This window comes from Micromonospora sp. WMMD975 (assembly GCF_029581215.1).
GTDB lineage: Bacteria > Actinomycetota > Actinomycetes > Mycobacteriales > Micromonosporaceae > Micromonospora.
Window position 1 is genome coordinate 1502501 of the sequence record NZ_CP120739.1, and the last position, 115343, is coordinate 1617843.

Annotated in this window: 76 protein-coding genes, 1 tRNA gene, 2 rRNA genes and 3 pseudogenes (2 of these 82 running past the window's edge); 59 read left to right on the forward strand and 23 right to left on the reverse strand. The window is 71.7% G+C overall.

Annotated features, from left to right (window positions below; genetic code table 11):
• The 5 genes from O7613_RS06705 to O7613_RS06725 all read left to right on the forward strand — a co-directional run.
• Positions 1-2647 (forward strand): 23S ribosomal RNA (locus O7613_RS06705) (it extends 463 nt beyond the left edge of the window).
• Positions 2648-2722: 75 nt separating this feature from the next.
• Positions 2723-2839 (forward strand): 5S ribosomal RNA (rrf, locus tag O7613_RS06710).
• A 203-nt stretch (positions 2840-3042) separates the two neighbouring features.
• Complete coding sequence (locus O7613_RS06715; protein ID WP_282292776.1) at positions 3043-4614, forward strand: hypothetical protein; 1572 nt, start codon at positions 3043-3045, stop codon at positions 4612-4614.
• Positions 4569-5603, forward strand: coding sequence for a Replicase polyprotein 1ab (locus O7613_RS06720; protein WP_282292777.1), 1035 nt, complete (start codon positions 4569-4571; stop codon positions 5601-5603). Before O7613_RS06715 ends, O7613_RS06720 begins: the two co-directional genes overlap by 46 nt.
• A 29-nt stretch (positions 5604-5632) precedes the next feature.
• Positions 5633-6670 carry an HAD-IIA family hydrolase gene (locus O7613_RS06725; RefSeq protein ID WP_282294495.1) on the forward strand — a complete coding sequence of 346 codons (1038 nt, stop codon included), beginning with the start codon at positions 5633-5635 and terminating at the stop codon, positions 6668-6670.
• 9 nt (positions 6671-6679) lie between these two features.
• Here the strand turns inward: O7613_RS06725 and O7613_RS06730 are convergent, their stop codons facing one another.
• On the reverse strand, positions 6680-7015 hold the full coding sequence (locus tag O7613_RS06730) for an SCP2 sterol-binding domain-containing protein (protein WP_281583654.1): 336 nt from the start codon (positions 7013-7015) through the stop codon (positions 6680-6682).
• Positions 7016-7126: 111 nt separating this feature from the next.
• Here O7613_RS06730 and O7613_RS06735 point away from each other — a divergent pair, with 111 nt between their 5' ends.
• The 13 genes from O7613_RS06735 to O7613_RS06795 all read left to right on the forward strand — a co-directional run bounded on the left by O7613_RS06735 (position 7127) and on the right by O7613_RS06795 (position 22435).
• Complete coding sequence (locus O7613_RS06735; protein WP_282292778.1) at positions 7127-7741, forward strand: hypothetical protein; 615 nt, start codon at positions 7127-7129, stop codon at positions 7739-7741.
• The gene (locus tag O7613_RS06740) at positions 7738-7968 is read left to right on the forward strand and encodes a hypothetical protein (protein WP_281583652.1); all 231 of its coding nucleotides are present in this window, start codon (positions 7738-7740) and stop codon (positions 7966-7968) included. The genes O7613_RS06735 and O7613_RS06740 overlap by 4 nt, the downstream gene beginning before the upstream one ends.
• 25 nt (positions 7969-7993) lie before the next feature.
• A complete protein-coding gene (locus O7613_RS06745; RefSeq protein WP_282292779.1) occupies positions 7994-8842 on the forward strand; it encodes a TlyA family RNA methyltransferase in 849 nt (282 codons plus the stop codon).
• The gene (locus O7613_RS06750; protein WP_281583650.1) at positions 8839-9723 is read left to right on the forward strand and encodes an NAD kinase; all 885 of its coding nucleotides are present in this window, start codon (positions 8839-8841) and stop codon (positions 9721-9723) included. Before O7613_RS06745 ends, O7613_RS06750 begins: the two co-directional genes overlap by 4 nt.
• 256 nt (positions 9724-9979) lie before the next feature.
• Positions 9980-11737, forward strand: coding sequence for a DNA repair protein RecN (gene recN / locus O7613_RS06755; RefSeq protein WP_282292783.1), 1758 nt, complete (start codon positions 9980-9982; stop codon positions 11735-11737).
• Positions 11738-11855: 118 nt separating this feature from the next.
• Positions 11856-13034 carry a putative cytokinetic ring protein SteA gene (steA, locus tag O7613_RS06760; RefSeq protein ID WP_281583648.1) on the forward strand — a complete coding sequence of 393 codons (1179 nt, stop codon included), beginning with the start codon at positions 11856-11858 and terminating at the stop codon, positions 13032-13034.
• A gap of 27 nt (positions 13035-13061) precedes the next feature.
• Positions 13062-14003, forward strand: coding sequence for a copper transporter (locus O7613_RS06765; RefSeq protein WP_282292786.1), 942 nt, complete (start codon positions 13062-13064; stop codon positions 14001-14003).
• 62 nt (positions 14004-14065) lie between these two features.
• Positions 14066-14929, forward strand: coding sequence for a hypothetical protein (locus tag O7613_RS06770; protein WP_282292788.1), 864 nt, complete (start codon positions 14066-14068; stop codon positions 14927-14929).
• 1 nt (position 14930) lies between these two features.
• Entirely contained in the window at positions 14931-16628 is a 1698-nt protein-coding gene (locus tag O7613_RS06775) for a lipid II flippase MurJ (protein WP_282292790.1), read from the forward strand.
• A complete protein-coding gene (locus O7613_RS06780) occupies positions 16625-17758 on the forward strand; it encodes a glycosyltransferase family 4 protein (protein WP_282292792.1) in 1134 nt (377 codons plus the stop codon). Before O7613_RS06775 ends, O7613_RS06780 begins: the two co-directional genes overlap by 4 nt.
• The gene (locus O7613_RS06785; protein WP_282292794.1) at positions 17758-20199 is read left to right on the forward strand and encodes a hypothetical protein; all 2442 of its coding nucleotides are present in this window, start codon (positions 17758-17760) and stop codon (positions 20197-20199) included. The genes O7613_RS06780 and O7613_RS06785 overlap by 1 nt, the downstream gene beginning before the upstream one ends.
• On the forward strand, positions 20097-21833 hold the full coding sequence (locus O7613_RS06790; protein WP_281583642.1) for a CTP synthase: 1737 nt from the start codon (positions 20097-20099) through the stop codon (positions 21831-21833). The genes O7613_RS06785 and O7613_RS06790 overlap by 103 nt, the downstream gene beginning before the upstream one ends.
• A complete protein-coding gene (locus tag O7613_RS06795) occupies positions 21830-22435 on the forward strand; it encodes an NUDIX hydrolase (protein WP_281583641.1) in 606 nt (201 codons plus the stop codon). The genes O7613_RS06790 and O7613_RS06795 overlap by 4 nt, the downstream gene beginning before the upstream one ends.
• Before the next feature lie 64 nt (positions 22436-22499).
• Here the strand turns inward: O7613_RS06795 and O7613_RS06800 are convergent, their stop codons facing one another.
• Positions 22500-22880: a TM2 domain-containing protein gene (locus O7613_RS06800; protein ID WP_281583640.1), complete on the reverse strand. Its 381-nt coding sequence runs from the start codon at positions 22878-22880 to the stop codon at positions 22500-22502.
• Positions 22881-23050: 170 nt separating this feature from the next.
• Here O7613_RS06800 and ald point away from each other — a divergent pair, with 170 nt between their 5' ends.
• The 9 genes from ald to O7613_RS06845 all read left to right on the forward strand — a co-directional run bounded on the left by ald (position 23051) and on the right by O7613_RS06845 (position 31616).
• The gene (ald, locus tag O7613_RS06805; RefSeq protein ID WP_281583639.1) at positions 23051-24166 is read left to right on the forward strand and encodes an alanine dehydrogenase; all 1116 of its coding nucleotides are present in this window, start codon (positions 23051-23053) and stop codon (positions 24164-24166) included.
• A 13-nt stretch (positions 24167-24179) separates the two neighbouring features.
• Positions 24180-25169, forward strand: coding sequence for a site-specific tyrosine recombinase XerD (locus tag O7613_RS06810; RefSeq protein ID WP_282294496.1), 990 nt, complete (start codon positions 24180-24182; stop codon positions 25167-25169).
• 213 nt (positions 25170-25382) lie between these two features.
• Entirely contained in the window at positions 25383-26306 is a 924-nt protein-coding gene (locus tag O7613_RS06815; RefSeq protein WP_281583638.1) for an AAA family ATPase, read from the forward strand.
• A gap of 41 nt (positions 26307-26347) precedes the next feature.
• A complete protein-coding gene (locus tag O7613_RS06820; RefSeq protein ID WP_282292797.1) occupies positions 26348-27316 on the forward strand; it encodes a ScpA family protein in 969 nt (322 codons plus the stop codon).
• Between the two features lie 4 nt (positions 27317-27320).
• Positions 27321-28301, forward strand: a complete 981-nt coding sequence (scpB, locus tag O7613_RS06825) for an SMC-Scp complex subunit ScpB (RefSeq protein ID WP_282292799.1) — start codon at positions 27321-27323, stop codon at positions 28299-28301.
• Positions 28288-29058, forward strand: a complete 771-nt coding sequence (locus tag O7613_RS06830) for a pseudouridine synthase (RefSeq protein ID WP_281583635.1) — start codon at positions 28288-28290, stop codon at positions 29056-29058. The genes scpB and O7613_RS06830 overlap by 14 nt, the downstream gene beginning before the upstream one ends.
• Positions 29059-29233: 175 nt before the next feature.
• Positions 29234-29914, forward strand: coding sequence for a (d)CMP kinase (gene cmk / locus O7613_RS06835; protein WP_281583634.1), 681 nt, complete (start codon positions 29234-29236; stop codon positions 29912-29914).
• Positions 29915-29996: 82 nt separating this feature from the next.
• On the forward strand, positions 29997-31379 hold the full coding sequence (gene der, locus O7613_RS06840; RefSeq protein WP_281590352.1) for a ribosome biogenesis GTPase Der: 1383 nt from the start codon (positions 29997-29999) through the stop codon (positions 31377-31379).
• A gap of 163 nt (positions 31380-31542) precedes the next feature.
• Positions 31543-31616: transfer RNA gene (locus O7613_RS06845), tRNA-Pro, on the forward strand.
• A gap of 89 nt (positions 31617-31705) precedes the next feature.
• Here O7613_RS06845 and O7613_RS06850 read toward each other — a convergent pair.
• Positions 31706-32287 (reverse strand): site-specific integrase, encoded by a 582-nt coding sequence (locus O7613_RS06850; RefSeq protein WP_282292801.1) that lies wholly within the window; start codon positions 32285-32287, stop codon positions 31706-31708.
• A 623-nt stretch (positions 32288-32910) separates the two neighbouring features.
• A complete protein-coding gene (locus tag O7613_RS06855) occupies positions 32911-34608 on the reverse strand; it encodes a tetratricopeptide repeat protein (protein ID WP_282292802.1) in 1698 nt (565 codons plus the stop codon).
• 95 nt (positions 34609-34703) lie between these two features.
• Here O7613_RS06855 and O7613_RS06860 point away from each other — a divergent pair, with 95 nt between their 5' ends.
• The 5 genes from O7613_RS06860 to O7613_RS06880 all read left to right on the forward strand — a co-directional run bounded on the left by O7613_RS06860 (position 34704) and on the right by O7613_RS06880 (position 51514).
• Positions 34704-35903: a glycosyltransferase family 4 protein gene (locus O7613_RS06860; RefSeq protein ID WP_282292803.1), complete on the forward strand. Its 1200-nt coding sequence runs from the start codon at positions 34704-34706 to the stop codon at positions 35901-35903.
• A gap of 649 nt (positions 35904-36552) precedes the next feature.
• On the forward strand, positions 36553-37362 hold the full coding sequence (locus tag O7613_RS06865; RefSeq protein ID WP_282292804.1) for a helix-turn-helix transcriptional regulator: 810 nt from the start codon (positions 36553-36555) through the stop codon (positions 37360-37362).
• Positions 37363-37456: 94 nt separating this feature from the next.
• Entirely contained in the window at positions 37457-37999 is a 543-nt protein-coding gene (locus O7613_RS06870; RefSeq protein WP_282292806.1) for a hypothetical protein, read from the forward strand.
• Positions 38000-39717: 1718 nt separating this feature from the next.
• On the forward strand, positions 39718-44928 hold the full coding sequence (locus O7613_RS06875; protein ID WP_282292807.1) for a RecQ family ATP-dependent DNA helicase: 5211 nt from the start codon (positions 39718-39720) through the stop codon (positions 44926-44928).
• A 10-nt stretch (positions 44929-44938) separates the two neighbouring features.
• Positions 44939-51514 (forward strand): SNF2-related protein, encoded by a 6576-nt coding sequence (locus O7613_RS06880; protein ID WP_282294498.1) that lies wholly within the window; start codon positions 44939-44941, stop codon positions 51512-51514.
• Positions 51515-51640: 126 nt separating this feature from the next.
• Here the strand turns inward: O7613_RS06880 and O7613_RS06885 are convergent, their stop codons facing one another.
• From O7613_RS06885 to O7613_RS06895, 3 genes are read right to left on the reverse strand one after another with little or no spacing between them, the layout of a single operon-like run.
• Positions 51641-53650: a hypothetical protein gene (locus O7613_RS06885; RefSeq protein WP_282292808.1), complete on the reverse strand. Its 2010-nt coding sequence runs from the start codon at positions 53648-53650 to the stop codon at positions 51641-51643.
• Complete coding sequence (locus O7613_RS06890; RefSeq protein WP_282292809.1) at positions 53647-54798, reverse strand: 5'-methylthioadenosine/S-adenosylhomocysteine nucleosidase; 1152 nt, start codon at positions 54796-54798, stop codon at positions 53647-53649. Before O7613_RS06890 ends, O7613_RS06885 begins: the two co-directional genes overlap by 4 nt.
• Entirely contained in the window at positions 54795-55526 is a 732-nt protein-coding gene (locus tag O7613_RS06895; RefSeq protein ID WP_282292811.1) for an NUDIX domain-containing protein, read from the reverse strand. The genes O7613_RS06890 and O7613_RS06895 overlap by 4 nt, the downstream gene beginning before the upstream one ends.
• Before the next feature lie 223 nt (positions 55527-55749).
• Between O7613_RS06895 and O7613_RS06900 the strand changes: the two genes are divergently transcribed.
• Positions 55750-56307 carry a hypothetical protein gene (locus O7613_RS06900; RefSeq protein WP_282292812.1) on the forward strand — a complete coding sequence of 186 codons (558 nt, stop codon included), beginning with the start codon at positions 55750-55752 and terminating at the stop codon, positions 56305-56307.
• Here O7613_RS06900 and O7613_RS30780 read toward each other — a convergent pair.
• Positions 56287-56931: pseudogene (locus O7613_RS30780) on the reverse strand (nucleotidyl transferase AbiEii/AbiGii toxin family protein). The gene O7613_RS06900 and the pseudogene O7613_RS30780 sit on opposite strands and share 21 nt — an antisense overlap.
• A 20-nt stretch (positions 56932-56951) precedes the next feature.
• Positions 56952-57308, reverse strand: a complete 357-nt coding sequence (locus O7613_RS06915; protein WP_282292817.1) for a hypothetical protein — start codon at positions 57306-57308, stop codon at positions 56952-56954.
• A gap of 1058 nt (positions 57309-58366) precedes the next feature.
• Here O7613_RS06915 and O7613_RS06920 point away from each other — a divergent pair.
• Positions 58367-59560 carry a hypothetical protein gene (locus tag O7613_RS06920; RefSeq protein ID WP_282292819.1) on the forward strand — a complete coding sequence of 398 codons (1194 nt, stop codon included), beginning with the start codon at positions 58367-58369 and terminating at the stop codon, positions 59558-59560.
• Positions 59557-62388, forward strand: coding sequence for a right-handed parallel beta-helix repeat-containing protein (locus O7613_RS06925; RefSeq protein WP_282292820.1), 2832 nt, complete (start codon positions 59557-59559; stop codon positions 62386-62388). The genes O7613_RS06920 and O7613_RS06925 overlap by 4 nt, the downstream gene beginning before the upstream one ends.
• 101 nt (positions 62389-62489) lie before the next feature.
• Here O7613_RS06925 and O7613_RS06930 read toward each other — a convergent pair whose 3' ends face one another.
• From O7613_RS06930 to O7613_RS06945, 4 genes are all read right to left on the reverse strand, one after another.
• A complete protein-coding gene (locus O7613_RS06930; protein WP_282292821.1) occupies positions 62490-63923 on the reverse strand; it encodes a GH1 family beta-glucosidase in 1434 nt (477 codons plus the stop codon).
• Positions 63920-64699, reverse strand: a complete 780-nt coding sequence (locus tag O7613_RS06935; RefSeq protein ID WP_198039696.1) for a carbohydrate ABC transporter permease — start codon at positions 64697-64699, stop codon at positions 63920-63922. The genes O7613_RS06930 and O7613_RS06935 overlap by 4 nt, the downstream gene beginning before the upstream one ends.
• A gap of 130 nt (positions 64700-64829) precedes the next feature.
• Positions 64830-65762 carry a sugar ABC transporter permease gene (locus tag O7613_RS06940; RefSeq protein WP_282292822.1) on the reverse strand — a complete coding sequence of 311 codons (933 nt, stop codon included), beginning with the start codon at positions 65760-65762 and terminating at the stop codon, positions 64830-64832.
• 64 nt (positions 65763-65826) lie between these two features.
• Complete coding sequence (locus tag O7613_RS06945) at positions 65827-67098, reverse strand: ABC transporter substrate-binding protein (protein ID WP_281583609.1); 1272 nt, start codon at positions 67096-67098, stop codon at positions 65827-65829.
• Positions 67099-67365: 267 nt separating this feature from the next.
• Here O7613_RS06945 and O7613_RS06950 point away from each other — a divergent pair, with 267 nt between their 5' ends.
• From O7613_RS06950 to O7613_RS06980, 7 genes are all read left to right on the forward strand, one after another.
• On the forward strand, positions 67366-68379 hold the full coding sequence (locus O7613_RS06950; RefSeq protein ID WP_282292823.1) for a LacI family DNA-binding transcriptional regulator: 1014 nt from the start codon (positions 67366-67368) through the stop codon (positions 68377-68379).
• Between the two features lie 447 nt (positions 68380-68826).
• On the forward strand, positions 68827-69729 hold the full coding sequence (locus O7613_RS06955) for an alpha/beta hydrolase (protein WP_282292824.1): 903 nt from the start codon (positions 68827-68829) through the stop codon (positions 69727-69729).
• A gap of 188 nt (positions 69730-69917) precedes the next feature.
• On the forward strand, positions 69918-70703 hold the full coding sequence (locus tag O7613_RS06960) for an ABC transporter ATP-binding protein (RefSeq protein WP_282292825.1): 786 nt from the start codon (positions 69918-69920) through the stop codon (positions 70701-70703).
• Positions 70700-71473: an ABC transporter ATP-binding protein gene (locus tag O7613_RS06965; protein ID WP_282292826.1), complete on the forward strand. Its 774-nt coding sequence runs from the start codon at positions 70700-70702 to the stop codon at positions 71471-71473. The genes O7613_RS06960 and O7613_RS06965 overlap by 4 nt, the downstream gene beginning before the upstream one ends.
• A 26-nt stretch (positions 71474-71499) precedes the next feature.
• Positions 71500-72378 carry a branched-chain amino acid ABC transporter permease gene (locus O7613_RS06970; RefSeq protein WP_281583604.1) on the forward strand — a complete coding sequence of 293 codons (879 nt, stop codon included), beginning with the start codon at positions 71500-71502 and terminating at the stop codon, positions 72376-72378.
• A gap of 71 nt (positions 72379-72449) precedes the next feature.
• Positions 72450-73475, forward strand: coding sequence for a branched-chain amino acid ABC transporter permease (locus O7613_RS06975; protein ID WP_282294500.1), 1026 nt, complete (start codon positions 72450-72452; stop codon positions 73473-73475).
• Between the two features lie 82 nt (positions 73476-73557).
• Positions 73558-74847 (forward strand): ABC transporter substrate-binding protein, encoded by a 1290-nt coding sequence (locus O7613_RS06980; protein WP_282292827.1) that lies wholly within the window; start codon positions 73558-73560, stop codon positions 74845-74847.
• Between the two features lie 121 nt (positions 74848-74968).
• On the opposite strand, the pseudogene O7613_RS06985 reads toward O7613_RS06980, so the two are convergent.
• A pseudogene (locus O7613_RS06985) lies at positions 74969-75466 on the reverse strand (acetyl-CoA C-acyltransferase); the annotation flags it as partial.
• Between the two features lie 135 nt (positions 75467-75601).
• Here O7613_RS06985 and O7613_RS06990 point away from each other — a divergent pair.
• The 3 genes from O7613_RS06990 to O7613_RS07000 all read left to right on the forward strand — a co-directional run bounded on the left by O7613_RS06990 (position 75602) and on the right by O7613_RS07000 (position 79931).
• Positions 75602-76372, forward strand: a complete 771-nt coding sequence (locus O7613_RS06990; protein WP_282292828.1) for an SDR family oxidoreductase — start codon at positions 75602-75604, stop codon at positions 76370-76372.
• A gap of 154 nt (positions 76373-76526) precedes the next feature.
• Positions 76527-77135: a TetR/AcrR family transcriptional regulator gene (locus O7613_RS06995; protein WP_282292829.1), complete on the forward strand. Its 609-nt coding sequence runs from the start codon at positions 76527-76529 to the stop codon at positions 77133-77135.
• 66 nt (positions 77136-77201) lie between these two features.
• Positions 77202-79931 carry a LuxR family transcriptional regulator gene (locus O7613_RS07000; RefSeq protein WP_282292831.1) on the forward strand — a complete coding sequence of 910 codons (2730 nt, stop codon included), beginning with the start codon at positions 77202-77204 and terminating at the stop codon, positions 79929-79931.
• Between the two features lie 17 nt (positions 79932-79948).
• Here O7613_RS07000 and O7613_RS07005 read toward each other — a convergent pair whose 3' ends face one another.
• Genes O7613_RS07005 through O7613_RS07015 form a run of 3 tightly spaced genes read right to left on the reverse strand, consistent with a single transcriptional unit; the run spans position 79949 to position 83148 of the window.
• Positions 79949-81022, reverse strand: coding sequence for an alcohol dehydrogenase catalytic domain-containing protein (locus tag O7613_RS07005; protein WP_281583597.1), 1074 nt, complete (start codon positions 81020-81022; stop codon positions 79949-79951).
• On the reverse strand, positions 81019-82437 hold the full coding sequence (locus O7613_RS07010) for an aldehyde dehydrogenase family protein (protein ID WP_282292832.1): 1419 nt from the start codon (positions 82435-82437) through the stop codon (positions 81019-81021). The genes O7613_RS07005 and O7613_RS07010 overlap by 4 nt, the downstream gene beginning before the upstream one ends.
• A gap of 45 nt (positions 82438-82482) precedes the next feature.
• Positions 82483-83148, reverse strand: a complete 666-nt coding sequence (locus O7613_RS07015; RefSeq protein ID WP_281583595.1) for a TetR/AcrR family transcriptional regulator — start codon at positions 83146-83148, stop codon at positions 82483-82485.
• A 91-nt stretch (positions 83149-83239) separates the two neighbouring features.
• Here O7613_RS07015 and O7613_RS07020 point away from each other — a divergent pair, with 91 nt between their 5' ends.
• The 8 genes from O7613_RS07020 (at position 83240) to O7613_RS07055 (ending at position 95751) form a co-directional block, all read left to right on the forward strand.
• Positions 83240-84388 (forward strand): acyl-CoA dehydrogenase family protein, encoded by a 1149-nt coding sequence (locus O7613_RS07020; RefSeq protein ID WP_282292833.1) that lies wholly within the window; start codon positions 83240-83242, stop codon positions 84386-84388.
• 15 nt (positions 84389-84403) lie between these two features.
• Positions 84404-85162 carry a 3-oxoacyl-ACP reductase FabG gene (gene fabG / locus O7613_RS07025; protein WP_281583593.1) on the forward strand — a complete coding sequence of 253 codons (759 nt, stop codon included), beginning with the start codon at positions 84404-84406 and terminating at the stop codon, positions 85160-85162.
• 32 nt (positions 85163-85194) lie between these two features.
• Positions 85195-86367, forward strand: a complete 1173-nt coding sequence (locus O7613_RS07030; RefSeq protein ID WP_282292834.1) for an acyl-CoA dehydrogenase family protein — start codon at positions 85195-85197, stop codon at positions 86365-86367.
• Positions 86364-86522 carry a hypothetical protein gene (locus tag O7613_RS07035; RefSeq protein ID WP_282292836.1) on the forward strand — a complete coding sequence of 53 codons (159 nt, stop codon included), beginning with the start codon at positions 86364-86366 and terminating at the stop codon, positions 86520-86522. The genes O7613_RS07030 and O7613_RS07035 overlap by 4 nt, the downstream gene beginning before the upstream one ends.
• A complete protein-coding gene (locus O7613_RS07040; protein ID WP_282292838.1) occupies positions 86519-88063 on the forward strand; it encodes a long-chain fatty acid--CoA ligase in 1545 nt (514 codons plus the stop codon). Before O7613_RS07035 ends, O7613_RS07040 begins: the two co-directional genes overlap by 4 nt.
• A 299-nt stretch (positions 88064-88362) precedes the next feature.
• Positions 88363-90816: an alpha/beta hydrolase-fold protein gene (locus tag O7613_RS07045; RefSeq protein WP_282292840.1), complete on the forward strand. Its 2454-nt coding sequence runs from the start codon at positions 88363-88365 to the stop codon at positions 90814-90816.
• Positions 90817-90934: 118 nt separating this feature from the next.
• Positions 90935-91981 (forward strand): LacI family DNA-binding transcriptional regulator, encoded by a 1047-nt coding sequence (locus O7613_RS07050; RefSeq protein WP_281583588.1) that lies wholly within the window; start codon positions 90935-90937, stop codon positions 91979-91981.
• Between the two features lie 479 nt (positions 91982-92460).
• A complete protein-coding gene (locus O7613_RS07055; protein ID WP_282292842.1) occupies positions 92461-95751 on the forward strand; it encodes a glycoside hydrolase family 3 N-terminal domain-containing protein in 3291 nt (1096 codons plus the stop codon).
• Between the two features lie 312 nt (positions 95752-96063).
• On the opposite strand, the gene O7613_RS07060 is transcribed toward O7613_RS07055, so the two are convergent.
• From O7613_RS07060 to O7613_RS07080, 6 genes and pseudogenes are all read right to left on the reverse strand, one after another.
• Positions 96064-97371 carry a hemagglutinin protein gene (locus O7613_RS07060; RefSeq protein ID WP_282292843.1) on the reverse strand — a complete coding sequence of 436 codons (1308 nt, stop codon included), beginning with the start codon at positions 97369-97371 and terminating at the stop codon, positions 96064-96066.
• Complete coding sequence (locus O7613_RS07065) at positions 97353-98411, reverse strand: methyltransferase (RefSeq protein ID WP_282292844.1); 1059 nt, start codon at positions 98409-98411, stop codon at positions 97353-97355. The genes O7613_RS07060 and O7613_RS07065 overlap by 19 nt, the downstream gene beginning before the upstream one ends.
• Positions 98408-99586, reverse strand: a complete 1179-nt coding sequence (locus tag O7613_RS30785; RefSeq protein WP_348775413.1) for an aminotransferase class V-fold PLP-dependent enzyme — start codon at positions 99584-99586, stop codon at positions 98408-98410. The genes O7613_RS07065 and O7613_RS30785 overlap by 4 nt, the downstream gene beginning before the upstream one ends.
• A 63-nt stretch (positions 99587-99649) precedes the next feature.
• A pseudogene (locus tag O7613_RS30790) lies at positions 99650-100864 on the reverse strand (tryptophan 2,3-dioxygenase family protein); the annotation flags it as partial.
• A 57-nt stretch (positions 100865-100921) separates the two neighbouring features.
• Positions 100922-101620, reverse strand: a complete 699-nt coding sequence (locus O7613_RS07075; RefSeq protein WP_281583583.1) for a tryptophan 2,3-dioxygenase family protein — start codon at positions 101618-101620, stop codon at positions 100922-100924.
• A gap of 275 nt (positions 101621-101895) precedes the next feature.
• Positions 101896-103314, reverse strand: a complete 1419-nt coding sequence (locus O7613_RS07080; RefSeq protein ID WP_281583582.1) for a beta-1,3-glucanase family protein — start codon at positions 103312-103314, stop codon at positions 101896-101898.
• Positions 103315-103459: 145 nt separating this feature from the next.
• Between O7613_RS07080 and O7613_RS07085 the strand changes: the two genes are divergently transcribed.
• The 6 genes from O7613_RS07085 to O7613_RS07110 form a co-directional block, all read left to right on the forward strand.
• Positions 103460-106612: a discoidin domain-containing protein gene (locus tag O7613_RS07085; RefSeq protein WP_282292847.1), complete on the forward strand. Its 3153-nt coding sequence runs from the start codon at positions 103460-103462 to the stop codon at positions 106610-106612.
• 310 nt (positions 106613-106922) lie between these two features.
• Positions 106923-108608 (forward strand): cellulose binding domain-containing protein, encoded by a 1686-nt coding sequence (locus O7613_RS07090; protein WP_282292849.1) that lies wholly within the window; start codon positions 106923-106925, stop codon positions 108606-108608.
• 165 nt (positions 108609-108773) lie between these two features.
• Positions 108774-112379, forward strand: coding sequence for a tetratricopeptide repeat protein (locus O7613_RS07095; RefSeq protein WP_282292852.1), 3606 nt, complete (start codon positions 108774-108776; stop codon positions 112377-112379).
• Between the two features lie 428 nt (positions 112380-112807).
• Positions 112808-114064 carry an extracellular solute-binding protein gene (locus O7613_RS07100; protein WP_281583569.1) on the forward strand — a complete coding sequence of 419 codons (1257 nt, stop codon included), beginning with the start codon at positions 112808-112810 and terminating at the stop codon, positions 114062-114064.
• A 71-nt stretch (positions 114065-114135) separates the two neighbouring features.
• On the forward strand, positions 114136-115089 hold the full coding sequence (locus tag O7613_RS07105; protein ID WP_281590341.1) for a sugar ABC transporter permease: 954 nt from the start codon (positions 114136-114138) through the stop codon (positions 115087-115089).
• Positions 115086-115343: the 5' portion of a carbohydrate ABC transporter permease gene (locus tag O7613_RS07110; RefSeq protein WP_281583568.1), read on the forward strand. The gene runs 612 nt beyond the window's last position; 258 of the gene's 870 nt are visible here — the first part of the coding sequence; its start codon is at positions 115086-115088; the stop codon falls past the right edge of the window. Before O7613_RS07105 ends, O7613_RS07110 begins: the two co-directional genes overlap by 4 nt.

Below are 115343 nucleotides of genomic sequence, written 5' to 3' on the forward strand. Positions count from 1 at the left end.
GGCGGACTCCTGAAATCTGCCGTGAATCTGCCAGGACCACCTGGTAAGCCTAAATACTTCCTGGTGACCGATAGCGGACGAGTACCGTGAGGGAATGGTGAAAAGTACCCCGGGAGGGGAGTGAAATAGTACCTGAAACCGTTCGCCTACAATCCGTCGGAGCCTTACGGGGTGACGGCGTGCCTTTTGAAGAATGAGCCTGCGAGTTAGTGGCATGTGGCGAGGTTAACCCGTGTGGGGGAGCCGTAGCGAAAGCGAGTCTGAATAGGGCGTTTTTTAGTCGCATGCTCTAGACCCGAAGCGGAGTGATCTAGCCATGGGCAGGCTGAAGCGCGGGTAAGACCGCGTGGAGGGCCGAACCCACCAACGTTGAAAAGTTGGGGGATGACCTGTGGTTAGGGGTGAAAGGCCAATCAAACTCCGTGATAGCTGGTTCTCCCCGAAATGCATTTAGGTGCAGCGTCGCGTGTTTCTTGCCGGAGGTAGAGCACTGGATGGTCTAGGGGGCCCACAAGCTTACCGAAATCAGCCAAACTCCGAATGCCGGTAAGTGAGAGCGCGGCAGTGAGACTGCGGGGGATAAGCTTCGTAGTCGAGAGGGAAACAGCCCAGATCACCAGCTAAGGCCCCTAAGCGTGTGCTAAGTGGAAAAGGATGTGGGGTCGCATAGACAACCAGGAGGTTGGCTTAGAAGCAGCCACCCTTTAAAGAGTGCGTAATAGCTCACTGGTCAAGTGGTTCCGCGCCGACAATGTAGCGGGGCTCAAGCACACCGCCGAAGCTGTGGCATTCACATTTCAACCTCGTCTGGTCTTGATATCAGGTGCAGGTGTGTGGATGGGTAGGGGAGCGTCGTGCCGGGGGTGAAGCGACGGGGTGACCTAGTTGTGGACACGGCACGAGTGAGAATGCAGGCATGAGTAGCGAAAGAAGGGTGAGAAACCCTTCCGCCGGATGACCAAGGGTTCCAGGGCCAGGCTAATCCGCCCTGGGTGAGTCGGGACCTAAGGCGAGGCCGAGAGGCGTAGTCGATGGACAACGGGTTGATATTCCCGTACCCGCGAAAGAGCGTCCCTGATGAACCTCGTTGTGCTAACCACCCGAACTGCGTGATGTCTTCGGACGGATTGTGGGGAGCGTGGGAACCTGGCGGGTAGTAGTCAAGCGATGGGGTGACGCAGGAAGGTAGCTGATCCCGGCCGGTGGTTGTGCCGGGGTAAGCGTGTAGGCCGTGTCGTAGGTAAATCCGCGGCGCATGTAGGCTGAGACGTGATGCCGAGCCGATTCAGGTGAAGTCAGTGATCCTATGCTGCCGAGAAAAGCCTCTAGCGAGTTCTGAGCGGCCCGTACCCCAAACCGACACAGGTGGTCAGGTAGAGAATACCGAGGCGATCGGGCGAACTGTGGTTAAGGAACTCGGCAAATTGCCCCCGTAACTTAGGGAGAAGGGGGGCCGGAGACGTGAAGCCCCGCGCGGGTGGAGCGTTGTATGGCCGCAGAGAGCAGGGGGAAGCGACTGTTTACTAAAAACACAGGTCCATGCGAAGAAGTAATTCGATGTATATGGACTGACGCCTGCCCGGTGCTGGAACGTTAAGGGGACCTGTTAGCTCTTCGGGGCGAAGCGGAGAACTTAAGCGCCAGTAAACGGCGGTGGTAACTATAACCATCCTAAGGTAGCGAAATTCCTTGTCGGGTAAGTTCCGACCTGCACGAATGGCGTAACGACTTCCCCACTGTCTCAACCACAGGCCCGGCGAAATTGCATTACGAGTAAAGATGCTCGTTACGCGCGGCAGGACGGAAAGACCCCGGGACCTTTACTATAGCTTGACATTGGTATCTGAATTAGCTTGTGTAGGATAGGTGGGAGCCGGTGAAGTCTATACGCCAGTATAGGTGGAGGCAATCTTGAAATACCACTCTGGTTGATTTGGGTATCTAACTTCGGACCGTTATCCGGTTCAGGGACAGTGTCTGGTGGGTAGTTTAACTGGGGCGGTTGCCTCCTAAAGGGTAACGGAGGCGCCCAAAGGTTCCCTCAGCCTGGTTGGCAATCAGGTGTTGAGTGCAAGTGCACAAGGGAGCTTGACTGTGAGACTGACAGGTCGAGCAGGGACGAAAGTCGGGACTAGTGATCCGGCACTGGCATGTGGAAGCGGTGTCGCTCAACGGATAAAAGGTACCCCGGGGATAACAGGCTGATCTTCCCCAAGAGTCCATATCGACGGGATGGTTTGGCACCTCGATGTCGGCTCGTCGCATCCTGGGGCTGTAGCAGGTCCCAAGGGTTGGGCTGTTCGCCCATTAAAGCGGTACGCGAGCTGGGTTTAGAACGTCGTGAGACAGTTCGGTCCCTATCCGCCGTGCGCGTAGGATACTTGAGAAGGGCTGTCCCTAGTACGAGAGGACCGGGACGGACGAACCTCTGGTGTGCCAGTTGTCCCGCCAGGGGCACGGCTGGTTAGCTACGTTCGGAAGGGATAACCGCTGAAAGCATCTAAGCGGGAAGCTCGCTTCAAGATGAGGTATCCCACCCACTTTGTGGGGTAAGGCCCCCAGCTAGACGACTGGGTTGATAGGCCGGAAATGTAAGCCCGGTAACGGGTTCAGTTGACCGGTACTAATAGGCCGAGGACTTGACTACCAAGCTGCTACGCGTCCACTGTGCAACTCTGAACAAACACCACCCGCCAGGGGTTGGTTGACATGTTCATAGAGTTACGGCGGTCATGGCGGAGGGGAAACGCCCGGTAACATTCCGAACCCGGAAGCTAAGCCCTCCAGCGCCGATGGTACTGCACTCGGGAGGGTGTGGGAGAGTAGGACACCGCCGGACAAATCTTCAGTCGAGGGCCGCCCCTGCCAGGGTCGGCCCTCGACTGCGTTAGCGTTCTGGCGGAAACGCCATCAGGAAGGATGCACCTGTGAGCTCTGGACCGCAGGGCGGGGACCGCCCCCGTCGCTACGAGGATCGCGCCGATCGTGGGCAGGGGCGCGGCGACGCCCGCCGCGACGATCGGCCCTCGTACCGGGGCGGCCGTGACGACCGCGCCGGTGGCGGGCGAGGCGGCGACCGGCGTGAGGGTGGCTACGGCCGGGACGGTCGCTCCGGTGGTGCGCCGGGCGGTGACCGGCGCGAGGGTGGTTTCCGTGGTGGCGACCGCGAGGGCGGCTTCCGTGGCGGCGACCGTCGTGAGGGTGGTTACGGCCGGGAGAACCGCCCCGGTGGCGACCGTCGTGAGGGTGGTTACGGCCGGGACAGCCGCTCCGGTGGTGACCGCCGTGAGGGCGGTTTCCGTGGTGGCGACCGCGACGGTGGTTTCCGTGGCGGTGACCGTCGTGAGGGTGGCTACAGCCGGGACAGCCGCCCCGGCGGTGACCGCGATGGTGGCCTCCGTGGTGGTGACCGTCGTGAGGGTGGTTACGGCCGGGACAGCCGCTCCGGTGGTGACCGTCGCGAGGGTGGTTTCCGTGGTGGCGACCGCGACGGTGGTCTCCGTGGCGGCGATCGTCGTGAGGGTGGTTACGGCCGGGACAGCCGCTCCGGTGGTGACCGTCGCGAGGGTGGTTTCCGTGGTGGCGACCGCGACGGTGGTTTCCGTGGCGGCGATCGTCGTGAGGGTGGTTACGGCCGGGACAGCCGCTCCGGTGGTGACCGTCGCGAGGGTGGTTTCCGTGGTGGCGACCGCGACGGTGGTTTCCGTGGCGGCGATCGTCGTGAGGGTGGCTTCCGTGGTGGTGACCGTGAGGGCGGTTACAGCCGGGACAGTCGCTCCGGTGGCGCGCCTGGCGGTGACCGGCGCGAGGGCGGTTTCCGTGGTGGCGACCGTCGTGAAGGTTTCCGTGGTGGCGACCGTGAGGGCGGTTTCCGTGGTGGTGAGCGTCGCGACGGTGGTTACAGCCGGGACAGTCGCTCGGGTGGCGCGCCTGGCGGTGACCGGCGCGACGGTGGATTCCGTGGTGGTGAGCGCCGTGAGGGCGGCTTCCGTGGTGGTGAGCGCCGTGAAGGCGGCTTCCGTGGTGGTGAGCGCCCTGAGGGCGGTTACCGCCGGGACAACCAGCCCGGCGGTGACCGTCGCGAGGGTGGCTACAGCCGGCCCGGTGGCGCCCCTGGTGCTGACCGGCGCGAGGGCGGGTTCCGTGGTGGCGACCGTCAGGGCGGTTTCCGTGGTGGTGACCGCGACGGTGGTTTCCGTGGCGGCGATCGTCGTGAGGGTGGCTACGGCCGGGACAACCGCTCCGGCGGCGACCGTGGCGCGGGCTCGCGTGGTGGTGACCGTCGCGACGGATACGCCGGTGGTGACCGTCGCGAGGGTGGTTTCCGTCGGGATGACCGCGAGGGTGGCTACCGGGGTGGGCGTGCCGAGCGGGGCGGGGAACGCCGTGGTTACGGCGACCGGCCGGATCGGGACGAGCACCGCTCGGGCAGTTATGGTCCGCAGCGTGAGCGTCGGGACGAGCGCGGCGAGGGGCGTACCGGCGAGGCGCCGGAACTGCCGGACGAGGTGGTCGCGAGCGACCTCGACTCGCCCGTCCGGGCCGAGTTGCTCTCGCTCGCGAAGCCGGTGGCGGATACCGTCGCCCGACACCTCGTCGCGACCGGTCTGCTGATCGACGACGATCCCGCGCTGGCGCTGGCGCACGCCATGGCGGCCCGCCGGCTCGCCTCCCGGATCGCTGCGGTACGGGAAGCGGTCGGGTTGGCCGCGTACCACGCGGGGGAGTGGCAGACGGCCATCGCCGAACTCCGGACTTTCCACCGGATGACCGGCCTGCAGATCCACCTGGCAGTCCTGGCCGACTGCGAGCGGGCCCTGGGCCGGCCGGAACGGGCGATCGACCTGTTCCGCGGCGCGGACCGGGAGAAGCTCGACCAGGCTGTCGCCATCGAGTTGCTGATCGTGGCCGCCGGCGCGCGGGGCGACCTCGGGCAGAAGGACGCGGCCGTGGCGATGCTCCAGGTGCGCGAGCTGACCGCCGAGTCGTCCGAGCCGTGGGCGGCGAGGCTGCGCTACGCGTACGCGGACGGGCTGCTCGCGGTGGGCCGGCGCGAGGAGGCGCGGGAGTGGTTCTCTCGGGCCGCCGACATCGACTCCGAGGGCGAGACCGACGCGGCCGAACGGCTGCTGGAGCTCGACGGTGTGGTCATCGAGGGCGACGACGAGGACGACGAGCCGGACGCTGAGGTGGACGGCCCGCACTCCTCGGCCGACACCGACACCGAAACCGACACCGACGGCGACCTCGACGGCGACGATGAGGGCGACGACCTCGACGACGAGGACTCGGATCGTGACGGTGACCTCCCGCAGGGCGCCGACCGCGCTGACACGGCGGGCGCTGTCGACCGCGCTGACACGGCGGGTGCCGTCGGGGGCGCCGGTGACGCGGCCCAGGCCGGGTACCGGGACCGCGACGCCGGAGACCTGGGCGACGACGAGTTGACCGACACCGAGGCCGGCTCGCTCGCCACCACCGCCGCATCGACCGACCCGACGCGGGACCGACCGGCGCCCGCTGACGCCGGCGACGCAAAGGCTGACGACACCCAGGCCCGTGACACCCAGGCCGACGGGGACGAGGCGGCGGGTCGCCGGTGACCGGGCAGGCCGGGGAAACCGGCTCGGACATGATCTCGGCCCGATCCGATCGCGACCGGGCGGGTGGGCGGCTTGTCGACGCGTACACTCTGGTCGTTTTCGACCTGGACGGGGTCATCTACCTGATCGACCGGCCCATTCCCGGTGCGGTCGAGGCGGTCGGCCGGCTGCGCGACGAGGGACGGGCGGTCGCGTACGCCACGAACAACGCCTCCCGCCGCTCCAGCGAGGTGGCCGACCTGCTCACCGGCATGGGCGTGCCGGCCGAGCCGGCGGAGGTGCTCACCTCGGCGGGCGCCACCGCCGAGCTGCTCGCCGACCGGCTGCCGGCCGGCGCGCCGGTGCTCGTGGTCGGCGCGGAGGCGTTGCGGGCGGAGTTGCGCGCGGTGGGCCTGCGGCCGGTGTCGACGGCCGAGGAGGAGCCCGCCGCGGTGGCCCAGGGCTACGGGCCGCAGGTCGGTTGGTCCGACCTGGCCGAGGCGTCGCTGGCGGTGCGGGCCGGCGCGCCCTGGTACGCCACGAACACCGACCGTACGCTGCCGAGCCCGCGTGGGCCGCTGCCGGGCAACGGCTCGTTGGTGGCGGTGCTGCGTACCGCGCTCGACCGGGACCCCGACGTGGTGGTGGGCAAGCCGGAGCCGGCGCTGTTCGCCACCGCCGCCCGTCGCGCCGGCGCCGGGCGCGCACTGGTCGTGGGTGACCGGTTGGACACCGACATCGAGGGTGCCCGCCGGGCCGGGTTGGACAGCCTGCTGGTGCTCACCGGTGTCAGCGACGCGGCCGAGTTGCTGGCCGCGCCCGAGCCGCGCCGGCCGGCGTACGTCTCAATCGATTTGACCGGGCTGTTCGATTCGGAGGCCGTGGTGGCGGTGCCGGGCGGTGCGGAGACCGGCGGCTGGTCGGTGACGGAGGCCGGCGGTGAGCTGGTGCTCGACGGCGCGGGACGGACGCTGGACGCGCTCGCGGCGCTCTGCGCGGTGGCCTGGTCGACGCCGGCCGGCCCGCGGGTGCGGGCCGGGTCCCCGGCGGCGGCGGAGGCGCTCACCGCGCTCGGCCTCGACGGCTGAGCGGACGCCTCAGAGCAGTTTGCGGAGCTTCATCAGGTCGAACGGGTTCGCCTTGACGGAGACCCGTCGGGCGGCCACCGCGGACATGATGTCGAGCTTGCCGTGCACCAGGGCGACCAGGTCGTCGCTGCCGGCGCTCAGCGCGATCTTGGCCTTGGGGTCGTCGCCGTCGGTCAGGCCGACCAGCCGGCCGCCTTCGAGCCGTCCGTGGAAGGCGGTGTCCAGGTCGGTGATCCGGCAGGCCAGGGTGCGGTCGAGGTCGATGCGCCCCTGCGCCTCGACGTGCCGGTCCAGCCGGTCGACCAGGTCCTGCAACGCCTGCCGGCAGTCGTCCACGCTGGCCACATCGTCTCCTCACCACGAGCCACACCGTTGCGGGCACCGTACCGCAACGGTGTGTCCCAGGCGCCCGGTAGCGTGGCACCTGCACACCTCGCCCCGCGGAAGGACTCAGGCATGCAGGACGCGTGGCGCGCCTACCTCGAGCTGGCCATGGGCCTGACGGAGGCGCCCCGGAAGAAGGCGCAGGGCGTGGTGAAGCGTGCCGTCGGTCAGAGTGGCGCCACCGCCGTCGCGCTCCAGTCGCTCGCCGAGGAGCTGGTCGCCACCGGCCTGGCCAACCGGGAGGCGTTGACCAAGTTGGTCCGCTTCGAGGTCGACCGGGCGTTGGGCGCGGTCGGCCTGGCCACCGCGGACGAGGTCGCCGAGCTGACCCGTCGGGTGCACGACCTGGAGCGGCAACTGCGCGAGGCGCGGGCGATCCCCGAGTCGGCGACGCCCGCCTCCGGGCCCGAGCCGACCACCGAGCCGACCACCGGGCCGTCCGTCGCCGGGCCGACCACGTCGTCCGCCGCCGGTCCGGACGCCGCGTCGCCGTCGGACGCCGCGTCGCCGTCGAAGGCGTCGCCGTCGAACGCGGTGGCGAAGAAGGCGGTGGCGAAGAAGGCGGTGGCCAAGAAGACGGTCGCGCGCAAGCCCCCGGCGACGGTGGCGCGCACGCCGGCCGGCGGGACACCGGCCGCGCCCCGGGCGGCGCGGAAGGCCGCCGGTCCCCGGACGGCCGGCTCGTGAGCGCGCCCTACCGGCCCGGGCCGCCGCCGGGGCCGCGTCCCGGGCCACCCCCGGGGGTACGCTCCGCGCCGGTCGAGGAGGTCGGCGAGGCGCGACATCCGGCGGTGGACGCCGCGGTGCGGGGCATGGCCAACGCCGAGGCGCTCGCCCCGGCCGACCAGATCGCCCAGTACGAGGCGGCGTACGAGACGCTGCGCGAGACCCTCGCCACCATCGACCAGGCGTGAGCAGAGGCGGAGAACGGACACACTGATGGCTCGTCGTATCCGGCTGGACGCCGAACTCGTCCGGCGGGGCCTGGCCCGCTCCCGGGAGCAGGCCGCCGCGCTGGTGGCCGACGGTCGCGTCCGGGTGCGCGGAGTGGTCGCCGGCAAACCGGCGGCCATGGTCGACCCGGCCGACCCGCTGCTGGTGACCGGCGCCGACCCGACCACCGACTACGTCTCCCGGGGCGGCCACAAGCTGGCCGGCGCGCTCGCCGCGTTCGGGCCGGGCGGGCTGGCCGTGACCGGCCGGAGGTGCCTGGACGCGGGCGCCTCCACCGGCGGTTTCACCGACGTGCTGCTGCGCGCCGGCGCGGCCGAGGTGGTGGCCGTCGACGTCGGGTACGGGCAGCTCGCCTGGCCGCTGCGCAACGACGGACGGGTCCGGGTCTTCGAGCGCACCAATGTGCGTACCCTCACGCCGGAGGCGATCGGCGGCCCGGTCGACCTGACGGTGGCCGACCTGTCGTTCATCTCGCTGCGCCTGGTGCTGCCCGCGCTGGCCGGCTGCACCGCAGCCGACGGCGACCTGGCGCTGATGGTCAAGCCGCAGTTCGAGGTGGGCAAGGAGCGGGTCGGCGCCGGTGGTGTGGTGCGCGACCCGGCGCTGCGCGCCGAGGCGGTGCTCGACGTGGCCGCCGCCGCCGCGGGCCTCGGCCTCGGCCTGGCCGACGTGGCGGCCAGCCCGTTGCCGGGGCCGAGCGGCAACGTCGAGTTCTTCGTATGGTTGCGCCGGGGTGCGCCGGCCGCCGAGCCCGACCGGGTACGCGCGGTGGTGGCCGCGGGTCCGCAGGGTGCCGCCGCGACGGCGGCCACGACCGAGGAGGTGTCCGGGTGAGTCGCACCGCGCTGCTGGTGACGCACACCGGTCGTCGACGCAGCACCGAGCACGCCCGGGCGGTGGCCGCCGACCTGATCTCGAACGGCTTCGAGGTGCGGGTGGTGGCCGAGGAGGCCGACGACCTCGACCTGCCCGGCGTGGTGCCGGTGACCGGCCCGGAGGCGGCCGAGGGCGCCGAGATCGTCTTCGCGCTCGGCGGGGACGGCACGTTCCTGCGCGCCGCCGAGCTGGCCCGCCCGGCCAAGGCGCCGCTGCTCGGTATCAACCTGGGCAAGGTCGGCTTCCTGGCCGAGGCGGAGATCAACGACCTGGACACCGCGGTGCGCGACGTGATCGGGCGCAACTACACCGTGGACGAACGCCTCACCCTCGACGTGACCGCCGAGTTCGACGGCGGGCCGACCATCGAGTCGTGGGCGCTCAACGAGATCAGTGTGGAGAAGGGCGAACGCGCCCAGATGCTGGAGCTGCTCGTCGACGTGGATGGCCGGCCGCTGTCCCGGTACGGCTGCGACGGGGTGGTCTGCGCGACCCCGACGGGCTCCACCGCGTACGCCTTCTCCGGCGGGGGGCCGGTGGTCTGGCCGGAGGTGGAGGCGCTGTTGCTGGTGCCGATCAGCGCGCACGCGCTGTTCAGCCGGCCGCTGGTCACGGCGCCGACCTCCACGTTCGTCATCACCGTCGACCCGTTCACCACGCTCGCGGTGCTGTGCTGCGACGGCCGGCGGGTCTACGACCTGCCGCCGGGCGCCCGGGTCACGGTGCGCCGGGGCGCGTTGCCGGTGCGGATCGTCCGGCTGCGGGCGCGCCCGTTCACCGACCGGCTGGTGGCCAAGTTCGACCTACCCGTGCAGGGCTGGCGCGGCAGCCGCCGCTGACCGGCCGATCAGGACCGTCCGGCTCGGCCGGCGCGCGCGATACGGTGGGGCCACGCGGGCCGTGCTGAGGTGAGCCCGGGGGAGCGGTGGTGAGGCCCACCGCTCCCCCGGGTGCGCGGCCCGGCGGTCGCGGCCCGATCAGGGGGTGGTCGGGCTCGCGACGGTCGGGGTGCCGGACACACCATCCGGCACCCCGCCCGCACCCGCACCGTGCCGGCTGGTCAACTGTCACCCGGCGGGGCTACTGTCGGGTGCTGTGCTGGAAGAGCTGCGCATCACCGGACTGGGCGTCATCGAGGACACCACGCTGCCGCTGGCCGGGGGGATGAATGTCATCACCGGCGAGACCGGCGCCGGCAAGACCATGGTGGTGACCGGCCTCGGCCTGCTCTTCGGCGGCCGGGCCGACGCCGGCCGGGTGCGGGCCCAGCCGGGCCGGGCGGTGGTGGAGGGGCGGCTGCGGCTGCGCGGCCGGGTGGCCGAGGCGGTGCACGCCCGCATCATCGACGCCGGTGGCGAGCCCGACGAGGACGGTTCGCTGCTGCTCAGCCGCACCGTCACGGTCGAGGGTCGGTCCCGGGCGCACCTGGGCGGGCGCGGCATGCCGGTGGCGACGCTCGGCGAGGTCGGCGAGCAGGTGCTTGCCGTGCACGGCCAGTCCGACCAGTTGCGCCTGTTGCGGCCGGCCGAGCAGCGGGGCGCGCTCGACCGGTTCGCCGGCCCGGAGCACGAGAAGCTGCTCGACGCGCTGCGCGAGACGTACGGGCGGTGGCGGACGGTGGTGGACGACCTGGCCGACCGGCGGCGCAACGCCCGCGAGCGCAACCAGGAGGCCGACCTGCTGCGGCTCGGCCTCGACGAGATCACCCGGGTCGACCCGCAGCCGGGGGAGGACGACGAGCTGAAGGCGGAGGCGCAGCGGCTGGAGCACGCCGAGGGGCTGCGCACCGCGGCCCAGGTGGCGCAGCAGTGCGTGGCCGGCGGCGTGGAGGCGACCGACGACACGCCCGACGCGACCGTGTTGCTCGGCACCGCCCGGCGCACGCTCGAGGCGCAGGCCGGCACCGATCCGGCGCTCGCCGACCTGGCGGCGCGGCTGGAGGAGGCCGCCACGCTCGTCACCGACGTGGCCGCCGAGCTGTCCACCTATCTGACCGCGCTGGACGCCGACCCGGCCCGCCTCCAGACGATCTACGAGCGGCGGGCCGCGCTGCGCGCGCTCACCCGCAAGTACGCCGACGACGTGGACGGCGTGGTGGCGTGGGCCGAGCGGGCCCGCACCCGGCTGTCCGATCTGGACAACTCCGACGAGTTGCTGGACGAGTTGGACCGCGAGGCGGCCCGGCTCGCCGGTGAGGTCGCCGACCTGGCCGGCCGGGTGTCCACCTCCCGGCAGGAGGCCGCCGTCCGCTTCGCCGAGCAGGTCACCGTCGAGTTGGCCGGGCTGGCCATGCCGCACGCCCGGATCGAGGTGGCGGTGCTGCCCCGGGCGGCCGGGCGGGCCGAGCCGAGCCTGCCGGTCAACGGCGTCGAGGTCGGGGTGGGCGCGGACGGCGCCGACGAGGTCGAGGTGCGTCTGCTGGCCCACCCGGGCGCGCCCGCGTTGCCGTTGCAGCGGGGCGCCTCCGGCGGTGAGCTGTCCCGGGTGATGCTCGCGATCGAGGTGGTCTTCGCCGGGTCAGGCGGTCCGCCCACGCTCGTGTTCGACGAGGTCGACGCCGGCGTCGGCGGCCAGGCCGCGGTGGAGATCGGCCGGCGGTTGGCCCGGCTGGCCCGCAGCCACCAGGTGCTCGTGGTCACCCACCTGCCGCAGGTCGCCGCGTTCGCGGACCGGCACCTGGTGGTGGCGAAGGACACCGGGGGCGCGGTGACCACGAGCGGGGTGCGGGTGGTGGAGGACACCGAGCGGTCCCGGGAGCTGGCCCGGATGCTCGCCGGTTTGCCGGACTCCGATCTGGGTATCGCCCATGCTGAGGAGCTCCTGGCCGTGGCGGCCAAGGAAAGACGCCCGTGATGCCCCGATTGTGAGCGCAAGCACACCGGGGCGCGCTCCGGTGTGCTTCCCTGGGTAGGCGGCCCTGCTCAGGCATGTCGCGACAGCAGAACCTGCCACACATGCCAGGATGGTCACGATGCGTCTACCCACACTGCGCCGGACCCGCAACGCGGAACCGGGCTCGATCCTCGGCACCGCGCGCCTCGACCGCCGGACGAAACGGCTGGTGGGCCGCCTGCGTCCGGGTGACATCGCGGTCATCGACCACGTGGACCTGGACCGGGTGGCGGCCGACTCGCTCGTCGCGGTGGGTGTGGCCGCGGTGCTCAACGCCAAGCCGTCGGTGTCCGGGCGCTATCCCAACCTGGGTCCCGAGGTGCTGGTCGCGGCCGGCATCCCGCTGCTGGACGATCTCGGCGAAGGCGTCTTCGAGCAGGTCCGCGAGGGTGACCTGGTGCGCATCGAGGGCAACACGGTCTTCGCCGGCACGGAGCCGGTGGCGCACGGCGCGTTGCAGGACGCCGAGACGGTGGCCAAGTCGATGGCCGATGCCCGGGAGGGCCTCTCGGTGCAGTTGGAGGCGTTCGCCGCCAACACGATGGACTACCTCCGGCAGGAACGCGACCTGCTGCTCGACGGCGTCGGCGTGCCGGACATCCAGACCCAGATGCGGGGCCGGCACTGCCTGATCGTGGTCCGCGGCTACGACTACAAGGCCGACCTGGACGTGCTGCGCCCGTACATCCGGGAGTTCAAGCCGGTGCTGATCGGCGTCGACGGCGGGGCCGACGCGCTGGTGGAGGCCGGCTACACCCCCGACATGATCATCGGGGACATGGACTCGGTCACCGACGACGTGCTGCGCTGCGGCGCGGAGGTGATCGTGCACGCCTACCCGGACGGGCGGGCCCCGGGCCTGGCCCGGGTCAACGGCCTGGGCGTGCCCGCGATCACCTTCCCGGCGGCGGCCACCAGCGAGGACCTGGCCATGCTGCTGGCCGACGAGAAGGGCGCCTCGCTGCTGGTGGCCGTCGGCACCCACGCCACCCTGGTGGAGTTCCTCGACAAGGGCCGGGGCGGCATGGCGTCGACGTTTCTCACCCGGTTGAAGGTGGGCGGCAAGCTTGTCGACGCCAAGGGCGTCAGCCGCCTCTACCGGCAGAGCATCTCCGGCTCCTCGGTGCTGCTGCTGGTCCTCTCGGCGGTGGCCGCGATGGCCTCCGCGGTGGCGGTCTCCACCGTCGGCAAGGCGTATTTGGGCGTGGTCTCCGAATGGTGGGACAATTTCGTGTTCCAACTCGGCCAGCTCTTCTAGCTCCCCGACGATCAAGAGGCTGCAAGCGTGATCAACTTCCGCTACCACGTGGTGTCCCTGACCGCGGTCTTCCTCGCGCTGGCGATCGGCCTGGTGGTCGGCACGGCCGCCCTCAACGGCCCGGTCGCCGACGCGCTCCGGGAGAACGTCAACGGCCTGCGCAAGGACAACTCCCTGATGCGCCAGTCGGTCAACGACATGCAGAAGCAGTTGGAGAGCGAGGAGGACTTCGCCGCCCAGATGGCGCAGGTCGTCCTGCCGGGCAAGCTGACCGACCGGCGGGTGCTGGTGCTCACCCTGCCCAACGGCCGGGACCAGGCCGAGGGCGTGCTGAAGATGCTCCAGACCGCCGGCGCCGACGTCACCGGCCGCATCGACATGCAGGACAAGTTCATCAACCCGGACAGCAACAACAACCTGCTGGAGCTGGCGGTCACCGCCGCGCGCCCGAACAGCGCCCCGGCCTCCAACCTGCCCGGCAACGGGCACGGCGTGGAGACCTCCAGCGCGTTGCTGGCCGCCGTCCTGGTGGACCGGCCCGCCGGCAGCGCGCCGGTCAGCGAGGCCGACCGGCGCAGCGTGCTGCAGCAGTACGCCACCGCCGGCTACCTCACCCCGGAGGACAAGATCTCCGGCGCCGCCGAGGCGGTGGTGCTCGTCACCGGCCAGCCGTACGTGGACAAGGACTCGGCGAAGAAGGACGAGTCGGTGGTGAAGATCGCCGAGCAGTTCGACCGGGCGGGCGCGCTCGTGGTCGCGGGCATGGGTTCCAGCGGCGGCAACCTGGTGGCCGTGGTCCGCGGCGACCCGGTGCTGTCGCAGACCATCTCCACCGTCGACAACGCCAACACCGTGCAGGGGCAGCTCGTCACCAGCCTCGCCCTCGCCGAGCAGCTCAGCGGGAAGAAGGCCGGCCAGTACGGCGTGGGCGACAACGCCGCCTCGCTGCTGCCTAAACTGCCCCAGTGACCGCGCGGGCCGGGAAGGTCCGTGCCGCGTCGCGTCGAGAGTCCGGATTCAGGAGGGGTCGCGTGAGACTGGGTCGGCTGCTGGCCGTGGGCGCGGGCGTGCTGACCGCCCGCTACGTGCTGCGGGAGGTACGCGAGTCGCCCAGCGCGCCGGCGTTGGAGCGCACCAACTACCGGGGCCGCACCGTGACCCTGGCCGCCGGCCCCGCGCTGGCCGTGGGCGCCGCGACCGCCGGGGCGCTCGGCGCCGGCAGCGCCCCGGCCGGCGCCGCCGCGCTGCTGGCCGGCGTCGGCGCGGGCGCGGTCGGGCTCTACGACGACGTGGTCGGCGCGCGCCCGGAACAGAAGGCCGCCAAGGGCTTCGCCGGGCACCTCGCCGCGCTCCGCGAGGGTCGGGTCACCGCCGGCCTGGTCAAGATCGCCGGGGTGGGCGCGGCCGGGCTGGGGGCCGCGGCGCTGCTCGCCGCCGACGCCCGGGTCGCCGCGCACCCGCGCCGGCAGCGTGCCGGCGCGTTCGGCCGTGGGCTCGACGTGCTGCTCGGCGCCGGGGTGGTGGCCGGCACCGCCAACCTGGTCAACCTGCTGGACCTGCGTCCCGGTCGGGCACTGAAGTCCGGCCTGCTGCTCGGCGCGCCGCTGTCCACCGGCCCGTACGGGGGCATCGCGGCGGGCGCGGTCGGCGCGGCGGCCGGGCTCGTCGGCGACGACCTGGACGAGCGGGTGATGCTCGGCGACAGCGGCGCCAACGCGCTCGGCGCGCTGCTCGGGGTGAGCCTCGCGGCGCGTACCGGGCCGCTCGGGCGGGCCGGTACGCTGGCCGTGCTCGCCGCGCTCACCGCGGCCAGCGAGAAGGTCAGCTTCACCCAGGTCATCCAGCGGACCCCCGGACTGCGGCACCTCGACGAGCTGGGCCGGCTCGCCGACTGACGTGACGAAACCGGCACCCCTCGCCGCCGCCGGCCGCGTCGCCGGGGCGGCCGCCCTCATCGCCGTCCTCACCGTGGTCAGCCGCCTCGCCGGCTTCGGTCGCACCGCCGTGTTCACCTGGACGCTGTCCACCACCGACCTCGGCGGCGCCTACCTGGTGGCGAACTACGTCCCGAACTTCATCTTCGAGATCGTCGCCGGTGGGGCGCTCGCGAGTCTCGTCGTACCGCTGCTGGCCGGGGCCGTCGAGGCGGGTGACCGGCGGGCGGTGGCCGCCACCACCGGCGCGCTGCTGACCTGGACGCTGAGCCTGCTGATCCCGCTGGCGGTGCTGGTGGCGGTGTTCGCCGACCCGCTGATGGGCCTGCTCGGGCACGGTCTCGGCGAGGTCCGGCAGGCGTCCGGGGCGCGGATGCTGCGGGTGTTCGCCCCGCAGTTGCCGCTCTACGGCGTGGGGATCGTGCTCACCGGCGTCCTCCAGGCGCACCGGCGGTTCGCGTGGCCGGTGCTCGCGCCGCTGCTGTCGAGCGTCACCGTCATCGCGGTCTACCTCGGCTTCACCGCGGTGCAGGGGCGGCTGGCCACCATCGACGAGGCCGGTCGCGGCGGCGAGCTGCTGCTCTCCGGCGGCACCACGCTCGGCGTGGTGGTGCTCTCGCTGTCGCTGCTGATCCCGCTGCGCCGGCTGCGACTGCGGCCCCGGCCGGGCTACCGGTTCCCGGCCGACGCGCGGGCGCGCGTCGGTGGGCTGGTGGTCGCCGGCGTGGTCACCGTGGCCGCCCAGCAGATCGCCCTGGTCGTCGCGCTCAACCAGGTCACCTACGGCCGGACCGCCGACGTCGGCGTCTACAACCTGGCCCAGACGGTCTACTTCCTGCCCTGGTCGGTGCTGGCGGTGCCGCTCGCGATCGCCGCGTACCCGACGCTCGTGGCGGCGCGGGCGACCGGCGACGAGCGCGCCTACCGCGACACCCTGGCCCCGGCGGTGCGTCAGCTGGTGCTGTTCAGCCTGCTCGGCGCCGCCGCGCTGGCCGGCGCCGCGATCCCGCTCGGGCATTTCTTCTTCCCCGACCCGGTCGACGCGGGCACCGCCGCGGCCGGGATCGCCGGGTTCGCGCCCGGTCTGCTCGGCTACGGCCTGTTCGCGATCCTGACCCGGGCGCTCTACGCGCGTGGCGACACCCGCTCGGCAAGCGTCGCGACCGCGTTGGGCTGGCTCAGCGTGCCCGCCCTCGCGGTGCTGTTCGGCCAGGTGCTGCCGCTTGCCGACCGGGTGCTCGCGGTGGCGCTCGCGACCTCCGCAGGCATGCTGCTGCTCGGCGCGCTGCTGGTCGCCGCCGTCCGGCGGGCCGCCGGGCGGGAGGCGCTCGCCGGGGTCGGTCGGGCCGGTGCGGCCGGGCTGCTGGCCGCCGCGGTCGCCGCGGCGGGGGGAGCGGCCACCGCCCGGGTTCTCGGCGGGCTGACCGACGGGACCCCGACGACGATCCAGGCCCTCGTACAGGGCATGCTGTCCGGGGTCGTGGTCGGTGTCCTGTTCCTCGCCGTCGCCTGGCTGACCGACGCCCGCGACCTCCGGCCGCTGCTCGCGGCCGTGGCCCGCCGGCTGCGGCGCCGGCGACCGGCCGCCGGCGCCGACGGCCCACCGGCGGACCAGCACCCCGGCGAGCGGGGCGACGGAAAGGAGATCGTTTCCTCATGACGGACGCCTCGCCGGCACCGCGCTGGCCCGGTTCGGTCGCCCTGGTGCTCGCCTCCAGCACCGGCGGAGTGGGTCAGCACGTCCGCTCCGTCGCCCGCGGGCTCACCGAGGCCGGTGGGTCCGTGCTGGTGTGCGGTCCGACCGCGGTCCAGGACCAGTTCGACTTCACCGGGGCCGGCGCCCGGTTCACGCCGGTGGAGATCCCCGCCAACCCCACCCCCGCCGACGCCCGCGCGGTCACCGCGCTGCGCCGGGCGCTGGCGGAGACGCCCGTCGACGTGGTGCACGCGCACGGGCTGCGCGCCGGCCTGGTCGCCGCGCTCGCCCGCCCGACCGTCCCGCTGGTGGTCACCTGGCACAACGCCGTCCTCGCCGGCGGGCTGCGCGGCACGCTGTCCCGGCTCGTCGAACGCGTCGTCGCCCGGTCCGCCCGGGTCGCCCTGGGCGCCTCCGCCGACCTGGTCGAGCGGGCCGCCGCGCTTGGTGCCGCCGACGCCCGGTCGGCGCCGGTCGCCGCGCCGACGCTGCCCGCGCCGCATCGCCGACGCGCCGCGGTGCGGGCCGAGTTCGACGTCACCGGCGACCGCCCGCTGATCCTGTCGGTGGGCCGGCTGCACCCGCAGAAGCGGTACGACGTGCTGATCGACGCCGCCGCCCGCTGGCGTACCCGGACACCCGCGCCGGTGGTGGTGATCGCCGGCAGCGGGCCCGCCTACCTGCCGCTCGCCGCGCGGATCTCGGCCGCCCGCGCGCCGGTGACCCTGCTCGGGCACCGTACCGACGTGGCGGACCTGCTGGCCGGCGCGGACCTGGCGGTGGTCACCAGCGACTGGGAGGCCCGCCAGCTCTTCGCGCAGGAGGCGTTGCGCGCCGGCGTACCCCTGGTCGCGACCGCGGTCGGCGGCCTGCCGGAGCTGGTCGGCGACGCCGCGGTGCTGGTCCCGGCGGGCGACGTGGACGCCGTGGACGCGGCGGTGCGCGGGCTGCTCGACGACGACGCCCGCCGCGCCGAGCTGGGCCGCCGGGGCGCGGAGCGGGCCGCGAGCTGGCCCACCGAGGCGGACACCGTGGCCGCCCTCGCCGACCTGTACGCCGAGCTGACGCCGCAGCACTCAGCGGGGAACCGCTGATGCTGCGCAGATTGGCTCCGGTGCTGCTGACCCTGGTGGTGGTGGCGCTGGGCATCACCGCGCTGGCCGCCCGCCCGGACGACGGCGACGCCCGGCGCAGCGCCGACTACGTGGTCCTGGTCGGCGCCGCCGGCCTGCGGTGGGACGACGTGGACCCGGAGAACACCCCGACGTTGTGGCGGATGGCCGAGCGGGGCGCGATCGGTTCCCTCTCGGTGCGCTCCGCGCACCGCCCGACCTGCCCGGTCGACGGCTGGTTGACCCTCGGCGCCGGGAACTTCGCCGCCTGGCACGGCACCCGCCCCGGCGGTGGCTGCCCGGCGGGCCCGGTGACCGTCGAGCGACCCGACGGGATCGGCGCCAACCTGCCCGACCAGCCGGCCGTCGTCGCGCACAACCAGAACAAGCTGGCCTGGGGCGCCACGCCCGGTGCGCTGGCCGAGTCGGTGCGCTGCTCGGTGGCGGTCGGCCCGGGCGCCGCGGTGGCCGCCGCCCGCCCGTTCGGCCGGGTCGACAGGTACGAGGCGGCGCTGCCCGACGACCCCGCGGCGCTGCTCGGCTCCTGCGTGCTGAGCATCGTCGACGTGGGCACCGTCGACGACGACGACCCGGCCGTGCGGGCCGCGCAGGCGCGCCAGGCCGACGCCCGGCTCGCCCGGGTGCTGGCCGCCCGGCCGCCGCACTCGCTGGTGCTCGTCGCCGGTGTCTCCGACACCGACTCGCCGGCGCGCCTGCACGTCGCGGTCGCGGACGGCCCCGGCTGGGACGGTGGTTGGCTGACCTCGCCGAGCACCGCCCGGGCCGGCTACCTGCAACTTGTCGACCTGGCGCCGACCGCGCTCGCCGCGCTCGGCCGGCCGATGCCGGAGCGGCTCTTCCTCGGCCGGCCCGCGGTGACCGTCGACGACCGGCCGGACGACCTGCGGACCGCGATCGGCGCGCCGGCCGACGCCGATCGGGAGGCCGCCGCCCAACGCACCGTCGCCGGCTGGTTCTTCACGCTGCTGGCCGCCGCCCAGATGGCGCTCGCGGTGGCGGTGCTGCCGCTGCTGCGCCGGGCCCGCCGGCTCGCCGGACCGCACGGGCCCGCGCCGGTGTCCCGGCGGGTGGTGGCGGTGGTGGAGCTGCTGCTGGTCGCCGCCGCGCTGGCCGTGCCGGCGGCGCTGCTCGCCGACGCCGTGCCCTGGTGGCGCGGGCAGCACGCCGGCTGGTGGTTCGCCTCGGTGACCGTCCTGCTCGTCGTCGGTGGCACGGCCGCGGTCCGGTTCGCTCCCGGGCACGACCGCACGCTCGGGCCGCTCGGCGCGGTCGCCGGGCTGGCCACCCTGGTGGTCGGCGTGGACGTGCTCACCGGTTCCCGGCTGCAACTCAACGGCGTGGTCGGTTACTCCGCGCTCGAGGGCGGGCGGTACGCCGGCCTGGGCACCGTGGGGCTGGGCGTGTTCATCGCCGGCTCGCTGCTGACCGGCGGCTGGCTGGCCCAGCGGGTACGCCGGGGCTGGCGGCCGACCGTCATGGTGACGGTGGGCGGCACCGCCGTGGTGATCGTGGGCAGCCCGTACCTGGGTGCCGACTCGATCGGCGCGATCGCGCTCACCGCCGGCGTGAGCGTGGCGGCGGCGATCTGCACCGGCGGCTGGTTGACCGTCAGCCGGCTCGCCTGGGCCACCATGGCCGGGCTGGCGGTCACCATCGGCTTCGCCCTGGTGGACCTGGGTCGGCCGGCGGCCGAGCGGGGAAGCCTCGGCCGGTTCCTGGCCGCGCTCGGCGACGGCACCGGCGGGCTCACCGTGCACCGGTCCAGCACCGCCAACTTCGAGACGTTCGTGAACAGCCCGCTCACCGTGCTGGCCGTGGCCGGGGCCGCGCTGGTCTGGCTGGCCCTGCTCCAGCCGTGGGGTGGGCTGTTGCGGCTGTTCGGCATCTACCCGGCGATCCGGGCGGCGATGGCCGGCACCGGGGTCGCCGCCGGGCTGGGCGGCGTGCTGGGCGGTTCGGCGCTGGACGTGGCCGGGGCGGCGGGCGCGCTCGTGGTGCCGATGGCGGCCCTGGCCGCGCTGCGGGTGCTCGACCACTCCACCGACCGCACCCTCCCCGACAGCGGACCGCCCGGGGGAGAGGGAGGCGCCGCGCCGCCGGACGGCTCCGGTCCCGGTGGCGCGGACCCGTCCGGCGGCCCCGCGGCGCGGGCGGAGGGGGCCCCACGTGCGCCGACAGCGGGTGCGACGCCGGCTCACGGTCCGAAAGGTGTTACCGTGGAGTCCCGTGGATCGCGTGATCACTTGGCTGATCGGCACGGCGGTTCGCACGACCGCTACGGACGACACGGGAGCAGGCCTTGGCCCCTTCAGCACGGACGACCAGGCACATTTTCGTCACCGGGGGGGTCGCCTCCTCGCTGGGCAAGGGCCTCACCGCCTCCAGCCTCGGCAACCTGCTGAGCGCGCGCGGGCTGCGCGTGGTGATGCAGAAGCTCGACCCCTACCTGAACGTCGATCCCGGCACGATGAACCCGTTCCAGCACGGTGAGGTCTTCATCACCGAGGACGGGGCCGAGACCGACCTCGACGTCGGCCACTACGAGCGGTTCCTCGACCGTGACCTCTCCGGCAAGGCCAACGTCACCACCGGGCAGATCTACTCGGCGGTGATCGCCAAGGAGCGGCGCGGCGAATACCTGGGGGACACCGTCCAGGTCATCCCGCACATCACCAACGAGATCAAGGCCCGGATCCTCGGCATGGCCGACCCCGACGCCGACGGCCAGGTGCCCGACGTGGTGATCACCGAGGTCGGTGGCACCGTCGGCGACATCGAGTCGCTGCCGTTCCTGGAGTCGATCCGCCAGATCCGCCACGACCTGGGCCGGGACAACTGCTTCTACCTGCACGTGTCGCTGGTGCCCTACCTGGCGCCCTCCGGCGAGCTGAAGACCAAACCGACCCAGCACTCGGTGGCGCAGCTGCGCAGCATCGGCATCCAGCCCGACGCGCTGGTGCTGCGCTGCGACCGGGAGATCCCGGACAAGGTCAAGGAGAAGCTGTCGCTCTACTGCGACGTCGACCGGGAGGCGGTCACCGCCGCCCCGGACGCGCCGAGCATCTACGACATCCCGAAGGTGCTGCACCGCGAGGGCCTGGACGCGTACGTGGTGCGCCGGCTCGGCCTGTCCTTCCGCGACGTCGACTGGACCAGCTGGGACGACCTGCTGGAGCGGGTGCACCAGCCGCGCCACACCGTCACCGTCGCCCTGGTCGGCAAGTACGTCGACCTGCCCGACGCCTACCTGTCGGTGAGCGAGGCGATCCGGGCGGCCGGGTTCGGCCACCGGGCGCGGGTGCAGCTGCGGTGGGTGCCGAGCGACGACTGCGTCACCCCGGCCGGCGCGGCCGCCGCCCTGGCCGGCGTCGACGGCATCGTGATCCCCGGCGGGTTCGGGGTGCGCGGCATCGAGGGCAAGGTGGGCACCGCCCGGTACGCCCGGGAGAACGGCATCCCGCTGCTCGGACTCTGCCTCGGCCTCCAGTGCATGACCATCGAGGTGGCCCGCGACCTGGCCGGCCTCGACGGGGCCAACTCGCTGGAGTTCGACGAGGAGGCCGTGCACCCGGTCATCGCCACCATGGCCGACCAGGAGGACATCGTGGCCGGGCGCGGCGACCTGGGCGGCACCATGCGGCTCGGCGCGTACCCGGCCACGCTGGCCGAAGGCTCGATCGTCGCGCAGGCGTACGGCAGCACCGAGGTCAGCGAGCGGCACCGGCACCGGTACGAGGTGAACAACGCCTACCGCGACCAGCTCACCAAGGCCGGCCTGATCGTCTCCGGCACCTCGCCGGACGGCCGGCTCGTCGAGTTCGTCGAGCTGGACCGCAACCTGCACCCGTTCTTCGTGGCCACCCAGGCGCACCCGGAGCTGAAGAGCCGCCCGACCCGCCCGCACCCGCTGTTCGCGGCGTTCGTGGCCGCCGCGGTCGCGTACTCCGAGGCCGACCAGCTCCCGGTGGACCTGGACGGCGCGGCGGAGGCCGCCGCGAGCAAGCCCGGCCGCGCGGCGAAGGCGACCGCGAAGTGAGCGGCGTGGCGCACCGGTACGAGGTGACCGCGCGCCGCGACGTGTGGTCCGGCCGGATCTTCTCCGTGGTCAGCGACGACGTGACCATGCCCGGCGGCGGCACCGCGGCCCGCGACTACGTGCGGCACGTCGGCGCGGTGGCCGTGGTGGCGCTCGACGACGCCGGTCAGGTGGTGCTGATCCGGCAGTACCGGCACCCGGTCGGCCGGCACCTGTGGGAGTTGCCGGCCGGGCTGATGGACGTGCGCGGGGAGGACCTGGCCGCCGCGGCGGCGCGGGAGTTGGCCGAGGAGGCCGACCTGACCGCGGGCCGCGTCGACGTGCTCGTCGACCTGCACAGCTCGCCCGGCTTCACCGACGAGGTGGTCCGGGTCTTCCTGGCCCGCGACCTCGCCGACGTGCCGGCCGGGCAGCGGCACGACCGGCACGAGGAGGAAGCCGACCTCCAGGTCGTCCGGGTCGACCTGGACGAGGCGGTCCGGATGGTCCTGGCCGGTGAGATCACCAACGCCTCCTGCGTGGCCGGGCTGCTCGCCGCCGCCCGGGCCCGGGAAACCGGCTTCGCCGAGCTGCGCCGGCCCGAGGCGCCGCTGCCCCGCTGATCGGGAACCGACGACGAAGGGGCCGCGCGGCGTGTGCCGCGCGGCCCCTCTCCGTGACCGCCGCTCAGTCGCGCAGCGGGCGGCCCTGTCCGTCGACGCCGCCGTTGACCAGGATCAGGATGCCGTCGACGAGGCCCCAGATCGCGCCGAAGCCACAGGTCACGAGCGTGACGACGAGCTGGATCACGCCGGTCTTGGTGTCGCCCATGTAGAACCGGCCGATACCGAAGCCGCCGAGCAGGATCTGGAGGATGCCCGCGACAACCTTGCTCTTGTCCGAGACGCCCTGCGGGTACTGCGGGTACTGCTGGTAAGGAGTGGTCATGAGCGGACACCATAGTGATCCACTGTCGTCCTGTCCGCCTCGCCGCCCACCCGGTGGGAAGATGTCCACCGAAGTCTGTCCTGTCGGCTGAGGGCCGCTCCACCGCCCAGCCCGGTCCATGCCTGACACACCGTCAGCACCACCGGGCACCGGATGTCACAGTGTCGGCGTTCCCGGGCGGCCCGCGCGCCTAGACTGCCGCCGGCGGGACCGGTGGACCGCGTCGGCAACGGAGCCGTCGGGGCGCCGCGCTGCCGGGGTGAGCCGCCCCCGAGGAAGGTGTCTGCATCGTGAAGGTCGGAATCCCCCGCGAGGTCAAGAACCACGAGTACCGGGTGGCGATCACACCGGCGGGCGTCCACGAGTTCACCCGCCACGGCCACGAGGTCTGTGTCGAGGCGGGCGCCGGGGTCGGCTCCAGCATCACCGACGACGAGTTCGCCGCCGCCGGCGCGAAGATCCTGGCCACCGCCGACGAGGTCTGGGACACCGCCGAGCTGGTCCTCAAGGTCAAGGAGCCGATCGCCGAGGAGCACCACCGGATGCGCGCGGGGCAGGTGCTCTTCACCTACCTGCACCTCGCCGCCTCCCGCGAGTGCACCGACGCGCTCGTCGACAGGAAGGTCACCGGCATCGCGTACGAGACGGTCGAGCTGCCCGACCGGTCGCTGCCGCTGCTCGCCCCGATGTCCGAGGTGGCCGGCCGGCTCGCCCCGCAGGTCGGCGCGTTCCACATGATGCGCACCGGCGGCGGCCGGGGTGTGCTGCCCGGCGGCGTCTCCGGCGTGTACGCGGCCAAGACCGTGGTCATCGGCGCCGGCGTGTCCGGCCTGAACGCCGCCGCCATCGCCCTGGGCCTGCAGTCCGAGGTGCTGCTGCTGGACAAGAACGTGGCCCGGCTGCGCTCCGCCGACGCGATCTACCGCGGCCACCTCCAGACCGTCGCCTCCAACGCGTACGAGATCGAACGGGCCGTGCTCGACGCGGACCTGGTCATCGGCGCGGTGCTGGTGCCCGGCGCGAAGGCCCCGAAGCTGATCTCCAACGAACTGGTGTCCCGGATGAAGCCGGGCAGCGTGCTCGTCGACATCGCCATCGACCAGGGCGGCTGCTTCGAGGACTCGCGCCCCACCACGCACGACGAACCGGTCTACAAGGTGCACGACTCGATCTTCTACTGCGTGGCGAACATGCCCGGCGCGGTGCCGAACACCAGCACCTACGCGCTCACGAACGTCACCCTGCCGTACGCCCTCGAACTGGCCAACCAGGGCTGGCGGGCCGCGCTGCGCGCCGACCCGGCGCTCGCGCTGGGCTTGAACACCCACGACGGCCGGGTGGTCTACGGCCCGGTCGCCGAGGCGCACGGCATGGACGTGCTGCCGCTGGCCGAGGTGCTGAGCTGAGCGAGGTGCCGAGCTGACCGGACCCGCGACGGACCGGGCCGGCGCGCAAGCCGCGCCGGCCCTGCGTCGCGCGGTCCGCGGCTACCTGGACCACCTCACCGTCGAGCGTGGACTGTCCGGGAACACGCTCGCGTCGTACCGCCGGGACCTGGACCGCTACCTGACCACCCTGGCCGCCGCCGGGGTGACCGACCTGGCCGCCGCCGGCACCCGCGAGGTCGAGGCCCACCTGGCCCGGCTGCGCGCCGGCGACGACGACCACCCGCCACTCGCCGTCTCCTCCACCGCGAGGGCCGCCAGCGCGGTACGCGGCCTGCACCGCTTCGCGCTGCGCGAGGGACTGACCGGCGCCGACCCCGGCCGCGACGTGCGCCCGCCCACGCCACCGCGGCGGCTGCCCCGGGCGCTGCCCGTCGACGACGTCCGGCGGCTGCTGGAAACCGCCGGACCGGCCGGGGCCACCGGCGACGCGGCGCCCCGCGCGCTGCGCGACCGGGCGCTGCTGGAGTTCCTGTACGGCACCGGCGCGCGCATCTCCGAGGCGGTCGGCGCGGCCGTCGACGACGTCGACCTGGACGCCGGCGTCGTGCTGCTGCGCGGCAAGGGCGGCAAGGCCCGCCTCGTCCCGGTCGGCGGGTACGCCGCCGACGCGACGCGCGCCTGGCTGGTCCGGGGCCGCCCGGCGCTCGTCGCCGCCGGCCGGGGCACCCCGGCGCTGTTCGTCAACGCCCGCGGCGGGCCGCTCACCCGGCAGGGCGCCTGGGGCGTGCTGCGCGCCGCCGCCGCCCGCGCCGGCCTGCCGGTCGACGGGCCCGACGCGGTCTCTCCGCACACCCTGCGCCACTCCTACGCCACCCACCTGCTCGACGGTGGCGCGGACGTGCGCGTCGTGCAGGAACTGCTCGGCCACGCGTCGGTGACCACCACCCAGGTCTACACGTTGGTCACGGTGGAACGGCTGCGCGAGGTGTACGCCACCGCCCACCCCCGCGCGCTGGAATGAGTGGTCCGGGGCGCCGACCCGGCCGGTCGCGGACCGAGCCACCGACGGGCCGCCGACACGCCGACCCGCTACCGAACCTGCTGCTGGCCGGTGGCGTACAGTCGGCATCGGCGCGGGCCTCCAGGTGCGACGGACCGGAGGTGCGCAGCGGCGCCGCGAGGGACGTCGGACGGCTCCGACGCCGGGTGGTCGTCGGGAGGGGGCAACGAGGACATGGCAGGAAACGGTGACCGTGCCGAGACCTGGACGTCGGAGCTCCGTGAACAGCAGGCGACGCTCGGCGCCGACCTCGGCCCCGCCGACCCGGCCGCGTACACGATGCGCAAGCCGATCCCCGAGCCGATGCCGACCGACCGGCACGGCCCGGCGCGGATCATCGCGATGGCCAACCAGAAGGGTGGCGTCGGCAAGACCACGACCACCATCAACCTGGGCGCCGCGCTCGCCGAATACGGCCGCAAGGTGCTCCTCGTCGACTTCGACCCGCAGGGCGCCCTCTCCGTCGGCCTGGGCGTCAACCCGCACAACCTCGACCTGTCGGTCTACAACCTGCTCATGCAGGACGACGTCACCGCCGAGGACGTCCTGATCAAGACCGACGTGGCCGGGCTGCACCTGCTGCCGGCCAACATCGACCTCTCCGCCGCCGAGATCCAGCTCGTCAACGAGGTCGCCCGGGAGATGGCCCTGGCCCGGGTGTTGCGCACCATCCGCAAGGAATACGACTTCATCCTGATCGACTGCCAGCCCTCGCTCGGCCTGCTGGCGATCAACGCGCTGACCGTCGCCCACGGTGTGCTCATCCCGCTGGAGTGCGAGTTCTTCAGCCTGCGCGGCGTGGCGCTGCTGCTGGACACCATCGACAAGGTGCGCGAGCGGCTCAACTTCGACCTGGAGCTCGAAGGCATCCTCGCCACCATGTACGACAGCCGCACCACCCACTGCCGTCAGGTGCTCCAGCGCGTGGTCGAGGCGTTCGGCGACAAGGTCTACCAGACCGTCATCACCAAGACCGTGAAGTTCCCCGAGTCGACCGTCGCCGGCGCGCCCATCACCACGCTCGACCCGGCGTCCTCCGGCGCGCGCAACTACCGGCAGCTCGCCCGAGAGGTGATCGCCGCCCAGTCGGACCGGTAGGGCCCACGCCAGCCGCCCGCCGCGTCGACTACGGTTTCCCGGTGACCGCACCGCCCTTCGACCCGCCGCACGGCGACCCCGTCGCCGTTGGGCCGGCCGCTGCCGAGGTGCTCACGGTCGACCCGGCTCCGGTGGAGGAGACAAGCGGTTTCACCGTCCGGCTGGACAACTTCACCGGCCCCTTCGACCTGCTGCTCCAGCTGATCAGCAAGCACAAGCTGGACGTCACCGAGGTCGCCCTGCACCGGGTCACCGACGAGTTCATCGCCTACCTGCGGGCCATGGGCGACCAGTGGGACCTGGACGAGACAAGCGAGTTCCTGCTGGTCGCCGCCACCCTGCTCGACCTCAAGGCGGCCCGGCTGCTGCCCTCTGCCGACGTCGAGGACGAGGCGGACCTGGCGCTGCTGGAGGCGCGGGACCTGCTCTTCGCCCGGCTGCTGCAGTACAAGGCGTACAAGGAGGCGGCGGCGCACATCGCCGAACTCGAGGCGGTCGGCGGTCGGCGTTACCCGCGCGCGGTCACCCTCGAACCCCGGTACGCCGAGGCGCTGCCCGACCTGGTGCTCGGCATCGGCCCGCAGCGGCTGCTCAAGCTCGCGTTGAAGGCGATGAGTCCGAAACCGGTGCCGGAGGTGTCCATCGCGCACGTGCACATGGTCCGGGTCAGCGTCCGGGAGCACGCCGGCGTCATCGCCGACCGGCTGCGTCGCGCCGGGGTCGCCACCTTCTCGCAGCTCTGCGTCGACTGCGAGATGACGCTCGAGGTGGTGGCCCGGTTCCTGGCGCTGCTGGAGCTGTACCGGCAGGGGCTCGTCGCGTTCGTGCAGGAACAAGCGTTGGAGGAGCTGACGGTCCGCTGGACCGGCCCGGCCGACGGCGACGCCGAGCTGACCGTCGACGAGTACGCCGGCACCCCGGACCCGACCACCACGCCCGCAGGCGCCGTTGACGCGGACGCTGACTCGCGCCGCGAAGCGGCGGACACGACCGCACCGACGCAGGAGTGATCTGATGAGCGACGAGGAACGCCGCGACTCGCTGGCGGACCAGGCCGCCGCCTGGATCCCCCCGTGGGAACGCCCCACCCCGGCAACCCCCGCCCCCGCCGACGAGGACCCGCCACAATCCGACCGTCCCGAGCCCCAGGATCTCCACCCCGCGGCAGATCTTGGAAGCCATGGGCCCCCAGCGGGGCCGTTTCCTTCCAAGATCGCGTCTGTGGACGAGGCGAGTGGAGATCCTGGTACGGTTCCGCCCCTCCAGGGGACGGACCGTACCAAGATCTCGGGGGAGACGTCGGTCGGCGACGACGAGGGCGGCGGTGCGCCGAGCGGCGGTGGGGCGGGCGTTGACGGGGCGGGCGGTGGGGCGGGGGGCGCTTCCGGCGTACCTCCGAAGCGGGGTCGGCGGCGGGCGGCGCCGGAACCCGCGCCCGCGCCGGTGTTGGACGACGCGGAGCTGCGCGGAGCCCTGGAAGCGATCCTGCTGGTGGTGGACCAGCCGGTCAGCGAACTGGTCCTGGCGGAGGTGCTGGAGCAGGCCCCGGAACGGGTGGGCGCGATGCTCGACGACATCGCCGCCGGCTACACCGCCGCCGGGCACGGCTTCGAGCTGCGCCGGGCCGCGGGTGGCTGGCGTCTCTACACCCGGCCGGAATACGCCACCTACGTCGAGCGGTTCGTGCTCGACGGGCAGTCGGTCCGGCTGACCCAGGCCGCGCTGGAGACCCTCGCCGTGGTCGCCTACCGGCAGCCGGTGACCCGTTCGCGCATCTCGGCCATCCGGGGTGTCAACTGCGACGGGGTGCTCCGTACCCTGGTGGGTCGCGGCCTGGTCGAGGAGTGCGGCACCGAGGCGGACAGCGGCGCCTTCCTCTACCGGACCACCATCATGTTCCTGGAGAAGCTGGGGCTCAACTCGGTGGACGACCTGCCGCCCCTGGCCCCGTTCCTTCCCGACGACGTAGAAGAGCTTGCCGATGCCACGCGATGACCGTGCCCCGAAGACCGACGCCCCCGTGTACGAGGGTGCCGAGCGCCTCCAGAAGGTCCTCGCCGCCGCGGGGGTGGGCTCGCGGCGCGCCTGTGAGGACCTGATCTTCCGGCGGCGGGTCACGGTCAACGGCCGGGTCGCGCAGCTCGGCGACCGGGCCGACCCCGCCCAGGACGTCATCCACGTCGACGGGGAGCGGCTCCAGGTCGACACCCGGCTGGTCTACCTGGCCATGAACAAGCCACGCGGGGTGGTCTCCACCATGGCGGACGAAAAGGGACGCGCCGCGCTGTCCGACTTCCTCGGCAACCGGGTCGAGCAGCGCGTCTACCACGTCGGGCGGCTCGACGCGGACAGCGAGGGCCTGCTGCTGCTCACCAACGACGGGACGCTCGCGCACCGGCTCATGCACCCCTCCTTCGGGGTGCCGAAGACCTACCTGTGCGAGGTCTCCGGGCCGATCCCGCGCAACCTCGGCAAGCGCCTGGCCGCCGGCGTCGAGCTGGAGGACGGGCCGGTCCGGGCCGAGGCGTTCAAGGTGGTGGACACACTCGGTAAGACCGCCCAGGTGGAGGTCACCCTGCACGAAGGGCGCAAGCACATCGTCCGGCGGATGTTCGACGAGGTGGGGCACCCGGTGAGCCGTCTGGTGCGTACCTCGATCGGTCCGATCCGGCTGGGCGATCTGCGCGCCGGGCGCACCCGGCGGCTGACCAACGCGGAGGTCGCCGCCCTGTTCAAGGCCGTGGGTGACTGACCGGAGACGATCGGGGAACGGCTCCCGGTAGGCTTCGACGCGGTCCGCGGGCCGGCGCGCACGCGCCCCCGGCGGTACGCCCGCGCGGCGCGGGCATGATTGACGACGACACACATCCGCTCAACGGCGCCGGACACACCGGCGACCCGCGAGGTACGGGCTGAGGAGGACAACGGTGGAGGAAAACGTACCGGCCGGGCGCTGCGTGGTCGCGGTGGACGGGCCGTCCGGTTCGGGGAAGTCCACCGTGTCGCGGCGGCTGGCGGTGAGCCTCGACGCCCGCTACCTCGACACCGGTGCCATGTACCGGGCGCTGACCTGGGCGGTCCTGCGCTCCGGGGTGGAGCTGACCGACACCGAGTCGGTGGCCAAGGTCGCCGGCGAGGCCGACCTGCGCATCGGCACCGACCCCCGGGGGTACGCGGTGACCGTCGACGGCACCGACGTGTCCACCGACATCCGTGGCGCCGAGGTGACCGGCGCGGTCTCCGCGGTCGCCGCCGTCGGCGCGATCCGTGAGCTGCTCGTCGACCGGCAGCGGCGGCTGATCGCCGAGGCGGGCCGGATCGTGGTGGAAGGCCGCGACATCGGCGCCGTGGTGGCCCCCGACGCCGACCTGAAGGTCTACCTGACCGCCTCCGAGGCGGCCCGCGCCCGGCGGCGCAGCGCCGAGGACGCGGCCGACGTCACGGCGACCGCCGCCGACCTGGCGCGGCGAGACCGGCTCGACTCGACCCGCAAGGTCAACCCGTTGCAGCAGACCCCGGACGCCGTGGTGCTGGACACCACCGAGTTGGGCATCGACGAGGTCGTCGCCCGCCTGCGTGACCTTCTCACCGAGCGGGGTGTCGCGTGAGCGGGGTTCCGTGGGCGCCGCTGGCGTTGCCGGCTCCGACGAAGGGTGGCCCGGCGTGAGCGACGACGACTTCGGTGGTTGGGTGGAGCTGCGCGAGCCGGAGGCCGACGCCGAGGAGCCGACCGGTCCGCAGCCCGTGGTGGCCGTGGTCGGCCGCCCCAACGTGGGCAAGTCCACACTCGTCAACCGCCTCATCGGTCGTCGCCAGGCGGTCGTCGAGGACGTTCCCGGCGTCACCCGGGACCGGGTGCCCTACGACGCGCAGTGGAACGGCCGGGCGTTCACCGTGGTGGACACCGGCGGTTGGGAGCCCGACGCCCGGGACCGGGCCGCGGCCATCGCCGCCCAGGCCGAGACGGCCGTGGTCACCGCCGACGTGGTGCTGTTCGTGGTGGACGCCATGGTCGGTTCGACCGACGTGGACGAGGCCGCGGTGAAGATGCTGCGTCGCAGCGCCAAACCGGTGATCCTGGTGGCCAACAAGGCCGACAACACCACCATCGAGATGGAGGCGACGTCACTGTGGTCGCTCGGTCTCGGTGAGCCGTTCCCGGTGTCGGCGCTGCACGGCCGCGGCTCCGGCGACCTGCTCGACGCCATCATGGCCGCGCTTCCCGAGGCGCCGAAGATCGTGGAGAACCGCCCGCGCGGCCCGCGCCGGGTGGCCCTGGTCGGCCGCCCCAACGTCGGCAAGTCCAGCCTGCTCAACCGCTTCTCCGGCGAGGACCGGGCGGTGGTCGACTCGGTCGCCGGCACCACTGTCGACCCGGTGGACAGCCTGGTCGAGATCGGCGGCGAGACCTGGCAGCTGGTGGACACCGCCGGCCTGCGCAAGCGGGTCGGACGGGCCAGCGGCACCGAATACTACGCCAGCCTGCGTACCGCCTCGGCGATCGAGGCGGCCGAGGTGGCGGTGGTGCTGCTGGACTCCAGCGAGGTGATCAGCGAGCAGGACCAGCGGATCCTCACCATGGTGGTGGAGGCCGGCCGGGCCCTGGTCATCGCGTTCAACAAGTGGGACCTGGTGGACGCCGACCGCCGCTACTACCTGGACAAGGAGATCGACCGGGAGCTGCGGCGCATCCCCTGGGCGATCCGGCTGAACCTGTCCGCGCAGACCGGCCGGGCCGTCGACAAGCTGGCTCCGGCGCTGCGCAAGGCGCTCGCGAGCTGGGAGACCCGAATCCCCACCGCGCAGCTCAACCAGTGGCTCACCGCGCTGGTCCAGGCCACCCCGCACCCGGTACGCGGCGGACGCGCCCCGCGGATCCTGTTCGCCACCCAGGCCGGGGTGGCGCCGCCGCGGTTCGTGCTGTTCACCACCGGTCCGCTGGACGCCGGCTACCAGCGGTTCGTGGAGCGCAAGCTGCGCGAGGAGTTCGGCTTCGAGGGCAGCCCGATCGACATCTCGGTCCGGCCGCGGAAGAAGCTCGGCCCCGGCGGCCGTGGCAAGGCCCACGGCTGAGTCATCCGGGCGGAGGCCGCCGAACCCAACCCGGCGGCCTCCTTCCTAGGATGCTCTAGGGGGAGTGGTGCGGGCCGCGCGAGGCGGAGGGGCCTGTGCGTGCCGTGCGAAGATCTTGCGCTAAGCTGTATCGGCTGCCGCGGGGAACTTCACGCGGGGGCATCGGGACGTGGCGCAGTTTGGTAGCGCACTTGACTGGGGGTCAAGGGGTCGTCGGTTCGAATCCGGCCGTCCCGACAAAGTCAAAGCCCTGACCAGCGGGAACACTGGTCAGGGCTTTGACTTTCTTCTATGAAGATTTGAACCGTCCCCCGAAAACCCCCCGCTTACGTGGTGCGGCAACCAAGTTTGTCATCGGTGTGCATCGTTTTATCCTGATGATGATCCTTGGTGCTCGGGTGGCTGCCGAGGCGTTCGAGGATGCCGGACACGTCTGGGGCTTGGACCGGCTTGGCGATGTAGTAGGTGTCGGTGATCTCCTCGCTGGAGTGCCCGAGTTGCGCCGCCGCGCTTCTGGTGTCGGTCTCCTCCTTGATGAGGGTGGCGACGGTCTTTCGGAAGGTGTGCGGGGTGACCCAGTCGAGGTCGGCTTCGGTGCGGGCCTGGCGCCACTGACGGCGGACGTTGTTGGGTGAGAGCCAGGTGCCTCGTCGGGAGGCGAAGATCGCGTCGTGGGGGTTGTCCGCGGCGGTGAGTTTGCGGGCCATGAGCATGCCGACCGCGAACCGGGGGAGGACGACCCTGCGGTAGCCGGCGTCGCTCTTGGTCCAGGGTTGTCGGAAGAAGCCTTGCCCCTTGATGAAGACCAGCGTTCCGCAGATCGTCAGGGTTGGTCGTTCGGCGGCGAGGTCCAGGTCCTCCCAGCGGAGGGCGAGGATCTCGCCGATACGGGCGCCGGTGGCGAGCATGAGGTCGACGACGTCGGCCAGGTCGCCGCTGTGCCGAGGCCCGGGCTTGCCAGGGATCGGTCGCTGCCATTCCCGGATGGCCGTGCGGACGGCTTGGAGTTGCTCGGGCGAGAGGACGACGACGGTGCGGCGGGTTTGCGGAGTCGCCCGGTGTCGCGGAGCGGGTTGGTGGGGATGGCGCCATGGCGTACGGCCAGAGCGAACATCTGACTGAGAGGCGGATCGTGTGTTGGCGGTCGCCCTCGACTGGTTCAAGGTGTGGGTGGGCGACGACCCCGCTGGTGAGCTGACACCACAGGTTGCGGCAGGACGCCGGTGCGGCGCGGACGACCGGGAATGCCGTCCACCGGCCGATCGGCTACCTCGGCCCGTGGCTGGACCGGCACCCGGCGGCCCGGCCGACCAGCGGGCGGGCATCGAAGCGCACGGGGACGCGCTCGCCCAGCTCGGCCACGGCTGAGTTTGCCCCGATCAGGGGGTGGCAGCCGACGAGATAGCCCTGGCACTCCCCGACACGGCGGTGCCCACCGCCGAGCTGCACAAGCCCTCTGCTGCAGGGCCCGGGGCATGAGCGGCGAACCGGCAAGGGACGGGCCCCGGATGGCAGCCAACGGTTCGCCGTCTCAGCTGCTACGACCATGGCGCAGCGGCCGATCTAACGCGGCGGCCAGCGCGTTGTCGACGCGATGTGCGCGACGGAGGGTGGGGCCGGCGCGTTTGTCGCCCAACTCGTCGTACACCTCGGCGAGGTCCACAAGAGTGCACACGAGAGTGGTGGACGGATCGAGCCGGGTGCCGTCACAGTAGTCCCGCAGCGATTCGAGATAGTCGCGTGCCGCCGCGAGGTCGCCGGCCGTACGGCATGCCCGCGCGAGGTTCAACGTGATCTGCGTCCAGCCGTGCTCGCCCCGTCGCACCAGCCTGTCCGCCTGCTTGAGCAGTTCCCGACCTGCGGTGACAGGTGCACCGGTGGAAAGCAGGTGCTTCGCGTGATCGTTGAGGGCCTCGACTAGCAGCCCACGAATGTGGTCCGTGGGGCGTGCCGTGTACAACGTCCGTAGAATCCCGACCGCCTGTTCATGGGTCCGGCTGGCGTCCGCGCTGCTTCCCGCTGCTGCGAGGATGTTGGCGTGCACGGTAAGGCTCTCGGCGTAGGTCTCATGGTCGGTGCCGTACGCCGCGGCGGCGTGGTCCAGGGACCTCGTGGAGGTGCTGACGGCGTCCGCTGTGCGATTGGCCGCCCGGTGCGCCAGCGCGAGGTTGCCCAGAGTGTCTCCCATCAGTTCGTGGTCCTCCACGGCCTGGGCGACGGTGGCGGCCCGTTCCGCGATCGTGGTGGCCCCGTCTGGGTCCTCGACGCCCTCGCGCAGGTACACCGAGGCACGGTCGAGGAGGTATGCGACATCGTTGAGCTGCGTCTGGCGCCGTTCCGCCTCACCGCAGACGGCCAGCACATGTGGGTAGGCGAACTCCCACTCGGCCCAGGCGTCGATGTGGTGGGTGTCGGGGCGCAGTGCGTGGGTGAGAAAGCGCAGCACGGCAGCGGTCCAGTGGGCCGCCTGTTCGAGGGTTACCTGGCCGACCACGTGGGCGGCGACAACTGTGGGCACTGACACGTGGTCACCGTCGAGGTCCAGTAAGCCCCGGGTACGCAACGCGGTACACGTCTCGCGGAGCGCGGTCGGGGAGGCGCACGCGATCTCGGCCAGGCCGGGCAGGCAGTCGCCCGCTCCACGCAGCAACGATTTCGGGAACGGATGATCCGGGGCCAGCCGAGCCAGCACCTGGAGCAGATCGCGGCCCGCCGGTGCCGCGGTCGACAGGCGCCTCCACTCGTATCCGAACGTCGCGGCGTCCATCCGGGGTCCGTCGGGCAGATCGGTGGAGAGCGCGGTACGCAGTTCGGCGACGAGCATCAGTACGCCGGGGAACGAGTCCCTGTCGCCACGCGCGCCGCCGGCCCACATGAGACTCTGCACGCGTTGCCGGAGGGCGGTCGTGCTGTCGGTGGCGGTGTCGTTCAGGATCAGGTGAGGATGAGCGCGGTAGAGCTCGATGGGGGTCAGGCCCTCGTCGATGTAGCGGGCCCAGCAGCGGACCGCCCGGTCCGCAGCGGATCCGGTCGCGCCGCGCTCCAGATCGAGCAGACGGCTGCGGATGCGGGCGACGATCCAGCGTCCGCGGTCCTTTGAGGACGGACCCAACCCGTCGAAGGCGGCACTCTCGGCGACCTTGGCAAGCGCCGCACGCTCGGCTGAGCGAGTGTCACCGCGGTTGACCCTGCGGATGACGTCCCGGACGGTCACCAGCCCCGTGGCCATGGTCCGCCACCTGGCCTCATCTGACATCAGCAACTCCAGACGATCTTCATTCGATCGGCGTTGAATTCATTCGATCGTCCTGATCGGCTGCCGCCATGACCGAGACCCCGCTGACCATGTTGTTCGTCTGCGACGAATGGTCGCCTGCCAAAGGCGGCATCTCTGTGTTCAACCGGACGCTGGCCATCGCGTCCGCCGGTCGCGGCGACACGGTGCTCTGCCTCGTCGCACAGGCCACGGATGCCGAGCGCACCGACGCCGCGCGACACGGTGTCCGACTGATGGTGGCCGATCGCACCCCCGCGGGGCCCGATCTGCACCTCCCGGTGGCCGAGGTCGTCGCCCGGCAACCCGACGTCGTCGTCGGCCATGACCACGTGACCGGACACATCGGCTGGCTCTATGCCCGCAAGTTCTGCACTGCCACGATGGTCCACATCATCCACACCGCCCCGGCCGAGATCGAACCCTACAAGGGTAACGGCAAGGCGTCCGCGCGGGTGGAGGCACGCGAGGCGTACACCCTGGATCTGGCGGGGCAGGCCGATGTCGTCGCTGGCGTGGGTCCCCGTCTGACCCGGTACGCGACGCATCTCCTCGATGACGGCTACGGTGGTCGGCCCGTGCTGCGCCTCGACCCGGGTCTCGACCCGGATCCGCTCGACCGGAAGCGTCGGGTTCCGGTGCGGGCGAACGCGATGGTCCTCGGTCGTACCGGCGACATCGAACTCAAGGGCCTCGACATCGCGGGCGGCGCCGTCGCCGCCCTGCCGGATCGGCCCGACCGCTTGGCTCCGCTGCTGTACGTGCGCGGTGCCCCTGCCGAGCAGTGCGAGCAGGTGCGCGCCACGCTCGTCAGCCTCACCGGCCTGGCCCGGGGCCGGGTCGATGTACGCCCGTTCTCGGAGGACGGCATGGCGGTGAGCCGGGACCTTCGGCGCACGGCGTTGTGCCTGATGCCGTCACGGGCCGAGGGCTTCGGGTTGGCGGCGTGGGAGGCGCTCGCGATGGGTACGCCGATTCTCGTCAGCGCGCACAGCGGTGTGGCGGAGCTGCTTCGGGAGCAACTGGGTGCCGCCGCGGACAACCTGATCGTCGACATCACCGACGACCGCGACCGTGACATCCGGGCGTGGACCCGGGCGGTGCAGCGAGTATTTGACGATCTGCCCACCGCATTCGCCGAGATCCACCGCGTTCGCGAACGGCTGCTCGACCGCTTTTCCTGGTCGGCGACGGTCGCGGCGCTCGGATCTGCGATCCGGGCACAGCGTTCTGGCCGGAACCAGAGCTGACTGCCCTTGTCCGTCGCGGTCTGAAGCCGCATCTCGGAGACGGCGGGTCACGTTTTGGCGGGGACGAGGCCCGCGGTGTCTCCTGCTGGCGGACGCAACAGGAAACACGTTCCGGAAAGGGGGGCGGGCGGTTGACGCTCATGTCAGTCGGCTGGTTGGTCCACCAGTCCGGAAGTGCAGAGGAGAGTGCATGATGTCAGAAACCAGGGTTGCCCTTCGCCGCCCGCTGAGGCGGATGGCCGCGATCGTCGGAGCGGCTGGGGCTCTTGTGGCGGCCACGAGTCTGCCGGCGTCCGCCGCCGGCCCGTACATCAGCTCGAACTCCGGGGGCGCGAACATCCGGGGTTGCGCCAACACCGGGTGCTCGTCCAACGGTTACTACGGCAACGGTACGTCCGTCACGATGGTCTGCTGGACTGATTCCCAGTGGGTCTACCCGCCGAACTCCAACTACGCCTCCAATCGCTGGTTCAGGGTGGCTGCCCCGACGGGTGGCTACATCCACTCATCGCTGGTCGCGGCCCAGGTGTCGACGCCCGCGTGCTGATCGTGGCGGTGGTCCGGCAGCCGTCCCCGGCCGTCGGACCACCGCCCGGTGAGGTTGGCCTTGATACAGTTACCACGTGTCTTGCGGAGACAACGCTGTGCCATGACGGTCCCGCGCAATGATGGACGCGAGTCACCGTCCGACACCGCGGACCGGTTCGGAGAGCGCCTCCGCCGGCTTCGGACGACCGCCGGGCTGTCCCTTTCTGGGCTCGCTCGAAAGGTGAACTACAGCCGTGGCTATCTGAGCAAGGTGGAGACCGGCCGCGCGCCGGGCAACGTCCCGTTGGCAGAACGTTGCGACGAGGCGCTGGGCACCGGCGGCGTCTTGGCCCGACTCGCGCGGGAGCAGCGGGAGGGTCGGTACCCTTCCGAGCGATCGGAGCCACGCGGCCCGCGGGAGGACATCTCGATCGAGGGGCCTCGACAACGTGGCCGCGATGTGGCGGCGTCTCAACGCGACCCCGACGATCAAGGTGGCCAGGCGGTGCTGCCGTTGTCGTCGGCGGCTGCCGTCGCCTTCATGCTGGCTGTCGATGAAGCGCACAACGGCCTACGCGCCGTGGCCCGTACCGACCTGCCGCCCCTGGCACGGCGCGGCCCAGCCAACGACGCGCTCCATGACGCACGGGTGTACGCGCTCCGTGAGCGGCTTCTGGTGCTGGGTGCCGCACCACTGGTGACTGCGGCCGAAGCAGCGTTCCTGCGGCTCATCGCGGTTCGGGACGTGATCCGGGCCGGGGCACGCCTGGAGGAGGCGGCCTATCACCAGGCGTACCACCCGTTCGCCGAGGCGCTGTGGGCCTTCCGGATGGCCCTGCGGGTCGACCTGGGGCAGCCGCCGTTCACACCCGACGCCCTCGGCCGACAGGACTGGTCGGACCGCGAACGGTGCCGCGACTGCGGAGATTGAATCTCGGTAACCACACATCGGTGTTTCCCGGCTCCAGCCAGATTGGAGACAGGATCGCGTGGCGGGCCAGGCACCGTCCGTGAAGACTGGAGAGGTGGAATGGATGCCGATCGTCGGGGCGATCTGTGGAGGGGCAATTGCCCTCGCCAGCGCGGTGACCACAGAGGTGCAGCACAACCGGGCCGAGCGTCGGCGCAACCGTGAGCGCGAGCGCGTCGACTATTGTCTCGACTTCGCCGTAGCGCTCGACTCGGCGCATAGTGCGCTGCGCGCGGTTGCTCAAGGTGACGAGGACGCATCGCACCGACTCCGTTCCGCCAACCGTGTCGTCCACGAAGCGAATGTCTTCGCTGCGCGGGAGCGCCTACTCGTTGCCGGCACGAAAGAGATCGTCAAGACTGGGGAGAGGGCCTACCACGGGTTGATCGTGGTGCGGAACACGATTCGCTCCGGCGCGAGCCTCTCATCCGAGGAGTACCACCGCGCCTATCACGAGTTCGCTGAGGTGACCTGGCGGTTCCGGATGGCGGTGCGCACCGACCTCGACCACGCCCGCCTGGAGCCGGCCGACCTGGAGCGACGAAGTTGGTCCGAGCGGGAGGACTGTCGCGGATGTCTCGACCTGGCGGGACGGTGACCCGGTGACGTCGGCGGACGACGTCGACATCCGGCCTGGGCGCTGACGCACAGTCGGCGCGACAGCCGCGCAGACGGTGGCGAGGCTTATCATCGATGGTGTCCGGATTCCGTAGGAAGCGGTCTCCGCGCGGCTGCTCGCCACGATCAACGACGACTGGCTGACCGATCTGCGGTGAATACATGCGGCCGTGGCCGGCGGCGCTGTCATCGTGGCGGTGCGCTGATGGCTGGCCAGCGCACCGGACGGTCACCGGAAACGCAGCGACGAAATCGGCAGGCGCGCTTCCCGGACATGAGCGGCGGGAGCCGGCTACCGCCGGATGTGCGCCGCCTGCGCCCGCAGCTCGTAGATGTCCAGCAGTACCCGCCAGCCGGGGGCACCGCTCGGGTCGACGCCGTAGGCGACCAGAGCCGCGGCGGCACTTCGCGGGCCAGGGGAAGCGCGGTTCCCGGGCCGGGCTCCGCGAGCCTGGAAGGCTGCGGACCGCGGCCGACGACACCGCAAGCTAGGAAGCTCGGCAGGCTGTGTTTCCTCAGCAGCGCGCCGGTGGGGCGGCAGGGCAGGCCCTTGACGGTTCGCCGTAACGGACCCGGTAACGGTGAAGGCGCGACCGCTGGGGAGTGGCCGACATGGGATGCATTCGAAAGTGATTCGTTATGCCGTTCCGTCCGGGTACGGGGATGTATCGAACCGTTCCCTCAAGGGACATCCTGCCGTGCGCGCTCTGATTAGCGGCCCAAGGAGGTGCGGCTGTGCCGCAACCGGGCGCTGAGCTTCGCCACGATTGGGCCCGGACGGCGTGGCCTTGGAGGCATGCGCACCCGGTCGCTGGTAGCGGCCCAGCCGGCCGCGCCGGCCTGGGGCCACAGGCGGGATCGGCCTTGACGGTGACCGGGCGTACAGCCGTTCGCGAGTCGTCAGATCAGCAGAATAGGTTCGCTGCGCCTGCTGGCGACTGCCAGGATTGCCGAGTGCAGAAGCTTCTGTCGGCTCCGTGCAGAGGAGTTGTGGGCGGCCGGGTGTGTCCGGGCGGCGCTGCCCGGTGTTGTCGTCGGCCAGCACGACGGCAACGCCTCGCCCAACACTCACGACTTCGACCTTGCCCTCCCGGGCGGACCTGCATTCGCTGCGCTCGAGTTGATCGCGGCCATCGACCCGGAGCTGATCGAGTTCTAGAAGATCGTCAACGGCGAGGCGAGCGGTGGATCGACCCGAGCATCACCGGAGGATGAGCGGTCAGTGTCCGGACCGATGCCAGCGCGAAGAAGCTCAAGGGCTGACCTGAAGCAGAAGCTGGGGTCTGCTGCACCGGCAGGACAGACACCTCACGGGCCTACGGTATTCCAGGACTGCGGCAGCACTTGGCGTCTGCAAGGTGGTGTCGTCCATCCGACCGCGGCGGCAGTTGGCCCCGGTTGAACCTCGGACCAGCGGTTTCCGACGCTGCTCATCGATGCCTCGCGCGTTCATCACGCCACGCCGCCGGTAAGGACGGCGCACTATTCGCCGGCTTACCGATCGCAACACCGTCCGTCCGGATGATCCTCGTCGACGGACGGGCTGGCTAGGTTGGGTCGGCTCGCTGCCTGTCGGAGCGCAACTAGCGCAGGCCGACGAGAGAGCGAGTGATGTGCGGCAGGGCTTGCCGGGCAGCCCCGCCGTGGCGCTGACCCTTCGCTGCCGCAGCATCAGGGGCAGGTACGGGGGGAGTGGGTGTGGAAACGCGGGCGTTGCCGCCGAACATCGCGGTGGCCGGCGAGGTGATCGCACAGCGCGGGCCGATGACGCCGGGCGAGGTCGCCGACGTCCTGAGAGCCAGTGGCATCGTGCTGTCCCCCGCTCGCCTGGCGAACCTGCCGTGCCGATTCCCTGCCGCGTTCGTCCTGGACGAGCAGGGCCGCCTGTGTGTTCCACCGACCGTTCCCGTCGAGCCCGAGCAGCCGGCGGCCCCGCCGGCTGCCGGCTCCTCGGGGTTGGCCTGGCGCCAGGTCGTGCATCCCGTGGGCATCACGTCGGCGGATGTCGTTGTCGTGGTCCCTCACCGGCCCGCCGACGACGCGGTGCACCTGGCTGCCCTGCGGATGCGCGACGGCGCCTGCCGGGCCTTCGACCCCGAGCAGCGCGACGAGGTGCGGCAGTTCACCGCCACGGCGAGCGCCGTCGTGGGATTCGGCCTGACCGCGTGGTCGCGGTTGCCGGCCGACGTCGTCGAGTGCCTGCCTGCGCGCCGCATCGACCTGCGAGTACTGGCGCTGCTGCACGAGCCGACCCGGCCCACGGGGACGTTGGGTGAGGTGTGTGCCGCACTCGGCGTGGAGTATCGCCGTGGCGGCGAGCACGAGCAGGCGCAGACGATCGCGGCCTGTCTGTGGGCACTGGACGGCAGGGCCGACCCCGCCGACTCGTCGTGGCAGCTGGCCCGTGCCTGTCTCGTCGCGGGCGGCTCGGACATCGCCCTGTTGTTGCCTGAGGATTCCATGCCGCCGACTGTGGCCGACGCCTTGGTGTGCGCCCCGGATCCGCTGCTGACATCCGCCGGCGACTCCCCGGCCACGGCCGTCGACGCGGTGCGTGACGTGTTCGGCCGGCTCGGCGAGCAGGGGTACGCCGCCCGGCCGGCGCAGCGGGAGATGTCGGCGGCGGTGGCGCACGTCCTCGACGCCGGCGGTCTGCTGGCCATCGAGGCGCCGACTGGAACGGGTAAGTCCCTGGCGTACCTCACTCCGGCCGGCGGACGTGCGGGCCGCGACCGGCCGGTAGTGGTCGCTACGGCGACGAAGGTGCTGCAGCAGCAGCTGCGCCGCGACGTGACCCGCCTGCGGAACGAAGGGCTGTTCCACGCGCCGTTTCGTCAGCTGTTCGGGGTGTCGAACTACCTCTGCTCCCGCGAGATCGCCGCAGCGTTGGAGTCGTCCGACAAGGAAGCCGACATCGGTCACTGGATCGCGCTGGCCGTCGCCGTGCGAGCTTTGGCCGTGGGGGAGACCGGCGTCTGGGACGACGTGGCCGACGCGGACCTCGTGCGGTCCAATGCCAGCTACCGCGCCGCACGGGACACCCTGCGCACCGACGCGGGGTCCTGCGAACGGTACGACTGCGCCTGGGCTGCCCGGTGCCCCCTGTTCACTCGGCTCGCCGGGATGCGGGAGCGGCCCGGTGTCGTCGCGGTCAACCACGCGCTGATCGCGACATGGGCAAAGCTGGTCCAGGAGGGACTGCGCAGCCCCGGGGACGTCCTAGCCGAGGGCCGCGGCGACCTGGTGTTCGACGAGGCCCACGAGCTGGAGGACTCGCTGACGGCCGCGTGGACCGAGACCGTCAGCCGGCGGCACCTTCTCACCCTGGCCGCGCGGCTCGACGGCAAGAGCGGGCTCGACCGGTACCTGCGCCGGCTCGCCGGTGCCGGCCTGGACCTGCGCCGCGACCGCAACCTGCCGGCGACGGCCCGCCAGCTACGCAAAGACTGCGACCAGCTGACCGAGGCGGTACAGCGCTATCTGCACGAATACGGAGGCTCGTCCCGGTCCGCCGTGCCCCGCACCGGGGTGGTGATCGGGCGGCCGGAGTACCGGCTGCTCGTCGAGGAAGTGCGGCACACCGGCCGCGGCCTGCGGGAGCTGGCCGCGGACCTGGCCGCGACGGAGGCGGCGGGCAGGAAGCATCTGCTCGACGCGGCTTCTGGGGTGCGCGGCCTGCTCAAGGCCGTGCTGACCCGCCTGGCCGGCCTGGTGCGCGCGGTGCGCGACGCCCACGACGTGCTCGGCCGGCTGCGCGACCTGCCCGATGAGCATCTGTGGGTCTACCGACTCTCGGCAGAACCGGACACCGAAGGCGAGCCTGCGACGGCGCCCACCGACGCCGTCTCGGAGCCGCTCGGGCACGGCGACTGGACCTTCGAATGCATCCCCGTCGACGTCGGTCCCGCATTCGCCGACGGTGTCGTGCGTCCTGCCCGCAGCGTCACCCTGACCAGTGCGACGCTCACCACCGGCGACAGCTTCGACTACCTCGCCGCCCGCCTCGGTATCCGCGTGGAGCGCGGCAGCGCCGCGCCGGGAGTCTTCGACGGGCGGCAGCTGCCCAGCCCGTTCGACTACTCGGCCCAGTCGGCGGTGGTGCTGACCAACCATCTCCCCGTGCCCGTACCGAGCCAGGAGCGGGAGTTCGTCGAGGAGTTCGCCCGTGACCAGATCGGTCTGCTGTCGCTGACCGGCGGACGGTCGATGACCCTGTTCGCCGCCCGCCGCCGGATGCAGGCCGTCGCCGACCTGATCCGCCAACGCGCCGAACCGCTCTCCGAGCGGGGCGTGCACCTGCTGGTACAGGGCGAGGCCGGACGGGCGGAGATCTCCGACCGGTTCCGCGCCGAGCCCGGCAGCGTGGTCTACGGGCTGCGCTCGTACTGGCAGGGTTTCGACGCCCCCGGTGAGACGCTCAGCTACCTGATCATCGAAAAGCCCCCGTACCCGCACCCGGACGATGCCGTGGTCAGCGCCCGAGCTCGCGCCGTGGCCGATCGAGGTGGCGACCCGTTCCTGGACTATCTGGTGCCCAAGACGGCGGTGCTGCTCGCGCAAGGCTTCGGCCGACTGATCCGCAGCGAGACCGACCGCGGTGTCGCGCTGATCTGTGACCGTCGAATGCAGTCGCCCGGCACCGCCAACCGGCTGTTGCTCTCGACGCTGCCCGGCCCGCAGATCCACCACGCGCGCGACCGCGACGACGCGTGGCGATACGCCCTGCGGTTCGTCACCGGTGAGGAACCGGACCTGACCGCCGCGCTGTCGCTGGCCCGCAGCGACGCCGACGCCGCGCTGCAGCGGCTGCGCCTGGTCCCCGGCGAGGACCCGGAGCCGAAGCTGCGGGAGGCCGCACGGGTGCTCTTCGGCGTGCAGGAGCTGCGAGAGGCGCAGCTGCAGCTGATGCTGGCCCATTTGGCCGGTGCCGACACCGTCGGTGTGCTGCCCACCGGAACCGGCAAGTCGCTGTGCTTTCAACTGCCGGCGTTGCTGCGCGGCGAGGACCGCGCGACCGTGGTGGTCAGCCCGCTCGTCGCGTTGATCAAGGACCAGGTCGACGACCTGCGTGGACGCCGCGGCCTGCGCGGCGTGCAGGGCATCACCGGTAGCACCCCCGCCGCCGTGCGTAACGAGATCCTGCGGGACCTCGCCGTGGGCATGGTTCGGCTGCTGTACGTCTCGCCTGAGCGGCTGGTGCGCGACCCGGTTCTGCGGGTGGCGTTGGAACGCCAGGACCTCGCAGCGCTGGTGGTCGACGAAGCGCACTGCGTCAGCGACTGGGGTCACGACTTCCGACCGGAGTTCCGTCGGGTGTCCCGGGCGGTGGCGCACCTGGACCGGGCGCCGCGGATGGCGCTGACCGCCACGGCCACCGAACCGGTGCGCCACGACATCGTCGGCACCCTGGAACTCAACGACCCGGTGGTGGTGTCCCGGCCGGCGGACCGTCCCAACCTGCGCTTCCGGGTGACGCAGGTCGGTGGGGAGCGGGAGCGGGCCCGGGAGCTGCTGCGCATCGCCACGGCGATGGGCGCCTCGCCGGGCATCGTCTACGCCTCCCGGCGGGCCATGACCGAGGAGGTCGCGGCGTTGCTGCGCCGCGCGGGCGTGCGGGCCCGGCACTACCACGCGGGGATGGTGCCGGAGCAACGCGAAGCCGTCCAGGATGACTTCCTTGCCGGCACCACACAGGTCATCGTCGCCACCAAGGCTTTCGGCATGGGCGTCAACAAGCCCGACATCGGGTGGGTAGTGCACTACGACCTGCCGGAGTCGCTGGACGCCTACACGCAGGAAGCGGGTCGGGCGGCGCGCGCGGCGGACCTGACCGGCCAGTGCGTCCTGCTCTACAGCGGCGCGGACATCGCCCGCCGCCGGGCGCAGGTCGCCGACACCACCGACGCCGTGCGCGTGGGGCAGGCCAGGCGGACCCTGCAGCTGTTGCACACGCAGCGGCGACGCGGCGCCGACGTGGTGTTCGACCCCGAGCAGCTGGCCGAGGCCGTGGCGGTCGAGCCGGACGAGCTCAACGTGCTGTTGGGCTGGCTGGAACGCATCGGCGTGGTGGAGCAGCTGCCGGACTGCTCGGCACGCGGCACCGTGCACGTCGGCAACAGCGAGCCGGAGGATCTGCCGCAACGACGCCGGTTCCGGGAGCTGTCCGTGCTGCTCAAGCTTCGACCGCAGGTGGGCAGCCGGATCGACTTCGACCGGCTCGAGCAGGACCACGGCGTCGACCCCGACGCGTTGGAACGTGACCTCGTCGCCTGGTCGCTGGACCGGCTGGTCACCTTCTCCTCCTCGCAGCGCTACCGGCGGGTGCGGGTGCGCAGCCACGAGGTGGACACCACCGCGCTGCAGCGGGAGATCCGCCGGTGGAACATCTGGCAGCGCCGGCAGCTCGACGCGATGATCGGCTACCTCGCCGCCGGCCGGTGCCGCCGCGCCACCGTCGTGGACTACTTCGGGTTCGCGCCGTACACGTGCGGCCCCGATCACGAGACCTGCGACGTGTGCGGGGGAACCTCCCCGTGGCAAGACCTTCCCGCATCGGCGGTGCCCGACCCGGAACAGCTGGTCAACGTCGAGCTGACGGTCCTGCAGGCGGTCAGTTGGGCATCAGGCCTGCGCACCGGCCGCTACGGCGAGGTCGGACTGAAAGCCGCCGTGCTCGGCGTGGAGATGCTCGCCGGCGGGCAGCCGCTCGGCGCCGGACTACGCCGGTGCCCCCAGTTCGGGGCGCTGCGGCACGTGCGCGGCGCGGACCGGCGCTGGGACCAAGCCACCGATCAGCTGCTCGACGCGGGCCTGCTGGTGCGCCAGCGGGTGCAGCGGGACAGCAGGACCTACACGAGTTTGGCCATCACTGATGGCGGGCGAGAGCGGTTGGGAGGCCGACGTGGGTGACGTGTCGAGTATGGAGCGGCCGATCACCGCAGAGCTGCTCGAAGGCGGCGAGGTGTCCCTCGGACCCGCGGAGGCCACCCGCCTGGGGCTGGCCAACCACTCGGTGGACCTCACGCTCGTCGTCGAGCAGGAGTCGCTGCCGGTGACGTGGGTGGCCGGGCGCCGCCGGCTCGTCGGGGAGGCGCTGACCGAGTATCTGCAGGACACCGGGCGCGTCGGTGGCCTGCTGCGGCTGGAGCGCCGCGGCGGCGAGGCGATCCGGCTGATCGTGCTGGCGCCGGGGGCGCGACTGTCCTCGGCGGCCCGCCTGCCTGGTCTGGTCGCTACGGCACCCGCCGGGCCTGTGGCCAGCGGCGCCGGCTCCCGCGCCGACACCGCTCGGCAGCGACGGGCGAGCACCGGCGGACGCTACCGGCTACGCAAGCGCGAGGAATACACCTGGCGCGGCGAGATCGGCTTCCTCAACACCGCGCGCACGCACATGACCGACGCGCTGCGGCAGCGGGGCTGGGACCCCGCCGAAGCGCTGCGCATGCGGTTGGTGGGGGAGCGGCTGGCCACCCTGGACCAGTTCGACGAGCTGCTGGCCATCGACGCCGCGCACATCGAGCACATGCCGCACCAGGAGGCGGCAGCGCGCACCGTGCTGACCCGCATGGGCGGGCGGGGAATCCTCGCCGACGAGGTCGGTCTCGGCAAGACCGTCGAGGCAGGCCTGATCCTCAAGGAGTTGATGCTGCGCGGCCTCGCCCAGCGGGTGCTCATCATCTGCCCGGCGCCGCTGCGGGACCAATGGCGCGACGAGCTGCACGATAAGTTCGACGAGGACTTCACCGTCGTCGCCAGCGGCCAGGACGCGACGGCGTTCGCCCAGGACCGACTGATCATGACCCTGCAGCTGGTGCTGCGCAACGCCCACCGCCTCGACGAACGGTTCGATCTGGTCATCGTCGACGAGGCACACCGGCTCTCGGGCGCGGGCGCCCGCAAGACCCGCGGCATCATCGGCGACCTCATCGCCGAGGCGCCGCGGGTGCTGTTCCTGTCCGCCACACCAGTGCAGAACAACCTGCTGGAGCTGTACCGCCTCGTCGAACTGCTGCGGCCCGGTACCTTCGACTCCGAGCGGGACTTCGTCCGCCGCTTCGTCGACGGCCGCGACCCGCGTAAGCCAGTCAACGCCCCGGAACTGCGCAAGCTCATCAGCAGCGTGGTCGTGCGCACCACCCGTCAGCAGGCCGGCGTCGACCGGGTTCACCGCATGCCGCCACAGGACCACGCCGTCGCGCTGACCGCACCGGAACGGCAGCTCTACGACATGCTCCTGCACACCCTGCGGCACCGGATGACCGGCCCGTCCGACACGATGCGCCGCCGGCAACTCGCGCTGCGGCTGACCGCCTCACCGCAAGCCGTGTCCCGCAGCGCACTGCGCATGGCCGAACGCGAATTCGACGGGGCACTCAAGCACACCCTGACCGAGATCGGCCACCTCGCCGGAGACATCCGACACACCTCCCGCGAACAGGTCGCCCTGGACGTGGTCCGTCGCTGGCTCGACGAACACGGACGGGTGCTGATCTTCACCCAGCACACCGACACCCTCGGCGGCATCCTGCGGCTGCTCGACGCCGACGGCATCGGCGCGGCACCCTTCCACGGCGGGATGAGCCACGCCGCCCGCAGCGCCTCCGTCGCCGACTTCAAATCCGGGCGCGCGCAGGTCCTCGTCTCCACCGACGCCGGCGCGGAGGGACAGAACCTTCAGGTCAGCAACTGCGTGCTCAACTACGACCTGCCGTGGAACCCGATGCGCGTCGAGCAGCGCATCGGCCGGGTGCACCGGCTCACCCAGACCCGCGACGTGCACATCGCCAACCTGTTCGCCCGCGACACCCTCGACGAGTCCGTCTACCGGCTGCTGCACGACAAGCTCGCCATGTTCGAGCTGCTGTTCGGTCAGGTCGTCACCGTCCTCGGCGAGCTGGAGGGCACCCAGGACTCCAGCATGGAACAGCGCGTCCTCGACGCCCTGTATGCCAAGAGCGACGCCACCATGCAGCTCCGCCTCGATGAGCTTGGCGCGCAGCTGGAGCAGGCCCGCAGCCGCGCCATGGCCATGATGAGCGCCGACGCCGGGCTCAGCGACTGGCTCGCCCAACGCAAGGAGGAACGCCGCCAGCGAGCGGCGCAGCCCGAGGCCCGCGAACTGCTGCCGCAGCAGGCACAGCAGCCCCGCCGCCGCCAGAAGGACCTGGAACGCTTCGTCCGGCAGTTCCTGGAGCTGGCCGGCGCGACCCTGACCCATCCCGCCGAAGGCTTCACCATCGCCGCGCTGCCCCCGCCGCTCGCCGCCGCGTTCGGCGGCCGCACGGAACTGTTCCTGGCCTTCACCAACACCGCGCTGGACCACCACCCAGAGACGCAGCTGTGCGTCGTCGGCTCCGAGCTGTTCGACGAGTTGCTGGAAGTGCTGCGCGACCGAGGCGACCTGGCCGGCACCGTCGCGGTGCTGCCCCACCTGCACCAGCGCGCCGTCGTCGCCCACACCGCGGGCCTGCGGCTGGTCAAGCGGCACGTGGAACCCGACGACGGCTGGTCGGCACGGGCCACCTACCGGGTGCAGGAAGGCGCCACCAGCGGCAACCAGCAGCTCGTCACCGTCGACGTCGGTCGTCCCGTGCCGCCGCGCCAACGCCGATCCGCGCAGCCCGACGGCGCGCCGATGCCCGCCACGCTGGCCGAGGCGGCCGTGCTCGACGCCGTGGAACAACAGGCAGCGGTGCACCTGCGCCAACACCTGCGCGACGCCCGGCAGGCCGAGCAACGCCGCCGCGCAGAAGCGCAGGAAGCCCTCGTCGCGAACCTCGAAAAGCAGCTCGGCGAGGCGCAGAAGTCCTGGCAGCGAAGCCGAAACATGGACACCTACCTGCAGGTGATGGAGCGGGAACGGCAACTGGAGCGCGCCATCGAGGCCGCCCGACGGCCCGCCCCCGCGGCCGTGGACACCGAGCTGCGCGCGGAACTGCTGACCCTGGAGATGCACGGCTCCGACCGCCTGATCGTCGTCGAAAGCTGGGAACACACCAGCGGCGTCACCCGGGAGATCCGCTACCCCTGGACGGGAGACCTCACCGACCATCGGCTCGTCTGCGAAGCCACCGGCACCACCCTGAACACCCTCGCCCTGTGCGGAGACGGCCACGCCGTCGACCACAGCGCCCTGTCCGGCTGCCAGGTCTGCGACACCGACTGGTGTCGGGCCTGTGGGCCCCGCCGGACGGTGCAGGCGTGCGCCGGCTGTGGCCGTGACGCCTGCGCCACCTGCCGCCGCAGCGGCGCGTTCTGCGCCGGCTGCGCCCGGCCCCATCGCGCCCCAGAACTGGACACCGACTGGGAGCACGGCTGGCGCCTCGGCGGCGAGGCGTACCTGCTCGTCGGTGCCCGGCACGCCGTCGCCGTCGCCGCCGATGCCACCCGCCGCACCCTGGTGCCCGACGCCGACGTCCGCGACCCGGCCCGGGCCCGCCTGCGCGGCCTCGCCGCCCGACTGCACCTGCCCGCCGGCGCCGGCCTGGTCGCCGCCACACCACCGGTAGCCCCCGACGTGCTCAGCGCCGGCAGCGTCTGGTCGCGCGTACAGCAGTCGGTCTGGTGGACCTGGCAGGACCACGCCGCCGCCGACATCGACGCCACCATCACCGACCTGCTGCCCGACCTGACCGGGCCGGACGTCGTCGGGGAAGGCGACAGCGGGCTCTCCGCGCTCCTGGCCGACCTGCGCCGCCGCACCCCGGCCCCCGCGCCGCCGGCGGTGGCCGCGGTGCCGCACGCCGTGGTCCAGCGCGTCGACCTCACCGACGGGCAGTTCCACTACCGGGAGCTGTGGCACGACGGAGACCGGCCACCGCTGCCGGCCGACGCCGACAGCCAGCCGCTGACCCCGAGCCACCACGAGGTCAGCCCCTCCTGCCGGCCGGTGGCGGCCACCACCGTGGGACCGGTCGGCGTAGAAGTCGACGGGTTCCACGCCTCGTTCGTGTGCCTGCTCACCGACGGCACACACAGCAGCAGCCTGTTCGTTCCCGGAGTCCCCGGCGCCACCCTCGCCGCGGAAGAGCAACTCGCCCGCACCGTCGTCGCCGCCGGACTCCCGCCCACCCGCACGGTGGTCCGCCACCCATGGACCGCCCCACGGGCCGAGGACCTGCGCTACAGCCTCCCCGCCGACGGCACCACGGTCACCCGCCGCGTCGCCGTGTCCCGCACGCTGCTCTACGAAGGCCACGGCGAACCGGAAACCGTCGCCGAGACGACCGGGGCGGCCAGCAGCGAATTCGCCGCCGCCACGCAGGTGGACGACGCGCGGCTGCGCGACGTGCTGGTCGGCTTGGCCGAACCGACGGCACCCGTGCCGATCGGGCAGTACGTGACAGTGCAGGAGCGGTGGCGCTCGCCGTACGGCTCCGCGACCCGCCGCTACCTCGTCGCGCCGGCCGCCCCACTGAATCCGCAGCTGCTCGCCGGGCACACGCTCATCGCGCCCGGCGCCGCACTCGCGGCACGGCTGACCGACGGCAGCGTCGCCGACGGACCCGTCTGCGTCGACAGCCGCGGCCACCTCTTCGCCGACCAGCACGGTGCCACCTGCCCGGTGTGCCGCCGCCTCTACGGGCCCTGCTGCGGACCCGACGGCGCCGTCATCGACTGCGCCTCGTGCCACCGGCCGGCGTGCGGCGTCTGCCGGTCCCACGACCCGTCGACGGTCACCGCCACCCGATGTGAGCGCTGCGGTGACCGGTCCTGCGGCGACTGCGACCGACACCTGCCGCTGCGCTCCTGCCAGCTGTGCGGACGGCAGGTGTGCCCGACCTGCGGCCCGGGCCCTGCCTGCCGCACCTGCCAGGCGCTGGCGCCGGCCACCGACGAGCAGATCGGCCAGCTTCCCGCAGCGCTGCACGCCGATGGGCTGACCGCTCTCCTCGGCCAGGACGACGGCGGCACCGTGGCGGTGCTGCGAGGAGCCCACCGCCTGGAGATCGCGGTCACCGCAGAGTCCGGGCTGCAACGGTGGGAGACCGCGACCGCCGACGACCCCGAACTCCTCCGGCTGCTGCTGGCCACCGCACGGGTCGCCGGCAGCGGCGACGTCGCACTGCACACCGCCCCCAGCCGGATGGTGCCGGTGCCACCCGACTGGCTGGTCCTCACCTACCAGCCGGGCGAGAGCTTCCAGTGGCTGGTGCGGCGCGACGGCACCCGGCAGGCCGGGAACGCACCGTCGCTGGCCGACGCCCCCCACTCCAGCGGACTCGACCCCACCCTGCGCGCCGACCTGGCCGACGCCCTCGGCGTCGACAACGTCCCGGTGCCCACGTCGGCGGCGGCCGCCCGGCGGCAGCTCATCCGCCGCGCCGCCGGTGACGTCTCGGCGTCCCCGGCCCCCGCGGTCGCGGTCGCCTGCCGCCAGCACACCGACCTCACGGTCGCTGTCACCGCGCGTGGACTCGTCCGCCGTCGGGCCCTCGGCGCCCAGATCCACGAGGAGACGGCAGACTGGCAGGTTCCCGACGTCGTCGCAGCGTGGATGTCCGACGGCTGGAACCCCACGCCCGAGGTGCTCGCCGCGGCCAGCCTCGACGGCTGGGCGGCGGTGATCGCCGTCGTCGGGCATCACGGACTGCTCGGTGTCCGCCACGACGACGACAAGCCCACCTGGTACTCGTTGACCGACGACACCGAGGTGGACCTGCTTCGCGCCGCGCTGGGCGTGGAACTGCTCGGCCAGCACACGCTGGCGACAGTCATCGCGCACACCTCCGTGCGGGACGTACGCGGCCCGGTCCTGCTCGGCGCCACCCCGCTGGCACGACGCGCGACGAGGCAGATCACCCGGCTGTCGTTCGGCCAGCCACGCCGTACGGCCATGTCCCCGGCCGCCGCGGTAGCCGCGGTCCTGCCCGGAACGACACCCGCCGCGCCCACCGCCGAGGGGGTGCTGCCGGCGGCGTTGCTGGCCCAGCTGCGTCGGCGGGCAGCGCAGCACCGTGTCAGCGAGGTGGACCTGACCGTCGGTCTGGCCATCGAGGAACAGTGGCGCCTCGCCGACGGCACCGGCATGACCGTCGCCTATCAGCTCGCCGCGGGGGAGACCGTCGGGTACCTCCCCGACGCGGTGACGGGCCAGCAGTTGCACCAGGCCCACGTTTGCCGACGGCAGCACCTGGTGGCACAGGTGACCGTGTGCGCCACGTGCCTGACCGCCACCTGCCCTGCCTGCCCCGACCCGGTGATGCCGTGTGCCCTGTGCTACGGCCACCTGTGTGGCCGCTGCGCGGCGTCACCGGATCGCCGCTGCCCGGCCTGCGCGCAGATCCGTAAGGTCAAGCTGCTCGAGCGCGGAAAGTTCGGGGTGTCGTTGCGCGGCGCCGCATGGCACGGGGTCGGACCCCACGCACAGGTGACCGTACGCAGGGACAAGGGCAACTGGTCGGTGGAGCGGTGGAACAACGCCGGCAAGAGAACGACGCCACTGGCCAGCGACCGTCTGCTCTCGGTGCGACGGATGATCGGAGACCTCGAATGAGGCGAGGTACTGCACCGCGGCCGCGTACCCGGACCGGGGCATGGTCCGGCTCGCCACCCCATCACCGCGAACCGAACCGCGGTGCATCTTGATCCTTACTCCCCGCGTCGAGCACCATCGCATCCGTCATCCGTCCATCGCTGCGACGAGCCGTCGCAGGCCGGCGTGCTCTCGGCGGTTCTCGTGGGTGATCCATTCCTTGCCTTCGGCAGCGATGCTCTCGAGTACGTGCAGGGTGCGTTCGAGGCCCGAGGCGTCGAGGGAGACCTGGGAGGCGATGCGGTCATCGTCGCCGAGTTCCGGCATGCCTGGCCACTCACCGGTGATCGTCAGCTCGTCCCGGGGGTTGTTCGTCAGGGTGAGGGAGAGTTTCTTCTCGCCGTTGCGGGCATCGACGACGTGCGCCGCCACGACCGAGTTGTACTGGTAGGTGAGGCGCTGCTGATCGCCGAGTTCCATGGTTTCGAAGTTGAGGGTGACCGTGACCTGGCGGACGCCGTCCTTGGTGAGGAGGAAGAGGAGAAGTTTGTATCGCGAGTAGCGCCACGGTCCCCTGCTGACCCGGGCTCGCTTGCACCCGGGCACGGGCGCCTCGATGAAGGCGTGCGCTATGACGTCCTGCGCGGCCACGCGGTAGTGCCGCAGTGTGTCCTCGACCAGGATCTTGCGGTCGCAGTCGAGCCAGTGCGCCATCTCCGCGTCGGTCGGCTTCGATTCCAACTTGCGAACCCATTTGTCGTACGCGGCGCGGCGGTCCTCGTAGTCGCGCCGGACTCGGCCCAGGTCGTCCCGGTAGCGGTGGCTCTCGAGGAGAATCGCGATCCAGCCCTGGATGGCGAGCCGGGCCCCGGCCACGATTCCGGCCGTCGCGATCACCGTCGTGAAGGGCGCCTCGGCGAGGGCCTGCCATAGCAGCAGCGGGCCGGTAATCACCAGGGCGAGCACTGCGGTGCCGAAGGCGGTCCGCGTCGAGGATGGCACTCGGGAGTTCTCGGGATCCGCGGTCAGCTCACCGCTGAGCCACTGCCGCTTGACGTCGCCGGCGAGGAATCTCACTAGCCAGGCGACACGCTTGGCGTCGACCGGTTGCTCCCGGTACAGCTCGACCAACTCGTTACGGAGAGTCTGCCGGATGCCCGCCGTCTCAGCCAGCCACGTCTCCCGGGCTATGTCCGGCGGCAGGTAACGTCCGAAGTAGCGGTCGAACAAGGAGTCCATCGCTGAGGCGAACCGGTCGGACTGTGCGGGAGCGCGCTGGGCTGTGAAAGTCAGGCGCTGGCGGGCCGCCCGGCGTCGATGCCGAGCCAGTTTGATCGTGAATCCGGCCCGGACCGCGACGACGGCGGCTCCAAGAACCACCATCAGGTAGCCGGCGGAGCGGGGCCACGAGTGGGCCCAGGCGTACTGGACCACCGCGAAACCCGTGACGAGTAGCAGTGCCGAGCCGCCGAGGGGGCGCAGATAGACCGCCGCGTCGGTGCGGATCGGGTGCGGCGGAACCGGACGGGGAGGGATCGGCTTCGGCTGGAAGAACTTCCAGACCCGCTCCACCCGGTCGTTGGCTGTTCTGTCCTGCCGGGCGGTCGCGAACGTTTTCTGCCAGGTCCAGTCCTGGTGGGGGCCGGCCAGGAGAACCTCGAGGTGGTTGAGGATGCTTTCCTGCAGGGGCGGGTTGAGCGATTCGAACTCCTTGACCACCACGCCGATCGCGGCCGGGTCGGGAGTCTCCGCCGTGGTCTGCGGCAGCGAGTCCAGCAGCGAGCCGACGGCATTGATGCCCCGGGCCCAGGGATCCTCGGAGCGCTGTGCCGCCCAGCGGCGGACGTGTGCCAACTGGGCGAGTTCCTGGTCCGGCAGGCTCTGCAGGGTACGGCCGCTCAACAGGGCCAGCGCCAGATAGAAGTAGGCCCGGGAGTTCCGGTAGCCCCGGGTGATCGCTTTCAGGATCAGTTCCCTTGCCTCAGGTGGGGCGCTGATCTCCAGGTAGCGGAGGCCGACCTCGAACTGCCGCTCCGGCGGGTCGTCGTCGCTGACGTGGTATCCGCCCTCGATGTGGACCTCCTGGGCCTGGAAACCCACCCGGGCATCGCCGTCCGCGACGTTGGTGAACGTCGTCTCCTGCGGTCGGGCGCTCATGACAGATCCCGTAGAGCCGCCATGAGCCCCGCGACCCGTGTGGCCAGGTCCGTCCAGTCCAGCAGCAGGCCACGCAGCTTCCGCAGAGCTGTAGTCGCGCGGCTCCGTGCCTCGTCGTCGGCCGGGGGAACGTCGGCGGCGGCTGCGTCCATCTCCTGCTCCGCCGCGCGGTAGGTGACCGCGTCCACGTCACCCGCCTCATGGCACTTACGGAGCGAGGCGCGCAATTCCGCGAGCTGATCGTGGAATGTCTCCCCGCCCGCACCGACCGGCGCGCCATAAACGGTCGCGTGGTGAACGGTGTGTGCTTGAAATCCAACATGAGCTTTGCCCTTGGCGACGTTACTGATCGAGCCGGACATCAACGCATCACCTGCTTCCTTCCGAGGACGGCGAGGGGAGGGGCCACGTTGCGCCCCGAGTTCCTGGGCGAGCGCGAGGGCGAAGGCCGCGGCGTTGGCGGCGGCATGCGGCTGCCAGTTCTCGCCGTCGGCATGGACCTTGGTCCCGTCGGCACGGTCGCTGATGCCGCGGACGACGACCGCCGGCAGAGAGCGGTTCAGGTGGGCGGCCTGGGCGACCCCGGCCGACTCCATCTCCACCGCCAACGCGTCGTTGTAGTGATCACGGATGCGTGCCGCCTCGGGCGAGGACGCCGAGTCGAGGACGACCTCCCCGGCGGCGATTGGACCGAACCGCACCGTGGGCACTCCTCCGGGGAGGCCCCTCGCCCAGCTTCGCTCCCGTTCAAGATGCCGGGCGAGCTGATCACAGGCATGGGGGATCTCCCACACGCGAGGCCGGGTGCGGAAAGCGTCGTTCTCGCTAGTGCCGCCGTGATAGGCGTACACGTGGGTGGCCACGACGACGTCGCCGAGGCCGACAGAGGGCCAGAGCGCCCCGGCCACGCCGGCGAAGATGACCGCTTCCGGGTCGAACTCGGTCATGGCGCGCTCGGCGATCACGGCGGAGGGATGGTTGCCCTTGCCGACAAGGCCGAGAATGACCTCACAGGAACCTCCGGTCACGGTGCCACGCTCGAAGCGCGTGCCCATCGGATGTACGTGCGGTTCTACTTTCGCGAGGCGCTCGCGGACTGCGTTGTACTCGAGGTCCAGTGCGGTGAGCACGACCACAGGTCTGGTCATCTCTCGTCTCCTCCGGCTGCGACGGTCGGAACCGTGCGGATCATGGGTGGATAGAGGTTCCGGCGCGGACCAGCGCGGTAGACGCGCGCCGGGCGGCCGGTGCCCGTGGCGCGGGGCGGACCGGCGGGGATCACGAAGCCCTTCGTGCTCTGGACCTTGCGGTAGAAGTTGCGGGGGTCGAGCGGCGTGCCCCAGACGGCCTCGTAGACCTGCTGCAGCTCCGTGAGGGTGAAGACCTCCGGGCAGAAGACGGTCGCCAAGTTCGTGTGCTCCAGTTTGGAGCGGGCGCGCTCCACCCCGTCGACGACGATGCGCAAGTGGTCGAAGGCGAGCGGTACGCGCGCGGCCAGTACGTCGTCGACTGGCGTCCACTCAGCGGCGGCGGCGTCGGTTCCCGAGACGGGCTCGGGAAGGCGCGGCACGACGGCGAGGTGGGCGACGGAGACCACGCGTCCACGAGGGTCACGGTCGGGGTCGCCGTATGTACCGAGCTGCTCCAGGTGCGGGATGTCGGTGAGCCCCGCCTCCTCCCGCAGCTCCCGGCGGGCGGCACCGAGGATGTCCTCGCGTTCATCGGCGAGGAACCCACCAGGCAGCGCTGCGCGCCCGATGAACGGCTCAATACCGCGCCGCACGAGAAGCAGGTTCAGACGACCACCGCGCAGGGTGAGGATCACGAGGTCGACAGCGAGCAGGATCAGGGGTGGTTCCCAGGTGTCATCGGGCACTGCTCGACCATAGCTTCTTGTCGATCCGACAAAAATGGGCCACGATGTCATATGGTCGACACCTTGAGTAGTGGCTCGATCGCCGATAGGTTCCACGAGCGCAGTGCCGCGGATGGGTAGCCCGCCTCCGAGTACTCGGCGTGGCGCCTTATCACTTGCCGTGGTCGGTCCGGGCTGGCATCTTCCCGGCCATGATCGAGAGAATCGAGTCCTCCCTCCGCCGGTGAGCGTGACGACCGAGCCTGGATCGCTCGGACCCCAGACCGCCCTGTTCGAACACGCCCTGCGTCTGCATCAGCAGGATCCGGACTCGCCCCTGCCGCGTGACGGCGAGCCGTATCCGGACGACGAGCGCCACCGATTCCGGCGGCAGCGCCCGCAGAACCGGAAAGATCAGCGCCTCCGCGGCGTCGACGTTGCCGTCATCCTCGACGTGCACTTCGGCAAGGCCGATGCGCAACCTAGCGAACTCGCCGACGCGTTCTGCGAGGCTGACGTCCCGATCCATCACAACGAGCACATCGCTGCGGCGGCGCTGCACGCGGACCGGCAGCGGGTGCGGCAGACCGGCCGGTGGCTGGTGCGGAACAGCCCCGATCGATGCTCGGCCACTGTTGGGCTGGCACTGCTCGCCACGGATTGGGCGGAGGAAGACATCCCGCTGATCCAGATCATCGGTCTGCTGTCGCACCGGTTCGGGCCGTTGGCCGCCGAGGCGCTGCGACATCGCCGAGGAGGCAGCAGAGCAGCCTGGTCGAACCTATTCGACTGCTCGGAGTAGGGCGGTCCGCCATGCAGAGACGCGAGCCCGCATGTCAGCGACCTCATGCGGCGCCAGACCGTAGTCGGTGAAGTCTTCGTCGTCGAAGCGGTCGACGTGGCGAAGCATCGCGGCGAACATGCGTCGGTCGAATCCGTCGTCGGCGGCGTGCGCGAGGTCGCAGAGCTGGTCGAGGGTGTACCGGCCGCTGCCGATGGCGGCATCGATGTCGAGGAAGTCGCGGGCGGCTGCGCGGTTGTAGAGGGCGTCCATCTTTCCGGCCATCACATCATCAGGGTGCAGGACCGGACCGATGTCCATCTGGACGGGCGGCTGGGCACGCCAGTTCGCCACCAGTTCCACCCGGTGCTGCTGTTCTGGGTGAGGTGGGTCGGCGACGTGCAGCCGAGCGAAGGTATCGAGTCGAAGGTCGACCTCGACGCGGAGACCTTCGGCGCGTTAGGCGGCGATCACCTCGTCGACGGCGGTGGGGAAGTCGGCGCGGCGTTGCCAGTCGGCGAACAGGTCGACGTCTTCACTGGGGCGGTCGAGGATGCCATGGGCGGCGATGGCGTGCCCGCCGGCCAAAGCGAAACCGTACTGGCCGCCGACCTGCAGGGCGATCTGCGCCAGCCGGCGATGGATCGGTGGAGTCTGGCCGCCCACTACGCGGCGTGTCGGCGCGTGTTGGCCAGCTCGGGGAATTGGGCTTCCCACAGACGGCGAACCTGCGGTGGCACCACGAGGGCCGGCCACAGACGTTGCAGGGTCGGACCGTCCAGCCATCGGGTGAGATCGTCGGGGGCGGTTGCCTCGCGCAGCACGGTCTCGTACATGCTGGCCAGGCGCCGCGGGTTGTCCAGGTCGTAGCGCGCCCGCGCGGACCAGTCGAGCCGGCGATCCAGGCTCACCACGCCGTTGGTCGGCCCCCGCAGAGCGTCGAGCCGGTCGGCGACGACGTAGGGCCGCTGGTCGGCGTAGCGGGAACCCGCCGGCGCTCCGCCGGTGTCTGCACCACCCATGATCGACCAGCCTCCTTCGGCTGCTTCCTGACGACAACGTTCAGGCCCACGGTAGTCGACGGTGCAGCGGGCGAAGGGTTCGTGGCACCGTGTCGGACCTTATCCAGCCTGACGTCGATGATCGGCCCACTGGCGATCGCACGTACGCCGGAGCCCGGCGGACTGCGCGGCAGAGGACGTCCTCGACGATCCGCAGTAACGAGCCCGGTAACGCATTGGAGTGCAACGGACGGATCAGCGGCAAAGCACGACACGGGACAGCATTGCCAGGTGTCGCTCTTGTCCAATTCCGAGAACGTATCAGCCTGTTCTGGCATGCCGTGGCAGAATCGTTGTGAAACTGGGGGTCAAGGGTCGTTGGTTCAAATCCGGCCGTCCCGACAGCGAGAGGGTTCCCGCAGGTCAGCGACTTGCGGGAGCCTCTTCTTATTGCTCGGCATGGATGCCTGGTTTAGCGCGCCGCTGTTGGACTCCTTGACTCGGGCAGGTTGTCATGCCACTACTCGATCTTCAGAAGCTCACCTCGGGAGTGTCCCGGACTTGGGCCGGGTTCCTCCGCGACTGGGACCGGTCGCTGCGGGCCGGGAACTACCCGGAGACCACCCGCTACAACTACCTCCTCGCTGCCGCGCAGTTGGATCGGTATCTGGGGGAGCACTCGCAGGTCGCCGCCGCCAACCAGATCCTGACCGACAACCCGCTCGGCGCAGGCGAACTGTTCTCAACCTCGATCCGACCTCGGCGTGCGTGGCGGCCGCGCACTGGCTGCAGGCCGCCGCCGAGGTGACTTCGGAGCTGTCCGGAACCGCAGTAACCGAGATCTTGATGGAGGCCGACGATATCGAGCGCTACCGTACGCGACGACGGCTGCAGTGCTAGAGCTGATGGAGATCGGTCTGTCGCCCACGCACGTGGTGACCAGCATGATCCAGGACGCCATGGCGGTGGCCGAGGGCAAGGCACCTGACATCGAGCGGCGGCATAGGTCGGATCCTTGATCTGGCAGGGATCGGGTTCACGACTGCCTCGGGTGACCGAGGGCTCCTACGCTGAAATTTGTGGAAGATGTCGATGACGCCCGCGAGCTCGTTGAGCAGCGGATGCGCGCCACGGGGTTCGAGGAGGACCTCCTCGACAAGGTCTTGGATCTGCTGGAACGCTTCGACACCGATCGGGAGAAGCTGTTCGAGGAGATGCTCTCCAAGCTGGAGCAACCGGGCTATGACGGCCTGACCGACCGGTGGGAGACCAACTGCGAGCAGGCCGAGGCGCTGATGGAGCGCCTCGAATCGGACATCCGGTCGGTGCTGGAGGACAGCCAGGCCAACGCGATGTCCGTCGACGAACGGTGGACCGCGGTCGGCCCGCGTGACTTCCTCGCCGGGGAGCGCAAGATCTGGGCGCAGGTCGCCCGGCTCGACGTCCCCGAGGTCGCCACGCTGATGAGCAAGGTCCTGGAGGCCGACCTCGCGCTCATCAAGAAGTGCGAGGAGGACCTCAAGAACGCGCGCAGCAACGACGCGATCGTCGAGCAGTTGCTCCTCAAGAACTTCGGCTCCATCCAGGACACGGTCAAGAGCCTGCTCGTCAAATACCTCCCGACCTCGGGCGCCCGCCTGATCGTCCTCTTCATGAAGGACCCGTCGTCCAAGGAAGCCGCCAACGAGGCGATCAAGAACTTCGAGAAGCTCACCGCGGAGAACCTCATGGCGGCGAAGCAGAAGCGTGCCGCGAAGCAGACGGTGGTCGACAACATCAAGCTGCTGACCGCGGCCCGCGAACAGCTCGACGAGGACTGGATCGACAAGCTCTTCGCCCGCGGCGCCGAGGCGGCGGGGAACTGGCGCGGCATCGGCGCGTCCGGCGACTACCGGGCCACCGACTGGGACTGGATGAAGGAGAACGTCCTCGACCGAGGGCTCGACACGCGGGCCGAGGCGGCCAAGGAGCAGTCCAGCAAGCTCTACGACGGGCTCTTCCCCACGCTCGTGGAGGAGAGCACCAACGCCTTCGCCCAGCTGACCGATGATCCGGGCACGCTGGCGAAGTTCAACGAGGAGCTGAAGAAGGCCTCGGCATCCCTGGAGTCGCTGCTGGCGACCGAGGAGGAATACGTCAAGGACCTGGCCGAGGGACCCTACAAGCAGACGGGCCTCGCCGCGTTCGCACAGGTCAGAGACGCGGTCAAGGTGGGCTTCAAGCTGCTCGCGGACAAGACGGAGGAAGCCGACGACGAGGTGAAGAAGTCATGATCGACCTCTTCGTCGCGGCGGGCGGCCCGGCCGGCGACGGCACCAGGGCCCGGCCGTTCCACGACCCGTGGCTCGCGCTGCGGCAGGCTGCGCCCGGCGATCGCATCCACATCGCGGCGGGCACCTATACCGGGCGTGGCGAGCGCTCCTCGTGGGTCGTCGACACCCCCGAGCTGACCCTGCTCGGCGGATACAGCCCCGACTTCGCCCGCCGTACCCCCTGGCAGACACCGGCGGTCTTCGCGGCAAAGACCGGCCTGCGCGTCCCGAACGAGCCGAACATGCTCCAGGGCATCGGCGGCCACGACGGCCTCGTCCTGGACGGGCTGTTCTTCGACGGGGCCGGGCGCGACGACTACGACGAGCAGGGCGGCCTGCAGCGCGCCTCCTACGGGGACGGCCCGCTGGTGAGCCTGCGCGGCGAGCGCATCACCGTCCGCGACTGCTGCTTCGCCAACGGCAGCTCCGGCGCCGTCGAGCTCGGCGGCGACTCCGTGGTCTTCGAGAACAACATCGTCGTCAACTGCGTCGGCCTCAGCCTGCTCACCGTCCGCGACGGCGCCCCCGAGACCCCGGCCGCGGTCAGCCGCAACACCTTCGCCTTCGCCCACGACGACTCCGACCCGCCGCGCGGCTCCGGCGCCGACCGGGCCGTCGGCGTACGGGTCAACGGCGCTGCCGCGATCGCCGACAACGTGTTCGTCGGCTGCGGCAACGCGGCCGTCGCCTGCCTGCGCGACGTCGGGCAGATCGCCATCGACCGCAACCTGTTCTTCGCCACACCGCGCGACATCGTGCGCAGCCGGGTGTCGGGGGCGCAGGCCGAGCTCACCGAGGAGTACGCCGCGGAGCTCGAAGATGTCGGCCTGCGCTCGGCAGCCGGCAACACCGTCGGCGACCCGCAGCTGACCGGGCTCCCGGCGGCGTGGCTCGACGCGTACACGGTGGACGTCGCCGTCACGTATGAGCGTCCGCCGATCGCCGCCCTCAACGCGCTGCGGAAATCGGCCGGCCTCGGCGAGCTGCCGTCCACATCAGACCATGATGTTCAGCGGCCCGTCATGCGCCGGCTCGCCCCGGCCGAGGTGCTCGCCCTCGCGGTCGGCGCGGCACCGGGCGCGCACCCCGCCGACCTGGCGGCGCCGGAGCCGTTCACCGAGCTCCCGGCCGGTCCGGCGTACCAGGCCGTCGACTGGGCGCGGCTCTACGAGGCCGACCCGGCGCTCGCCGGAGCCCCGGTGCAGGTGCGGGCCGGGGTCGGCTTCGACCAGAACACGCAGATCCTCCCCGAGCTCGCGGAGACGCACATCGGCGTCGCCGTCTACGAGCCCGGCACCGACAACAGCCCGTGGTGGGCGCTCGCCCCGCGCTACGGCCTCGTCCATCATCAGACTGAGGAGGCCGTACGGTATTCGCGCGGCCTCGACGTCGAGTCCACGTACCTGCTCCGCGGCACGTATCGCCTCACGCCGCCCGGCGGGCGTCAGAGCGCCACCATCGTCCTCGACTCCCTCGCGCCCGTGCTCGACGTCACGGCCCCCGAGCCGCCCCGGCGAACCGGCCGCGACTGGTTCGTGCGGGCCGGATCCTCCGGCGGGGACGGCAGCCGGGAGGCGCCGTTCCGCGACCCGTTCCAGGCCCTCGAAAAGGCCGCCGAGGGCGACCGCATCCTCGTCGCCGCAGGTGAGTACACGGGCCGCCTGCGGTCGGGCACGTGGCGCATCCCCGTACGCAACCTGACGCTGCTGGGCGGGTGGGACGCCGAGTTCGCCGCGCGCCACCCCTGGCGCCACCCCGTGCGCTTCGTGCTCACTCCGGAGACCAAGGCGAAGGGCATCTTCGGCGATCCGGTGCTCACCGGCGAGGACTCGGGGGAGGGCCTCATCCTTGACGGGTTCATATTCGACGGGGCGACCTACAACGCGTACGCCGACAGCGGCGCCCTCGACGCGGGCCATTCCCAGTCGGCGGCGCTGCTCGACCTGCGCGGCGGCAGCGGCGGCATCACCGTGCGCAACTGCGTCTTCGCCAACGCGGCGTACTGCGCCGTGCAGCTCAGCGCGGCGTACGGAACGTTCGAGAACAACGTGGTCGTCAACACGAGCGGCACCGCCGTCCGTATCCAGGCACCCGGCGCGGGCCCCTGGACCATCCGCGGCAACACGGTCCTGTTCGCCGCCGACCCCACCGGCCGGGCCTCGACCGGGCAGTCCACGACCGGCTGCCTGCTGGACATCTCCGGCCGGGGTGTCATGCGGGTCGAGGTCAACGTGCTCGCCTTCGCCGACAGCATCGCCGTCCGCGCGACCGTGCCCGACCAGAACCTGCTGCTCGACGGGAACGTGCTCGCCGCCAACCTGTACGCCGACCTCCACGACGGCCGCCACGTGCTCGTCGACGCCGAGAACCGCGACCGGGTGTTCCGCGACGCCCCGTTCGGCGCGCAGACCGGAACCCGGTTCGAGCTGCCGGCGGTGCCGGTCGACGCCGCGTACGCCGACCAGGCCGTCGGCCGTCTCTCGGCGCTGGCCGCCGCGATGCCGAAGGACGGGCTCAACGCCGCTGCGGCGGCGCTCGGCGTCTCGATCACGGCGCCGAAGACGGAGGCACCCGTCGAGGCGGCGCCCCCGGAGCCGAAGAAGGAACCGTCAGTGGCCGACCTGCTCGCGGACCTCGGCCGGGCCCGCAAGGCGTTCGAGGCGAAGGACGCGGCCCCGCCGGCCACAGCCACTCCGCTGTACTGCCCGGTCTATCCGGTCGAGGCGGCGCTGAGGCTGGCCCTCGACGCCCCGCCAGGCGAGCCCGGCGCCCATGCCCCGCCTTCATGATCGAGCTCGCGGGGCGCGCCAAACCGACTCCACCGAAGCCGGGGCGGTTCGTTGCCGGGTGACCGCGCATACCGTTGCCGCCACGAGCCGCGGGCGGCGCTTCAGGTGGAGGTGCGTTCCCGCCACGCCCGCAAGCGGTCACGCAGCCAGTGGTAGCTGGCCTTGGGCGTACGGGATCCGGTGCCGTAGTCGACATGGGCCAGACCGAAGCGCGGCCCGTACCCGCGGGCCCACTCGAAGTTGTCGATGAGCGACCAGTAGAAGTACCCCCGCAGATCGAGCCGGTCGTCGACGGCGGCCGCACGGGCTGCCGTCGCCAGGTGCCCGGCCACGAACGAGATCCGTTCCGGGTCCGGCTCGGGTCCGTCCCGCAGGTCGGCGCAGCCGTTCTCCGTCACGTACACGGCAGGCAGGCCCGGGTAACGGTCCGCGAGCCCGGTCAGGGTGTCGAACAACCCTTGCGGCTCCACCGGCCAGCCCAGGTCGGTGGTGGGCAACCCGTCCGGACGTAGCTGCCGGACCCCGATGTCGAACGCGCTGCGCAGCGCCGGGTCGGGCTGCTCGTACGGGGCGTCGGCGACGTGCACCCGGTAGTAGTAGTTGACACCGAGGAAGTCCAGCGGCGTGGAGATCACCGCCAGGTCACCGTCCCGGCGGAACGACAGATCGCTCACCCCGGCGTAGAGCCGCTCGAACCCGGGCGGGTACGCGCCGCCCAGCACCGGATCCGTGAACTGCCGGTTGAGCATGAGGTCCTGCCGATCCGCCGCCGCCCGGTCGGCCTCGGTATCGCTGGCCGGCACGGCGGGGGAGAGGTTGAGCGTGATGCCGACGCGCGACCGCGGGCCGGCGGCGGACCGGACTGCGGCGACCGCCCTGCCGTGCCCGAGCAGCAGGTGGTGGGCGGCGGCCAGGGCACCGTGTCCTTCGGCGCCGCCGGGCGCGTGCCGGCCCTCCGCGTAGCCGACCATCGACGAGCAGTACGGCTCGTTCAGCGTGATCCAGTCCTGGGCCCGGTCGCCGAGGACGCCCGCCACCGCGGCGGCGTACTCGGCGAACCACTCGGCGGTGTCCCGTACCCGCCAGCCACCCTCGTCCTCGAGCGCCTGGGGCAGATCCCAGTGGTACAGCGTGACGAACGGCCGGATGCCGTGCCCGCACAGGGCGTCGACGAGCCGGTCGTAGTAGTCGAGGCCTCGCCGGTTCACCGCGCCCCGCCCGGCCGGCATGACCCGTGGCCAGGCGACCGAGAAACGGTAGGCGTCCACGCCGAGGCCGGCCAGCAGGTCCACGTCCTCCCGCCAGCGGTGGTAGCTGTCACAGGCGACCGCGCCGGAGGTGCCGTCGTCGACGGCACCGGGGCGGCGGCAGAAGGTGTCCCAGATCGACGGCCCGCGGCCGTCCTCGTCGACCGCCCCCTCGATCTGGTACGCCGCGGTGGCCGCGCCCCAGATGAAGCCGGCCGGCAGGTCCGGCAGCTCGGGCAGGTCCGGCCGGGTTGCGGCCGCGGCGGCGCCTTCGGATGTGGTGGTCATCCCTTCACCGCCCCCTGCATGATGCCGTCGACGAGATGCCGGCCGAGGAGCATGAAGACGACGAGGATCGGCAGCGTGGCGAGCAACGTGCCGGTCAGCGTCAGGGTGTAGTCGGTGGTGTAGCCGCTGGCCAGTGCGGAGAGCGCCACCTGCACGGTCGCGTTGTTCTGTAGCACGACCAGCGGCCAGAAGAAGTCGTTCCACGCCTGCATGAAGGTGAACAGCCCGAGCACCGCCGCGGCGGGGCGGGCCGCCGGCAGGACGATGTGCCAGTACAGGCCGAACGTGCTGGACCCGTCGACGCGGCCGGCCTCCAGCAGTTCGTCGGGTACGGCGCGGCCGAGGTACTGGGTCATGAAGAAGACACCGAACGCGGTTACCAGCCCGGGCACGATCACGGCGGTGAGGCGCCCGGTCCAGCCGAGGTCGGCCATCAGGATGTACAGCGGGATGATGCCGAGCTGGTGCGGCACCATCGAGGTCGCGATGGCCACGACGAGAAGCGCCTTTCGGCCTCGGAACCGCAGTTTGGCGAAGGCGAACCCGGCCAGGGTCGAGAAGAACACCACGGAGACGGTGATCGAGCCGCTGACGATGAAGGAGTTCACCAGGGCTCGGCCGAAGTCGGTCGTGTCGAACACGCGCGCGATGTTGTCGAAGAGGTGCCCGCCGGGCACCAGGGCCGGCGGCACCTTCGTGACGGCGTCGCTGGTCTGCGAGGACACGACGATTGACCAGTAGAGCGGGAAGACCGACCCGGCCACGACCGCCAGCAGGGCGCCGTAGCTCCAGACCGAGCCCTTGCGTGGGTACCCGAAGCTCCGGCGCCGGTGGGACCGGCGTGGCGGCGGCGAGGGTGTGGTGCCGGTCTGAATGGGGTCCGCGAGGGTGGTCACGGCGTTCTCCTCAGTCCTCGTCCTTGGCGATGCGCCGGGTGAGCAGGAAGTTGATGATCGCGAAGATGGCGATGACCAGACAGAGCGTCCAGGCGACCGCCGAGGCGTAGCCGAAGCGGAACTCCCGGAACCCCTGCTCGTACATGAACAGGGCGACGGTCTGGAACTGCCGGTCGGAGCCGCCGGTGGGCGTCTGGGAGCTGGCGAACAGCAGGGGTTCGGCCATGATCTGCAGGCCGCCGATCGTCGAGATCACCGTGGTGAAGATGATCGTCGGCCGCAGCATCGGGACGGTGATCCGCCTGAACTGCTGAGCCTGCGACGCGCCGTCGAGGTCGGCGGCCTCGTACAGGTGGTGCGGAATCGCCTGCATCGAGGCGAGGTAGATGAGGGCGTTGTAGCCGGTCCACCGCCAGGCGACGATGAACGAGATGGCCAGGTGGGAGCTCCAGGTGTTGGCCTGCCAGTCGATCGGGCCGATGCCGACGAGGCCGAGCGCCCAGTTGACCATGCCGAAGTCGCGGCCGAAAAGCTGGGTGAAGACGATCGTCACCGCCACGATCGAGGTGACGTTGGGCAGCAGCACGCCCATCCGTAGCGCGGTGCGGGCCCGCAGCCGGTGGTTGAGCAGGTGGGCGATCCAGAGCGCGGCGAGCAGTTGCGGCGCGGTGGACAGCACCCAGATGCTGAGTGTGTTGCCCAGGGCGTTCCAGAAGTACGCGTCCTGCAGCATCTCGCGGTAGTTCGCGAGGCCGACCCAGCGGTGCGACCCGGAGTCGAGCAGGTCCCAGTCATTGAACGAGACGTACGCCGTGTACAGCAGCGGGAACAGCCCGAACGCGCCGAACAGCAGGAAGAACGGCAGGATGTAGAGGTAGGGCGAGCCCTTGGTGTCGAGCCGGCTCAGGCCGGCCCGCCGGGCCTGGTGGAGGTAGGTGGCCATCGTCGATCCTTCATCGCCGGGCGCCGCCGGCGGTCAGGGGCGACCGCCGGCGGCGCGGGTCGAGTTACTTGGCGAGGCGCTCGACGTCGCTGACCATCTGCTTCCAGGACTCGTCGGAGCTTTGCTTGCCCTGTTCGATGCGGACGAGGGCGTCGCGGATGGTGGTCTGCACGTCTCCGGCTCGCGGGCCCTGGTACTGGGGCTTGAGCTGCTTCGCCGCAGTGGTGAAGAGCTGGCCCACCGGTGCGTTGTTGAAGAAGGCGTCCTTGTACTGGGCAATGTCGGGCTTGTCGTACAGAGCCGGGATGGACGGCAGGTTGCCCCGCGCGGTGAACACCTTGGCCTGCTGTTCCGGGGCGGTCAGCCACGCCGCGAGCTTCTTGGCCTCCTCGACGTGCTTGCCCTGCTTGGGAACGGTGAGGTACGAGCCGCCCCAGTTGCCGCCGCCGCCCGGGACGCTCGCCACGTCCCACTTGCCGGCGGCGTGCTTCGCCTGGTCCTTGATCTTGGTCATCATCCAGGCCGGACACGCGATGGTGGCGAACTGGTCCTTCGCGAAGCCGTTGTTCCACTCCTGCGAGCTGCCGATCAGCTTGGCCGACAGGTTGCTCTGGATCGCCTTCACCGTCAGGTCCCAGGCCTTTCGGACATCGGGGTTGGTGCCCACGACGATGGCGTTGTCCTCGTTGTAGTACCCGACCGGGGCCTGGCCGATGATGGCGTTGAACAGTTGGCCTCCGCCATCGAAGAAGGCGCTGCCGGCCGGGGCCTTCGCCGCGTACCGCTTGCCGAACTCGATGTACTGGTCCCAGCCGCTGCCCCAGGCGGCCGACACCTGGTCGCGGTCGAACGGCACGCCGGCCTTCTCGAACAGGTCACGCCGATAGCAGATGGCCAGGCCGCCGACGTCGGTGCCGTACCCGATCTGCTTGCCGTCCTTGGCCAGCGACGCCGCCCACTTCCAGCCGAGGTACTCGGACTGGCGGTCCTTGCCCAGGTCGACGAAGAGGTTGCCCCGCTCGCGCATCTGCGCGATGAAGCCCGTGTCGACGCCCTCGATGTCGCCCGCGCCGGAGCCGGTGGCCAGGTGGGTGATCAGGTCGCGATGATGGTCGTTGTAGGCGGCCGTGCGCTCCTGGATCGTGATGTTCGGGTGCGACTTCTGGTACTCGGCGTACAGGTCCTGGTACCCGAAGTTGCCGAACAGGTTGACGTTCAGGGTGATCTTTTCGTTGCCGCCGCCGGAGCCTCCCTCGGTGCCGGTGCCACACGCGGTCAGCAGTACTCCGGCGGCCAGGGTGGCCGCCGCCAGTCGCAACAGTCGGTTTGGGTGCATGCCAGGGAACCCTTTCGTGCGATGTAACCGGTTACCTGAAACCGGTTACATTGTCGGCGAAGCGATGGTGGTGGGGGTGGGTGGAGTTGGATGAAGATCGGATGCCGGCCGAGTTGCGGGTGACCGCCGGCGAGTGCCTTTCCTGGGAAGTGTGAACGGGTTTGGTTAGGGGGTGTCAAGTTACGAAACGATAACGGTCGATGCGGATTGACCGGCGGACATCGTTGGCGCTACGGTCGTGAAACCGGTTACAGAGAAGGCGCCACATTGACCACTATCAGGGAGTTGGCACGCCGCTCCGGCGTGTCCGTCGCCACCGTGTCCCGCGTCTTCAACACCCCCGAGGTCGTCAGCCAGCACACCCGCCAGCGCATCCTCGATCTGGCCGCCGAGATCGGCTACCTGCCGAACGGGTCGGCCCGGACGCTCGCCACGAAGAAATCCAACATGGTGGGCCTGGTGTGGGACACCGACCATCGCCGCCCTGGATGGCGCCACCCATTCCTGCAGGAGATCCTCGTCGCGCTCAAGACGGCGCTCAGCGCGCACGGGCTGAACCTGCTCATGCTCGCCGGCCACGACGCGGCGGGGCCCGACGACGGGCAGCGATACGTGCGCGCCGTCCGCCAGCACAACCTCGACGGCGCGGTCATCATCGACAACGGCACCCGGGACCCGGCCGTGCTCGCCCTCGTCGAAGCCCAGGTGCCGTGCGTCGCTCTCGACCTGCGGGTCGACGGCCCGACGTCGACCTACATCACCTCGGACAATGCCGGCGGCGCGGCGCTCGCCGTGCGTCACCTCGTCGAACGCGGCCACCGGCGCATCGCCACCATCACCGGCCCGCTGCGAACCTGGCCGGGAGCCGAACGGCTCGTCGGCTTCCGGGCCGCGCTGGCCGGGGCCGGCCTGCCACTCGCCGACGGCCACGTCGTCGAGGGAGACTTCTATCTCGACGGCGGTCACGCCGCGATGGATCGGCTGCTCGCCCTCGACGACCGCCCTACCGCAGTGTTCGCCGCCGGTGACGAGATGGCTGTCGGCGCGATGCGGGCGGCCCAGGCGGCCGGCCTACGGATCCCCGACGACATTGCGATTGTCGGCTTCGACGACATCGAGGTGGCCGCGCTGATCCCGCCCGGGCTCAGCACCGTCGCCCAGAACAAGCCCGGCTTCGGCACGGCCGCCGCCGAGGCGCTGGTCGCCATGCTGCACGGCGGCGACGACCCGCCGAAGCCGACCGTGTTGCCGACGACGCTCGTCGTCCGCGGCACCACCTGACCCGAACCGCGCGACGTCGGCGCCGTCCCGACCCGGATCGTGCTGCTGCTCGCGGTCGCTGTCGCCGGAGCCGCTGTCACCGACCCCGCAACCGGGCCTGCCTCGAGCGTCACACCCGTGCCTCGGCGCGGCGGCGCGGTCCGTGCCTGCTGGCAGGCTCGAAACCGGACAGCCGTTGATCAGCCGGGGAGCCCGTCGGTGGTCCACCGCAGGTGGACGTTGTCGCCCACCCCGCCGGCGGCAGTGCCAGCGTCGACTCCTCCGCCGCGCGCAGCGCCGCCGGTGGCCGTGGGCATCTCGGGGTGCGGCGCCCGGATGGTTCCTTCCACGGTGACCAGTGCCAGCGGCACCAGCGGCGGCACCGGCGATTTTGCCGATGCGGACGAGGGCGGGCAGGGCAAAGGATGACATCTGTCGATGTAACCCCACCCGTAGGGAGTGCCCGGCATGTCATCACCGACCACCACCCGTCCCCGTTCCCTCGTTGTTCGTGCCGTCGGGATGGCGCTGGCCGCCGTCCTGGCCACCGGCGGCGTGCTCGGCGCGTCGTCCGGCGCCGCGCAGGCCGCGGAGAACCCGTACGAGCGCGGCCCCGACCCCACCGTGGCGATCCTGGAGGCCAGCCGCGGCCCGTTCACCGTCGCCACGCAGAACGTCTCCGCGCTCGGCGTCATCGGTTTCGGCGGGGGAGTCATCTATTATCCGACCAGCACGAGCGCGGGCACCTTCGGCGCCATCGCCATCTCGCCCGGCTACACCGCCGCCTGGTCCAGCATCGACTGGCTGGGACCCCGGATCGCCTCACACGGCTTCGTGGTGATCGGCATCGAGACGATCACGCGTCTGGACCAGCCGGACAGCCGGGGCCGGCAGTTGCTGGCGGCGCTGGACTACCTGACCCAGCGCAGTTCGGTGCGTGGCCGGATCGACGCCACCCGGCTCGCGGTCGCCGGCCACTCGATGGGCGGCGGCGGGACGCTGGAGGCCGCCGCGTCGCGCCCGTCGCTGCGGGCCGCCGTGCCGCTGGCGCCGTGGAACCTGGACAAGACGTGGTTCGGGGTCCAGGTGCCGACCCTGATCGTCGGTGGCGAGGCGGACATCATCGCCCCGGTCGCGACGCACTCCGAGCCCTTCTACAACAGCATCCCGAGCTCGGCCGAGAAGGCGTATCTGGAGTTGAACGGGGCCAGCCACTTCTTCCCGCAGACGGTGAACACGCCCACCGCCCGGCAGATGGTGGCCTGGCTGAAGCGGTTCGTCGACAACGACACCCGGTACGAGCAGTTCCTCTGCCCGGGACCGACAGGTCTGGCGATCGAGGAGTACCGCAACACCTGCCCGAGCGCCTGACCTCGCCGGCCGGCCCACCGTCGCCCGCGCGACGGCGGGCCGGCTGCCGTCCGGTCCCCGGCGCGCCGTGCCCGGTGGGTCCGGGGTCGCCGCCGGCGCGGGCGCCGGGCGGAGGTATTGACGCCGGAGGCGAGAAACGTACACTCCCAGTGTAAATATCGCGCCCCGCCGGACCGAGGGATGGGCCAATGGAGCAAGGGCTCGCGCTGCACCACATCGGGGTGCGCTTCGGTGGTCTCACCGCCCTCGACGACGTCTCGCTGCGGGTGCCCGCCGGCCGGGTGGTCGGCGTGATCGGCCCCAACGGGGCGGGGAAGACCACCCTGTTCAACGTCATCTGCGGCTTCGTCGCCCCGGACGCGGGCACCCTCACCCTCGACGGCCGCCCACTGCGGCCCCGGCCGCACCGGCTGACCCGGCTGGGCATCGCCCGGACGTTGCAGGGCACCGGGCTCTTCGCCGGGCTCACCGTGCTGGAGAACGTGATGGCCGGCGCCACCCACACCGCCCGTGCCGGTTTCCTGCCGGCGCTGCTCGGCCTGCCCGCCAGCGACCGCGACGAGCACCGGCTGCGCCGGGACGCCCTCGACGTGCTCGACCGGCTGGGCATCGCCGGGTACGCCGCCGCCGCGCCGGGCACGCTGCCCTTCGCCGTACGGCAGCGGGCCGCCCTGGCCCGCGCCCTGGTGGCCCGGCCCCGCCTGCTCCTGCTCGACGAGCCCGCCGGCGGCCTCGGCGCCGAGGACATCGCCGAGCTCGCGGCGCTGATCCGCGAGCTGCCCGGTCGTGACCCGGACCCCTGCGCGGTGCTGCTCGTCGAGCATCACATGGATCTGGTGATGTCCGTCTGCGACGACATCGTGGTGCTCGACTTCGGGCGGGTGATCGCCGCCGGCACGCCGGACGAGGTGCGCGACGACCCGGCGGTCGCCGACGCCTACCTGGGCGCGGCCGTGGACGAGGCCGCCGCATGAACGGGCGAAGCAGCCGGCTCGACGCGCCGGCCCCGCACGGCGGTGGCGCGAGCGGCGGCGACCTGCTCACCGTGCGGGGGCTGGTGGCCGGCTACGGCGCCGCGCCGGTGCTGCACGAGGTCGACCTCGCCGTCCCCGCCGGCACCATCGCGGCGGTGGTCGGGGCGAACGGCGCCGGCAAGACCACCCTGCTGCGCGCCCTGTCCGGCATGCTGCGCCCGCTGGCCGGCCAGGTCGTGCTCGCCGGGGAGGACCTGCGTGGCACTTCGGTGGAGCAACTGGTGCGCCGGGGGATGGCGCACGTCCCCGAGGGGCGCGGGGTGATCGGCGAGCTCACCGTGGACGAGAACCTGCGGCTGGGCGGGCTGTGGCGCCGCGACAAGGCCGACTCCGCCCGCGCCCGGGACGAGGTGTACCAGCTCTTCGAGCCGCTGGCCCGGCGCCGTGGCCACCTCGGCCACCAGCTCTCCGGCGGCGAACGGCAGATGCTCGCACTCGGCCGGGCCCTGGTCGGCCGGCCGCGCCTGCTGCTGCTCGACGAGCCGTCGCTCGGCCTGGCGCCGCGGGTGGTCGCCCAGATCATGGCCCTGCTGCGCCAACTGCGGGACGGCACCGGGCTGACCGTGCTGCTGGTCGAGCAGAACGTCCGCAGCGCGCTCTCCGTCGCCGACCAGGGGATCGTGATGTCCCTCGGCCGGGTGGTCCGCGCCGCCCCGGCGCAGCGGCTGCGCGACGACGTCGACCTGCGGCACGCGTATCTCGGATTCTGAACCCTCGTCCCCTCCGAAGGAGGACTGTGGAGCGCTTCGTCTTCCTCACCTTCGACGGCCTCTCCCGGGGCGCCGTCTACGCGGCGTTCGCGCTGGCACTGGTGCTCATCTGGCGGGCCGCGCGGATCGTCAACTTCGCCCAGGGCGCGATGGCCGTCGCGGCGGCGTACGTCGCCTACAGTGTGTCCGCGTCGACCGGCTCCTACTGGCTGGGCTTCCTGGCCGCGCTCGCCGCCGGTCTGCTGTTCGGCGCGGTCGTGGACCGGGCGGTGATGCGCTTCGTCGACCACGCCTCACCGCTCAACCCGGTGATCGTCGCGCTCGGGCTGGTCCTGCTGATCCAGGCCGTCCTCGGCATGATCTACGGCAACGAGTTCCGTCCCGCCGGGACGCCGTTCAGCCGCGCCGCGCTCACCGTCGGCGGGTTCGCCGTCGGCTCACCGTACGACCTTTTCGTCTTCGCCACGGTGGGGGTGGTCATGGTCGCGCTCGCCTGGATCTTCGCGCGTACCCCGGTCGGCCTGCGGATGCGCGCGGCGGCCTTCGCCCCGGAGGTCTCCCGCCTGCTCGGGGTCAACGTGGGCGGCATGCTCGCCCTCGGCTGGGCGCTCGCCTCGGGGGTGGGTGCCCTGGCCGCCATGCTGGTGATCCCCACCGAACTGGGCCTGCACCCGAACGCCATGGACCTGGTCTTCGTCTCGGCGTTCACCGCGGCGGTGGTCGGCGGACTGGACAGCCCGCCGGGGGCGGTGGTCGGTGGACTGGTGGTGGGCCTGCTGCTCTCCTACGTCAGCGGGTACGCCGGCAGCGACGTCACCCCGCTCGCGGTGCTGGTCCTGCTGCTGGCCGTGCTGCTGGTCCGGCCCGGTGGGCTGTTCGCTCCGGTCGCCGCGAGGCGGGTGTGAGCGCCACCCGGGCGGCGGCGCCGCAGCGGGTGGCCACCGGCCCGCGCGCCGACGGCCGCCGCGGGTCGACTCTGCTGCGGCACCTGGCGGTGGCGGCCGTCGCGGCGCTGCTGGTGCTGGCGGCGAGCTACGGCCTGGCGCCGTTCCGCAACTTCCAGCTCGCCACGGTGGCCGCCTACCTCTGCGCGACCGCCGGACTGACCGTCCTGACCGGACTCAACGGTCAGCTCTCGCTCGGGCACGGCGCGCTGATGGCGGTCGGCGCCTACTCGGTGGCGCTCTGCCAGGGCGCGTTCGCCGACCACGGGATGACCGGCGGCTGGCTGCTCCCGCTGTCGCTGGTCGCGGCGGTCCTGGTCACGGTGGGCGTCGGTGCCGTGGTCGGGGCAGCCGCCGCCCGCCTGCGCGGTCCGTACCTCGCCGGCGTGACGCTGGCCGTCGCGGTCGTGGTGCCCGCCCTCACGGTCACCTTCGACGACGTCTTCAACGGCGACCAGGGGCTCTCCGTGCCGGTCGAGCCACCGCCGCTGGCGCTCGGCGCCTACTTCCCGTACGAGCGGTGGCAGCTCTGGATCGCCACGGCGGCCACCCTGGTCGCTCTGGTGCTGCTGGCCAACCTGGTCCGCAGCCGGTACGGCCGCACCTTCCGGGCGGTCCGGGACGACGAGGTGGCGGCCCGCCTCGCCGGCATCCACGTGGCCCGTACCCAGGTGCTCGCCTTCGTGGTCAGCGCGGCCGGCGCCGGGCTCGGCGGCGCGCTGCTCGCGGTGCTCGCGCAGAGCGTCTCGCCCGGGGCGTTCTCGCTGACCCTGTCGCTCTTCCTGCTCATGGCCGTGGTGATCGGCGGTCTCGGCCGCCTCGCCGGGGCGCTCTGGGGAGCGGTCCTGCTGGTCGCCCTGCCCGACCTGACGCACTCCGTGACCGACCTGTTCACCGTCTCACCCGCGGTGGCGCAGCGGCTGGAGGGCAACCTGCCGTTGGCGATCTTCGGGATCACCCTGGTCGTCGTCATGATCGCCGCGCCCGGCGGCATACAGGGACTGCTGTCCCGGTTCGGCCGGGAGCTACTGGCCCGGTGGCCGGGGCGGCGGTCCTAGCAAGCGCCGGCGGCGCGGTCGCCGGCACCCCACCCACCACCCGATTCAGGAGAACCGGACCGAAGAAAGGTCGGTGTTCCACATGCACCGTACGACACGACGTGGTCTCGCGGTCGTCAGCACCATCGCCCTGCTCGTCGCCGCCGCGGGGTGCGGTGGCGACGAGAGCCCAGGCGGCGCCGGGCGCGGGGCGGTGCCCGGCGTCACCGACACCGAGATCGTGGTCGGCACCCACATGCCGCTGACCGGACCGGCCTCGGCCGGTTACTCGAAGATCGCCCCGGCGACCAAGGCGTACTTCGACTACGTCAACGCCAACGGCGGGGTGCACGGCCGGAAGATCACCTACAAGATCATGGACGACGGCTACAACCCGGCGAACACCCAGCAGGTGGTCCGCCAACTGGTGTTGCAGGACAAGGTCTTCGCCGTGCTCAACGGGCTCGGCACGCCGACCCACACCGGCGTGCTCGACTTTCTCAAGAGCAACCGGGTCCCGGACCTCTTCATCGCCTCCGGCAGCCGCAGCTGGGACCAGCCGGACAAGTATCCGGGCTCGTTCGGCTTCAACCCCGACTACACCGTGGAGGGCAAGATCCTGGCCAACCACGTGAAGACCGCGCTGCCCGGCCAGAAGGTCTGCTTCCTCGGCCAGGACGACGACTTCGGCCGGGACAGCCTGGCCGGGGTGGAACAGGTGCTCGGCGCGGGCGCGGTGGCGGTCAAGCAGACGTACGTCACCAGCAACACGAACGTGGCGCCGCAGATCGGCGCGTTCAAGGCGGCCAACTGCCAGGTGGTCGTCCTGGCCACCGTGCCCGGCTTCACCGCGCTGTCGATCGGCACCGCCGCCCGGCTCGGCTTCAAGCCGCAGTGGCTGGTCTCCAACGTGGGCGCCGACCACCCCACGCTTGCCAAACAGCTCGGCGCGGCGGCCGGCCTGCTGGAGGGCATGGTCGGCGCCAACTACCTGCCGATGCAGAACGACGCGGCCAACCCGTGGATCCAGCTCTTCACCAAGGTGAACAAGGAGCACAACGGGGACGCGCCGTTCGACGGCAACACCGTCTACGGGATGTCGGTCGGCTACCTCTTCGTGCAGGCGCTCCAGGCCGCCGGCCAGGACCTCACCCGGGAGTCCCTGCTCAAGGCGGTGGCCAAGGGCGGCTTCCAGGGCCCCGGGCTGGCGCCGTTGCGCTACTCCGACAGCGACCACTCCGGCTACGGCGGGGAGCGGCTGACCCGGGTCGGCGGGGGCGTGCAGGCATACTTCGGGCCGACGTACGAGACGGACGAGCGTGACGGGCCGGTGCGTGAGTACACCGCCCAGCCGGTGACCCCGCCGGCCGACGGGATCCCGACCGCGTCCTGAGCCACCGCGCCGGGCGGGGTTTCCCACGGCCCCGCCCGGCCGGTGCCGTGGCCGCGTCGGCCGGGCGGTCCGGTCAGCTCAGCCGCTCGACGATCATCGCCATCCCCTGGCCGCCGCCGACCAGCCGGCCGTCGTCGCGGGGGTCGTGCCAGCGGGCCGCCCCACCGGTGGCCCGGTCGGCGGTCCGGGCCACCGCGTCGGCGAACCGCGGGTTGGCGCTGCCCGGGTGCCCGTCGCTGCGGCCCCGGTCGTACCGGGAGACGCACTCGACCCCGGCGGAGACGAAGGCATGGCCCTCGCCGGCCCGGATGGCGTGCAGCGCCATCCGGGTGGTCTGCAGGGACGACGAGCAGTACCGGTTCACGGTGGTGCCGGGCAGGTGGTCCAGTCCGAGCAGGACCGCCACCACCCGGGCGAGGTTGTGGCCCTGCTCGCCGGCGGGCTGGCCGCAGCCGAGCATCAGGTCGTCGAGTTCCCGGGGGTCGAGCTGCGGCACCTGGTCGAGGGCGGTCCGGACGATGGTGGCGGCCAGGTCGTCCGCGCGTAGATCGCGCAGGGAACCCTTGTTGGCGCGGCCGATCGGGGATCGCGCGGCGGCGACGATGACGGCTTCCGGCATGACGGTGTCCTCTCCGGAGTGCAAATTGTATTCGCACTGACGGTGCGATTATGAGCGAGCCGTGTCAACGGAATGTGAGATTCTGGACGAGATCCGTCGTTGACGTTCCCCGAAGGGGCTCATACTGTTTGCATCGTGAATGCACATTCAGGACGGCTCGACGGCCGGGTCGCCCTCGTGACCGGCGCCAGCCGCGGGATCGGCCTGGCGGTGGCCCGCCGACTGGTCGCCGAGGGGGCGACGGTCGGGCTGACCGCCCGTCGCCCGGAAGCGCTCGCCGAGGCGGTGGCCGAACTGGGTGGTCCCACCCGCGCCGTGGCGGTGCCCGGCCGGGCCGACGACGCCGCGCACCGCCGGGCGGCGGTGCGCCGCGTCGCCGACGCTTTCGGCCCGGTGGACATCCTGGTCAACAACGTCGGCATCAACCCGGTCCACGGGTCGCTGCTCGACCTGGACCTGGCCGCCGCCCGCAAGCTCCTCGACGTCAACCTGCTCGGCACCCTCGGCTGGGTGCAGGAGGTCTGTGCGGCGGGCATGATCGTGCGGGGCGGCTGCATCGTCAACGTCACCTCGATCGCCGGCGGGGCCCCGTCCCCGGGGATCGCGTTCTACGGGGTGAGCAAGGCCGCCGTCGACCACCTCACCGCCTGCCTGGCCGTGGAGTTGGCGCCCGGCATCCGGGTGAACGCGGTCGCCCCGGGGGTGGTGAAGACCCGCTTCGCCGCCGCGCTGCACGAGGGCCGGGAGGAGGAGGCCGCCCGGGCGTACCCGCTGGGGCGCCTCGGCGTACCCGAGGACGTCGCCGGCGCGGTCGCCTTCCTCGCCGGCCCCGACGCGGCCTGGATCACCGGGCGGGTCCTCGTCCTCGACGGTGGGGTCACCCTGGCCGGCCGGGCCACCGGATGACCGCTCCGGCGCGGACCCGCGGGCTCACCCGACGAGGCGCACCGGCAGTCGCTGGCCCGTCGCGAGCTGCGCCGACACCGCTCCGACGCGCCGTCGGCGCGCGTCTAGACTCGGCGGGCAGTGAGGCGTGACGGCGTCGAGGAGGGCAGCGCGGATGGGTGGGGTGCAGGCACCCGGCCGGGTGGACGGGCGGACGGCCCGGGCCGCGCGGACCCGGGCGGCGATCGTCGAGGCCCACCTCGCGCTCATCTCCGAGGGGGACCTGCGGCCGACCGGCGAGCGCATCGCGGAGCGGGCCGGCATCTCGCTGCGCACGCTCTGGACGAACTTCAAGGACATGGAGACGCTCTTCGAGGCCAGTGGGGCGGAGGTGCTCCGCCAGCAGGACGCCGCGCACCGGCCGATCTCGCCGACGCTGCCGTTGGCCAAGCGGGTCGACGCGTACTGCCGGCAGCGGGCGCGGCTGCTGCAGCTCATCGCGCCATCCGCGCGGGCGGCGCAGATGCGGGAGCCGGTCTCCGACCAACTGCACCGTAACCGGCTGGTGCACATCTCGCGGGTCCTCGAGGAGGTCGAGCAGCTCTTCGCGGCCGAGCTGGCACGGGCCGGGTCCGGTCGGGAGCAGGTGCTGCACGCGGTGGTCGCGGCGAGCATGTGGCCGGCCTGGTCGATGCTGCGCGACGGGCTGGGGCTGGGCGTGGACCAGGCCCGGGCGGTGATGGCCCGGACGGTCGCCGCCCTGCTGGCCGACGCTCCCCGCTGAGCGGTCCGAACTCTTTCCATCCGGTTTCCGATAGGTAACACTCGATGCATGGTAGCTGCATCGTCAGTGCAAATAACTGGGCTGCCGGGTCGGCACACCGAGTGCGCGGCCGTCCGGCGGCTGGCCGACGGCCTGCCGGACGCCGGGGGAGCGCTGCTGGTGTGGGGCGAACCGGGCGCCGGCCGCAGCGTCCTGGTCGGCTACGCCCACCGGTACGCCACCCGCTGTCACCGGCTGGCCGGCGCCGGCCTGGCGGACGAGGCCGCGCTGCCGTACGCGGGGCTGCAACGCCTGCTCGACCCGCTGCTCGACCGGGCCGACGCCCTGCCCGAGCCGCAGCGCGGGGTGCTGCGGCGGACGCTGGCCGGCGCGGGCTGCCCGGCCGACCACCGGCTCGCCCTGTCGATGGCCGTGCGGGGACTGCTCGCCGCCGCCGCCCGGGAGCGCCCGCTGCTCTGCACGGTCGACGACGTCGACCGCGGCGACCCGCCGACCGCGGAGGTGCTCGGCTTCGTGGCCCGCCGCCTGCGTCACCTGCCGGTGGCCATGCTGCTCACCGCCGGCACCGACGCGGTCGCCGCCGGCGTGCCCCGACACCGGCTGCGACCCCTCGACGACCGGGCCGGCGCCGCGCTGCTCACCGACCGGCTGCCCGCGCTGGCCCCCCGGGTGGCCCGGGAGCTGACCGCGGTCGCCGGCGGCAACCCGCAGGCCCTGGTCGACCTCGCCGAGGTGCTGACCGCGGCCCAGTGCCGCGGTGAGGAGCCGTTGCCCGACGGGCCGCCCCTCGACGGCGCGCTGGGTCGCGGGTACCGGGGCCGGCTGGCCGGGCTGCCCGCCGACACCCGGCGCGTGCTGCTGCTCGCCGCGCTCGACTCCGACGGCGATCCGGCCACCCTGGTCCGGGCCGCCCGCGCCGGCGGCACGGCGATCGAGGCGCTCGCCCCGGCCGAGGCCGCCGGGCTGGTCCGGGTCGGCCCGGAGCGGGTGGCCCTGGCGCAACCGCTGGCCCGGGCCGTCGTCGCGGCGGACGCGCCGCTGGCCGAGCGGCGCGCCGCCCACCTGCTGCTCGCCGGCGTGCTCGACGGCCCCGGACAGCACCTGCGCCGGACGCTGCACCGCGCCGCCGCGGCGGAGGGCCCGGACCCGGTGCTGGCGGCGGAACTGGAGGCCGTGGCCGGTGGGGCCGGCGGGGACGACGGGGTGGCCGCCCTGCACCGGGCCGCCGAACTCAGCGACGAGCCGCGGCAGGCCAACGCCCGGCTGGTCGCCGCCGCCGGTCGCGCCTGGGCGGCGGGGCAGCCGCGGCGTGCCGGGCGGCTGCTCGCCGAGGCCGCCGCGGCCGGACCGGTCGACCCGGTCGCGGCCGGCCGGGCCGAGCTGCTCCGCGGCGAGCTGGAACTGCGCTGCGGCTCGCCGTCGACGGCCTCGACCACCCTGCTCGCCGCCGCCCGGGCGGTGTCCGGGGTCGACCGCGTCGCCGCCCTCGGCGCGCTTGTCCGGGCCGGTGAGGCGGTCTGCCACACCGGCGACCAGTTCCGCTACGCCGAGGTGGCGCGCCGAGTGGCGGCCCTGCGTCGGCCTGAGGACCCGCCCGACGCGGAGTTGCTGACCGCGCTGGTCGCCGGGGTGGCGGCGACGCTGCGCGGTGACCACGAGCGGGGCGGCCCGGCCCTGCGCCGGGCGGTCGTGCTCGGCAACCGGCTGACCGGGCCGGCGCTCACCCCCGCCGCGCTGACCGGCGCGGCGGTCGCGGGCCTGCTGGTCGCGGTCGACAGCGCCGCCCACCGGCTCGCCGAGCGGGCCGTCGAGCTGGCGCGTGCCCGCGGCGAGGTGTCCGCGCTGCCCCGGGCGCTGGAGCTGCGCGCGATCGCGGAGTACTGGCTGGGCCGGCACGAGGCGGCGGCGGACACCTCCCGGGAGGGGTTGCGGGTCGCCCGGGACACCGGCCAGGTCAACTCCGCCGGGGTGCACCTGGGCATGCTGGCGGTGCTCGCGGCGGTCCGGGCCGACCGGGAAACCAGCCTGTGCCGGATCCGCGAGATCGGCGAGGCGTCCGCCCCGTACAGCCGTCCGCGCGCGCTCGCCCAGTGGGCGCTCGCGGTGCTCGACCTGGTCGACGGGCGGCACGAGGCGTCCGCCGCCCGACTGGCCGCGCTGGCCCGCCCCGGCACCGGCCGAGGGCAGGTGCTGATCCAGGTGATGGCCACCCCGTACCTGGTCGAGGCCGCCGCCGGCGCGGGCCGGCGACCGGCCGCCACCGCCGCGCTCGCCGTCTTCGACAGGTGGGCCAGCAGCACCGCCAGCCCGTCCCGGCGGGCGCTCTCCGCACGCTGCCACGCGCTGCTGGCCGCGCGCGGCAGCGCCGACGCCGAACGCGGCTTCCGCACCGCGCTGCGGCTGCACCCGGCGGATGCGGGGGCGTTCGAACGGGCCCGCACCGAGCTGCTCCTCGGCCGGGAACTGCGCCGCAGCCGCCGCCCCCGGGACGCCCGGGAGCACCTGCACGCGGCCCGGGAGACCTTCGGCCTGCTCGGGCTGACCGTCTGGGCCGAGCAGGCCACCACCGAGCTGCGGGCGGCCGGCGAGTCGGTCGGCACGCCGGAGCTGCCGGCCGCCCGGCTGCTCACCGGGCAGCAGCTACGGATCGCGCAGTTGGTCGCCGAGGGAGCCACCAACCGCGAGATCGCCACCCGGATGTTCCTCTCCACCCGGACCGTCGACCACCACCTGCGCAACATCTTCCACCGGCTCGGCATCCGGTCCCGCACCGAACTCGCCCGCGCGCTGCACTGAACCCGGCGCGGCGGCGGTCAGGGCAGCACGACGGTACGGGCGCCCTCGCCGCGGGCCATCCGGTCGAACGCCGCCGCGGCGCCGTCCAGGCCGGTCCGGTCGGTGATCAGGGCGGCCGGGTCCAGGGTGCCGTCGAGCACGGCGCGGGCCAGCTCGGGCACGTCCCGGTCCGGGTCGGACGAGCCGTACACCGAGGAACGCAGTGTCCGCCCGGAGTGGAAGATGTCCAGCGCGCTCAGGCTGACCAGGTCGTCCCGCGCGCCCATGCCCACGACGGTGACCTGGCCGCCGCGCCGGGTGGCCCGCCAGGCGGCGCGGATGGTCACGCCGCGGCCGACGCACTCCAGGGCGTGGTCGACGCCACGCCCGTGGGTGCGTTCCCGGACCGCCCGGCTCAGCGCGTCGTCGGCGACGAGGAAGTCGGTGGCCCCGGCGGCGGCGGCCAGTTCGGCCTTGGCGGGCGACACGTCGACGGCGAGGACCGGGTCGGCGCCGGCGGCCCGGGCGGCGGAGACCACCGACAGGCCCACCCCGCCGAGACCGATCACCGCCACCGACTCGCCGGGCGCCACCCGGGCGGTCCGGCGTACCGCGCCGACCCCGGTGAGCACGGCGCAGCCCAGCAGGGCCGCGGTGGCGAACGGTAGCTGCGCCGGAACGTCGATCACCGCCTCCTGCGGCACCACCACCTCCTCGGCCAGCGCGCCGAGGCCGAGGGCGACGTGCAGCGGCGCACCGGCCGAGGTCCGGCCCCGGGCGGTCGCGGGGGAGCCCGTCCGCTCGCAGAACCACGGCTCGCCGCGACCGCAGTACCAGCACCTCCGGCAGGGCGGCGCCCAGTTCAGCACCACGTGCGCGCCGGGCCGGACCCGGTCGACGCCGGGGCCGACCTCGACCACCTCGCCCGCCGCCTCGTGCCCGAGCACCAGCGGGTACGGCGGCGCGACCGTGCCGTTGACCATGGACAGGTCCGAGTGGCAGACCCCGGCGGCCCGTACCCGCACCCGTACCTCGCCCGGCCCGGGTGCCGGCAGCTCCACCTCCTCCACCGTCAGCGGCTGGTTCACGCCGCGGGCGAGCAGCGCCCTCACCGCTGGATCGCCTTCGTCTGGAGGAACTCGTCGAGCCCGTAGCGACCCAGTTCCCGGCCGAGGCCGGACTGCTTGTAGCCGCCGAACGGGGCGAGCGGGTTGAACGGCGCGCCGTTGATGTCGACGGCTCCGGTGCGGATCCGCCGGGCGACCCGCACCGCCCGCTCCTCGTCGGCGGACCAGACGGCGCCGGCCAGGCCGTACCGGGAGTCGTTCGCGACGGCCACCGCCGCCTCCTCGTCGTCGACCGGGATGACGGCGAGCACCGGTCCGAAGACCTCCTCCTGGGCCAGCGCGCTGCCCGGGTCGACGTCGGCGAGCACGGTCGGGGCGACGAACCAGCCCCGCTCGGGCAGCACCGCGTCCGGGCCGCCGGCGATCAGCCGGCCGCCGTCGGCGAGCGCCCGGGCCACGTGGCCGGTCACCCGGTCCCGCTGGGCCGCGGAGACCAGCGGGCCGAGCCGGGTGTCCGGCGCGAACGGGTCGCCGGTCCGGTAGCCGTCGGCGGCCTTGGCGACCAGGTTCACCGCCTCGTCGTAGCGGTCCCGGTGCACCAGCATCCGGGTCCAGGCGGTGCAGGTCTGGCCGGAGTTGAGGAAGGCGTTGCCCACGCCGACCTTCACCGCGGTGGCCAGGTCGGCGTCGTCGAGGATCACGTTGGCGGACTTGCCGCCGAGCTCCAGCGCCACCCGGGCGATCCGGTCGGCGGCCAGGTGCGAGATCCGCCGGCCGGTGGCGGTCGAGCCGGTGAAGGAGACCACGTCGACGTCCGGGTGGGCGGCGACGGCCTCGCCCACCTCGACGCCGGTGCCGGGCACCAGGTTGACCACCCCCGGCGGGAAGCCGGCCTCGTGGATCGCGTCGAAGAGCAGGTACGCGGTCAGCGGGGTCAGCTCGCTGGGCTTGAGCACCACCGTGCACCCGGCGGCAAGCGCGGGCGCCACCTTCGCCATCACCTGGTGCAGCGGGTAGTTCCACGGGGTGATCGCCCCGACCACGCCGACCGGCTCGCGGACCACGAGCGAGTTGCCGACGGTCTCCTCGGCGGGCGGCCGGGCGGCCAGGTCGACGTAGCTGCGCAGGACGGTCAGCGGCAGGCCGACCTGTACCCGGGTGGCGACCCGGAGCGGGGTGCCCAGCTCCAGCGCGATCGTCTCGGCGGCGATCGCGGCCCGGTTGGCCAGCGCCGCGTGCAGGCGGTCCAGGGCGGCGGACCGCTGCGCCGGGGTGGCGGCGGCCCAGCCGGGGAAGGCGGCCCGGGCAGCCGCGACGGCCCAGTCGACGTCGGCGGCCGTGCCAGCCGGCACCCGGGCCAGGAGCTCCTCGGTCGCCGGGTTGTGCACCGCGATGGTGTGCCCGGAGGAGGGGGCGACCCAGGCTCCGTCGAGATAGATGTCGGTTCGTGCGAGATCCATCGCGCCCCTCACCGTGGTCGAAAACTAGCGCCGGAAGTTTTGACTCTAGCTCCCCGGGTCGGCCGGTGGGAGGGGTGGTAGCGGCCCGACGTGCTCCTGGTAGGTGCGGGAGAGCCCGTGGATGAGCGCGTCGAGGCCGAGCGCGAAGGCACCCTCGTCCACCTGCTGCTGATGCTCGGCGAGCCGGTGCGCCTGGGTCAGGTGCGGATACCGCTCGCCGTACAACCCCGGGTCCTCGACGAAGCCACGGGCGAACGACCCGAGCGCGGAGCCCGCCACGAAGTAGCGCATCAGCGCGCCGATGTGCGTGGCGCGCGCGGGCGGCCAGCCGGCGGCGACGAGTCCGCCGTAGACCGCGTCGGCCATCGCCAGCGCCGCCGGCCGCCGACCCGGCCCACGGGCGAGGTACGGCACGATGTTCGGGTGCGCGGCCAGTGCCGCCCGGTACGAGTGGCCCCACCGGCGCAGCGCCTCGCGCCAGTCGATCTTCCCGAAGAAGGAGACGTCGACCTGCGCCGTGACGCTGTCGGCCACCGCGTCGAGGATCTCGTCCTTGGTGGCGAAGTGATTGTAGAGCGAGGGCCCGCGCACCCCGAGTTCGGCCGCGAGCCGGCGGGTGGAGAACCCCTCCAGGCCGTCCGCGTCGATCAGCGCCGCTGCGGCATCGACGATCCGCTGCCGGCTGAGCAGCGCCTGCCTCGGCCGGGGCATCCGCGCCTCCCTCGTTCGCCCGTGGGTTCGCCGCAACTCTGCCACAACGGGGTCTGGACGGAATTAAACTTGCAGCGCTAGTTTATGCCTCATGGACCTTCAGCTCTCCGCGGAGCAGGCGGCGGTTCGTCAGCTCGCCGCCGAGTTCGTCGACCGCGAGGTGGTCCCGTACGCGGCGGCCTGGGACCGGCGCGAGTCCGTCGACCCGGAGATCGTGGACAAGCTCGGCCGGCTGGGCTTCCTCGGGCTGACCATCCCCGAGGAGGACGGCGGGTCCGGCGGCGACCACCTCTCCTACTGCCTGGTGCTGGAGGAGCTGGGCCGGGGCGACTCCGCCGTCAGGGGCATCGTCTCGGTGTCGCTCGGGCTGGTCGCCAAGGCCGTCGCCGCGCACGGGTCCGCCGCGCAGCGGGCCGAGTGGCTGCCCCGGCTCTGCGCCGGCACCGTGCTCGGTTGCTTCGCCCTGACCGAACCGGACAGCGGCTCGGACGCAGCCGCGCTGACCACCCGGGCGACCCGCGACGGGGGCGACTGGCTGATCACCGGCGCGAAGACGTTCATCACCAACGGCACGTCGGCCGACGTGGTCCTGCTCTTCGCCCGCACCGGCGGGCCCGGACACCGGGGCATCACCGCGTTCCTGGTGCCCACAGACGTCGCCGGGCTCAGCCGGAAAGAGATCCACGGCAAGCTCGGGCTGCGCGGGCAGGCCACCGGTGAGCTGCGCTTCGACGCCGTCCGGGTGCCCGACTCGGCGCGCCTCGGCCCGGCCGGCGGCGGGTTCCGGCTGGCCCTGACCACCCTGGCCAAGGGCCGGATGTCGGTGGCCGCCGGCTGCGTCGGCATCGCCCAGGGCTGCCTCGACGCGGCGGTCGGCTACGCCGGGCAGCGCACCCAGTTCGGCAAGCCGATCGCCGGGCACCAACTGGTGCAGCAGTTGCTCGCTGCCATCGCCGTGGACACCGCCGCCGCTCGGCTGCTGGTGTGGCGGGTGGCCGACCTCGTGGACCGGGGCGAGGCGTTCGCCACCGAGGCCTCGATGGCCAAGCTCTTCGCCAGCGAGGCCGCGGTCCGGGCGGCCAACAACGCCGTCCAGGTCTTCGGCGGGTACGGCTACATCGACGAGTACCCGGTCGGCAAGTACCTGCGCGATGCCCGGGTCGCCACCCTCTACGAGGGCACCAGCCAGATCCAGCAACTGCTCATCGGGCGCGCGCTCACCGGCGTCAACGCCTTCTAGCAAAGGGGAGAACCCGTGACCAGATTCGCCGACCGGGTGGCCGTCGTCACCGGTGCCGGGCAGGGCATCGGCGCGGCGACCGCGCACCGGCTGGCCGCCGAGGGCGCCGCCGTCGCCGTGGTCGACCTCGACGAGGAGCGCAGCCGGGCGGTCGCCGACGAGATCGCCGCGGCCGGCGGCCGGGCCGTCGGCATCGGCTGCGACGTGACCGATCCCGCGGCGGTGGCCGCGATGACCGATCGGGTGGCGCAGGCGTACGGCGGGTTGCACGTGCTGGTGAACAATGCCGGCATCACCCGTGACGACCTGCTGTTCAAGATGCCCCTGCCACACTGGGAGGCGGTGCTGACCACCAACCTGACAAGCATGTTCCTCTGCTGCCAGGCTGCCCAACAGCACATGGTCGCGGCCCGCTACGGCCGGATCGTCAACCTCAGCAGCCGCTCTGCCCTCGGTAACCGGGGCCAGGTCAACTACGCCGCGGCGAAGGCGGGGGTGCAGGGCCTGACGGCCACCCTCGCCATCGAGCTCGGCCCGTACAACATCACGGTCAACGCCGTCGCCCCGGGCTACGTGGCCACCGCGATGACCGCCGCCACCGCGCAGCGGGTCGGCAGCAGCCCGGAGGAGCATCAGGCGATGGTCGCCGAGCACACCCCGCTGCGCCGGGTCGCCCAGCCGACCGAGATCGCTTCGGTGATCGCCTTCCTGTCCAGCGACGACGCGTCGTACGTCAGCGGCCAGACCCTGTACGTCAACGGCGGCGCGCGCTGAGGTGCGCCGGCGGACCAGCACCCGGAGGAAACATGGACTTCGCGCTTTCCGACACCGAGCGGGCGATCCGCGACACCGCCCGCGACTTCATCGCCAGGGAGGTCATGCCGCTGGAGCAGGAACTGCTGCGGCGGGAGCGGGCGCACCGGCCCGGACTGGAGCACAGCGAGCTGCGCGAGTTGCAGCTCAAGGCACGCAAGTTCGGGTTCTGGGGGCTGGCCACCCCGGAGGAGTACGGCGGCATGGACCTGCCGGCCGTCACCCAGTCCCTGATCTGGACCGAACTCGGCCGCTCGTTCGTGCCGTTCCGGTTCGGCGGTGAGGCCGACAACATCCTGTTCCACGCCAACGACGAGCAGAAGCGCGAGTACCTGGTCCCCACCATCGAGGGGGAGCGGCGGAGCTGCTTCGCGATCACCGAGCCCGGCGCCGGCTCCGACGCGGCCAACATCAAGCTCAGCGCCCGCCGCGACGGCGACGACTGGATCCTCAACGGCGAGAAGACCTTCATCACCGGCGGTCACGATGCCGACTTCGCCATCGTGATCGCGGTGACCGACCGGGAGAAGGGCGCCCGCCACGGTGGCGCCACCGCGTTCCTGGTGGACCGGTCGATGGGCTGGCGCTCGGAGTTCATCCAGACGATGGGCGAGGGTGGTCCCGCCTCGCTGGTCTTCGACGACGTCCGGGTGCCCGGGCGCAACATCCTCGGCGAGCCCGGGCAGGGCTTCAGCCTCGGCATGGAGTGGATCGGCAAGGGCCGCTACACCATCCCGTCGCACGCCGTCGGCATCGCCGAGCGGGCGTTGTCGATGGCCGTCGACTACGCCAACACCCGGGAGACCTTCGGCGCGAAGATCGGCACCAACCAGGCCATCCAGTGGATGATCGCCGACTCGGAGACCGAGCTGGAGGCGGCCCGCTGGCTCATCCTGCGCGCCGCCTGGGCCGTCGACCAGGGCATGGACCCGCGGCACGCCTCCTCGATGGCGAAGCTCTACGGCGCGGGCATGGTCAACCGGGTGGTCGACCGTGTCCTGCAGATCCACGGCGGCATGGGCTACACCCGCGAGCTGCCGATCGAGCGCTGGTACCGGCAGGTCCGGCTGTACCGGATCTTCGAGGGCACCGACGAGATGCAGCGACTGATCATCTCCCGCGATCTGCTGCGCGGCTACACGAAGCTGGGAGGGCACCTGGCATGAGGGTCTTCGCGTCCATCGAGGAGTTGGCCGACGTGTCACCCGTGGACGGTGGCGTGCAGGTGGTCACCGCGGTCACCGTGGAGAGCGACGCCGGCGGCAAGCCGGTCTGCGTCGCCGAGACGGTCAGCCGCCTGGTGCGGGACGTGGCCCGATGACCGCGCTGTCGCTGGCCATGGTGCTGGCCGAGTCCGCCCGCCGGCACGCCGACACCGTCGCCGTGGTCGACGGCGACACCCGGGTGACGTACGCCGAGCTGTGGCTGGAGGCGCGCAGCTACGCCGCCGGGCTGCGGGAGCTGGGGGTCGGCCCCGGCGACAAGGTGGCCCTGCTGGCCCCGAACGTGGTGGACTTCCCCCGGGTCTACTACGGGGGCCTCGCCACCGGCGCGGTACTCGTGCCGGTGCACCTGCTGCTGACCGTGGACGAGGCGACGCACGTGCTGACCGACAGCGGCACGAAGCTGCTGGTGTGCCACAGCTCCCAGCTCGCCCTGGGCGCCGCCGCCGCGGCGGCGGCCGGCGTGCCGCTGGTGACCGTCGGGCCGGCGGGCGCCGGCGCGGTCGCGCCCCGCCTGGAGGACCTGAGCCACCCGCTGCCACCGCTGCCGTCGTACGTCACCCGGTCGGCGGAGGATCCGGCGGTGGTGCTCTACACCAGCGGCACCACCGGGGTGCCCAAGGGCGCCCTGCTCACCCACCTCAACCTGGTCCTGAACGCCACCGTGAACGTCTTCGACGCCAACGACGTGCGCAGCACGGACGTCGTGCTCGGCTGCCTGCCGCTGTTCCACAGCTTCGGCCAGACGGTGGCGATGAACGGCACCTTCCGGATCGGCGCGACGCTGGTGCTGCTGAGCCGGTTCACCGGGCCGGCCGCCATCGACCTGATGCTGCGCGAGGGGGTGGACGTCTTCCACGGCGTGCCCACCATGTACGTGGCGCTGCTCGACGCCGCCGGGGAACGGGACGACCTGCCGCGGCTGCGGCTCTGCGTCTCCGGCGGGGCGTCGCTGCCGGTGGCCGTGCTGGAACGGTTCCACGCCGCCTTCCGGACGACGGTCTTCGAAGGGTACGGGCTCTCCGAGACCTCACCCACCGCCACCACCAACCAGCCGCACTTCGGCAACCGCGCCGGGACCATCGGGCACCCGGTCTGGGGCGTGGAGGTGGAGATCGCCCGCGCGGAGGTGGACGAGCGGGTCGAGCTGCTGCCGACCGGAGAGCTCGGCGAGATCGTCATCCGGGGGCACAACGTCTTCGCCGGTTACCTGGGGCGGCCCGAGGCGACTGCGGAGGCGGTGGTAGACGGCTGGTTCCGTAGCGGTGACCTGGGACGCAAGGACGCCGACGGCTTCATCACCATCATCGACCGGAAGAAGGACATGATCATCCGGGGTGGGTTCAACGTCTACCCACGCGAGGTGGAGGAGGTCCTTGCCGGGCACCCGGCGGTCGGCCAGGTGGCGGTGATCGGGGTGCCCGACCCGCACCACGGCGAGGAGGTCTGCGCGGTGGTGGTGGCGGACCCGGCCGGCCCGGGTCTGCCCGACGAGCAGGAGATGATCGACTGGTCGCGGGAGCGTCTGGGCCGGCACAAGTACCCGCGGCAGGTCCGGTACGTCGACGACCTGCCGCTTGGGCCGAGCCACAAGGTGCTCAAGCGGGAACTGCGTCGCCGGATGGCCCCGCCCGACTGACCACCGCCCGCCGGTCCGGTGGGAATTGCAGGCGTGGCGCCGAATTGGCATCAACGCTCCTCAATAGATAAATGCTGACCTGGAGCCCTTGTCATTCGCTCTACACCGGTGTAGGAAATGAAGTGCGCTGGCGTGAATGTGGGCTGTCGCGGCTGCCGGAACGTTTCGGTGGCCGATCTCGATGGCGAGGCGAGTGCCTTCGACGCGGAAGGCCTTGACGCTCTGAGAGGAGCAGCAACGCGATGTCACACACCAGTGGCCCCCGAAGGACCAGCCTTGTCGCCGCCGCGGCTTTGGCGGTGGTGTCAGTCATCGCCGCGGCCCCGGCGGCTGCCGCGACCGACACGTGGCATTCGAACGACGATGTCTATCACTACTTCAAGGTGCCGCAGTCGCAGGCCAGCAGCATCGTCGGCGGAACGCCGGCAACGCTCGAACTGGAGGCGAACATCGGCCCGAGCGGCACCTGGTCGGCGCTCGCGCTCGACCCGAGCGGCTCGGACTACGCCGCGAACGTCGGTCCGCTCGATCCCGGGCTGTACTACTACCAGTACACCGCGACCATGCCGGACAGGTCGAAGGTGTCCTTCCGCCAGCCCGGCAGCCCGGTGGCGGTGACGTCGAAGCCGAACTGGAACACCTTCTTCGTGCCGGGTGAGTCGGTCGCGTGGATGGACGACGTCGCTGCGGGCGGGACGGTGGAGGAACTGTCCTACCCGAGCGCAGCGGCGGCGGAGGACCGCACGGCCCTGGTGTGGACGCCGCCCGGCTACGACTCCGCCCGGGCCGAGGCGTACCCGGTCCTGTACCTGCTGAGCAGCGAGGGGCAGACCGCTCGTGAGTGGCTGGAACTCGGCCGGGCGAAGCAGATCCTCGACAACCTGGTCGCCGGCGGGGACGCCAAGCCGATGGTGGTCGTCATGGCTGACGCCACTTCCGCCGACCCGCGCGCCGAGCTGCTCAACGCCATCGTTCCCGCAGCACGGGCCGGCTACCACATCTCGTCTCGGCCCAGGAGTCAGGCGCTGGCCGGTGTCGCCACGGGTGCCGAGCAGGCGATGAGCATCCTCCGCAGCGATCCCGGCGCATTCGCCTACGTCGGCTCCTTCTCCGGCTCCGTCGACGGCCCGATCACCAAGGCGGAGGCCAAGGCGATCAACAAGGGCACCAAACTGCTCCGGGTATACGTCGGCAACACGCTCGATCCGTCCTACAACGACAACTACGACATGCTGGTGGACCTGAAGAAGTCCGGCGTGAAGGTCGAGTTCGACGGCGTCAATCCCGACGACGGCGCCACCTGGGACGCGTGGCGGGAGAACCTGCGGGACTTCGCCGCTCGGCTCTTCGGACAGAAGGTCGTCCGCCACGGCGCCAGCACGGGACACCGCGCGCTGACCCGGCCGTACGCGCCCCCTGCGGCCGGGTCGATCACGACCCCGCACATCGACCCGCACGGCATCGTCACCTTCGAGACCGGCACCCAGTGGGCCGGCGCCAAGGACGTCACGATCTGGGGCAACTGGGCGCCGAACGGCCAATGGTTCCGGATCCCGATGAACAAGCAGCCCGACGGCCGCTGGCGAACGACGATCGGACCGCTCGACGGCTACTACTACTACCGGTACGTGGTCGACGGCGTCGACATGAAGGACCCGGCCGACACCGTCAACACCCACGTGATGGAGTCGCAGCTCTTCGTGCCGGGCACGTCCGACGCGATGCTCGCCGATGTCCCCGAAGGCAGGGGCGGCACGGTCTCGCTGATGACCTACGACGGAGGCCAGGGCGCGGAGCGCTACGCGTACGTCTGGACGCCGCCGGGCTACGATGCCGACCGCGCAGCTGCCTATCCCGTGCTGTACCTGTACCACGGCGGGGGCCAGAACTACGGTAGCTGGCTCGAAACCGGGCGTGCCAAGCAGATCCTCGACAACAGCTACCGCAACGGGACCATGGTGCCGATGGTGGTGGTCATGCCCGACCAGAACGGCGTCGACTTCTGGACCGACCTCAGCCAGCACGTGAGGCCAACCGCGGCGGAGAAGTACCACATCTCGACTGATCCGAACGAGCAGGCGCTCGCCGGTCTGTCGTGGGGAGCCATGAACACCCTCGGCACCTGGCTCGGCCACCCGGGCGAGTTCGCCTACATCGGCGCCTTCTCGGGGGGCCTGCTCTCCTACCCCACCGCCGTCGACGTCCAGGCGGTCAACGAAAGCACCAAGCTGGCACGGTTGTACTCCGGTGACGTCGACTTCACGTACACGTTGACCCAGAACGCGATGCAGTGGCTGGCCGCCCAGGGCATCGAATACGAGTACGCCGGCACCTGGGTCGGACCGCATGGCTTCGACACCTGGATGGCGGATCTGATCGACTTCGTGCCGCGGATCTTCGCGCCCGAGTACCGGCTCGGCGCGGTGCGGCCACCGCTGGCCGGCGACGGCTCCGACATCGTCAACGCCGGACGCCCCGTGCCGGTCAGGTTCACCGTGACCGACGCGGACGGCGAGCCGGTCACCGACGCGCGACCGCGCCTCTATCTCGTGAAGAAGACCGACGGTGTGGCCGGCCACCGCGTTCCGGCCGCACCTGTCCAGAAGCGGGCGGACAACACCGCACGCTACAGCGCCGCACGAAAGCAGTACATCTTCCACTGGGACACCACCGGGCTCGCCCCGGGTGCCTACGAGTTGCAGATCGACCCGGTCCGCGGCCCCGTTCACACCGTCGCCCTGACCATCAACTGACCTCGCGTCACGCGGCCGGCCCGCCCTGGATCGGGCGGGCCGGCCGCTGCGTCCTGGGGTGGTGAATGGTGCGGTCTTATACGCTGGCCGACGAATCGAGGAGCGGCGGGAGGGGCCCGTGGCACGCAAGACCAACAGGTCGGCGACGATGCGCGACGTCGCCCGACTCGCCGGGGTGTCGATCAAGACGGTGTCCAACATCCTCAACGGCTATCAGTACGTGCGTCCGGAAACCCGCGAGCGGGTGGACGACGCGATCCGTGAGCTGGGCTACCACGTGAATGTGTCGGCCCGGAACCTGAGCCGGGGCCGGACCGGGGCGATCGCCCTGGTGCTGCCGTCGCTGCGCGTCGTGTACTTCGCCGAACTTGCGGACGCCGTCATGCGAGAGGCATCCAGGCGGGGCCTGACCGTCTTCATCGAGCAGACCAACGCTGAGCGCGACCGCGAGCTGCGGGTACTTGACGGCAGCTACCGGTCACGCTTCGACGGCGTGCTGTACTCTCCGCTCGCGCTGGGCCAGCAGGACCTCCCGCTGTTCGACGTCGACTTCCCCCTCGTGCTCCTGGGCGAGCGGGTGTTCGATGGCGGCCTCGACCACGTCACGATGAGCAACGTCGAGGGAGCACGTGCGGCGACCGAGCACGTCCTCGGCCGGGGCGCGACCACGGTCGTTCCCCTGGGAGTCAAGGACGATCCAACGCCGAGCAGCGGAACCCTGCGGTTTCAGGGCTTCCGGGACGCCCTGCGGTCACGAGGGTTCGCCGTCGACCCACGCGCGATCATCGGGGTACCCGACTATTTCCACTCCACCGGCGCCACGACGATCGCTCGCATCCTTGACAGCGGCGTCAAGCCCGACGCGGTGGTGGCGTTCGCCGACACACTCGCGCTGGGTGCGCTCGCCGCCTTTCAGGACCGCGGCCTCCGGGTTCCCGAGGACATCCTGCTGATCGGTTTCGACAACATCGACGAAGCGAACTACTCCCGGCCTCCGCTGAGCACCATCGACCCCGGACGCGACGTGATCGCACACCAGGCGGTCGCCCTGTTGGAAGAGCGGATCCAGCTCCAATTGGACGGTGTGCCGCGAGAGGAACAGCCGGCGCCCCGGAGGATGGTCGTCGACTTCGAGCTGATCCAGAGGCAGTCGACGCTGCGCTGAGGCCGTGCCACACCGTTTTGCGCAATCGTCCGAATTGCATTGACCGTCATCTATGCCGGTGTACGATGGACCTGCCGGTAGATCGAGGGCTGCCCGGCTCACCGGGATCCACCCAACCAGGAACGCCCACCAACAACGTGGGAATTCCTGGCGCGGTCGTCGCTGCGGGCGCCGGTATCGCTCTGCTCGTCGTCGGACCGGCAGCCCGACGCTGAGAGGTTCGGATCCCGTCACCCCCACCATGACGGTTGAGCAGCCGGATCGCGCCGTGCTGCAGCCTAATCCGACCGTCCGTGTCGACCGGCACGGAAGGCAGTTCGAGGATGACGAGCTCCGGCTCGCCGTGCAGCGAAAGGCAGCACCATCGAGAGCTCTGCAGCGTGAAGAGGAGAAGGAGACCGTCAATGGTGAAGACCGGTTTCGCGCCCCCGCGATCAAGGGGGCACGGCGGAGGCGCCAGGAGTCCAGGACGTAGGTCCTTGGCGCTCGGGCTGGCGTGGGCTGTGGCAGCGAGCGGGCTCGCCGCGTTCGCGCGGCCGACGTCGGCCTCCGCCGAGGACACGCCGGCGTACCGGAACACCTCGCTGCCATTCAGCGTCCGTGCGGCGGACTTGGTTTCGCGCATGACGCTGGAAGAGAAGTACGACCAGCTCATAGCGATGCAGCCGCATGCCACCTGGCGTGCGAAGCCGAAGGCGATCGACCGGCTCGGCGTGAGGTCGTACGGGTACTGGGGAGAGGCGAACCACGGGATCTACTTCCCGACCGTCCCCGGCAACGGCAACTACACCCAATATCCGCAGAGCACCTCGATCGCATCGACGTGGAATTCAGATATCACCCAGGAGATCGCCGGCGGTATCGCTGACGAGGCCCGCGTGACCTACAACACGTCCTGCCCGCCGGGTGTGGCGAACCCCAACCCCGCCGGTGGCGCCTGTCACGGCTTGACCTATTGGTCGCCGAACCAGAACCTCAACCGCGATCCCCGCTGGGGGCGGGCGGACGAGTCCTACACCGAGGATCCGTTCCTGGCAGGCCAGGTGGCCGGCGCCTTTGTGACCGGTCTGCAGGGCGACACCGCATCGCGTCCCGACACGGTACCCACCGGGGCGGCCGACTACATTCAGGCGGTCGCCACGCCGAAGCACTATCTGGCGAACAACTCCGAGGCGAACCGTGACTTCGGCACGTCGAACATCACCGAGCGTTCGATGCACGAGTATTTCCTGCCGCCCTTCGCGGCCTCGGCCGGCGAGGCGGGCGCGCGGTCGCTGATGGCCGCTTACAACGCCTTCTCCGTGGTGGAGGACTACACCACGGACTACCCGTCCGCATCGAGCTACCCGACCCTGTGGAGCCCGCGCGACGATGCCACCCCCGGCGGTACTCCCGGTACGCCGGCTGCGGCGAGCCGGTACGCCATCGAGACCATGCTGCGCAGGTCGTACGGCTTCGACGGCTTCATCGTCTCCGACTGCGACGCGATCACCCGCGTGCACGGAACCGGAACGTCGGGCCACTCGTGGCGGCCCGTGCAGCTCGGCGGTGCGACGCAGATCAGCAAGACCCTCGGTAACGCCTGGGCGCTCAAGGCGGGCACGGACCTTGACTGCTCGGGCGGTGACTACCCGACGGCGAGCGGACTCCCGGCGGCTCAGAGCCAAGGCTTTGTCGGCGAGGCCGACATCGACATCGCGCTCGTCCGCGCCTTCACCGCGCGGTTCCAGTTGGGCGAGTTCGATCCCGTCGCCTCGGTACCGTGGAACAGCGAGTCCTACTCGCTGTCGGAGGCCGGCGATCCCGACGTCAAGCTGGCTTCGCCGGCGCACCGTGCGATCGCGCACGAGTCTGCCCTCGAGGCGCCCGTGCTGCTCAAGAACGACGCCAGAACGCTCCCGTTCGCGGGCGCTGTGAGCGGCAAGACAGTCGCCCTGGGGCATGTGGACGCCCTCAACAGGTTCCAGTCGGGTTCCTACTCCGGGCCCACGGCTGTCAACACCACCTTTGCCCAGGCGTTGGCCGGACGGACGGGGTCGGCCACCTCGGCCGTGACCGCGGGCTCCAGCACGCCGTTCCTGTCCAGCCACCTCGCGGTGTTCCCCGACGTCCTCGACGCCAGCGGCACCGCGATCACCACCTCTCTGTGTGCCAGCAGCCCCTGCGATCCCGTCGCGGATGCGGCGACCGCCGAATACCAGATCTCACAGGCCGACAATGTCGTGGTCGTCGTCGGTCACCGGAACAACGACGGCGGAGAGGGTACGGATCGCGCAACGGTCGTCATGCCGCGCATGCAGGCCGAGCTGATCCGGGACTCGATCGCCCCGCTCGCCCAGAAGTACGGCAAGAAGATCGCGGTGTGGATCCAGGCCAAGACCATGGTCGACGTCAGCGCGGTCAAGGACCTGCCGAGCGTGGGGGCGATCGTCTGGTCGTCCTTCAACGGCATGTATCAGGGCAGGGCGATGGCCGAGCTGCTGTTCAACGACGCGGTGGCGCTGGAGGACGGGCGTACCGCGGTGGCCAACTTCTCCGGCAAGCTGCCGCTGACCTGGTACTCCGACATCGACGCACAACTTGGACCGGCGGCCGCGCCGGACCGCGGGATCGAGGACTACCGGATGACCAGGGCGGAGGGCGCCAGGTGCGGCCGGACGTACCTCTACTACCAGGTCGGCCCCGGTTGCGCGGCGCCCCACTACGTGTTCGGTCAAGGTCTGTCGTACTCGCCGTTCGTCTACGGCACCCCGAGACTGTCCTCCTCGAAGATCACTCCCGACGATCCGGTGACGGTCTCGGTGCCCGTGTCGAACCAGGTCGCCAACTGCCCGGGCAAGGCTGTCGTGGAGGTCTACGCCAAGGCTCCGAAGGGCGCCGACGGGAACCAGCGTCCGCTCAAGCAGCTGAAGGGTTTCGTCAAGACCGGCCTGATCACCGGGACCCCCGAGACGGTACAGGTCACCATTGACGCCGGTGACCTGTGGTTCTGGGACAACGTGAAGCACAAGAAGGTGTTCCCCACGGGCGACTGGACCATCCTGGCCGGTCCGAGCTCGGCCGACGCGGACCTGAAGTCGGTGACGGTGCGGGTGGTCGGACACCGCACGGCCGGTGTCGAGGTGGTCTCGGCGCAGCCGGACGCCACCGAGTTGAGCCTGGACACTCCCGACAACCGGATCAACGCCCAACTGTCGGTCACCAAGCACGACATGACGTTCTGGAATCTGTCCGATCGGGCGCTCAAGGTGAAGTACACCTCCTCCGACCCGTCGATCGCGACGGTCGACGCCCGCGGCTCGGTCACGCCCGTGTCCACCGGCACCGTCCTGATCACGGCCAAGGCCACCGCCAACGGGGAGAGCAAGTCGACCACCTTCCCGGTCGTGGTGACGTCCGGCGCACCGGACGCCACCGGCTCGGCGTTCCCGAACGCTTACACGTCGCTGGTCGACTTCGGTGACCGGGCAGTCAAGCTCGACCAGGCCCGCTTGGGGACGCAGCTGTCCGCGAGTGTGTTCCCGCCGAACCCGACAGCGACGTACAGCTACCAGATCGCCCCGATGGACACCAACACCGCCGAGGCGAGCGTCACCTCGGCGGGAGTCCTGACCGCGACCAGGACCGGGCATGCGCGGGTCACTGTCACCGCAACGATTGGCGGCGTGCAGATGTCGGAATCCGCCCTGGTAAGGATCACACGCAGGCACCGGTTGGGCGGGTGCGGCCACCGCTGGCCAGCGGCGGCTCCGTTCACGCCATCGCCCTGAACAGCAACTGACCTCGCGGCGCGCGGCCGGCCCGCCCCGGATCGGGTCGGCCTTGTGCCTGCCGATTCATGCGTCCGTGCTGGTCATTCCTACTGACGGAGCGGGGCCGGACGTGTTCGGCTTCAACAAGTAGTTCAGTTGCTGTGGCAACAGCGACGTGACCACCACCGGCACATGCGAGATTGTGTCCGGCGCCTCGCCGTGCGCGGTGCGGTAAACCCCGTCCGGGCAACGTGCTGATCGACCACCGACAGTGCCTGCGTGCTCGGTCGGAGTTCACTGCCGGTCATGATCCCTTGGCTGCGCCCCGCGTCAGGGAGTCACGGCGATGTTGGTCAACCCCGCGGTGGCGTTGCGGACCGAGTTCGAGGCGTACACGACGTTGGGGTTGCCGGCGCACTTCGACGTCGACGTGACGCGGATCGCGTAGGCGCCCACTCCACCGAGGTCGGCGGTGTTGGCCCGCCACACGTTGCCGCACCCGTTCGCGAACGCGGGCGTGCTGGTCGGGTTGTGTGTCTCGTACCCGTTGGCGAACGTGCCCGGGGTGGCGAACGTGCCGGTGTTGTCGTCGATGGTGTAGCCGATGCCCTTGACGTCGACCCAGGAGTCGGCGGAGTTCCGGCCGGAGATGCCGCGCCCGTCGAACGTGTTGGCGCGGATGACGCCGTCGAACGTGCCCTCCTTGACGTCGATGTGCTCGGCGCTGACGTACGGGCCGATCCGGTTGCCGATGACCTGGACCCGGTCGGAGCGGTCGACGCCGTCGGAGTTGCCGTGACATCCCCAGTTCGATCCGGCGGAGCCGATGTAGACACCTTCGCCGTATCCGGGTTGCGTCAGGCCGGTGTGTTCGACGATCGAGTCACGGATGACCCCGTCGGCCGAGGAACGGCGGAAGTGCACGCCCTCCTCGTCGGTGTGATGCACGTGCAGACCGTCGACGACGACGTGCGGGGAGCCGTCGATCACGACGCCCTTCTTGGCGTCCCGGACGGTGAAGCCGGTCAGGTTCCAGTAGGGCGCGGCGAACACCCACAGGCCGTACCCCGGGTCCCAGCCGGTCGTCGGCACGGGGCACGGGGGTGCGGCGCCGGACGGTCCGTCGTTGACGAGCACCGACGTCCGCGGCCCGGTCAGCGTGATCGGCCTGCCGGCGGTGCCGGGGCGTCGGATGAGGAACGGGCCGTGGTATTCGCCCGCGGCGAGCCGGATCGTCTGCCCGGGCAGGGCTTCCACCAGGGCGGCGTCGAGCTGGTCGGCGGTCGAGACGTCCACCACGGTCCCGGTCGGCTCGGTGGGTGAAGGGCTCGGACCGGGCGACCGGCTGGGCGACGGCGTCGGGCTCGACGGGATGGGGCTTGTGGGCGCGGGACCGCCGGCACACGGCAGCCCGTCGACGGTGCAGCCGGACGGCAGCCCGGCGCCATCGGCGTTGAAGCCGAAGCTCTGCTGCCCACCCGCAGCGACGACGACCTCGGCACCGTATCCGGTGTTCCAGACGGAGGTCTGCACGATCCGGGCGGTCAGCACCGGACCGGCCGCGAGCGCGGGCGCCGCGGCGGACGCGGAGATGAGCAGGAGAGCCGCGGCCAGGCCGGTCAGGGTGCGGTGGCGCATCGTAGCTCCGGCGCTCCGGCCACCGGCTTGTATCCGCAGGCCAGCTCCCAGCCGCCGGGCAGCACGGCCACCCGGTCGAAGCCGACCTCCTTGAGCAGGCTGGTGTAGAACTCGACCTCCCGCAGTCGGCTGACGCAACTGTCGACACCGATCAGGAAGTAGCTCCAGAAGAACTGCATCGCCAGGCGGTCCGGGGTGCGGAACTCCTCGCAGATCACCAGCAGCCCGCCCGGGTCGAGGGCCGCGTACGCCTTCTCGACCAGCCGGCGGGCGACGTCGTTCGGCCAGTCGTGCAGCACCCGGACGAACGCCATGGCGTCGTAGCCGGTGGGCAGCGGCTCGGCGAGGAAGTCGCCGCCGACGAAGCCCAGCCGGGCGTCGTGCCCGGTGCGGGTCCCGGTGGCCTGCACCAGCGGCGCCACCGCCGGCAGGTTGAACACGTCGACCCGCAGCCCCGGCGCGTCGTCGAGGATGTGCGCGGCGAGCGTGCCGTCACCGCCGCCGACGTCCAGCAGACGGCGCCGGTCCGACCACAGCCGGTCGGCGTGGCGGTGCGTCGTCTCGATCACCGGGCCGAGACCGACGGCCATGCTGCGCTCGAAGTCGGCGGTCTGCGCGTCGGTCTTCGGAGGCCAGGCGAAGTCGTCGTCGCTCATGCTCACGTCGCCGCGCAGGCTCTCGGCCAGCCGCCCGTGCAGCAGCCGCCAGGGGTAACGGTCCCGGTCCCGTTCGACGGCGCCGGGGCCGACGACCGCCGTGACGGCGTCCCGGAGACCGGGCACCGCGCGGTACGTGGCCGTCGTGATGTCGTCGTCCGGCTCACTGCGTTCGACGACGCCGAGGCTCTCCAGGCAGTCGAGGAACTTGTAGAGCCGCAGGGGGCGCAGTGCGAACCGGTCGGCCAGCTCACCGAGGCGCGCCGGCCCGGGATCGAGGGCGTCGAGCAGGCCCGTGCCGAGCGCGGTCTCCAGCACGTCCATGGCCTTCGGCCCGTTGGCGAGCAGACTCATCAGCGCCCGGGGGGACAGCGTGACAGTCACCCTTTCAGCTCCTCTTCCAGGGCGTCCATGAACGTGTCGATCTCGTCGAGGGTGTTGTAGACGTGCGGGCCGACCCGCAGGTAGCCCCGCCAGCTACAGACCATGTCGCGCGCCACCAGCCGTCGTTTGACGGCTTCGCCGTCGACGACGTCCAGGCACACGACGCCGCCGCGCCGGTGCGGCTCGGTCGGGCTGACCACGTCGATGCCGGCCGCCGCGGCCCGCTCCAGGATCCGACCGGTGCAGGCGAGCGAGTGCCGCCGGATCGCGCCGGCGCCCACCCCCGCCAGCAGGTCCAGGCCGACCTGGGAGATCAGCGAGGTCAGCGGGAACGGCGTCCCACCGGCGAACCGTCGGGCCCGGTCGGCCCAGCCGGTCGACGGTTGGAACGTGAAGGCCCGGTCCCCGGCCTGCCAGCCGGTCGCCGCCGGCTCCAGTTCCGGCACCAGATCCGGGCGTACGTAGCAGAAGGCGGTGCCGACGCCGCAGAGCCACTTGTGCGCGCCGCCGAGGACCACGTCGACGCCGAGCGTGGTCACGTCCAGCGGCATGACCCCGATGCTCTGGAAGGCGTCGACGACCACAAGCGCGCCGACGTCGTGGGCGCGCCGCACCAGCCGGGGCAGGTCGATGGTGGCGCCCGAGGAGAAGCTGGCGTGCGGGACGCACACCAGCAGCGTCCGTTCGTCGATCCGTGCCTCGACGGCGTCCTCGTCGAACCGCGGGCCGCCGGAGCCGACCACGTCGAGCCGGGCGCCGTACCGGCGGAACGCGTTCCAGATGAACGGCACCGTCGGATACTCCAGGTCGGTGGTGACGATCCGGTTCCGCGGCGGGCGGTAGTCGAAACAGGACGCGACCCGGGCGAGCAGCGTGCTGAGATTCGCGTCGGTGACCACGCTGCCCGCGGGCGCGCCGATGAACGCGGCGACGGAGTCGGCGTACCGGTCGAGGCCGACGTGCCAGTCCTGCCATACCTCGTCCCGCCAACTCCGCAGCGTCCGCCAGTAGCCGGTGAGCACCCGCTCCGCGCCCCGTGGCACCGCGCCGGTCGAGTTGTTGTTCAGGTAGACGCCGGTACTCAGCAGGGGGAACTCGGCGCGCAGCGCGGCGTGCGCGCTGGTGTCGAGGCACTCGGGCGTGTCGGGGTCGGGGTTCCGGTGCGGTGCACTCACTCGGGGCTGCCTCCGGTCGGCTCGGTGTGGGGACGGGGTTCGGGTTTCGCCGGCGACGGAGGTGAAGACCGGGATGGACCGGGCGGCGGCCAGATAGGGCGTACCCTCCGTGTAGCCGGTGCCGGGCCGGGGGCCGAGCATCCGGGTGGCGAGCCGGTGGTGCGTGCGCCGCCACTGGAGCACCGCGGCGGCGAAGGACCGCATCTCCCGCTCGATCCGTTCGCCGTCGGGCGCGGCGAGCAGGCCGTTCCGCGCCGCCGTGCGGTACGCGTCGTCGATCGACGGTTGCCCGGCGTGCACCAGGTCGCGTACCTCCGGCACCTGGCGGTACGCGGCCGAGTCCAACCGCGACCCGTCCGGTGTGCGGCACAGCGACTCCATCAGCTTGTAGGAGCGGGACTGGATGGCGCTGGCGCCGGCGGTGTATTCCCGGAACGTCCGGAACGCCTCCGGCTGCATCGTGGCCAGCAGCGAGAAGAGCGGTCCGGCGGCGGTGAGCGACTCCCGGGCGTACGCCAGCCGATCGGCCGCCCGTCCCGCGTGGCCGGCGGCCAGGGCGGCGATGGTGGCGCGCAGCTCCTCGGCGATCTGAGCGAAGAGACACTCGTACGACTGGAGCACCCGGATGAACAGGTACTCGTCGTGCGACACGTGCACCGGCAGCATGCTCAGCCGCAGAATCAGATCCGCGTTCGGTTCGGCGTCGGCGGCGACGGCCCGCAGCTCGTCCGGGGTCGCCGCCGTCGCACCTCCGGGGACCGTCGCGGCGATGCCCAGCCGGGCGAGGGCGGGCGAGACGGCCCGTACGCCGAGCCGGTAGCGCTTGGCCACCACGTCCCGGCTCGGGCGCCGTTCGGGCAGCAGGTCGGTGGCGCCGGCGGCGGCGGTCAGCTCGAAGGCCAGCGCGTCGGCGACCAGGCGGACGAGGAGCCGGTCGGTGTCCCGGCGGGCGGTGGACCGGCCGGCGTCGGCCCCGACGGTGACGTCGTCCCCGCCGGGCAGCCGGAGCAGTCGCAGCGCCAGGTAGCTGCGGTAGTCGTACCGGCCGTCCCACTTGTCGAGCGCGACGTCGAGGAAGTCACCCAGCAGGCGGGCGCGCGGCTGCCGCGCGGTGAACCGGGTACGGGCCTGGTCGAGCAGGGCGAGCACGTCCTTTTCGACGAAGTGTTTACCGGCTCGGTGAAACTCCGCGAGCACCGCTGAGTACGGAAAACTGCCGGTGGCACCGCCGCCGGACAGCCAACTCGTCAGTTCACGCACGAAGCCGCACCTCGACATTTCGGTCGCCACGCAGGTGGGCGAGAGGAATTGACAATTACTGGTGAACGAGGATTGTCAACCGTGGCCGGCCGGTGATTCGGGTCCGGCGGCGGGCTTCAGGCGGGCTCGCCACAGTTCCGGGAAGAAGCGGTGTCCGACGAGCTTGGCGAGCATCGTCGCCTCGGCGCCGCCGGGATCGTGGCCCCCGACGCGCAGGGCGACCCGATAGTGCCGCGTCCGCCACAGCGACACCCGTTCGTCCCACTCGATGAGCGCCTCGGCGAGCCGCTGGACGGGGTCGGCGGGATCTGGCCGGCCCAGCGTGGCCGGCTCGACGCCCTGGGCTTCGAGGTGCTCGGCGAAGACCCGACCGAGCTGCCGGCTGGCGGCCTGGACCTGCCGCCAGCCGGGTGACTCCGCCCCGGATCCCTTGCCCAGAGCCGGTTGCATGGCCTGGAAGTCGGCCGGGGACAGGTGCCGGAACATGTCCAGCTGGTCGGTGACCAGCCGGATTCCGAGCGTCGCCCGGGCCAGCAGCGACTCGGTCGCCGCCAGTTCGCCGGCACGCAGCCGGGTGACCGCCTCGGTCAACTCGGCGGCGGCGAGCTTCAGCCACAACTCGGTGGACTGGTGCACCACCTGGAAGAGCAACTCGTCGCGGTGGATCATCTCGGCCGGACGCCGTTGCAGGTCGAGCAGCGTGTCCAGTCGCATGTAGCGCGCATAGTCCGTGGCGCCGTCACCAGGCAGCACAGGTGAGTGGTCCTGCTTCACGGAATTGATTCCCTCCGGTCGGCGCGGCGTCGGAGTCCGACGGTGTGATCACGCGCGTGCAGCGCACATTATGCAACGACAGGCAACAATGTGTCATCCGCCTGATGTGATCGTTCCGCGGACGAGCGGCGGACGTTTTTCCGCCACCGGAACGGTCGGACTCGGGTGGGTGGACCACCCCGCCGGCCCGGCAAACCCGCCGCCGGCAGGCAGGATGTCGGCCTGACCGTGGACGGTTCCGGAACCGGCCGGGCGGTTCCGGAACCGTCACCGGCTCACCAGCCGACGGCGACGAGCAACCACTGCGGGTCGCCGTGGGAGACGAACGACGACTGGTCGGCGACGTCGTCGTACGGGAAGCCGTAGGCGCGACCGCCGAGGGCGCGATCGTGCCAGAACTTCGCGTACCAGTTGGCCGGCGACTGCTGGTAGAAGCGGGCCGGGTCCTCCCACTGTGCCCGGGGCAACTGCGCGGTGTGCCGGTTCAGCGCCGCGCAGCCGGTCGGGTCACCGGCGAACCGCCCGGCGCAGCCGAAGATGTCCGACGTGGCCGCGGGCAGCCCGACGGAGTTGGCGTACGCGGTGAAGTAGCCGGCGTACTGGCCGCCGGCCCGGAACTGCGGCGAGCTTCCCGGCGCCGGGATCCGGTAGGGCGCCTCGATGCTGGCCAGGTGCTTGAACTCCGCCGGCACCGCGTCGGCGAAACGCTGGAAGGTCGCCGAGCGGTCCTCGGCGAAGGTCGTCTCGTTCTCGCCGACCGCGACGTCGTAGCCGTCGCGGGCGTGCAGCCGCATCGCCAGTTTGAGGGCGAACGCGTCGACCCGGGTGGTGTTGCCGTTGAACTGGTTCGCGCCGACCGTGAACTCGATGAAGTCGCTGTACTGGCTGGTCGGCGAGCCGAGGCGGAAGTACATCCGGCCCGCCGAGTTCACCGGCATGTCCAGGTAGGGCTGCTCGGCGATGGAGCGCGTCTGACCGTTGAAGCTCCAGTAGACCTGGCTGTCGGGGTAGCGGCCGTTGGTCCGGTTGAGCACCTTGACGGTGAGCACGTTGCGGGCCGGCGGGATGCCTGTGGTGTCGCCCCAGAAACCGCCGGCCGGCGGCGGGGTGGTCGGTGGTGGCGTCGAGCCGCCGGTGGTGGCGACCGCCACCTCCCAGAGCGAGTAGCCGTAGGGCGTGGCCCGTCCGGTGCCGTACATCCGCACGTACCGCCCGGTGCCGGTGACCGCGATGGTCTGCGTGCCGCCGGCGCCGGTGGTGGTGGAGTGGACGGTGGTCCACGGCCCGTCCGGCGCGGCGGCCGTCTGGAGTTGGAAGGCGACGGCGTAGGCGGCCTCCCAGCGGAGGGTGACCTGGCAGATGTCCTGGGTGGCGCCGAGGTCGATCCGCAGCCACTGCGGGTCGGCGAAGGCGCTCGACCAGCGGGTGCCGGTGTTGCCGTCGACGGCGGCCGACGCCGGGAAGGCGGCGCTCTCGACCGACGAGGCGACCGCCTGTCGGCCGGCTGCCACGTTGCCGCCGCAGGCGGCGACCCCCGGGTCGGCGCCGGCCGAGGCGGCGTCGGCGAGCATGCCGCCGGCGAGCAGGGTGAGGGCGGTCGCGGCGGCGGCGAGCCACCGACGCCCGGGACGGCGGCGGTGGTGGACGGGACGGCCCGGCGCGAGCCGGTGCGGGACGGGTGGGGTGGGGGACATGAACGCCTCCTTCGGTGGATCCGACGGAGGGCGCTCTCTCGGTCACCGAGGGTGGACCCGCATCGCGGTCGCTGTCAAGGAGACATCCCTTTCCATGATCTTTTCCGGACCTTCCCCACTTCGTTGACTTGAACGAAGAGCGTCGATGACGCTGGATTCGAGGGCGCTCTCTCCGCACCATCCCGCCACCACCATCCGGGAGCCGCACATGCCCACGACACCACCGCTGCCCGTACCCGCGCGCCGCCGGCACCGCCCGGCCGCCGTGGCGCTGGCGCTGCTCGCCCTCCTCGCCACCTACCTCGTCGTGCCCGGCCCGGCCGCCGGCGCGGCCGGGCCGCTGATCTCGCAGGGCCGCCCGACCACCGCCTCGTCGACCGAGGGCGCGGCGACGCCGGCCGCCGCCGCCACCGACGGTGACGCCGGCACCCGGTGGTCGAGCGCCTTCGCCGACCCGCAGTGGCTCCAGATCGACCTCGGCGCGACCGCCACCGTCGACCAGGTGCAGCTCGTCTGGGAGGCGGCCTACGCGACCGCGTTCCAGATCCAGGTGGCCCCCGCGCCGTCCGGGCCGTGGACCTCCGTCTACTCGACCACCGCCGGGGCCGGCGGCACGCAGACCCTCGCGGTGACCGGCTCCGGCCGGTACGTGCGGATGTACGGCACGGGCCGGGCCACCGGCTACGGCTACTCGCTCTGGGAGTTCAGGGTGTTCGGCAGCATCGGCACCACGCCGCCGCCCAGCGGCCGGCCGATCTCCGAGTTCCGGACGGTCGCCGCGTCCTCGTGGGAGGGCGGCAACGCCCCCGCCGCCGCGCTCGACGGACGTAGCACCACCCGCTGGTCGAGCCAGTTCGGCAGCGACCCGCAGTGGCTCCGCGTCGACTTCGGCGGCGTTGCCACGATCAACCGGGTGGTGCTCGCCTGGGAGGCCGCCTACGCCACCGGCTACCGGCTGGAGACGTCGACCGACGGGTCGACCTGGACGACGATCTACGCCACCACCACCGGCCGCGGTGGCACCGAACAACTCACCGTCAGCGGCACCGGCCGCTACCTGCGCCTGTACGGCACGGCCCGGGCCACCGGCTACGGGTACTCGTTGTGGGAGCTACAGGCGTATGGCAGCGTCGACGACACCGCCACCACCGCGCCGCTGCTCTCCGGCCCCACCCGCCCGCCGGCGACCCGCAACCAGTTCACCCTGACCGCGCCGGCCGACGCGGCGATGGTCACCACCACCCGCCGACCCGCGCTGAGCTGGACGGCGGTCACCGGCGCGACCCGCTACCAGGTGTGGATCAACATCAGCCGCACCGACTACGACTTCACCGCCACCGGCAACCTGCTCGACCTCTACACGAAGGTCGCCGAGCCGACCGGCACGTCCTACACGCCCACCTGGGACCTGCCGGACCGCTGGACCTACCAGTGGTACGTCACCACGGTCGGCGGCACCCCGGTCACCTCGAACATCCGCCGCTTCAGCGTCTACCTGCCCACCCTGGAAAGCGTCGCCGACGGGATCGGCGTCGTCGCCGGCGCCCGCGACCTCAACCGGAACGGGTCCATCGAGCCGTACGAGAACTGGCGGCTGCCGGTCCAGACCCGGGTGGACGACCTGCTGGCGCGGATGACGCCCGAGGAGAAGGCGTACCAGCTCTTCTACAACGCCCAGGCGTACCCCCGGTCGGGGTGGCACTTCGGCCCCGCGCAGGCGGCGGACCTGCACCAGCAACTGCTCGCCTCGGCCGGCACCCGGCTGGGCATCCCGTTCGTCTCCGCGGGCGACACCATCCACGGCTACCAGACGACCTACCCGATGCAGAGCGCGCTCGCCGCCGCGAAGAACTACCCGCTCGACTACCAGCTCGGCGACGTGCAGCGGCGGGAACAGTTGGAGGTCGGCACCCGCGGCGTGCTCGGTCCGCTGGCCGAGGTCGGCACCAAGGTGATCTACCCGCGTATCCAGGAGGGCAACGGTGAGAACGCGCAGGTCGCCGCGGCCCAGGTTCGCGCCCTGGTGGCCGGCCTGCAGGGCGGCCCGGAGCTGAACCCGCACTCCGTGCTGGCGACGGTCAAGCACTGGCCGGGCGAGGGCGCGGGCGGCGAGGCGCTGATCGTCTACGACAGCGTGACGATCAAATACCACATGATCCCGTTCCGGGCGGCGATGGAGGCGGGCGCGGTCAACATCATGCCCGGTTACGCGGGCAGCTCGCTGCTCGACCCGGGCGGTCCCGGCGCCGGGGACAGCGCCAAGATCCTCGCCTACCTGCGGCAGAATCTCGGCTACCAGGGCCTGATCACCACCGACTGGCTGCCCTCGGGATCCTGGATCGGCGCGGCGAAGGCCGGCTCCGACGTGATGGGTGGCGCCGACCCGGGCGCGGCCGGCTTCTCGATCGCCGACTTCGTGGCGAACGTGCCGGCGTCGCGGATCGACGACGCGGTCCGGCGGGTGCTGCGGGTGAAGTTCCAACTCGGCATCTTCGAGGCACCGTACGGCGATCCGGTCAACGGTCCGTACCGCTTCCACCAGCCGGCGTACGCGGCGCTGGCCAACCAGGCCGCGCGGGAGTCGATGACGCTGCTGAAGAACGACGCCGGCACGCTACCGGTGCGGCTCACCGCCGGTGACGACATCGTGGTAGCCGGTCCCCGCGCGGCCGACGGCGGCTCCTGCTGCGTGTGGACGAGCTTCTTCCACGCCGAGTACGGGTCGCAGTCGATCCTGGACGCGGTCCGCGCCCGGGCCGCGCAGGCCGGGGTGACCGTTCACCAGGACGACAGCCCGAACCCCAAGCTGGCGGTCGTCGCGGTCGGCGAAGCGTCCTACACCCACGCGACGAACTGGCCGAAGGAACAGCCCTACCTGCCGCCGGACCAGCTCGCGGTGATCCAGAAGTTCCGCGCCCGGGGCATCCCGGTGGTGGTGGCGCTGGTCCTGCCGCGGCCCTACGTCATCACCGAGTGGCGGGACCTGGCAAGCGCGATCGTGGTCACCTACCGGGGCGGTGAGGAGATGGGTCCGGCCCTGGCCGGCCTGCTCTTCGGGGACTACCAGCCGCGCGGCAAGCTGCCCTGGCAGTTGCCCCGCAACCTGTCCGACGTGCTGCGCCCGGGCGGCACCGACACCCCGGCCGACGCCGTCGAGGCGTGGGACCTGCCGTACGACCTGGGTGCGACCGCGGCCGAACGGTCGCAGATCCGGGCCGCGATCGACGCCGACCAGCCACCGGCGACCACCTACGGCAACCCGCTCTACCCGTACGGCGCCGGGCTGACCGGCTTCTGAGGCGGTCTCCCGGCCGGCGTGCGCGACGCCGGCCGGGAGGACGCCCTCGCCGAGGTGCGTGGGACGAACCAGGGTTCGTCCCACGCACCTCACCCGTTCGGCCGGTTAGCGCTCGACGCCGAGCGCACGGGCTGGCCTTCTTCGTTCGTCACCGCCCTGGAGGCCGGGCGCACCTCGTGGGCCGCGCCGTTGGACGCCCGCAGGCTGGCGCGCCTGCGTCACCCGCCCGGCCGCGCCGCGGTATTGACAGACCGCGCTCCGACCGCAGAGGCTGTGTAGAGCGATGTCTATCGATGCTTACGGGGGCACGATGCGACGCAGGATCTTCGCGCTGGCCACGACCGCCGCGGTCGTCGTCGGCGGGGCCATGACGATGGTGCTACCGCCGGCCTACGCCGCGGCGTCGTGCACGGTGGACTACACGGTCACCCGGGAGTGGTCCGGCGGCTTCTGGGCCGAGCTCACCGTCACCAACCTGGGCTCTCCCGTCACCGACTGGTGGCTGCGGTTCCGGCAGGCCAACGGTCAATCGATCACCATGGGTTACGACCGGCTGCCGGACGGATACACGCTCGGCAGCGGCGAGTTGTACCCGCTGACCACGCTCCGTCCACCGGCCGGATCCACGCTGCCGACCGGCGCCTCGGTGACGGTGCGGTTCGGCGGCAACTACCAGGGCGCGAACCCCGAGCCGACCGAGTGGTTGTTGAGCGGCCAGCCGTGCGACGGGGACGTCGCCAGCCCGCCCCCCTCGTCGCCGCCGGCCTCCTCGCCGCCGCCATCCTCGCCCCCGCCCCCCTCGTCGCCGCCGGTCTCGGGGAGCCCGCGGCCCAGCCCCACCCCCAGCCCGCTGCCGGGCGGGCCGTCGGTGGCGCTCACCTCGCCCCTGCCCGACGACTTCTTCGCCGCGCCGGGCGTCATCCCGATCCGTGCCGAGGCCACGGCGGCGACGGCCGGCCGGCGGATCGAGCGGGTCGAGTTCCGGGAGCGCGGCACGTTGCTCGCCGTGGACACCACCGCGCCGTACGCGTTCGACTGGCGCGGCGTGCCGCCGAACACCGGTACCCGCATCACCGCCACCGCCTACGACAGCAGCGGCGCCCAGGCCACCGCCGAGGTCCGCGGCATCCGGGTGCTTCCGCCGCAGGCGCCCGGCGCCGCGCCCGCGCTGAAGGCGTTCGGCAACCGCATCCGCACGGTCACAACCGACCCGAGGCCGTACCGGCCACGCGGAATCATCCGGTCGGCCGTGCCCGGCGAGTGCGCGTGGGGACCGATCCGCTGGGACGGCCCGGTCGACGACGCGTCCGTAGCCGCGCTGCGGGCCCGCGGCGTCGACGCGGTGCGGGTCGTGCTGAGTGACGCCTGTTACGCCTACCCCGGCACCGAGCGGCAGAACCGTGTCGGCTACCTCGACGAGGCGGCCCGGTACGTCGACCGGCTCGCCCGGGCCGGCATCACACCCATCGTGTCGCTGCGCCAGAGCGACGAATCCGCCGCCCGCAATTTCTGGGGCGCGGTGGCGGAGGTGTTCGGCGACGACAACGCGGTGGTCCTCGACATCTCGCCCGACAGCTTCCCGGCGCTCGGCGGCGCCGATCCCGGGGTGGTCTGGACCTGTTGGCGCGACGGCGGTCCCGCGTGCCTGGGCACCGGCCTACCGACCTTCGGCGTGCAGGAGCAGATCCGCCTGCTCCGCGTCCGGGGCGCGTTCAACCTGGTCCTCGCCGCCGGGATCGACGGCGGCAACGACCTGAGCCGGTGGCTGGAATACCGCCCGGCCGACCCGGGCGGCCGCAGCGTGGCCGCCGCCTGGCGCGTCGACGACCGCTCGGCCTGCGCCACGCCGGCCTGCTGGCAGTCCACCCTGCTCCCGGTCGCTGCCCAGGTGCCGCTGGTCGCCACCGACGTCAGCGCCGGCCCGGCGGCGCCGACGTTCGTGCGGCGGACCGTCACCTGGCTCGACCGGCACGGCATCGGCCACCTGCGCCGGTGACCGGGGCAGGGGCAGGCCACACCGGCAGCCGCGGACCCGCCAGTACCTGCTGCTGGAGCATGCGGGGGGCGTGCGAGCTTCCGAAGTCACCCGGGCTTGTGGGTGTGAAACGTTGGCTGGGCAGCCGATCGACCGCATCTCGCGCCGCACGTGAGGATGGGTGCCGTGCGTCGACTCGTGGTCTGGTGGTCGGCCCGGGCTGAGAAGCTGGTCCATGGGGTCGCGGTGGCGGCGGCTGCGGTGTCGGCACTGGTGATCGCGTGGATGAAGCCCGGCTGGTTGCCGCTGGCCGTCGGCGTGGGCGCGGCCGGCGGCGTGGAACTGCTCGGGTATGTCCAGCGTCGCCAGGCGCGCCGCCGGAAGCACGAGTTGGCCTGGCGGGCGGCGTTCGCCGATCCCGGTGACGAGGTCCCGGACGCCACGGGCAGTTCGTTCGCCCTGCTCGACCCGCACGCCGCCGTGGTCGACCTGGTGCACGTCCCGCAGTTCGCCGCCGGGCTCGCGGACTTCGACGCGTGGTTGGCGACCGACGACGGCACGCGGGTCTGGCGAGTGCAGGGGCCGCCCGGTTCCGGCAAGACGCGGTTCGCGGTGCAGTGTGCTGAGCGGGCGGCAGCACAGGGCTGGTGGTCGGTATGGGCCCGGCCCGGCGCGGGCGCGGACGCCGTTCGCGTCGGAGCCGACGCGGACGTTCGGCTCGTCATTTTCGTCGACGACGCCGACGACGAACAGATGCTCGTGGCGGAGACGCTGCCCGAGCTGGCGAGGCTGGATGGACGGTTCCCGCTGCGGATCGTGCTGATCGCGCGCGACTTCGGCTGGTGGTTCGCCCGCGTCGCCGCGGAGCCCGGCTCGGCGGTGGGCGCGCTCGTCGCCCGCCGGCCCGCAGTGCTCGGCGCTCCGCTCACCGCGGCCGAACGGCGTGCGGTGGCGCGTGCGGCGGCCATCCGGTTCGCCCGGGAGAGGGGGGTCCAGGCACCAGCCGTCGCGCTACGCGACGATCGGGCCGGGACGCCGATGCTGTTGGTCCAAGCAGCCGCACTGCTGACGGTGTACGAACGGGAGGGCGCGGAACCCGCGGGGGTGAGCGTGCTCGACGTCCCGGTCAACCTGTTGCGGGTGGAGCACGACCAGGTGTGGCTGCCGCGGATGGAACTGTTCGAGTTCGACCCGGACGTCGACATTCGCGTACTCGTTCGCGCGCTCGTGCTGGCCATCCTGGTGGGCTTCGAGACCCGCGAGGACGCGTTGACGATGCTACGCCGCCTTCCCTGGTTCGAGTCGGCCGGCGGGTCGGGCCTGGAGGCGGTGCTCGCGTGGATGCGGCAGCTCTATCCGTCGGTCGCCGGCTATTGGCTGCGCCCGCGGCTGCCGTCGATCCTCGGCGAATACCTGGTCGCCAGCACGCTCGCCGGGGACCCCGAACTGGTCGGCGTCCTCGCGCGGATCGTGGCCGCCGAGCCGGGTCGGTACCGCGCGGTGATCCACCGGTTGACGGCGTCGGCGGCGTTCCTCGATGAGGCCAGGCAGGCGCTCGCGGCGATCGTGGCGACCGCGCGCGGGCCGTTGCTCGCCATCACCGTCCAAGCCGCGAGCGCCTCCGCCGTGGTGATCGATCGGGAGATCGCCGGTGTGGTCGCCCGAACCACGCTGAGCCTTCGGCAGCTCGACGAGGTACAGGCCGCCATCGACCAGGGTGGGCCTTCGGCGGCGTACACCGCGGTCGAACTGGCTCGTCAGCGGCTGACCTATCAGACGACCGAGGTGGACCGGGCCGCGGCGCTCAGCGACCTCGGGCGGCGACTGACCCACGGCGGCCACTTCGAGCAGGCACTCGACGTACGACGGCAGGCGGCCGAGCGGTGGCGCGTCGTGGGGCTCGCCGACCAGCCCGTCGAGCCCGTCCCGTCCGTCTGGCGACGCATCGGCGAACGGCTCCGCGGTGGTGCCCGGGCTCCACGGATACCGGTCACCGAACAATACGCGGCGGCGCTGTCCGATCTCGGCGATTCGTTGGGCGTCCTACGGCACCACGACGAAGCGTTGCGGGTCCGCCGGCAGGCGCTGAAACTGTGGCAGAGCCTCGCCACCGGGGACGCCACCGCGTACCAGGCCCGGTACGCCGAGGCCGTGGGCGACGTGGCTCTGTCGTTGGACGGGGTCGGCGACGCGGCTGCGGCGCTTGAGTTGCATCAGCGGTCGGTGCAACTGCTGCAGGCGCTGCGGGACCCGGCGTACTGGCGGAGCCTGGTTCGGCGCACCGACCAGTACGCGACCGCGATCCGGAACAGCGATCCCGACGAGGCGCTTGTCATGCGGCAGCGGATCGTGAAGCTCTGGCAGGAGATGCCGGACACGCACACCCACGAACTGGCCATGGCGTTGAGCGCGCTCGGTGACCTGCTGGAGAGCCGCAGCCTCCACAAGCGTGCGGTTTCCGCGTTGGAGCGGGCGGACGCCCTGTGGGACGAACTGGTCGAGCACCATCCTGACCTCCACGGTCCGGGGCAAGCCCTGGCCCTGCTCGACCTGGGTGCCGCGCAAGCGTCGCTGGGCCTGGTGGTCAGGGCGACCCGCACCTACGCCAAGGCGGTCGACCTGTGGGAACGGCTAGTCTCGCTCGATCCTGGGACGCATCGTCACCTCCTCGCACTGTCCCTCCTGCGCCTCGGCGGCATCCAGATCGAGAGGCGGAAGCCCGCAGCCGGGATGGTGGCGACCCGGCGGGCCGTGGACCTGTTCGAGGAGTTGTTCGCGGAGGCGCCCGACCTGGTCGGCGCTAATCTCGGCGCGGCCCTGTCGAACCTGGGCCGGGGCCATGCCCTGCTGGGTGAGCGCGACCCGGCGGTGGTCTGCGCCCGGCGCGCCGTTGACCTGCTGCGGGGGCGACCGGACGACTCGCTGCGGGGCCGGCCGGACGACCTGCGGGATGCGGCAGCCGCGATGAATCAACTCGGTAGCCTCCTGCTCGACGCCGGCCACCACGACGAAGCACTCGCCCAGGTGCGGGAAGCCGTGCGGGTGACGAAGGGGCTGGCGGGTCGGGACCCGGCCCGGTACTCGAAGGACTACGCGCAGGCCCTGGGCACGCTCGGCGGCGCGCAGTTCAACACCGGCCGCCACCGGGACGCGGTCGCGACGCTTGGCGAACAGGTGCGGGTATGCCGGATCCTGGTCGGCGAGTTCCACGGCGACCGTGGGAAGCTCGCGTCGGCGTTGGCCCGACTCGCGCTTGCGCTGCTCGGTGAGGGGAGGGCGAGCACGGCGCTCGGGCACGTCCGGGAGGCGGCTGCGATTGTCGGCGCGCTCGGCGACGACGCGACGGACGCCGTCGGCATCGGCATCGATCTCGTTATGCTGGGCATGGCGTTCATGGACCTGGCCCATCTCGACGACGCGGAGGCGGCGTTCCGGCGGGCGGTCCGCCTGTTGCGTGGGCACGACAGCGAGGTCGGCAACCTCGGCTACGCCCTGACCGGCCTGGGCGCGACACTGCACGCGCAACAGCGCTATCTCGAGGCGGAGGCGGCCACCAGCGAGGCCATCAGGCACCTGCAGCGGTCCGCCGAGCGGGACGGTCGGCGCAACCACCCGCAACTCGCACACGCGTGGACGAACCTGGCCGGGCATCTGATCGCTATGCACCGGTACCGTGACCTCGCCGCGATCGCCGGCGAGGTCACCGAAGCGGTGGAACGCAGCGACCCGCCGCAGCCGTCGCTGATCGAGAAGCTTCCGATCATCCGGGCAGTGCTGCGGGACAACGTCTGATCTGTCCGGACCGCACGTCGCTCCAGGTGGTGGGCGAGGAGTGGACGGTCGCTGGCCGTGGACGCGGAGACGGTGGCGGTGATTCGCGACGAGGTGCACGGGTCCGGGGCAGCGCCGCGCCACTTGTTCCGAAACTTTCGGCGCGGTGCGGGTCGGGGAGTCGCCCTGCCGTCCGGCGCTCCTGCTGGCAGCGAGGTCATTGACGGATGACGGCGGCAGTTAGTAGCCTCAGCGCACCATATCAGGGCATGTAAATTTCTCGATAATTTTCGGAGGTGACGATCTCGCCGACGACGGGACCACAGCTGACTCGTCGGTGAGGCCACTCGTCGGCTTCTACCCGCGTGTCCCCGCTGGTGAGGACCCGTCGCCCTGATGCGCCACGGTCACCCGACCACCGCCGCTTCACGATCACCGATGGAGGGCCGTTGAATCGCGTCCGGACCACCGCAGCCGTCTTCGCCACCGCCGCGCTCCTCCTCGCCGGCTGTGGGGGATCAGATGGCAAGTCCGACTCCAACACCTTCGAATTCTGGTCGTTCGCCAACATCAACCAGAAGGCCGACGTCGACGTCTACACCAAGGCGCACCCGGATGTGCGCGTCAAGCTCACCGAGGTGGGCAGCACGACCGAGACCGCGCAGGCGCTCACCGCCGCGCTGGCCGGCGGCAAGGTGCCCGACCTGGTGCTGATCCAGGCCGACGACCTGCCGAAGTTCATGCAGTCGCCGGACAACTTCGTCGACCTCACCACGCTCGGCGCGGGCGACATCAAGGGGAACTACCTCGACTGGGTGATGGCACAGTCGACGACCCAGGACGGCAAGATCATCGGGGTGCCGACAGACGTCGGCGGCCTCGCGGTCGCGTACCGTACCGATCTGTTCAAGGCGGCCGGGCTGCCCACCGACCGGGACGAGGTCGCCAAGCTCTGGCCGACGTGGGACGAGTTCATCAACGTCGGCAAGAAGTACGTCCAGCAGACCGGGAAGCCGTTCGTGGACAACACGCCGACGAGCGTCTTCTTCCAGGCGGTCAACCAGGGCAGCCAGCGCTACTACAGCGCCGACCGCAAGATTGACTACGACAACGACCAGGTCAAGGCGGCGTTCGACGTGACGTTGCGGGCCTTCGCCGCGGGCATCTCCGCCAAACAGACGTCGTTCTCGTCCGGCTGGACCGCGGCCATGAAGAAGGGCGACTACGCGGTGGTGTGCTCACCGTCCTGGATGCTCAGCCAGATGAAGACGAACGCCCCCGAGACGGACGGCAAGTGGGACATCGCCACCATCCCCGGTGGCTCGGGGAACTGGGGCGGGAGCTTCCTCGCCATCCCCAAGCGCGCCAAGAACGCGAAGGCCGCGTGGAACTACATCTCCGAGATGCAGTCGCCGAAGGGCCAGCTCGACCACTTCCTGTTGCAGGGATCGCTGCCCACCACGCCGTCGGTCTACACCGACCCGCAGCTGGTCGGAAAGACCGACCCGTTCTTCAGCAACGCGCCGATCGGCAAGATCTACACCCAGTCGGTGGTGGGGATCAAGCCGTTCTACTTCGGCCCGCAGGACGGCCCCATCGGCACCGAGTTGCTCAACACGCTCACCAGCGTCGAGCAGGGCAAGGTGGATCCGGCCAACGCCTGGAACACCGCGCTGACGAATGTCAAGAACGCCGTACGCGAATGACGGAGGGCTGAGGCGCGGCGGCCGGATCCGGTCCGGCCGCCGCACCTCGGGAAGGTGACGCTTTGACCACCATGCTCACCCCGGCCACGGCCACACCTGACGTCCGGCGCCCCGATCGCAGGCGGCGGATCCGGCAGGGCGTACGGGAGTTCCTGACGCCGTACGCGTACATCTCGCCGTTCTTCGTGCTCTTTCTGATCTTCGGTCTCTTCCCGTTGCTGTTCACCTTCTACATCTCGTTGTTCGACTGGGATCCCATCGGCGAGCACCGCTTCGTGGGGTTGGACAACTTCACCGAACTCCTGCACGACCCGCGCTTCTGGGGGGCGCTGCGCAACACGTTCAGCATCTGGGTGCTGTCGACGGTGCCGCAGTTGCTCCTGGCGCTCGGCCTGGCGCACCTGCTCAACCACGCGCGGCTGCGGCTGGCCGCGTTGTTCCGGATGTCGGTGCTCGTGCCCTACGTCACCTCGGTGGCGGCCACGACCATCGTCTTCGCCCAGATGTTCGACCGGGACTACGGCATGATCAACTGGTTCCTCGGGCTGCTGGGCTTCGCGCACATCGACTTCACCGCGTCGCTGTGGGGCAGCCACCTCATGATCGCCACGATGATCGCCTGGCGCTGGACCGGATACAACACCCTGCTGTACCTCGCCGCGCTACAGGCGGTACCCCGGGAACTGTACGAGGCTGCCGCCGCCGACGGCGCGGGCGGCTGGAAACAGTTCACACACATCAGCATCCCCTCGTTACGGCCGATCATTCTGTTCACCGTCGTGACGTCGACCATCGGCGGGTTGCAGGTCTTCACCGAGCCGCTGCTGGCCAACCCGGTGGGCGGACTCACGTGCGGGGCGGCGCGGCAGTGCCAGACCGTCACCCTCTACCTCTACGAGCAGTCCTTCGGTCAGTTCCACTTCGGCTACGGCGCGGCGGTCGGCGTCGCGCTCTTCGTCATCGTGGTGGCCTTCTCCGGACTCAACTATCTGCTGGCCACCCGCATCCGTTCGGAGCGCCCGTGAAGCCCGTACCCTCGAACCCCGCACCCACGCGGACCCGGCGGCGCTCGGCCAACCGCGTCCCGACCCTGGTGTACGCGCTGCTCACCCTCATGGCGCTGGGCAGCGTCTTCCCGCTCTACTGGATGTTCGTGGTGGCGACGACGGACTCCGCCACCGCGACGACCCTCCCGCCGACGATCACCCCCGGCGGCAACTTCCTGCACCTGGCGGATCTGGTCTTCACCATCGTGCCGTTCGTGCAGTCCCTGCTCAAC

Excerpts from the sequence above, each read along its gene's own strand:
- O7613_RS06725 (WP_282294495.1), top strand. The coding sequence starts at position 5,633 with ATGATCTCGGCCCGATCCGATCGCGACCGGGCGGGTGGGCGGCTTGTC.
- O7613_RS06735 (WP_282292778.1), top strand. The coding sequence starts at position 7,127 with ATGCAGGACGCGTGGCGCGCCTACCTCGAGCTGGCCATGGGCCTGACG.
- O7613_RS06745 (WP_282292779.1), top strand. The coding sequence starts at position 7,994 with ATGGCTCGTCGTATCCGGCTGGACGCCGAACTCGTCCGGCGGGGCCTG.
- steA (WP_281583648.1), top strand. The coding sequence starts at position 11,856 with ATGCGTCTACCCACACTGCGCCGGACCCGCAACGCGGAACCGGGCTCG.
- O7613_RS06780 (WP_282292792.1), top strand. The coding sequence starts at position 16,625 with ATGACGGACGCCTCGCCGGCACCGCGCTGGCCCGGTTCGGTCGCCCTG.
- O7613_RS06785 (WP_282292794.1), top strand. The coding sequence starts at position 17,758 with ATGCTGCGCAGATTGGCTCCGGTGCTGCTGACCCTGGTGGTGGTGGCG.
- O7613_RS06800 (WP_281583640.1), bottom strand. The coding sequence starts at position 22,880 with ATGGACCGGGCTGGGCGGTGGAGCGGCCCTCAGCCGACAGGACAGACT.
- O7613_RS06815 (WP_281583638.1), top strand. The coding sequence starts at position 25,383 with ATGGCAGGAAACGGTGACCGTGCCGAGACCTGGACGTCGGAGCTCCGT.
- scpB (WP_282292799.1), top strand. The coding sequence starts at position 27,321 with ATGAGCGACGAGGAACGCCGCGACTCGCTGGCGGACCAGGCCGCCGCC.
- O7613_RS06830 (WP_281583635.1), top strand. The coding sequence starts at position 28,288 with ATGCCACGCGATGACCGTGCCCCGAAGACCGACGCCCCCGTGTACGAG.
- O7613_RS06850 (WP_282292801.1), bottom strand. The coding sequence starts at position 32,287 with ATGCTCGCCACCGGCGCCCGTATCGGCGAGATCCTCGCCCTCCGCTGG.
- O7613_RS06855 (WP_282292802.1), bottom strand. The coding sequence starts at position 34,608 with ATGGCCACGGGGCTGGTGACCGTCCGGGACGTCATCCGCAGGGTCAAC.
- O7613_RS06860 (WP_282292803.1), top strand. The coding sequence starts at position 34,704 with ATGACCGAGACCCCGCTGACCATGTTGTTCGTCTGCGACGAATGGTCG.
- O7613_RS06865 (WP_282292804.1), top strand. The coding sequence starts at position 36,553 with ATGACGGTCCCGCGCAATGATGGACGCGAGTCACCGTCCGACACCGCG.
- O7613_RS06880 (WP_282294498.1), top strand. The coding sequence starts at position 44,939 with ATGGAGCGGCCGATCACCGCAGAGCTGCTCGAAGGCGGCGAGGTGTCC.
- O7613_RS06885 (WP_282292808.1), bottom strand. The coding sequence starts at position 53,650 with ATGAGCGCCCGACCGCAGGAGACGACGTTCACCAACGTCGCGGACGGC.
- O7613_RS06890 (WP_282292809.1), bottom strand. The coding sequence starts at position 54,798 with ATGACCAGACCTGTGGTCGTGCTCACCGCACTGGACCTCGAGTACAAC.
- O7613_RS06915 (WP_282292817.1), bottom strand. The coding sequence starts at position 57,308 with ATGGGTGGTGCAGACACCGGCGGAGCGCCGGCGGGTTCCCGCTACGCC.
- O7613_RS06925 (WP_282292820.1), top strand. The coding sequence starts at position 59,557 with ATGATCGACCTCTTCGTCGCGGCGGGCGGCCCGGCCGGCGACGGCACC.
- O7613_RS06930 (WP_282292821.1), bottom strand. The coding sequence starts at position 63,923 with ATGACCACCACATCCGAAGGCGCCGCCGCGGCCGCAACCCGGCCGGAC.
- O7613_RS06940 (WP_282292822.1), bottom strand. The coding sequence starts at position 65,762 with ATGGCCACCTACCTCCACCAGGCCCGGCGGGCCGGCCTGAGCCGGCTC.
- O7613_RS06945 (WP_281583609.1), bottom strand. The coding sequence starts at position 67,098 with ATGCACCCAAACCGACTGTTGCGACTGGCGGCGGCCACCCTGGCCGCC.
- O7613_RS06955 (WP_282292824.1), top strand. The coding sequence starts at position 68,827 with ATGTCATCACCGACCACCACCCGTCCCCGTTCCCTCGTTGTTCGTGCC.
- O7613_RS06960 (WP_282292825.1), top strand. The coding sequence starts at position 69,918 with ATGGAGCAAGGGCTCGCGCTGCACCACATCGGGGTGCGCTTCGGTGGT.
- O7613_RS06965 (WP_282292826.1), top strand. The coding sequence starts at position 70,700 with ATGAACGGGCGAAGCAGCCGGCTCGACGCGCCGGCCCCGCACGGCGGT.
- O7613_RS06980 (WP_282292827.1), top strand. The coding sequence starts at position 73,558 with ATGCACCGTACGACACGACGTGGTCTCGCGGTCGTCAGCACCATCGCC.
- O7613_RS06995 (WP_282292829.1), top strand. The coding sequence starts at position 76,527 with ATGGGTGGGGTGCAGGCACCCGGCCGGGTGGACGGGCGGACGGCCCGG.
- O7613_RS07010 (WP_282292832.1), bottom strand. The coding sequence starts at position 82,437 with ATGGATCTCGCACGAACCGACATCTATCTCGACGGAGCCTGGGTCGCC.
- O7613_RS07015 (WP_281583595.1), bottom strand. The coding sequence starts at position 83,148 with ATGCCCCGGCCGAGGCAGGCGCTGCTCAGCCGGCAGCGGATCGTCGAT.
- O7613_RS07020 (WP_282292833.1), top strand. The coding sequence starts at position 83,240 with ATGGACCTTCAGCTCTCCGCGGAGCAGGCGGCGGTTCGTCAGCTCGCC.
- O7613_RS07030 (WP_282292834.1), top strand. The coding sequence starts at position 85,195 with ATGGACTTCGCGCTTTCCGACACCGAGCGGGCGATCCGCGACACCGCC.
- O7613_RS07035 (WP_282292836.1), top strand. The coding sequence starts at position 86,364 with ATGAGGGTCTTCGCGTCCATCGAGGAGTTGGCCGACGTGTCACCCGTG.
- O7613_RS07040 (WP_282292838.1), top strand. The coding sequence starts at position 86,519 with ATGACCGCGCTGTCGCTGGCCATGGTGCTGGCCGAGTCCGCCCGCCGG.
- O7613_RS07060 (WP_282292843.1), bottom strand. The coding sequence starts at position 97,371 with ATGCGCCACCGCACCCTGACCGGCCTGGCCGCGGCTCTCCTGCTCATC.
- O7613_RS07080 (WP_281583582.1), bottom strand. The coding sequence starts at position 103,314 with ATGTCCCCCACCCCACCCGTCCCGCACCGGCTCGCGCCGGGCCGTCCC.
- O7613_RS07085 (WP_282292847.1), top strand. The coding sequence starts at position 103,460 with ATGACGCTGGATTCGAGGGCGCTCTCTCCGCACCATCCCGCCACCACC.
- O7613_RS07090 (WP_282292849.1), top strand. The coding sequence starts at position 106,923 with ATGCGACGCAGGATCTTCGCGCTGGCCACGACCGCCGCGGTCGTCGTC.
- O7613_RS07105 (WP_281590341.1), top strand. The coding sequence starts at position 114,136 with ATGCTCACCCCGGCCACGGCCACACCTGACGTCCGGCGCCCCGATCGC.